Annotated in this window: 92 protein-coding genes (2 of these 92 only partly in view); 78 read left to right on the top strand and 14 right to left on the bottom strand. The window is 65.7% G+C overall.

The features are described 5' to 3' along the window. Together GE073_RS16425 and GE073_RS16420 are read left to right on the top strand one after the other, a co-directional pair. Window positions 1–1036: the 3' portion of a carbohydrate ABC transporter permease gene (locus GE073_RS16425; RefSeq protein ID WP_101807805.1), read on the top strand. Its footprint begins 260 nt before the window's first position; only the last 1036 of its 1296 coding nucleotides appear in the window; its start codon lies off the left edge, out of view; its stop codon occupies window positions 1034–1036. After that, window positions 1036–1878, top strand: coding sequence for a sugar ABC transporter permease (locus GE073_RS16420; RefSeq protein ID WP_153783861.1), 843 nt, complete (start codon window positions 1036–1038; stop codon window positions 1876–1878). The genes GE073_RS16425 and GE073_RS16420 overlap by 1 nt, the downstream gene beginning before the upstream one ends. Window positions 1879–2109: 231 nt before the next feature. On the opposite strand, the gene GE073_RS16415 is transcribed toward GE073_RS16420, so the two are convergent. Both GE073_RS16415 and GE073_RS16410 read right to left on the bottom strand, forming a co-directional pair. Then, a complete protein-coding gene (locus GE073_RS16415; protein ID WP_153783860.1) occupies window positions 2110–4509 on the bottom strand; it encodes an MMPL family transporter in 2400 nt (799 codons plus the stop codon). Between the two features lie 75 nt (window positions 4510–4584). Continuing rightward, window positions 4585–5202 (bottom strand): TetR/AcrR family transcriptional regulator, encoded by a 618-nt coding sequence (locus GE073_RS16410; protein WP_028597124.1) that lies wholly within the window; start codon window positions 5200–5202, stop codon window positions 4585–4587. Window positions 5203–5662: 460 nt separating this feature from the next. Here GE073_RS16410 and GE073_RS16405 point away from each other — a divergent pair, with 460 nt between their 5' ends. From GE073_RS16405 to GE073_RS16375, 7 genes are all read left to right on the top strand, one after another. After that, window positions 5663–11923 (top strand): S-layer homology domain-containing protein, encoded by a 6261-nt coding sequence (locus GE073_RS16405; RefSeq protein ID WP_153783859.1) that lies wholly within the window; start codon window positions 5663–5665, stop codon window positions 11921–11923. 902 nt (window positions 11924–12825) lie between these two features. After that, on the top strand, window positions 12826–15534 hold the full coding sequence (locus tag GE073_RS16400) for a discoidin domain-containing protein (RefSeq protein ID WP_153783858.1): 2709 nt from the start codon (window positions 12826–12828) through the stop codon (window positions 15532–15534). A gap of 115 nt (window positions 15535–15649) precedes the next feature. Then, on the top strand, window positions 15650–16546 hold the full coding sequence (locus GE073_RS16395) for a glucose 1-dehydrogenase (protein WP_028597122.1): 897 nt from the start codon (window positions 15650–15652) through the stop codon (window positions 16544–16546). Between the two features lie 215 nt (window positions 16547–16761). Beyond that, complete coding sequence (locus tag GE073_RS16390; RefSeq protein ID WP_101807802.1) at window positions 16762–17454, top strand: response regulator transcription factor; 693 nt, start codon at window positions 16762–16764, stop codon at window positions 17452–17454. Then, window positions 17447–18580: a sensor histidine kinase gene (locus GE073_RS16385; RefSeq protein ID WP_052332866.1), complete on the top strand. Its 1134-nt coding sequence runs from the start codon at window positions 17447–17449 to the stop codon at window positions 18578–18580. Before GE073_RS16390 ends, GE073_RS16385 begins: the two co-directional genes overlap by 8 nt. Before the next feature lie 74 nt (window positions 18581–18654). After that, a complete protein-coding gene (locus GE073_RS16380; RefSeq protein ID WP_052332865.1) occupies window positions 18655–19707 on the top strand; it encodes a M15 family metallopeptidase in 1053 nt (350 codons plus the stop codon). Window positions 19708–19736: 29 nt separating this feature from the next. Then, window positions 19737–20321 carry a VanZ family protein gene (locus GE073_RS16375; RefSeq protein ID WP_052332864.1) on the top strand — a complete coding sequence of 195 codons (585 nt, stop codon included), beginning with the start codon at window positions 19737–19739 and terminating at the stop codon, window positions 20319–20321. Window positions 20322–20777: 456 nt separating this feature from the next. Here GE073_RS16375 and GE073_RS16370 read toward each other — a convergent pair whose 3' ends face one another. Together GE073_RS16370 and GE073_RS16365 are read right to left on the bottom strand one after the other, a co-directional pair. Beyond that, window positions 20778–21716, bottom strand: coding sequence for an aldo/keto reductase (locus GE073_RS16370; protein WP_028597120.1), 939 nt, complete (start codon window positions 21714–21716; stop codon window positions 20778–20780). A gap of 2 nt (window positions 21717–21718) precedes the next feature. Continuing rightward, a complete protein-coding gene (locus GE073_RS16365) occupies window positions 21719–22789 on the bottom strand; it encodes a Gfo/Idh/MocA family protein (RefSeq protein ID WP_084136467.1) in 1071 nt (356 codons plus the stop codon). 116 nt (window positions 22790–22905) lie between these two features. Here GE073_RS16365 and GE073_RS16360 point away from each other — a divergent pair, with 116 nt between their 5' ends. From GE073_RS16360 to holA, 7 genes are all read left to right on the top strand, one after another. After that, window positions 22906–23742 carry an AraC family transcriptional regulator gene (locus tag GE073_RS16360; protein WP_028597119.1) on the top strand — a complete coding sequence of 279 codons (837 nt, stop codon included), beginning with the start codon at window positions 22906–22908 and terminating at the stop codon, window positions 23740–23742. Window positions 23743–24066: 324 nt separating this feature from the next. Then, complete coding sequence (locus tag GE073_RS16355; RefSeq protein WP_153783857.1) at window positions 24067–25650, top strand: ABC transporter substrate-binding protein; 1584 nt, start codon at window positions 24067–24069, stop codon at window positions 25648–25650. Further along, the gene (locus GE073_RS16350; RefSeq protein WP_153783856.1) at window positions 25650–27500 is read left to right on the top strand and encodes a sensor histidine kinase; all 1851 of its coding nucleotides are present in this window, start codon (window positions 25650–25652) and stop codon (window positions 27498–27500) included. Before GE073_RS16355 ends, GE073_RS16350 begins: the two co-directional genes overlap by 1 nt. Next, window positions 27497–29095: a helix-turn-helix domain-containing protein gene (locus tag GE073_RS16345; protein WP_101807799.1), complete on the top strand. Its 1599-nt coding sequence runs from the start codon at window positions 27497–27499 to the stop codon at window positions 29093–29095. Before GE073_RS16350 ends, GE073_RS16345 begins: the two co-directional genes overlap by 4 nt. 307 nt (window positions 29096–29402) lie before the next feature. Next, a complete protein-coding gene (locus tag GE073_RS16340; protein ID WP_028597116.1) occupies window positions 29403–29951 on the top strand; it encodes an RNA polymerase sigma factor in 549 nt (182 codons plus the stop codon). Then, the gene (locus GE073_RS16335; protein ID WP_153783855.1) at window positions 29948–31021 is read left to right on the top strand and encodes an anti-sigma factor family protein; all 1074 of its coding nucleotides are present in this window, start codon (window positions 29948–29950) and stop codon (window positions 31019–31021) included. The genes GE073_RS16340 and GE073_RS16335 overlap by 4 nt, the downstream gene beginning before the upstream one ends. Window positions 31022–31282: 261 nt before the next feature. Next, window positions 31283–32329: a DNA polymerase III subunit delta gene (holA, locus tag GE073_RS16330; protein ID WP_153783854.1), complete on the top strand. Its 1047-nt coding sequence runs from the start codon at window positions 31283–31285 to the stop codon at window positions 32327–32329. 87 nt (window positions 32330–32416) lie between these two features. Here the strand turns inward: holA and rpsT are convergent, their stop codons facing one another. After that, window positions 32417–32689, bottom strand: a complete 273-nt coding sequence (rpsT, locus tag GE073_RS16325; protein WP_028597113.1) for a 30S ribosomal protein S20 — start codon at window positions 32687–32689, stop codon at window positions 32417–32419. 174 nt (window positions 32690–32863) lie between these two features. Between rpsT and gpr the strand changes: the two genes are divergently transcribed. Then, window positions 32864–33868, top strand: a complete 1005-nt coding sequence (gene gpr, locus GE073_RS16320) for a GPR endopeptidase (RefSeq protein WP_153783853.1) — start codon at window positions 32864–32866, stop codon at window positions 33866–33868. Window positions 33869–33888: 20 nt separating this feature from the next. On the opposite strand, the gene GE073_RS16315 is transcribed toward gpr, so the two are convergent. Next, window positions 33889–34491, bottom strand: coding sequence for a TetR/AcrR family transcriptional regulator (locus GE073_RS16315; RefSeq protein WP_153783852.1), 603 nt, complete (start codon window positions 34489–34491; stop codon window positions 33889–33891). Between the two features lie 277 nt (window positions 34492–34768). Between GE073_RS16315 and GE073_RS16310 the strand changes: the two genes are divergently transcribed. The 7 genes from GE073_RS16310 (at window position 34769) to GE073_RS16280 (ending at window position 43113) form a co-directional block, all read left to right on the top strand. Beyond that, window positions 34769–35533: an SDR family NAD(P)-dependent oxidoreductase gene (locus tag GE073_RS16310; protein ID WP_028597110.1), complete on the top strand. Its 765-nt coding sequence runs from the start codon at window positions 34769–34771 to the stop codon at window positions 35531–35533. 174 nt (window positions 35534–35707) lie between these two features. Beyond that, window positions 35708–36910, top strand: coding sequence for a stage II sporulation protein P (locus tag GE073_RS16305; protein ID WP_153783851.1), 1203 nt, complete (start codon window positions 35708–35710; stop codon window positions 36908–36910). 38 nt (window positions 36911–36948) lie between these two features. Further along, complete coding sequence (locus tag GE073_RS16300; RefSeq protein ID WP_153783850.1) at window positions 36949–37440, top strand: hypothetical protein; 492 nt, start codon at window positions 36949–36951, stop codon at window positions 37438–37440. Between the two features lie 94 nt (window positions 37441–37534). Continuing rightward, entirely contained in the window at window positions 37535–39352 is a 1818-nt protein-coding gene (gene lepA / locus GE073_RS16295) for a translation elongation factor 4 (RefSeq protein ID WP_028597107.1), read from the top strand. Between the two features lie 153 nt (window positions 39353–39505). Continuing rightward, on the top strand, window positions 39506–40723 hold the full coding sequence (gene hemW / locus GE073_RS16290; protein ID WP_101807795.1) for a radical SAM family heme chaperone HemW: 1218 nt from the start codon (window positions 39506–39508) through the stop codon (window positions 40721–40723). 21 nt (window positions 40724–40744) lie between these two features. Beyond that, window positions 40745–41212 carry a HEAT repeat domain-containing protein gene (locus GE073_RS16285; protein ID WP_228551576.1) on the top strand — a complete coding sequence of 156 codons (468 nt, stop codon included), beginning with the start codon at window positions 40745–40747 and terminating at the stop codon, window positions 41210–41212. Window positions 41213–41538: 326 nt separating this feature from the next. Then, window positions 41539–43113, top strand: coding sequence for an alkaline phosphatase (locus GE073_RS16280; protein ID WP_416362107.1), 1575 nt, complete (start codon window positions 41539–41541; stop codon window positions 43111–43113). Between the two features lie 92 nt (window positions 43114–43205). Here GE073_RS16280 and GE073_RS16275 read toward each other — a convergent pair whose 3' ends face one another. Both GE073_RS16275 and GE073_RS16270 read right to left on the bottom strand, forming a co-directional pair. Next, the gene (locus GE073_RS16275; RefSeq protein WP_028597103.1) at window positions 43206–43517 is read right to left on the bottom strand and encodes a hypothetical protein; all 312 of its coding nucleotides are present in this window, start codon (window positions 43515–43517) and stop codon (window positions 43206–43208) included. Beyond that, a complete protein-coding gene (locus tag GE073_RS16270) occupies window positions 43492–44067 on the bottom strand; it encodes a DUF1572 family protein (protein ID WP_101807793.1) in 576 nt (191 codons plus the stop codon). The genes GE073_RS16275 and GE073_RS16270 overlap by 26 nt, the downstream gene beginning before the upstream one ends. Before the next feature lie 126 nt (window positions 44068–44193). Between GE073_RS16270 and GE073_RS16265 the strand changes: the two genes are divergently transcribed. The 15 genes from GE073_RS16265 (at window position 44194) to rbsK (ending at window position 61669) form a co-directional block, all read left to right on the top strand. Further along, a complete protein-coding gene (locus GE073_RS16265; RefSeq protein ID WP_153783849.1) occupies window positions 44194–44661 on the top strand; it encodes an N-acetyltransferase in 468 nt (155 codons plus the stop codon). Between the two features lie 218 nt (window positions 44662–44879). Then, window positions 44880–46151, top strand: a complete 1272-nt coding sequence (locus tag GE073_RS16260; RefSeq protein ID WP_228551574.1) for an RICIN domain-containing protein — start codon at window positions 44880–44882, stop codon at window positions 46149–46151. 207 nt (window positions 46152–46358) lie between these two features. Next, window positions 46359–47378: a heat-inducible transcriptional repressor HrcA gene (gene hrcA, locus GE073_RS16255; protein WP_101807792.1), complete on the top strand. Its 1020-nt coding sequence runs from the start codon at window positions 46359–46361 to the stop codon at window positions 47376–47378. A 102-nt stretch (window positions 47379–47480) separates the two neighbouring features. Beyond that, window positions 47481–48089 (top strand): nucleotide exchange factor GrpE, encoded by a 609-nt coding sequence (gene grpE, locus GE073_RS16250; protein WP_228551572.1) that lies wholly within the window; start codon window positions 47481–47483, stop codon window positions 48087–48089. A 95-nt stretch (window positions 48090–48184) separates the two neighbouring features. After that, window positions 48185–50029, top strand: coding sequence for a molecular chaperone DnaK (gene dnaK, locus GE073_RS16245; RefSeq protein WP_028597098.1), 1845 nt, complete (start codon window positions 48185–48187; stop codon window positions 50027–50029). A 139-nt stretch (window positions 50030–50168) separates the two neighbouring features. Further along, window positions 50169–51305 carry a molecular chaperone DnaJ gene (dnaJ, locus tag GE073_RS16240; RefSeq protein WP_028597097.1) on the top strand — a complete coding sequence of 379 codons (1137 nt, stop codon included), beginning with the start codon at window positions 50169–50171 and terminating at the stop codon, window positions 51303–51305. 172 nt (window positions 51306–51477) lie between these two features. Beyond that, window positions 51478–52173 carry a FadR/GntR family transcriptional regulator gene (locus GE073_RS16235; RefSeq protein ID WP_028597096.1) on the top strand — a complete coding sequence of 232 codons (696 nt, stop codon included), beginning with the start codon at window positions 51478–51480 and terminating at the stop codon, window positions 52171–52173. A gap of 177 nt (window positions 52174–52350) precedes the next feature. Then, window positions 52351–53718 (top strand): acyclic terpene utilization AtuA family protein, encoded by a 1368-nt coding sequence (locus tag GE073_RS16230; RefSeq protein WP_153783848.1) that lies wholly within the window; start codon window positions 52351–52353, stop codon window positions 53716–53718. Then, window positions 53715–54041, top strand: coding sequence for a DUF4387 domain-containing protein (locus tag GE073_RS16225; protein WP_028597094.1), 327 nt, complete (start codon window positions 53715–53717; stop codon window positions 54039–54041). The genes GE073_RS16230 and GE073_RS16225 overlap by 4 nt, the downstream gene beginning before the upstream one ends. A gap of 4 nt (window positions 54042–54045) precedes the next feature. Next, a complete protein-coding gene (locus tag GE073_RS16220) occupies window positions 54046–54939 on the top strand; it encodes an ABC transporter permease (protein WP_028597093.1) in 894 nt (297 codons plus the stop codon). A gap of 16 nt (window positions 54940–54955) precedes the next feature. Further along, window positions 54956–55828: a carbohydrate ABC transporter permease gene (locus tag GE073_RS16215; RefSeq protein WP_028597092.1), complete on the top strand. Its 873-nt coding sequence runs from the start codon at window positions 54956–54958 to the stop codon at window positions 55826–55828. A gap of 86 nt (window positions 55829–55914) precedes the next feature. Beyond that, window positions 55915–57405 (top strand): extracellular solute-binding protein, encoded by a 1491-nt coding sequence (locus GE073_RS16210; RefSeq protein WP_028597091.1) that lies wholly within the window; start codon window positions 55915–55917, stop codon window positions 57403–57405. 12 nt (window positions 57406–57417) lie between these two features. Beyond that, window positions 57418–58602 (top strand): ADP-ribosylglycohydrolase family protein, encoded by a 1185-nt coding sequence (locus GE073_RS16205; protein WP_052332860.1) that lies wholly within the window; start codon window positions 57418–57420, stop codon window positions 58600–58602. Beyond that, the gene (locus GE073_RS16200) at window positions 58599–60725 is read left to right on the top strand and encodes an ADP-ribosylglycohydrolase family protein (RefSeq protein WP_028597090.1); all 2127 of its coding nucleotides are present in this window, start codon (window positions 58599–58601) and stop codon (window positions 60723–60725) included. The genes GE073_RS16205 and GE073_RS16200 overlap by 4 nt, the downstream gene beginning before the upstream one ends. Next, entirely contained in the window at window positions 60722–61669 is a 948-nt protein-coding gene (rbsK, locus tag GE073_RS16195; RefSeq protein ID WP_028597089.1) for a ribokinase, read from the top strand. Before GE073_RS16200 ends, rbsK begins: the two co-directional genes overlap by 4 nt. Before the next feature lie 47 nt (window positions 61670–61716). On the opposite strand, the gene GE073_RS16190 is transcribed toward rbsK, so the two are convergent. The 4 genes from GE073_RS16190 to GE073_RS16175 form a co-directional block, all read right to left on the bottom strand. After that, entirely contained in the window at window positions 61717–62757 is a 1041-nt protein-coding gene (locus GE073_RS16190; protein WP_028597088.1) for a FecCD family ABC transporter permease, read from the bottom strand. Continuing rightward, window positions 62754–63761: a FecCD family ABC transporter permease gene (locus GE073_RS16185; RefSeq protein ID WP_028597087.1), complete on the bottom strand. Its 1008-nt coding sequence runs from the start codon at window positions 63759–63761 to the stop codon at window positions 62754–62756. Before GE073_RS16185 ends, GE073_RS16190 begins: the two co-directional genes overlap by 4 nt. 96 nt (window positions 63762–63857) lie before the next feature. Further along, on the bottom strand, window positions 63858–65132 hold the full coding sequence (locus tag GE073_RS16180; RefSeq protein WP_052332859.1) for a stalk domain-containing protein: 1275 nt from the start codon (window positions 65130–65132) through the stop codon (window positions 63858–63860). Window positions 65133–65276: 144 nt separating this feature from the next. Beyond that, window positions 65277–66005, bottom strand: coding sequence for a hypothetical protein (locus GE073_RS16175; RefSeq protein WP_127464469.1), 729 nt, complete (start codon window positions 66003–66005; stop codon window positions 65277–65279). Window positions 66006–66170: 165 nt separating this feature from the next. Here GE073_RS16175 and GE073_RS16170 point away from each other — a divergent pair, with 165 nt between their 5' ends. From GE073_RS16170 to GE073_RS16120, 11 genes are all read left to right on the top strand, one after another. Continuing rightward, complete coding sequence (locus GE073_RS16170; protein WP_028597085.1) at window positions 66171–66968, top strand: ABC transporter ATP-binding protein; 798 nt, start codon at window positions 66171–66173, stop codon at window positions 66966–66968. 21 nt (window positions 66969–66989) lie between these two features. After that, entirely contained in the window at window positions 66990–67772 is a 783-nt protein-coding gene (locus GE073_RS16165) for an IucA/IucC family C-terminal-domain containing protein (RefSeq protein ID WP_028597084.1), read from the top strand. A 234-nt stretch (window positions 67773–68006) separates the two neighbouring features. Beyond that, window positions 68007–68942, top strand: coding sequence for an ATP-grasp domain-containing protein (locus GE073_RS16160; protein WP_164820145.1), 936 nt, complete (start codon window positions 68007–68009; stop codon window positions 68940–68942). An 11-nt stretch (window positions 68943–68953) separates the two neighbouring features. Continuing rightward, window positions 68954–70309, top strand: coding sequence for a diaminobutyrate--2-oxoglutarate transaminase (locus GE073_RS16155; RefSeq protein ID WP_028597082.1), 1356 nt, complete (start codon window positions 68954–68956; stop codon window positions 70307–70309). Between the two features lie 122 nt (window positions 70310–70431). Continuing rightward, on the top strand, window positions 70432–72036 hold the full coding sequence (locus GE073_RS16150; RefSeq protein WP_228551570.1) for an IucA/IucC family protein: 1605 nt from the start codon (window positions 70432–70434) through the stop codon (window positions 72034–72036). Next, a complete protein-coding gene (locus GE073_RS16145) occupies window positions 72029–73789 on the top strand; it encodes an IucA/IucC family protein (RefSeq protein WP_228551568.1) in 1761 nt (586 codons plus the stop codon). Before GE073_RS16150 ends, GE073_RS16145 begins: the two co-directional genes overlap by 8 nt. After that, window positions 73786–74565: an HpcH/HpaI aldolase family protein gene (locus GE073_RS16140; RefSeq protein WP_028597079.1), complete on the top strand. Its 780-nt coding sequence runs from the start codon at window positions 73786–73788 to the stop codon at window positions 74563–74565. Before GE073_RS16145 ends, GE073_RS16140 begins: the two co-directional genes overlap by 4 nt. After that, window positions 74562–75869, top strand: coding sequence for a type III PLP-dependent enzyme (locus GE073_RS16135; RefSeq protein ID WP_084136460.1), 1308 nt, complete (start codon window positions 74562–74564; stop codon window positions 75867–75869). The genes GE073_RS16140 and GE073_RS16135 overlap by 4 nt, the downstream gene beginning before the upstream one ends. Continuing rightward, window positions 75766–77625: an IucA/IucC family protein gene (locus tag GE073_RS16130; protein WP_052332858.1), complete on the top strand. Its 1860-nt coding sequence runs from the start codon at window positions 75766–75768 to the stop codon at window positions 77623–77625. The genes GE073_RS16135 and GE073_RS16130 overlap by 104 nt, the downstream gene beginning before the upstream one ends. Window positions 77626–77666: 41 nt before the next feature. Next, on the top strand, window positions 77667–78722 hold the full coding sequence (gene prmA, locus GE073_RS16125; RefSeq protein ID WP_028597078.1) for a 50S ribosomal protein L11 methyltransferase: 1056 nt from the start codon (window positions 77667–77669) through the stop codon (window positions 78720–78722). A 6-nt stretch (window positions 78723–78728) separates the two neighbouring features. After that, the gene (locus tag GE073_RS16120) at window positions 78729–79403 is read left to right on the top strand and encodes a site-2 protease family protein (protein ID WP_028597077.1); all 675 of its coding nucleotides are present in this window, start codon (window positions 78729–78731) and stop codon (window positions 79401–79403) included. A gap of 618 nt (window positions 79404–80021) precedes the next feature. Here GE073_RS16120 and GE073_RS16115 read toward each other — a convergent pair. Further along, window positions 80022–80333, bottom strand: coding sequence for a hypothetical protein (locus GE073_RS16115; protein WP_028597076.1), 312 nt, complete (start codon window positions 80331–80333; stop codon window positions 80022–80024). Between the two features lie 330 nt (window positions 80334–80663). Here GE073_RS16115 and GE073_RS16110 point away from each other — a divergent pair, with 330 nt between their 5' ends. From GE073_RS16110 to GE073_RS16100, 3 genes are read left to right on the top strand one after another with little or no spacing between them, the layout of a single operon-like run. Then, window positions 80664–81467, top strand: a complete 804-nt coding sequence (locus tag GE073_RS16110) for a 16S rRNA (uracil(1498)-N(3))-methyltransferase (protein ID WP_101807783.1) — start codon at window positions 80664–80666, stop codon at window positions 81465–81467. Then, window positions 81455–82813, top strand: coding sequence for a tRNA (N(6)-L-threonylcarbamoyladenosine(37)-C(2))-methylthiotransferase MtaB (gene mtaB, locus GE073_RS16105; RefSeq protein ID WP_153783847.1), 1359 nt, complete (start codon window positions 81455–81457; stop codon window positions 82811–82813). The genes GE073_RS16110 and mtaB overlap by 13 nt, the downstream gene beginning before the upstream one ends. A 48-nt stretch (window positions 82814–82861) precedes the next feature. Continuing rightward, entirely contained in the window at window positions 82862–83299 is a 438-nt protein-coding gene (locus GE073_RS16100; RefSeq protein WP_028597073.1) for an NUDIX hydrolase, read from the top strand. A 132-nt stretch (window positions 83300–83431) separates the two neighbouring features. On the opposite strand, the gene GE073_RS16095 is transcribed toward GE073_RS16100, so the two are convergent. Next, window positions 83432–84418, bottom strand: a complete 987-nt coding sequence (locus tag GE073_RS16095) for a Na/Pi cotransporter family protein (protein WP_028597072.1) — start codon at window positions 84416–84418, stop codon at window positions 83432–83434. Window positions 84419–84533: 115 nt separating this feature from the next. Here GE073_RS16095 and GE073_RS16090 point away from each other — a divergent pair, with 115 nt between their 5' ends. The 25 genes from GE073_RS16090 to glyS all read left to right on the top strand — a co-directional run. Beyond that, window positions 84534–85952 (top strand): class I SAM-dependent rRNA methyltransferase, encoded by a 1419-nt coding sequence (locus GE073_RS16090; protein WP_028597071.1) that lies wholly within the window; start codon window positions 84534–84536, stop codon window positions 85950–85952. A gap of 213 nt (window positions 85953–86165) precedes the next feature. Then, the gene (locus GE073_RS16085) at window positions 86166–87344 is read left to right on the top strand and encodes an exonuclease SbcCD subunit D (protein ID WP_028597070.1); all 1179 of its coding nucleotides are present in this window, start codon (window positions 86166–86168) and stop codon (window positions 87342–87344) included. Continuing rightward, a complete protein-coding gene (locus GE073_RS16080) occupies window positions 87341–90433 on the top strand; it encodes an AAA family ATPase (protein ID WP_028597069.1) in 3093 nt (1030 codons plus the stop codon). Before GE073_RS16085 ends, GE073_RS16080 begins: the two co-directional genes overlap by 4 nt. 45 nt (window positions 90434–90478) lie before the next feature. Then, window positions 90479–94159 (top strand): helicase-exonuclease AddAB subunit AddB, encoded by a 3681-nt coding sequence (addB, locus tag GE073_RS16075; RefSeq protein WP_153783846.1) that lies wholly within the window; start codon window positions 90479–90481, stop codon window positions 94157–94159. Continuing rightward, complete coding sequence (gene addA, locus GE073_RS16070) at window positions 94143–98348, top strand: helicase-exonuclease AddAB subunit AddA (RefSeq protein ID WP_228551566.1); 4206 nt, start codon at window positions 94143–94145, stop codon at window positions 98346–98348. Before addB ends, addA begins: the two co-directional genes overlap by 17 nt. Window positions 98349–98363: 15 nt before the next feature. Further along, complete coding sequence (locus GE073_RS16065; protein ID WP_028597068.1) at window positions 98364–98945, top strand: hypothetical protein; 582 nt, start codon at window positions 98364–98366, stop codon at window positions 98943–98945. Window positions 98946–99126: 181 nt separating this feature from the next. After that, the gene (locus tag GE073_RS25490; RefSeq protein ID WP_228551565.1) at window positions 99127–99642 is read left to right on the top strand and encodes a hypothetical protein; all 516 of its coding nucleotides are present in this window, start codon (window positions 99127–99129) and stop codon (window positions 99640–99642) included. Between the two features lie 227 nt (window positions 99643–99869). Continuing rightward, entirely contained in the window at window positions 99870–100226 is a 357-nt protein-coding gene (locus tag GE073_RS16055; RefSeq protein WP_028597066.1) for a histidine triad nucleotide-binding protein, read from the top strand. An 85-nt stretch (window positions 100227–100311) separates the two neighbouring features. After that, window positions 100312–100485, top strand: a complete 174-nt coding sequence (gene rpsU, locus GE073_RS16050) for a 30S ribosomal protein S21 (protein WP_028597065.1) — start codon at window positions 100312–100314, stop codon at window positions 100483–100485. A gap of 15 nt (window positions 100486–100500) precedes the next feature. Beyond that, window positions 100501–100944, top strand: coding sequence for a GatB/YqeY domain-containing protein (locus tag GE073_RS16045; protein WP_028597064.1), 444 nt, complete (start codon window positions 100501–100503; stop codon window positions 100942–100944). A 165-nt stretch (window positions 100945–101109) separates the two neighbouring features. Beyond that, a complete protein-coding gene (locus GE073_RS16040; protein WP_052332856.1) occupies window positions 101110–101853 on the top strand; it encodes an NfeD family protein in 744 nt (247 codons plus the stop codon). A gap of 22 nt (window positions 101854–101875) precedes the next feature. Next, window positions 101876–102871: a flotillin-like protein FloA gene (floA, locus tag GE073_RS16035; protein ID WP_028597063.1), complete on the top strand. Its 996-nt coding sequence runs from the start codon at window positions 101876–101878 to the stop codon at window positions 102869–102871. Window positions 102872–102913: 42 nt separating this feature from the next. After that, window positions 102914–103558, top strand: a complete 645-nt coding sequence (locus tag GE073_RS16030) for a hypothetical protein (RefSeq protein ID WP_028597062.1) — start codon at window positions 102914–102916, stop codon at window positions 103556–103558. A 202-nt stretch (window positions 103559–103760) separates the two neighbouring features. Then, entirely contained in the window at window positions 103761–104054 is a 294-nt protein-coding gene (gene yqfC / locus GE073_RS16025) for a sporulation protein YqfC (protein WP_028597061.1), read from the top strand. Beyond that, complete coding sequence (gene yqfD / locus GE073_RS16020) at window positions 104051–105244, top strand: sporulation protein YqfD (RefSeq protein WP_028597060.1); 1194 nt, start codon at window positions 104051–104053, stop codon at window positions 105242–105244. Before yqfC ends, yqfD begins: the two co-directional genes overlap by 4 nt. A gap of 7 nt (window positions 105245–105251) precedes the next feature. Next, window positions 105252–106223 (top strand): PhoH family protein, encoded by a 972-nt coding sequence (locus tag GE073_RS16015; RefSeq protein WP_153783845.1) that lies wholly within the window; start codon window positions 105252–105254, stop codon window positions 106221–106223. Between the two features lie 17 nt (window positions 106224–106240). Beyond that, a complete protein-coding gene (locus GE073_RS16010) occupies window positions 106241–108487 on the top strand; it encodes an HD family phosphohydrolase (protein ID WP_028597058.1) in 2247 nt (748 codons plus the stop codon). Further along, window positions 108484–108984: an rRNA maturation RNase YbeY gene (gene ybeY, locus GE073_RS16005; RefSeq protein ID WP_028597057.1), complete on the top strand. Its 501-nt coding sequence runs from the start codon at window positions 108484–108486 to the stop codon at window positions 108982–108984. The genes GE073_RS16010 and ybeY overlap by 4 nt, the downstream gene beginning before the upstream one ends. A 10-nt stretch (window positions 108985–108994) precedes the next feature. Continuing rightward, the gene (locus GE073_RS16000; RefSeq protein WP_153783844.1) at window positions 108995–109363 is read left to right on the top strand and encodes a diacylglycerol kinase family protein; all 369 of its coding nucleotides are present in this window, start codon (window positions 108995–108997) and stop codon (window positions 109361–109363) included. Window positions 109364–109408: 45 nt separating this feature from the next. Further along, the gene (gene cdd / locus GE073_RS15995) at window positions 109409–109861 is read left to right on the top strand and encodes a cytidine deaminase (RefSeq protein ID WP_153783843.1); all 453 of its coding nucleotides are present in this window, start codon (window positions 109409–109411) and stop codon (window positions 109859–109861) included. Then, complete coding sequence (gene era, locus GE073_RS15990; RefSeq protein WP_101809374.1) at window positions 109861–110787, top strand: GTPase Era; 927 nt, start codon at window positions 109861–109863, stop codon at window positions 110785–110787. Before cdd ends, era begins: the two co-directional genes overlap by 1 nt. Before the next feature lie 110 nt (window positions 110788–110897). Beyond that, entirely contained in the window at window positions 110898–111071 is a 174-nt protein-coding gene (locus GE073_RS15985; protein WP_084136456.1) for a YqzL family protein, read from the top strand. 144 nt (window positions 111072–111215) lie between these two features. Then, window positions 111216–112049 (top strand): DNA repair protein RecO, encoded by an 834-nt coding sequence (recO, locus tag GE073_RS15980; protein ID WP_101809372.1) that lies wholly within the window; start codon window positions 111216–111218, stop codon window positions 112047–112049. Between the two features lie 348 nt (window positions 112050–112397). Beyond that, window positions 112398–113285: a glycine--tRNA ligase subunit alpha gene (gene glyQ, locus GE073_RS15975; RefSeq protein ID WP_028597053.1), complete on the top strand. Its 888-nt coding sequence runs from the start codon at window positions 112398–112400 to the stop codon at window positions 113283–113285. Continuing rightward, on the top strand, window positions 113278–115343 hold the 5' portion of the coding sequence (gene glyS / locus GE073_RS15970; RefSeq protein ID WP_153783842.1) for a glycine--tRNA ligase subunit beta. 22 nt of this gene lie beyond the right edge of the window; only the first 2066 of its 2088 coding nucleotides appear in the window; it begins with the start codon at window positions 113278–113280; its stop codon lies beyond the right edge, outside the window. The genes glyQ and glyS overlap by 8 nt, the downstream gene beginning before the upstream one ends.

Here is a 115343-nt window from a genome sequence, read left to right as displayed (position 1 = left end):
GCTGCTGCTCGGCCTCGCGCTGCTGGCCGCCTATGGGCTGAACATCCGCGACGCCTGGCGCGACGCGGTCCGCCGCCGCGAGGGCGAGCGCATCCCGTCGATGCGGCAGGCGTTCCACGACAGCTACGACAAAGGCTTCCCGTACTTCGTCGTCGTGCCGAGCTTCATCCTGCTGGCGATGGTCGTCATTTTCCCGCTGCTGTTCATGGTCGCGCTGGCGTTCACGAACTACAGCCTGTACAACTCGCCGCCGGCGAAGCTGCTCGACTGGGTCGGCTGGGCCAACTTCAAGGAGCTGTTCGTCAACCCGCTGTGGACGCAGAGCCTGCTGTCCGTCCTCTCCTGGACGGTCTTCTGGACGCTCGTCGCCACGACGCTCCAGATCGCGCTCGCGATGCTGCTCGCGGTGCTGGTGAACGACAGCCGCATCCGCTTCAAAAAGGCGATCCGCACCGTGCTCATCCTGCCGTGGGCGGTGCCGTCGTTCATGACGGTGCTCGTGTTCGCGGCAATGTTCAACGATACGTTCGGGGCGATCAACACGCAGCTGCTGGCGCCCTTCGGCGTCCAGATCCCGTGGCTGACCGACGCCGGCTGGGCGCGGACCGCGATCATCCTGATCCAGGTGTGGCTCGGCTTCCCGTATGTGTTCACGCTGTTCACCGGCGTGCTGCAGAGCATCTCCAAGGACTGGTACGAGGCCGCCGACGTCGACGGAGGCAGCCGCTGGCAGAAGTTCCGCTTCATCACGCTGCCGCATGTGCTGTTCGCCACCGCGCCGCTGCTCATCATGCAGTACTCGTTCAATTTCAACAACTTCAACATCATCTTCCTGTTCAACAAAGGCGGTCCTCCGGTGCCGGGCCAGAGCGCGGGGGCGACGGACATCCTCATCTCCTGGGTGTACAACCTGACGTTCACCGACAACAACTACAAGATGGCCGCGGCCATCAGCATCATCATGGGCGTCGTCGTCGCCGCCTTCGCCCTGTACCAGTTCCGGCGGACGCGCTCGTTCCGCGAGGAGGGATATTGATGGGCCGCACGCTGCGTTCCCGGCTGGAAGTGTCCGGCATCTACCTGATCGTCCTGGTCCTGTTCGCCGTCATCCTGTACCCGCTGCTGTGGGCGGTGAGCATCTCGCTCAACCCCGGCAGCACGCTGTTCAGCGCCAAGCTGATTCCCGACAACCTGACGCTGGACCATTACCGCTGGCTGTTCACCGATCCGCTGAGCGAATACGGGCTGTGGTACAAAAACACGCTCATCGTCGCCTCGTTCAACGCGCTCATCAGCGTCTCGCTCGTGTCGATGCTGGCGTTCGTATTCTCGCGCTTCCGCTTCGCCGGCCGCAAGCACGGCATCTACACGTTCCTGCTGCTGCAGATGTTCCCCGTGCTCATGGGCATGGTGGCGATCTACCTGCTGCTGAACCTCGTCAACCTGCTCGACACGTTCGCGGGGCTGATCCTGATCTACTCCATCGGCGGGCTGCCGATGAACGTCTTCCTGGTCAAAGGCTACCTCGACACGATTCCGCGCGACCTCGACGAGTCGGCGACGATGGACGGGGCCGGGCATCTGACGGTGTTCTTCCGCATCCTGATGCCGCTTGCCCGGCCGATCCTGGCCGTCGTGGCGCTGTTCACGTTCATGGCGCCGTTCATGGACTTCCTGACGCCGCGCATCATCCTGCGCTCGCCGGAGAAGTACACGCTGGCGCTCGGGCTGTACAACTTCATCAACGACAAGTTCTCCAACAACTTCACGATCTTCGCGGCGGGCACGATCCTGATCGCCGTCCCGATCGCGACTGTGTTCCTGCTGCTGCAGCGCTTCCTCATCTCCGGCCTGGCGGACGGAGCGACGAAGGGGTGAGCGGAGAAGGAGCCGTGGGAGCCGGAGGCGCGTAAGAGAACCGTATGCGCTTCGGCAGCCGTCCCGATCCGTTTCACCAAAAAGAAGCGTCCCTCCCGCATCGCTGCGGGTCGGGACGCTTCTTTTTGAATTGGAGCGCTTGCGTATGCCTTCTGAATTGGAGCGCTTGCGTATGCCTTTTAAAATGGAACGCTTGGTGTGCCTTTTGAATCGGAACGCTTGCGGTCCGCTTTACGGCTTCCGCGCGGAAGCGACCTTCGCGACCTGCTCGCGCTCGCCGCCGGCCGCGTTCAGCTCGGCGATCAGCTTGTCGCCCTCGACGTCGAGGTTCGGCAGGATGCGGTCGAGCCAGCGCGGCAGGCTCCACGCCTTGTCGCCGAACAGCGCCATGACGGCGGGCACGAGCGTCATGCGGATGAGGAAGGCGTCGAGCAGGATGCCGAGCGCCAGCGCGAAGCCGATCTGCTTGATCATGATGTCATGCGTGAAGATGAAGCCGGCGAACACGGACACCATGATGACCGCCGCCGCAACGACGACGCGGCTCGCCTGCTCGTAGCCGTGCACGACGCTGTCGCGTCCGCGATGGCCGTGGACGTACGACTCGCGCATCGAGGAGACGAGGAATACCTGGTAATCCATCGCGAGGCCGTACAGGATGCCGGTGACGAGGATCGGGATGAAGCTCATGATCGGGCCGCCCGTATCGAAGCCGAGCAGGTCCTTCATCCAGCCCCATTGGAAGATGGCGGTCGTGATGCCGAACGTGGCGAGCACGCTCAGCAGGAAGCCGACCGTCGCCTTGATCGGCACGAGGATCGAGCGGAAGACGAGCAGCAGGATGATCAGCGACAGCAGCACGATGATGCCGATGTAGAGCGGGAATACTTCGGCCAGTCGGGCCGACATGTCGATGTTGATCGCCGTGAAGCCGGTGACGCCGATCGTCACGCCGTTGCCCGCGGACAGGGCGGAGTCCTGGTCGCGCAGCGACTCGACGAGCGTCTTGGTCGCCTCGTCGGTCGGGCCGGACTTCGGAATGACGCTCAGGATCGCCATCTTGCCGCCTTCGGAGAGGCCCATCGGCGTGACGATCGAGACGTCCTTCACCTGCTGCAGCTCGGCGGCCAGCTTGCCGAGCGCTTCCGGAGCGATCGCGCCGCCGGCTTCGCGCGGCTCGGCCACGAGCAGCAGCGGGCCGTTGTAGCCTTCGCCGAAGCCTTTGGCGATCGCGTCGTAGCTCTGGCGCTGGCCGGAGTCGAGGTTGGCGGTCGCGCCGGACGGGATGCCCATCTGCATGTCGCGGACCGGCAAGGCGGCCGCGCCGAGCGCGACGATGACGACGAGGATGGCGAGCCAGCGGAAGCGGATGATGAAGCGGACCCAGCTATGGGCGAAGCCGTGCTTCTGCGTTCCCCCGGCCTTGCGGCTTTTCTCGCGCGCCTTGGCCGAGCAGATGCGCTCGCCGACGAGCCCGAGCAGCGCAGGCAGCAGCGACAGCGCGACGAGCACGCTGATGAACACCGTGACGGAGGCGACGAGCGCCATCGTGCTCAGGAAGGCGATGCCGATGACGAGCAGGCCGCAGAGCGAGATGATGACGGTCAGGCCGGCGAAGAACACGGCGCTGCCCGCCGTGCCGACGGCGCGTCCGGCCGCTTCGCGCGCCGTCAGCCCTTGGTCGAGGATGAGGCGGCGCTGGCGGTTGACGATGAACAGCGCGTAGTCGATGCCGACCGCGAGGCCGACCATGAGGGCGAGGATCGGCGTGAACGACGTCATCGGCACGAAGCTCGAGATCGAGTACGCGCCGCCGACGCCGATGCCGACGCCGATCAGCGCGGTCAGGATCGGCAGGCCCGCGGCGACGAGCGAGCCGAGCGTGACGAGCAGCGCGAGGACGGCGACGACGAGGCCGTACACTTCGTTGGCGCCGATCGGAATTTCCGGCATGAGCAGCGAGTCGCTCGGCAGCGAGGTGATGCCGGTGCCGCTCTCGGCTTTTTCGACGCTGGCGATGATGTCGTTCAGCACGTCCGTCGGGACGGATGTCTTTTGCACCGTGAATTGGAACTGGAACAGCGCGACGCTGCCGTCGGAGGCGATCAGCGCGCCGGGAACGGGCTGGCCGTCGACGATCAGCGGGCCGTACGGCATCGCCGCCGCCGCGCCTGCGGCATCCTGGCCTTGGGCGGCGCCTGCTGCCTGGTCCTGGGCGCCTTGGCCTGCGGCGGCATCCTGGCCGCCCTGAGCCGCGCCTTGAGCGCCTTGCTGCGCCTGCGCGCCGGCGGCCGCCGCCAGATCGGCGGGGTTGATGACGTACTCCTGCTTGTAGATGTCGGCGATGGCGGCGAGGATCGCCTGCTGGCGCTCCGGCGTGTCGAGCCGCTCGCCGTCGGGCGCGGTGAATACGACGCTGCCTTGATCTCCGGCTGCCTGCGGCAGCTCCTGCTGGAGCTTGTCGAGCACTTTTTGCGATTCGGTGCCTTCGATCTTCATTTCGGAGCTGACGCTCACGCCATTGGATGCGATCAGGGCGACGACGGCGCCGAGGATGACGACCCAGGCGGCGATGAACGCCCATGGCTTGTCGAAGGCGGTCTTGCCGAGCTTGTAGAAGAGCTTGGACATGATGGGATGCATTCTCCTTTGATGGGGGATGAGGCGAGCGGGCGGCGAAGCGCCGCGCGGGCTGGGGCAGGGCGGTCAGAAGCCGCTTTTCAGATAGCCGAACGTCGTCTCCAGATGCTGCTCGAACGGAATCGCGTCCGGCGCGCGGTCTTCCGGATCGCCGGGCAGCCGCACCTTGAGGGTGCCGTCGAGAATCGGCAGCACCGCGCCGAATACGGCTCCGGCGAGCAGATGGGTGTAGACGATGTCGCGGCCGTCCGCGGAGTAGCGCCGCAGCTCCTCCTCCGCGCCGGCCTGCAGCCGCTTGAGCACGCTCAGGATGAACGGCTCCAGCGTGGGATGGCGGCGCGAGAGCGTGAACAGCTCGCGCACCTTTCCCAGCAGGTCGGCCGTGAAGCGGGCCTGCAGCCAGCGATGCAGCACGTCGAGCGGCGAGAGCCGCTCCGCGAGATCGATATGCAGCTCCTGGTCTTCGTCGACGTTGCCGTCGAACGTCATGGCGATCATCGCGACCGCCTCTTCCTTGCACGAGAAGTAGTTCGCGAACGTCCGCCGCGAATAGCCGGCCCGCTGCACGACGTCCTCGACGACGAAGCCGTCCAGCCCTTTTTCGAGCGCAAGCTCGAACGCCGCCTTGGCCAGGGCGTGGGCGGTCGCTTCTTTTTTAAGATCGCGCAGGCTGTGCGGGCGCATGTCGAATCACCTCCTTGGAATAAGCGGACTGAAAATAGCTGTTTTCATCGTACTTTAATTATTGCCCAATGTGCAAGTTTGCCTTTTGGGCAACGCTTACATTTTCTCCATGCAGCATTTCCCTCCGCTGCCTGCCGGTTCATAAGGCGCCCAGCCGCCCGATGCGCTATACTAGGCGGAGCCAAGGACAAAATCCGCGGCGCTGCGGTCCGCTCGGCCTCCTTCCCAGAGCGCTTATGTGAGAGTGGGCGCGGATGAGGGCTCCGGGCCGCAGCATAACCTTTCTGTCTCCTCCTGCACATACGTGCGGGAGGCTTTTTTGCGTTCCGCGGCGGCCTGGGCCTGCGCATTAGGTCACGATCTTGCTCTTGGAGGTCCTGTTTGTGGTAGAGGGCCGGTCCGTCTTTTCTTAAACTGAAAGCGCTTAGACGAAAGGACGACTCATGAGGGGGAACGACAGATGGGGAAAAGCTTCAGCCGGCTGCTGGCCGCGCTGCTCAGCCTGATCCTGCTGCTGCCGCCGCTGTCGGCGGCTGCGGCGGAGGAGCCGGGCGCAAGCGCTGGCGCGGGGACGGCAGCGACGGTCGGGGAGTCTGTGTATGTGCGGCTCAAGAACGAATGGAAGGGCTACTACCTGTATGAAGCGGAAGGGAAGCTGCGGTACGGATTCCCGGCGATCGCCGACCGTTCGGCCCAGTGGAGCGTGGAGGAAGGGCCGGGGGGAGCGAAAAGGCTCGTCAACCGGGCGACCGGCCATGCGGTGACGAAGGAAGGCGCGCCGAATCCGCTCGATGCGCTGGGCGTGGCGCTCGCGGCCCGCGAAGACGCGGCGGCGGCCTGGACCGTATCGGCAGCCGGCGGCGGTTACGGAGCGGACGCGGTGAACGTCTCCGTGCCGGGAGCGCCGGGCCAGGTGCTGAACATCCAGATGCTGACCGGCTTCGCCAACGCCAGCGACTGGGCGCAGCCGTCCTGGGGCTCTGCCGTGTGGCATCTGGAGCGCGCGCTGGACGCCGAGCCGGTGCGGCTGGTGGACGATTGGAAGGGCATGGCTCTGTATGAAAAGAACGGCCAGGTCGAATACGGAACGCCGGCTGCGAACGACCCGGCCTCGCATTGGCTCCGCGTGCCCGGCGCGACGCCGGGCAGCGAGCGGCTCGTCAACCGGGCGACCGGCCATGTGCTGAACCGCCTCGGCAACGACGGCGACGCGCTGAACGCGCCGGCGAAAGCGGCCGAGCTGCCGGAGGGCAGCTCGGCGGGCGACCTGCTCGTCGAGACTCAGGCCGGCGGCAAGCTTACGCTCCGCAGCGCGGAGCATCCGGCGTACATTCTGCATGTGCAGCAGCAGACCGGCTTTTTGCAGATCAGCGACTGGGCGCAGCCCGGCTGGGGCAGCTCGAGCTGGCGGCTGGAAGCGGCGACGGACGCGCCGGCCATGCGGCTGCAGGATGGCGGCTCGGGGCTGTATCTGGCCGCCCGGGACGGGGCCGTCGCTTCGCTCGCGGCGGATTATCAGGACCCGTCGTCGCATTGGGCGATCGAGGACGACGGCATGGCGGTGCGGCTGCGGAACGTCGCCGACGGCCGGTATATGAGCCGCGCGGCCGCAGGCGCGCCGCTCGCGCTCGCGGCTGCGGGCGCAGCGGGCGATTCGGTCCGCTGGAGCCTGACGCCGGCCCGCGACGAGCTCGGAGCGGGGACCAAGGCCGGCTTCGCCGCATGGGGAGAGCCGGAGCTCAAGCTGCATGCGGTCGCAGGAGACGGCACGGCCCGCGCGGGCGCGATCGGAGCGGAGCAGGCCGCCTTTGCCGAGTGGACGGTCAAGGAGCCGGCTCCGGACGCGGAGCTGTCGCCTTATGTGCGCATCAAGAACGATTATCTGGAGCTGTATCTGTTCGAGCAGGACGGCAAGCTCGCCTACGGCAACGCCGCGGCGGCGGATGAGGCCGCGATGTGGCTCGTCGAGGACATGCCGGGCAAGGAGGGCGTCCAGACGATCCGCAACCGGGCGACCGGACATTACATGACGCTGGAAGGCGTCAAGCCGGACTCGCGCGAGCCGGTGCGGGTGGCGGAGCGGACGGACGGCTCCCTGCTTGCGGAATGGATCGTGAAGGACACGAAGGGGCTGCGGCTCATCCGCAGCGCGGCGGACGCGCGTCCGGAGTCCGCATCGGGCTACCTGAACGTCGAGCATCAGCTCAAGACGGCGGAGTACAACCCGATCGATCCGAACTGGGGCAGTCCGAAATGGCGCTTCGAGACGTTCGCGGAAGGCGGAGAGCCGCAGCCGCAGCCGCCGCTCGAGCTGCCGGACGGCTATGTGCGGCTGATCGGCCAAAGCGGCGGCGAGGCTCTGCTGGCTGGCGGCAGCGGCGCGGTGCTGTACGGCTCGGCGGAGCCGGGCGACGAGCGCTCCCACTGGCTGCCCGCTCCTGCGGAGGACGGCGGCTGGCAGCTGCAGAACCGGGCCACGGGCGGCTGGCTTCGCTGGAGCGCGGGCAAGGCTTATTTGACGGCAGCGGCGGCGGACGAATCCGGCTCGGCCGGGACCGGCTCCGGCTCCGGCTGGGCGCTGGAGCGCGGGCCGGCGGACGGCACGGCGCTGCTGCGCAGCCTGTCGCCGGGCCGCTCCGACGAATACGTGCATATCGAGGACGGCCAGGGGTATGCCCAGCTCGGCCTGCGCTCGGTGGACAAGGCCCGGGTGCAGTGGCGGCTGGAAGCCGCGCCGCTGGACGGCTTCGTGCCGGAGGAGGACGCCGCGATCGGCGACGGCTCGACGCCGGCCGCGCCGCATGGAGGCGTCTACCGGCTGAGGAACGGCGCGGATCGGTATGCAGGCATGGCAAGCGATGGCGCCGTATCGGCGCTTGCGGGCCGCGACGCGGGAGCAGCCGCGCTGTGGCGGCTGGAGGATTTCAACGGCAGGCAGCGCCTGCGAGGCGCGGGCGGCCGTTATCTGGCCGTCGGCGCCGATGGCCAGATCCGCTCCGTGGAAGCGTCGGAAGCGGCGGCGGAGCCTGCGCAGTGGCGGCTTGAGACGCGCGGCGGCAGGATCATGCTGCACAGCGCGGCTCGGCCGGGACAGGCGCTGGCGCTGTCCGGCGGAGGGCTGCGCCTGGAGGCGTCCGCCGAGACGGGGGCGGCGCCGGAGAGCATCCTGTGGACGCTCGAGGAGCTGCCCGGCGACATCCGCTACGAGGCCGAGAACGGCTTCATGAGCGGCGGCGCGGCGGCGTCGTCGCAGCGGGACGGATATAGCGGCTCGGGCTATGCGGCCGGAATCGGGCAGGCGGGCAGCCGCCTCATCGTGGCGGTGGCGGCCGGCGCGGCCGGCGACTACGAGACGGCGTTTCGAGTCGCGGCCGAGGGCGGTTCGGGGGCAGCGGACGTTGCCGTCAACGGCCTGCCGCAGGGACGGCTGGCGCTGGACGGCGCCGCAGGCTGGACGGACCTCTCCCTCGCGCTGCCGCTGCGCGAAGGGTCCAACTCGGTCGAGCTGAGCTTCCCGGACGGGGCTGCCGGCGGGCTGCTCGTCGACCGGCTGACGGTGAAGGGCGCGACCAGCCGCGCTTATCGCGGAGCGACGCTGCCTTTTTTGACCTATGAAGCCGAGCATGCGGCGACAAACGGCACGGCCGTCGGGCCGGACCGGGCGTTCATGACGTTCGCCTCCGAGGCTTCGGGCCGCCGCGCGGTCCTGCTGGACGCGCCGGGCCAGTTCGTGGAGTTCCGGCTGGACGAGCCGGCCAGCGCGATGACGCTGCGGTACGTCCTGCCCGACAGCGCCGACGGGGCGGGGCTGGACGCGGCGCTGAGCGTGACGGTCGACGGCGAGGATGCGGGCCGGATCGGCTTGTCCAGCAAGCATAGCTGGGTGTATGGCAGCTATCCTTGGTCCAACGAGCCGGAGGACGGCGATCCGCACCGGTTCTACGACGAGTCGCAGCTACGGTTCGGCCGCACGCTGCCGGCGGGCTCGCTGCTGCGCCTGCAGTTCGGCGGCGACAGCGGAGCCGGGTACGTCGTCATCGACAGCGCGGACCTGGAGCTGGCTCCGGCGGCCTATGCCCGGCCGGACGGCTACCGGTCGATCGTCGATTACGGCGCCGCGCCGAATGACGGCCAGGACGACTCCGAGGCGCTTCGGGCCGCGATCGAGGATGCCCGCAGGGCCGGAGAGGGCGTATGGATTCCGGCCGGCACGTTCGAGCTGCGGCAAGGGCCGATCGAGCTGCGGGACATCGCGATCCGCGGCGCGGGCATGTGGCATTCCAAGCTGCAGGGCGCAGGCTTCATGGGCGTCGGCGGCGGCATTTCCGTGTACGACCTCATGATTGACGTCGGCGTGACGGCTCGGCATGACGAGCTGCGCGAGGCGGCGTTCGACGGCACGTTCGGGCGAGGCTCGACGATCCAGCAGGTATGGGTCGAGCATGCCAAAGCCGGCATCTGGTCGGTGCGCAGCGACGACGAGGACGGCGGCGTTGTCACGGACGGGCTGTACGCGGCGGGCTTGCGCATCCGCAATACGTACGCGGACGGCATCAACTTCTCGACCGGCACGCGGAACTCGATGGCCGAGCAGATCCACGTCCGCAACAGCGGCGACGACTCGATCGCGCTCTGGTCGGCGCGGCCGGAAGGCGTGAGCGCGGACGACGCCCGCGTGTCCGGCAACACGGTCCGCTACAACACGGTGCAGCTGCCGTGGCTCGCGGACAACATCGCGGTGTTCGGCGGCTCGGACAACAAGGTGCAGGACAACGTGCTGAGCGATACGGTCGGATTCGGCGCTGGCATCGCCTTGTCGACGCGCTTCAATCCGGTGCCTTTCGGCGGGCGCACGGTCGTCGAGCGCAACACGCTGATCCGCACCGGCGGGCGCGAGGCCAACTGGAAGCAGGACTTCGGCGGCATCTGGCTGTTCACGGACAGCCTGCCGATCGAGGCGAACATCGACCTCTTCGACAACAATGTGCTGGACAGCACGTACTCCGGCCTGTACGTCAGCGGCAATCAGCCGATGGGCGCGGCCGGAGGCGAGATCACGATCCGCAATCTGGTGCTGGCCGGCTCCGGCACCTGGGGCGTGCATGCCGGACCGGGCGTGGCCGGCCGTGTGTTGCTCGAAGGGCTGGAGCAGCGCGGAGCGCTGCTCGGCAGCCGGTTCCGGGCCGGCGGCGCGACGGTCGAGCTGACCGAGACGCCGGGCGCGCCAGCGGCGGCGGCGCTGCCGTCCGACGGCGCGGCGACGGGAGAAGGGCTGGTCTGGCCGGGAGAACCGGGAGAACCGGGGGAGCCGGGTGAACCGGGAGAACCGGGTGAGCCGGGAGGACCGGGAGAGCCGGGCGGTCCGTCGGCGACACCGTCGCCGTCAGCTAGTCCGGCTCCTTCGTCCAGCGCCGCCCCGACGGCTTCGCCGACAGCCTCTCCGGCAGCAGCGCTTGCCGAGGATGCAGACGCTTCTCTCGCCGCCAACGAACAGCTCGTGGAGGAAGCGGTCCGCACGGGACAGCGTTCCGTGCGGCTGCAGGCTTACCGCGCGGAGGACGGCCGATTGGCCGCGCTTGTGCCGCTCGCCGCGCTGCAGAGCTTGGCATCCGAGCCGGGCGTCCTGCTGCGGCTGGAAGCGGCTGGCCGGGCGGTGGAGCTGTCGGCTCGCCAAGCGGCCGGGCTCGCCGGGCTTGTCGCGGCGGGCGATAAGGCGGCAGCGCTGCGGCTTGCGCTCGGCGACGCTCCGGCGTCGGCGAAGGCGCAGCTTGCGGCAGCGGCAGCGCAGCGCGGCGGCGTGACGGGAGCCGTCGCCGCCAGCTGGAGCGCCGAGCTGATCGCCGGCGGCAAGACGCTGCCGCTGCCGGACGGCTCGCTGGGCTACGTTTCCTTGCAGCTCCGTCTGGCGGAACGGCTGGATGCGGCCCGGACGGCCGCGCTCGTCGCCGGCTCGACCGGAGGCAAGCTGCGTACCGCGCCGGCGTTCGCAGCGCCGGACGCATCCGGCAGCCTTGTCGTCGTGCGCACGCTGAGCTCCGGCAGCTTCGCGGTCGCGCAGCTGCCCGCTCAAGCGTTCCGCGACGTGGCGGCCGGCCACTGGGCGGCAGGGGCGATTCATGCGCTTTCGGCCAAAGGCATCGCTTCCGGCGTGCCGGGAGGCTCGTTCGAGCCTTCGCGCCGCGTGACTCGCGCGGAAATCGCGCTGCTTCTGGCCCGCGCGTTCGAGCTGGAGGCGCTGCCTGCCGTTCCGGCAGCATGGAGCGACGCCGGCAAGCGCCCGAATGCCGCGGCGGCGCTGGCCGCCGTGCAGGCAGCCGGCATCGTGCAAGGCGATGCCGACGGACGCTTCCGTCCGGATGACGCGCTCAGCCGGCAGGAGCTGGCGGTGCTCGCCGCGCGCATTCTGGCGTTCGCGGGCGTTTCGGCAGCGAGCGGGGCCGCCGCTTCCGAGGCCGCTGCGAGCGCCGGCCTGGAGGCAGGCGGCGACGCGCAAGCAGAGGGGACTGCCGGAAGTTCCATTGCCGGAGCGGCAGCGTCCTCGGCGCCTGCGTTTGCAGATGCCGCCTCGATCCGCCCTTGGGCGGCGGACGCGGTACGCGAGCTGGCCGCTCGCGGCTTGCTGCTCGGCGCTCCGGACGGCAAGTTCCATCCGGAGGCAGACGTGACGCGCGCCGAGGCCGCGATGCTTCTGCTCCGCCTTCTGGAGCAGCTGCGGCCGTAACTCTATTTGACCGCACCTAGGAAGCTCTGGCCGTCCGTTTTGCCGATCCATCGGCATGCGGGCGGCTTTTTTGTTTTTGTCTCCGGAACGACGAGCCGAAGCAGCCGGTCCAAGGAACATGGGGGACGGCAGTCGCCTTTGTGCGATACGTTTGCGAGCCAGGATGTCAGCCAGTGGTGCGCAGTCGAGCCATTAAGTCGAGAAAATCGAGTTAGTCGGGATGCGGGGCGGAGCAACTCGGGCGAGCGGAGAGCCGAACAGTCGGAGATGCGCGGAAAAACCGAGTTACTCGGGCAAGTGGAGGGCCGAACGGTCGGAGATGCGCGGAAAAACCGAGCAGCTCGGGCAAGTGGAGGGTCGGACGGTCGGAGATGCGCGGAAAAACCGAGTAACTCGGGCGAGTGGAGGGCCGAACGGTCGGAGATGCGCGGAAAAACCGAGTAACTCGGGTCAGTGGAGGGCCGAACGGTCGGAGATGCGCGGAAAAACCGAGCAACTCGGGTCAGTGGAGAGGCGAACGGTCGGAGATGCGCGGAAAAACCGAGCAGCTCGGGCGAGTGGAGGGCCGAACGGTCGGAGATGCGCGGAAAAACCGAGTAACTCGGCAGTTCGGGTTACAGCCCGATGGAGCGGTGAAATGCGGATCGGATCGCGCACGAATGGCAGCGAAAATCTGCTCAAAATGTCCGTACAGGTCACCAGAATGGTAGTATCCGCATCCGGTTGTCGAGATAATGGACTCGTAGAAAGCGCTTTCGACAAAGGGGCGAGCTTTTTCGGAGCCCGCATCTCGGCATGAAAGGGGAGAGAGGCGCAAACCAGGATCCGATCATCCGGACCGCCCGAAACGGTCCGCGGATGATGCCGAAAGGCGATCAGCCTACTTTTAAGGAGGAACAAGAATGAATCGATCTCCATGGATGCAGCGATGCGCTGCTGTCCTCGCCGCCGCCGTCCTGGCCGTGCAGCTCGTCGCGGCTGCGCCGCAAGCGTCCGCCGCGCCAACGATCTACGAAGCGGAGTCCGCCGCCCGAGCCGGCGGCGCGTCCGTCGCCAGCGACCATGCCGGCTATACCGGCAGCGGCTTTGTCGGCGGGTATACCGACGCGAACAAGGGCAGCGCCGCCACGACCTTCACGGTCAGCGCCGCCGCTGCCGGCAGCTACTCCGCCGCGCTTCGCTACGCCAACGGCACCGGCTCGTCCCAGACGCTCAGCCTGTACGTCAACGGCTCCAAGCTGAAGCAGCTGCCGCTGCCCGCCACGGCCAACTGGGACAGCTGGGCCGCCGCCAGCGAGACGGTGTCGCTGAACGCAGGCTCGAACACGATCCAGTACAAGTTCGACGCGGCCGACAGCGGCAACGTCAATCTCGACCATTTGGCGCTCGAGGCGTCGCTCGGCGCCAACCTGGCGCTGGGCAAAGCCGCCACGGCCAGCAGCAGCGTCGGCGGCTTCCCGGCTTCGAACGCGGTGGACGGAAATGTCTCTTCGTATTATGAAGGCGCTGCCGGCACCTACCCGAATACGCTGACCGTCGACCTGGGCAGCGCGCAGAGCATCTCCAGCGTAAAGGTCAAGCTGCCTTCCGGCTGGGGAACCCGCTCGCAGACGCTGGCCGTGCTCGGCAGCGCGAACAATACGTCCTACTCGACGCTGAAGGCGTCGGCCAGCTACACGTTCGATCCGGCGACGGGCAACGAAGCGGCGATTTCCTTTTCCGCCTCGTCCGCCCGGTACGTCCGCCTGAGCTTCACCGCCAACAGCGGAGCGACGGGCGGCCAGGCCGCCGAGCTCGAGGTGTATGGCCAGGCCGGGGCGACACCGACTCCGACCGCCACGCCGACTGCCACGCCGACGGCCACGCCAACCGCCACGCCAACCCCGACCCCTACGGCCACTCCGACCCCGACGCCTACGCCGTCCGGCTCCTTCGGGGCGACGATGCCGTACGACACCTATCAGGCGGAAAGCCTGACCCACAACGGAACGGCCATCGGTCCGTCCCGCACGTTCGGCGATCCGGCCTCCGAGGCATCCGGCCGCAGGGCGGTGCGCCTGACCGGCGCCGGCCAGTACGTGCAGCTGACGCTGGCCAAGGCGGCGCAGGGCGTGACGGTGCGCTACTCGATCCCGGACAACGCCGCCGGCACCGGCATCGACGCAGGCATCAGCCTGTACGTGAACGGCACGCTCAAGCAGCAGGTGCCGCTGACGTCCAAGTACAGCTGGATCTACGGATCTTACAATACCGAGGGCGGCGAGATCCGCTGGTCCAACAACCCGAGCGCGCAGCCGACGACGCCTCATCACATGTACGACGAGGTCAGCTTCAAGCTCGACCAGAGCTACCCGGCCGGCACCGTCCTCAAGCTGCAGCGCGACGCCAGCAACTTGAATTTCGGGCAGACGTCCTACGTCACGGTGGACCTCGTCGAGACGGAGGCGGTTCCCGCCGCCCTTTCCAAGCCGGCGAACTATGTCTCCGTGACGGACTACGGCGCGACGGCGAATGGCGGCGGCGACGATACGGCGGCGTTCAACAGCGCGATCGCGGCGGTCAAAAACTCCGGCGGCACGCTCAAGGGCGTCTGGATTCCGGCGGGCTCGTTCACGATCGGCAGCGGCACGAAGGGCGCCGGCTACAACGGCACCGGCACCCGCCTGTACCTCGACAGCGGCGTCTCCATGCGCGGCGCGGGCATCTGGCATTCCGAGATCAACGGCGCGTATGCCGGACTGTACCTGCGCGGCGGCAACGTGACGATCTCCGACTTCAAGATCGCGCCGGACGACCGCATCCGCGACGACTACAACGGCGTGACGGCGGTCGAAGGCAACGGAACGAACTCCACGATCACGAACCTGTGGATCACCCATGCCAAGGTCGGCCTCTGGCTTACGAACCAGACGAGCGGCGCGACGTTCTCGAACTCCCGCATCCGCCACGTCTGGGCGGACGGCGTCAACCTCCACTACGGCACGTCGAACACGACCGTGACGAACAACTCGGTGCGCACGAGCGGAGACGACGGGCTGGCGATGTGGTCCGACACCTACCTGAACACGAACAATACGTTCAGCTTCAACACGGTGCAGATTCCGACGCTCGCGAACAACATCGCCATCTACGGCGGCAAGGACAACAAGGTGCTGAGCAACCTTTTGGAAGACACTGTCGTCAACGGGTCGGGCATCAGCTTCGGAACGAACTTCAATCCGCCGTCGATGACCGGCACGCTGACCGTCCAGAACAACCGCCTCGTGCGCGCCGGCTCCCTGCACAAGGACTACGGCTACGGCATCGGCGCGATCTGGGCGTACTGGCTGAACAACAACGGCAAGGCGCAAAGCCTGACCGTATCGGTAGCCGGCAATACGATCGAGGACAGCACGTACGCCGGCGTCTTCATCGAAGAACCCGCGCCGGGCATCTCGGTGACGTACAGCTCCAACACGATCACGAATGCCGGCACGCACGGCTTCTACGTGCGCGGCTCCGCGACGGGCAGCTCGACCTTTACGAACAATGCGGTGAACGGCGCGCCGTCCGGCAAGTTCGTGAACGACTCGCCGAGCTTCACGGCGAGCGGCTCCGGCAACAACTGGTAGACCGAACGGTTTTTCAGGCGAGACGGCGTTCATTTTCGCTCCCGAGGGGTATAACAAGGAGGAACAGGCCGGGTTGAACCGGCCGCAAGCCCCTCGATAAAGGAGAGATCGCATGATGAGCGACCCGAACCGCATGCAGGACCCGACGACGCAGTACCCGAAGGCCGGACCGGAATACAAGCAGGAGCAGGCTCCTCCGGGACTGGAAACGAAAATGGATCCGAAGCCGGATGACGGCTCCGGCAGCTACAAGGGCTCCGGACGGCTCGCTGGCCGCAAGGCCGTCGTGACGGGCGCGGACAGCGGCATCGGCCGCGCCGTTGCGATCGCCTACGCCCGCGAGGGCGCCGACGTCGTGCTGACGTATTTGCCCGAGGAGGAGGCCGACGCCAAGGAGGTCGTGCAGCAGATCGAGCAGGCCGGCCGCAAGGCGGTCGCCATCCCGGGCGACCTCAAGGACGAGGCGTTCTGCGAGTCGCTCATCGAGTCGGCGGTCAAGGAGCTCGGCGGCATCGACATCCTCGCCAACGTGGCGGGCATGCAGCAGTACGTCGAGGACATCGCCGACCTGACGACCGAGCAGTTCGACGCGACGTTCAAGACGAACGTCTACGCGCTGTTCTGGCTGTGCAAGGCGGCCATCCGCCACATGCCGGCCGGCGGCGCGATCATCAACACGTCGTCGATCCAGGCTTACTCGCCGTCGGAGATTCTGCTGGACTACGCCACGACAAAAAGCGCCATCAATACGTTCAGCAAGGCGCTTGCCCAGCAGGTCGCGCCGAAGGGCATCCGCGTGAACGTCGTCGCGCCGGGGCCGGTCTGGACGCCGCTGCAGATCAGCGGCGGCCAGCCGCAGCAGGTGCTGCCGGAGTTCGGCGCCAAGACGCCGCTCGGCCGTCCCGGCCAGCCGGCGGAGATGGCCGCGGCCTACGTGTTCCTGGCGAGCCAGGAGGCGAGCTACGTCGTCGGCGAGACGCTGAACGCCAACGGCGGCATGCCGACGCCGTAAGGCGGAGGCTGGCGAAGCCGCCTGTGGAACCCGCGTGAACAAGGGAAGAAGCTCCCTTGTCGGCGCTGGGGTGGAGCTGCGCCACGAAGCCCTTTCCCCAGCCCTGCCGCATCCAAAGCCCCCGTACAGGCGAGCCATTCGGCTTGCCTGCGCGGGGGCTTCGTTTTTCTTTCGCGCTCATTTCTGGTAGAACAGTAGGAAAGGCGGTGACGACGATGGAGGGACAAGCGACGATCCTGATCGCGGAGGACGAGGCCGAGATCGCGGATCTGATCGAGCTGCATCTGCAGAAGGAAGGCTTCCGCATCGTAAAGGCGAAGGACGGCCTCGAGGCGATCCAGGCGGTCGAGCTCGGGGGCATCGACCTGGCGGTGATGGATCTCATGATGCCCGGCATCGACGGGCTCGAGGCGACGCGCCGCATCCGCTCGGCGCATGCGCTGCCGATCCTCATGCTGAGCGCGCGCACGTCGGACTTCGACAAGATCTCGGGGCTCGTCATCGGCGCGGACGACTACATGACGAAGCCGTTCAATCCGCTGGAGCTGGTCGCGCGGGTGAAAGCCCAGCTGAGGCGCTCGGCGCTGCTCGCCCAGCCGAGGGTCGAGGACAGCGGGCGCGTCGAGGCGGCGGGCCTCATCCTCGACCCGGCGAGCCGCAGCGTGCGGCTGTACGGGCGCGAGCTGGAGCTGACGCCCAAGGAGTTCGATCTGCTCTACGCGCTGGCGCGCCATCCGGGGCAGGTGTTCAGCGGCGAGCAGCTTTTCCGGCAGGTGTGGAAGGAAGACTACTACGAAGGCACGAACACGGTGATGGTCCATATCCGCTCGCTGCGGCGCAAGCTCGGTTCCGACAAGGACAAGTGGATCAAGACGGTATGGGGAGTGGGGTACAAGTTCCATGCCTAGGTCCTTCCGCAGCTTCCGCTCGCGCATGATCGTGCTGCTCGCGCTCAGCATGGGCCTTGCCGGGCTGGCGACGTACATCGCGTACAAGCTGCTTCAAGCCTACTACACCTCGAGCGTGCGGTTCGAGGACGAGTCGGTCGTCCGCCTGCGCCAGCTCATCCGGCACGTCGGCGACTTCAACTTTTTCCTGCTGTTCTTCATCCCGCTCGCCGTGCTGTTCTTCTATGCGCTGTCCTCGCCTTACGCGCGCTACTTCCAGCAGATCTCGGGCGGCATCCGCGCGCTCGCGGAGGGCGACTTCGAGCGCCGCGTCGAGATCCGCTCGGGCGACGAGTTCCAATCGATCGCCGAGGATCTGGGGCAAGCGGGAGACAAGCTCCGGCAAGCGGTGCGCAGAGGCGACTTCGCCGAGAGCAGCAAGGACCAGCTCGTGCTCAACCTGGCCCATGACTTGCGGACGCCGCTCACCTCGGTCGTCGGCTACCTCGACTATGTGCTCAAGGACGACGGCTTGACGCCGGAGCAGACGCGCCATTATCTCGGCATCGCGGCGAGCAAGGCGCAGCGGCTCGAGCGGCTCATCGACGAGCTGTTCGAGGTGACGCGCCTGCAGCATGGCCAGCTCCCGCTGGAGCGCGCGGAGCTGGATCTGGCGGAGCTGCTGTCGCAGCTGAGCGAGGAGATGCAGCCGCTGTTTGAAAAAAACGGACTCGAAGCCCGGCTGGAGCTGGAGCCGCCGCTGCTTGTCCAGGCGGACGGCGACCTGCTCGCCCGCGTATTCGAGAACCTCGCCGTCAACGCCGCCCGCTACGGCGGGGACGGACGTTATGTGGACTTCCGCTGCTTCGCGGAGGGGGACGAGGCGGTCGCGCAGATCGTCAACTACGGCAGCCGCATCGAGCCGGAGGAGCTGCCGCATTTGTTCGACATGTTCTACACCGGCGACAAGTCGCGGCAGAGCGGCATCGGCGGCACCGGCATCGGCCTGTTCATCGCGCAGAACATCGTCGAGCGCCACGGCGGGACGATTGCGGCGCGCAGCGACATCGTGCGGACGGTTTTCGAGGTGCGGCTGCCGCGGGACGGGGCATCTGCATCTGCGAAGCCGATTTTAGAAAAAATTTAGGTTTGCCCGCCGGTTGTCTTTAGGTTCTTGCTCTAGCATAGAGCCTATCGGACAAGAGGAAGGCGGAGAGCGGCATGGACAACAGACGATGGCGGACGATCGGAATCGCGGCGGGACTCGCGGCCGTGCTGGCGGGCGGACTGCCCGGCTGCGGCATGGCGGAGCGGATGGCCGCAGCCATCGGCGCAGGGGAAGAGCATGGAGGCGGGAGCGCGGGGCAGGCGCAGACGGCTGGCGGGGATGCGGCCGGGAGGACGCCCGGAGGTGATACAGGGGACGGGGCGAGCGGCGCAAGCGGCGCGAGCAAGGCGGACAGCGCGAGCGATGCGGACGGCGGCAAAGCGGCCGGGGCGAGCGATGCGGCCAATGCAGCCAATGCGGCCGGAGAACGGCTGGAGGCGGGACTGGAGCAGGCTTTTTCCGGCAATCTGATGCTCGTCAACCGCGATCACGGCCTGCAGCCGGACGGCGCCCGGCTTGATCTCGTCACCCTGTCCAAGCAGCCGGGCGAGCTTCGCCTGGCGGAAGGAGAACAGGACGCCCAGCTGTCGCGCGAGGCGGCCGGTCGGTTCGCGGAGCTGGTCGCGGCGGCTCGCAAGGACGGCGTGGACGGGCTCGTCGTCAACAGCGCCTACCGCTCTGCCAAGGAGCAGGAGCGGCTGTACCGCGAGCAAGGGCCGGACTATGCCTTGCCGGCAGGGCACAGCGAGCACAACACCGGCCTGGCGCTCGACGTCGGCTCGGTGTTCGGCCGGATGGAGTCGACGGAGGAGGGCAGCTGGATGCGGGAGCATGCTTGGCGCTACGGCTTCGTCCTGCGGTATCCCGAGGACAAGACCGAGGTGACGGGCATCCAGTACGAGCCGTGGCATTTCCGCTACGTCGGCTTGCCGCATAGCGGAATCATGCAGGAGCGGGGCCTCGTGCTGGAGGAATACATCGCGCTGCTTCGGGAGGAAAAGAAGCTCCGCTTCAAGTCGCTCGGCAAGACGTACGCCATCTCCTGGCAGAAAGCGAGTCCCGGCGGAGCGGTTGCCGTCGCGGCTGGAAGCTTGGCGGAGCTGTCCGGGGACAATGCCGGCGGCATCATCGTCACGACTTGGCGGAACAAAGGCGGAGCGGGATGACAAACGAGACGGCAAGGAGGACAAGCGAGATGGCGAGTCGGACGAACGAATCGCTGCGGCGGACGAGCGGAACGGCCAGGCGTGCGGCGGCGACGAAAAGACAGGCTCCGATTGTCGGGCGCCTGCTTACGCTGGCTGTCTCCGTCCTGCTGCTCGGGTATGGCTGGGTGCTCGTCAAGGTCATCCTGTTCAAGCTCGGCACCGGCGACATCGGCTTTCTCGCCGAGCAGCTGAGGCAGTCCTTGAGCGACCCGGGACTTATCCTGGGGCGGATCCGCCGCGGAAATCTGGAGCCGTTCGGGCAGATTCGCAGCGACTGGGACGGAGGGAGCTCGATCGGACGGCTGAATCTGTTCGGCAATATCCTGATTTTCATTCCGTTCGGCATGCTGCTGACGCTCGCGCTGCGCCGCTCGCCGCTCCGGCTGCTCGGCGCGGCGGCGATCAGCTTCGCGGCCAGCCTTGCGCTGGAATGCGCCCAGGCGCTGCTCGGCATCGGCACGTTCGACGTGGACGACCTGATCCTCAATACGGCGGGCGGCGTGCTCGGCGCGATGGCCGCCGGAGCGGCGCTGCGGCTGTTTGGGCCAGGCCGGAAATCGGTGCGGCCTTAGGCAAGGCGTGTTCTGCTTTGCGAACGGACGGCGACCCAACGAAACGGAGGAGCCTTATTTTGTCGAATCGGACTCGTTTTTGCAACCCAACGATACGGACGAGCGCTATTCGGCCTTTCTGGCATGGCAGAAGCTCATTTTTGAAGCCATAAGCTCGCTGAGTATCGTTACATTTTTTGCGAGCCTCTTTTGGAGCAAATAGAGTCTGTCCGTATCGTTAGAGATGGTGGAGGGGCTGGTGGAGAGGCTGGAGGAACGGGAGAGGCTGGAGGGTCAGCGCAGCTCCCGGAATCGGACAGGGCATTAGGTTGACAGCCATCACGCATCGTCACACCTCGCGCGGGCAGCCGCGCGAGGTGCCGAAAGCTGCATCCAAGCCTGCAGCACGGCGGCCTATGATGGAGTCCGAAAAAAACGACCCGCCCGGCGTTTTCGCGCCAGGCGGGTCGTTTTTGCTTAGCGCGTCTCCGCCTGCAGGTCGAGCCAAGCGAGCTCGGCCGGAGAGAGCGCGATCTCGACTCCGTCGCGGCAGGAGCTCAGCTCGCCCGGGTTCTGCGCGCCGATCAGGGCGCAGGTCGGGAACGGCTGGTTCAGCACGTAGGCGAGCGCGATCTGGATCGTGCTGACGCCCTTCTCCGCGGCGAGCTCGCCTGCGCGGCGCAGCCGCTCCCAGTTGGCGTCGCTGTAGAACACGCGCACGAGGTCGGCGTTGCTGGTGTCCTCCGGTCCGAAGCGGCCGGTGAAGAAGCCGCGCGCCTGCGACGACCACGAGAACAGCGGCAGCTGCTCGCGCTCATGCCAGCGCAGCGTTTCCTCGTCGGCGGAGACGCAGCCGGCCCAGAACGGCTCTTTTGCCTTGGCCAGGCTCAGGTTCGGGCTGCTGAAGGCGAAGCCCGTCAAGCCGTGGGCGGCGGCGTAGTCGTTGGCCTCCTGCAGCCGCTGCCACGTCCAGTTGGAGCCGCCGATCGCGCCGATGCGGCCGGCCTCGATATGCTCGTTGAGCGCTTCGACGATGGCGCCGACCGGCACGGAGTGATCGTCGCGATGCAGCGCGTACAGCTCGATATGGTCGGTGCGCAGCCGCTCGAGGCTCGTCAGCAGATCGCTGCGGATCGCCTCGGCGTTCACGCGCGGGCCGGACTCGTCATGATGGGAGCCTTTGGTCAGGATCACGATGTCGGAGCGGTTGCCGCGCTCCTCCATATAGCGGCCGATGACCGTCTCGCTCTGCCCGCCGCAATAGATATGCGCCGTATCGATGGCGTTGCCGCCGGCGGCGAGGAAGGCGTCGAGATTGGCCGCCGCGCGCTCGTAGCTATCGTTCGTAAAATAATCCGAGCCCTTCATCAGCACGCTGATCGGCTTGGCGACACCTTTGACCGAGATCGTCTTCATGATCATTCGACTCCTTTCGATTCGAGAGCGCCAGCCGCGGCAGCCTCGGCCGAGCCGGCTCCGCAGGACGGCAGCTCGATGCGGACGCGCTGCTCCGCGGAGCGGAGGCATGCCTCCAGCACGCGCATGCCCGCGACCGCATCCTGCGGCGGGAAGCGCTGCGGCTCGCCGTGCAGCACCGTGCGGGCGAAGTCGTCGGCTTCGAGCGAGAAGTGGTCGACCTGCGGCACGTCGACATAGCGCCGGCCGCTGCCCGTCGTCACATAAAAGCCGGTCTCGCCTTCCAAGCCGGCCATGAACGCGGACGGCACCTCCAGGATGCCGTCCGTGCCCAGCACCTCGAGCTTGTTGCGGAATGCGCCCCACATGCCGCAGTCGAACGTGACGCCGAGGCCGCCGGGGAACTCCAGCAGCCCGCTCGCCATCATGTCGACGCCGCCGTGCTCGGGCGAGAACAGCGCGCGCGCCGTGACCGCCTCCGGCTCGGCGCCGATCAGCATCCGCGCGACGGAGATCGGATAGCAGCCGACATCGTAGAGCCCGCCGCCTCCCCATTCCTTGACAAAGCGCACGTTGCCGGAGCTGCCGGAGCTGTTGAACGTGAACGTCCCATGCAGGCTGCGAAGATCGCCGATCTCGCCGGAGGCGATGACCTCGCGGATCATCGCGTAGCGCGGATGATGCCGGTACATGAACGCCTCGGCCAGCTGGCGGCCGGCCTTCTGCGCCGCGAGCGCCATTTCCTCCGCCTCGGCGGCGGTCAGCGCGAGCGGCTTTTCGCAAAGCACATGCTTGCCGGCCTCGAGGGCGCGGATCGTCCATTCGCGGTGCAGATGATTGGGCAGCGGGATGTATACCGCCTCGATCGAATCGTCGGACAGCAGCTCCTCATAGCTGCCGTACGCCGCTTCGATGCCGAATTCGTCGGCCGTCCGCCGGGCTTTGTCCCGGTCGCGGCTTGCAAGGGCTTTCACTTCGTTGAGCTGCGAACGGAGCAGGCCGGGGATGACAGAGCCTCGCGCGATGCCTGCGGCTCCGAGCACGCCCCAGCGCAGCTTGGCTGATTGGGTCATGAACAACGCCTCCTTTAAGGTAGCTAATACGATATTGTGATTGTACCTGATGATTTACTTTTTAAAAATGAAAATATATGATACGAGTTAACACGATATTGCGATGGAGGTCGAACATGCAGCGACAGACGCATCTGCTCACGCTACCGGAGCAGCCCTATTTCATCCTGCCGGAATCGGTCGGAGTCTACTGCGACTACCCGGAGCATGAGGTGATGCGGGACGCCGGAGCGTTGAACAATTTCAGCATCCACATCGTCGTCTCCGGCAAAGGGTACGTGCGGACGGAATCCGGCCAGCAGGAGCTGACGCAGGGGCAGGCGGTGCTGTACTTTCCGCACGCGGCCCAGCAGTACGGCAGCAGCAAGGACGATCCGTGGGAGGTGCGCTGGATCCACTTCTACGGCGGCCGGCTGCGGGACTTCATGGTCGAGCGCGGCTTCCACCAGAACCTGCTCTGGAAGCTCCGCCAGCCGGCCGGCTGGATCGAGGCGCATCAGGCGCTGCTCGAGGAGGCGGAGGCGAGCAGCATGACGCGGCCCGCGCTGCTCTCGACGCTCGCCTACGGCGTGCTGGCGGAATTCGTGCAGCAGGCGGTGCCGCTCGGCTCGCCGTCCGCCAGTCCCGCGGAGGAGCGCATCCTGTCCTTGCTGCCGCGGCTCGAGGAGGAGGCGGCGAAGCCGTTCGTGCTGCAGGAGTGGGCGGAGCGCGCCGGCGTCAGCACCCACTATTTCTGCCGGCTGTTCAAGGGGGCGCTGGACATGACGCCGAGCGAGTTCGTCACGCGGGCCCGCCTGCAGCGCGCCAAGCAGCGGCTGCTGGAGCGGCGCGAGGCCAATATCGGCGAGATCGCGCTCGAGGCCGGCTATCCGAGCGCGAGCTATTTCAATAAACGGTTCCAGGAGCATGAAGGCATGACGCCGACGGAATACCGCAAGCTGTTCCGCGGCTGACCAGCCCGCTGGCGCACTCGCCTGCTAGCCGTCGCACACTCGCCCGCCGACGCACTCGCTCGCCGACGCATCCGCCCGCTGACGCACTCGCCCGCCGACGCACTCGCCCGCCGACGCATCCGCCCGCTGGCGCACTCGCCCGCCGACGCCTCCGCTCCGTCTCGCCCGCCCCGGCGATCCCGAGCCGCCGCGGCCCGCAAGGTCACAATCGTGGCATTCGAGGTCCGATTCCTAGTAGAAGCGCGGCCGGGGCCGGCGTATAATTGAAATCGCTTCCGGACCGGAACGGTCCGGATCATCGAACGAAGAGGGGACTGCCGCATCATGACCGACCACGATCTCGACCGCAGCGGGCTCCGCGCCCGCCGCGTCCGCCTGCTGGCCGCCGCCGGCGCGCTGCTGCTGCTCGCCGCTCTGGCGGCGTGGCCGGCCGTCCGATCCGAGCGCTCCTCCGGCGGAGAGCCGTCGCCCGGCTCCGCCGCGTCCGGCGCCGAGGCGTCCGACCGCCTCGTGCTCATGTTCCCGGCCAGCGTCGCGCCGCCGGACCTGCCGCTCGTGCAGGCGGAGATGAACCGCTACCTGCGGGACAAGCTGGACGCTTCCGTCGAGATCAAGCCGGTCGACATGAGCAGCTGGTGGGACCGCACGGGGCTCGTCTACGCTTCCGGCAGCCAGGTCGACCTCATGTTCACCGCCGGCTGGATGCGCTTCGGCGACGAGGTGTCGCGCGGCCGTTTCCTGCCGCTCGACGAGCTGCTGCAGCGCGAAGGCGCCGGCATCGCCAGCGTGCTCGATCCGGAAATTTTGCGGGCGAGCCGCATCGGCGGCAAGCTGTACGGCATTCCGACGAACAAGGAGTTCGCCGCCAGCAAGGGCATCGTGATGCGCGCCGATCTCGTCGAGAAGCACGGCATCCGCCTCGAGGCGATCCGCACGCTCGCCGATCTCGGACCGGTGCTGGAGACGATCAAGCGCCGCGAGCCGGGCGTGACGCCGCTGCAGGTGCGCGCCGACCGGAGCCCGCTGACATTCCTGCTCCAATACGGCCTGTTCGACATGCTCGGCGACGGTCCGGGCGTGCTGCAGCGCGCGGGCGGCAGCCTCAAGGTCGTCAATCTCGCCGCCGCCCGGACGTACCGCGACTACGCCAAGCTGATGTACGAATGGCGCCGCAGCGGCTACCTCAACGCCGACGCGGTCACCTCCCGCGACAGCGAGTACGAGGCGGTGAAGGCCGGCGCCGCCTTCGCCTTCGCGGAGTCGATGAAGCCGGGCTTCGAGATCCAGGCTTCGCGCAACACCGGCATGCCGATGGTCGCCGTCGAGCTGACCAAGCCGTACACGACGACGGCGGACGTGACGAGCGCGATGTTCGCCATCCCGCGGACGTCCCGCCATCCCGAGAAGGCGATGCGGCTGCTGGAGCTGCTGTATACGGACCGCTATCTGCTCAATCTGCTCGACTGGGGCATCGAAGGCCGCCACTACGTCGTGCGGCCGGACGGGCGCATCGCCTACCCGCCGGGCGTGGACGCGCGCACGGTCCGCTACAACTTCAACCTGCCCTGGATGTTCGGCAACCAGCTGAATTCCTATCTGTGGGACAACGAGGATCCGCAGCAATGGGACAATTATCGCCGCTTCAACGAGGAAGCGGAGCCGTCCAAGGCGCTCGGCTTCGTCTTCGATCCGTCGCCCGTCAGCAACGAGATCGCCGCCTGCAGCCGCGTCGACGAGGAGTTCTCGCCCGCGCTCATCACCGGCGAGCTCGATCCCGACGCCGTCATCCCGATGTACCTGGAGCAGCTGAAGGCCGCCGGCGCGGACAAGGTCATCGCGGAGAAGCAGCGCCAGCTCGACGCCTGGCTCGCCGCAGGCGGAGCCTCCGCCGGAGAGGGGGAATCCTGATGCCGGCTGCCTGGCTGCCTGCGCGCCGCAACGGATCCGGCTCGGCACGGCCGAAGCAGGCGAAGACGCTGCGGACCCGCCTCATCATCGGCTTCGTCGGCGTGACGGCGCCGCTCGTGCTGCTTCTGCTGTGGAACAACCTTTATTCGACGTCGGTCGTCCGTTCCCAGGTCGCCCAGTCCAACCGCAGCCTGCTGACGATGTATCTGAACGACATGGACAAGGTGCTCGAGGAGGTCCAGAACTATCTGTTCAAGACGGCCGAGCAGAACCGCGACCTGATGACGCTCTCGCAGAACGAGCGGGGCGGCTGGGACTACTACCGGGCGAAAACGCAGGCGGCGGCCGATCTCGGAGCCAATACGAACTACTACGAGGCGGCCGACGTGCTGTTCGCCTACAGCTCCCGCTACGAGGACCTGTTCCTCGCCCAGCAGCAGAACGTCTCGTTCGAGCGCAAGGAGCGCATCGTCGCGCGGCTGCGGGACGTGCTGCGGGCCGGGCCCGGAGCGGACACGCCGTACACCGGCTGGACGCTGCAGCGGCTGGACGGCTCGTTCGCGCTGCTGCGCGTCGTCGACAACGGCTACGGCTCGGCGATCGGCGCCTGGGTCGATATCGGCCGGCTGATGGCGCCGCTGCATGAGCTCGGCACGGGCGGCAAAGGCTTCGCCGTGCTGACGAGCGGCTCCGGCGAGCCGCTGACGGAGCTCGCCGCCGGGCTGCGAGGCGGCCTCGCCGCGGGCATGCCGGGCGCGCTGGCCGAGGCGCTCGCCGGCTATGCGATCGCCGACGTGCCGCAGCCGCATCTGCTCGTCGCCAAGGATTCCCGCATGGCGGACATGCGGCTGCTGCTGCTCATGCCCGAAAAGTCGCTGCTGGAGGGACTGCCGTATTTCCGCTATCTGACCTATGCGGTGCCGGTGCTGGCGGCGGTGCTGCTCGGCGTCTACCTGTACGTCCTGCAGCGAGCGGTCGTCATGCCGATGTACCGGCTCATCCGCGGCATGCGTAAAATCCGCGCCGGCGATCTGAGCGCGCGGCTGCCGGACAGCCGCCTGCCCGAGTTCGATACGATCAACGAGACGTTCAACGGCATGGCGGAGCAGATCGAGCATCTGAAGATCGACATCTACGAGGAGAAGATCCGCACGCAGAAAGCCGAGCTCAAGCATCTGCAGGCGCAGATCCAGCCTCATTTCTTCATGAATTCGCTCAACATCGTCTACCAGCTCGCGCAGATCCGCAGCTACGACATCATCCAGAGCATCGCCCTCCATCTCGTGCGGTACTTCCGCTTCACGATCAACACGGGGGCGGCTTCGGTGACGGTGTCCGACGAGCTGGAGCATATCCGCGACTACCTGACGATCCAGAAGCACCGCTTCCCGGAATCGCTGGCCTTCGGCTTCGAGGTCGAGCCCGGCCTCGAAAGCTTCCCGCTGCCGCCGCTGTCGGTGCAGCCGCTCGTCGAGAACGCGATGGTCCACGGCTTCAAGGCGAGCGGGGGCGGGCCGTTCCGCATCGAGGTGACGGTGCGGCGGAGCCCGGAGGCGGAGGAGGACGCGGCCGGCGGCGAAGCGGCGGTCCTCATCGAGGTGAGAGACAACGGCAAGGGCATCGCGGCCGGCTCGCTCGGACCGCTGCTGGAACGGATCCATGCGGCGGAGCCGGGAGAGCGCCACGTCGGCCTCTGGAACGTCGTTCGCCGCAGCCGCCTTTATTATGGAACGGCGGTGCGGCTTGAGCTGGACAACGGAGCGGAGGGCGGGCTGAGCGCGGTCCTCCGGCTGCCGCTGCACGCGCCGCCCTCGGGCCAGAGGGCGGCAGGAAAGGAGAGGATGGCATGAACGCGCTGATCGTGGACGACGAGATCTATGCCGTCAAGGGCCTTCGCGCCGGCGTCCGCTGGGAGCGGGCGGGCATCGCCGAGGTGTACGAGGCGCACGGGGCGGAGGAGGCGCGCCGGCTGCTGCTCGAGCGCGAGGTGGACATCCTCATCTGCGACATCGAGATGCCGGAGCAGTCGGGCCTGGAGCTGGTGGAATGGGTGCGCGCGGAAGGGCTGAGGCTCGAGACGGTGTTCCTCACCTGCCACTCCGAGTTCCGCTATGCGCAAAAGGCGCTGCAGCTCGGCAGCAGCGACTACATTCTAAAGCCGGTCATCTATGCCGAGCTGGAGGAGGTGCTGCGCGGCCTCGGCGCCCGCATCGCCGAGCGGCGGCGGGGCGACGAGGAGTCGGAGCGCTACCAGCAGATGGCGGAGCAGTGGCAGATGCAAAAGCCGCTCGTCGCCGAGCGGCGCTGGAACGACCTGCTCGAAGGGCGCGACAGCGCCGACGGGCGCTGGCTGGAGCTGACCGCCGGAGCGGCCGATGCCGACCCGGACGCGCTGTCTCGAGTGCGGCCGCTGCTCATCAGCGTCGAGAACTGGGACAAGCCGATCAGCGAGCGCGACGAGCGCGTGATGGAGTTCGCCCTGCGCAAGGCCGCCGAGGAGCTGCTGCTCGCCGAGCATCCCGGCGCGGTCGCCGAGGACGACCGCGGCAACGGCTGGATTCTGCTGTTCGAAGGACGCGGCGCGCTCGGGGAGGCGGAGCTGATCGGGCTGTGCGACCGCTACCGCCAGGCGTGCCGCGACTATTTCTATTGCAAGATGTCCGTCTACATCGGCAGCTCCGTGCCGGTCGCGGAGCTGCGCGGCGAATGCCTCGGCGTGCTGCTGGACGAATACCGCAGCGTCGGCGGCGGCGATGCGAGCGTGCGGACCTCGCCGGAGCTGCGGCATGCGGGAGAGGAGCGCGAAGGCTCGCCGCCGGCGGCCGAGCTGCTGGAATGGGCGGATCTGCTCGAGCGGGAAGGAACGTCCGGCATGAAAGCGCGCTTGGCCGGGCTGGTGGCGGCCCGCCAGGACGAGCTCGCGCCGCGCACGCTGGAGATCTACGCCTACGCGCTGCTGCAGGCGGCCTATCTCGCGCTGCATCGCAAAGGCTTTCCCGCCCATCTGCTTCATCGCTGGCGGGAGCAAGGCGTGCATGCGGCGTCGCGCTCGGCGGAGCGCTTCCTCGCCTGGGCGGACGCCCTGCTCGAGCAGATCGGCTCGCTCGCGCAGTCGCGCCGCGCGGAAAGCCCGGTGCTGCGCCAGGTCAAGGCGTACATCGCCGAGCATCTCGACCGCGACCTGTCGCGCGAGGAGCTGGCCGAGCAGGTGTATCTCAATCCGGCCTATCTGTCGAGGCTGTTCCGCAAGGAGACGGGCAAGGTGCTGACCGACTACATCCTGCAGGAGAAGATGCGCGCGGCCGCCGCCCGGCTGCTCGGCACGGACGAGAGCGTCAGCGAGATCGCGGCGGGGCTCGGCTACGGCAACTTCTCCTACTTCGCGCGGCTGTTCCGCAAAGTATACGGCTTGAACCCGCAGGAATACCGCAAGCAGGGAGGCTAGGGCGCGTCCGCAGCCCCGCTCCGGGGCATCGCTTGCCGCTCTTGCCGCAGTCAAGCCAGCGCCGTCCGGCGGCCCGTCCGGCGGCCCGTTCGGCACGGTCTCCAGTTTCTCCCGCTCCCGGCGTCTATACGCCGGGAGCTTTTTTTGCTAAGGTAGGGGAGTGCTCTCGGGGCGGGGAAATATTCTCTCGTCCCGCTTCCTTGTGAAAATTTTTTCCATTACTCACTTTTTTATATTTATTTTGAATGCGCCGCAACCTTGAGCAGCCCGGCTGCGTCAGTGACGGTGCAAGAGAGGGGGAACCTTCGTGGTAGAGCCTGGCCTCATACGAGCCGCTCAACAGGGCGATCGCGACGCTCTCGTGTCCCTATTGCGCGACATAGAGAACCACGTTTACCGGACCGCCTATTACATTCTGGGCAACGAGCAGGACGCGCTGGACGCTTCGCAGGAGGCGCTGATCCGCATCTACACCAAGATCAACTCCTACGAAGAGAAAGCGCAGTTCAAAACCTGGATCCAGCGGATCGTCACGAATATATGCATCGATAAATTCCGCCGCACGAAGCCCGTCGTCTCCATCGAGGAACATGACATGGTGTTCCGGGAGAAGCAGGACGTGGAGGAGGAAGTGCTGTCCGCTTACGCGGCCAAAGATATTCGAGAGGCGATCGACAAGCTGCCGGATCACCACAGGGCGGTTGTCGTGCTTCGGTACCTGCAGGACTTTTCCTACAACGAGATCGCGGATTCGCTCGACCTTCCGCTCAACACGGTGAAGTCTTACTTGTTCCGGGCCCGCCAGCAGCTGCAGACGCTGCTCCATGACTATCAGAAAGGTGGTGTCCGAGGATGACTTGTCAAGAGGTGGTAGAATACATGAACCGATATCTGGACGGAGATCTTGACGAGCTGGAACGCCAGGAGCTGATGGAGCATCTCCGGCGTTGCCCGGACGACCAGGAGCTGTTCGAGCGGCTGCAACGGCTGTCTGGAGAGCTCGGGGAGCTTCCCAAAGTAACCCCGCCTTTCAGCCTGGTCGACTCGATCCTGCCGCAGCTCGACGAAATCGACGCGCATCGCGAAGCCAAGGCGTTCGCGCTCCAAGCGGCGGAGACGGGCGCAAGCGGCGGACAGCCTGCCCGTCGGCCGGCAGCAGGCCGCTTCACTCGGCGCGCCCGCATCTGGACGGGCTCCGCGGCGGCCGCAGCCGCCGCGGCGATCATTCTCATCCTCGCTCCGTGGGGCTCCGGACCGGAATCTCCGCTCGGCCATTCGAATACCGTGGCCGATACGGGCGGGGAAGCGGCGAGCTTGATGAGCGCGAGCGAGGAATCCGCTCCGGCCAGCGCCGACCGGACGGAGGGGGCGGCCTCGGGAGGCAGCGAGGCGGGAGCCGAGCCCAAGCAGCAGATCGTGGACAGCCAGACGGTGCCGACCTCGACGACGCCTCTCGACAGCGAAACACGGTCGGTGGCGCCCCGCACGGAACAGAACCAGCGGACGCAAGGACCGGAATCGCCGTCCGTCTCCGCAGGCGGAGGCCAGGGCTCGACGGTCTATCCGTCGCCTGGCGGCGGCGCCGCGCGCGAGTTCGCCAAGACGCCGCAAGGCATCATGAACTTCGCCGGTCCTTCGCCGGGCGTCGTCTCGGACATCATGGGCAGCGCCGACATGGGCTTCGCGGCCGTGCCGGAGGCGACGTATTCTCCGGATCGGGCGTACAGCTATTCGATCAGCCAGGGCTGGATCGTCATCCAGAATGCCGCCGGAGGCAAGGTGTTCGACCATATGTTCGAGGGCGTCGTGTCCCATCCGGTCTGGAGCGACGACAGCCGCTACCTGAGCGTCACCGTCACTGCGACGGACGGCACCGCCAAGCCGTACCGGATCGACGCCGATAACGGCGCGCTTGTGGAAGAATAGGCGGGCGGGCCAAGCACCGAATCGGGGACATCCGCGTATGATGCTTCATCAGCCCGTCAGCGGGGAGGACGCAGCCCCTGACATCGTATGACCATCGGCCGAGGCGCCTGGGAGCCTTTGGATCGATGTTTATATAGATGGTCCGATCGTGCTCCAAAAGGCGCTGCCCTGCGACATGCAGGCAGCGCCTTTTGTCATGCGGCCGCTTGCCGGTCGACGCGATCTGTCCTATGATGGGACGACAGGCTAGGAGGGGACGGCATGCATGCGAAGGACGTAGGGAAAGACATCAAGGCGGGCCGGATCGCGCCGGTTTACGCGGCGTTCGGCAAGGACCGGTACCGCATGGGGCAGTTCGCCTCCATGCTCGCGGACAAGCTGCTGGCGCCGGACGAAAGGGAGCTCGGCATGGTCCGCTTCGATACGGCGGAGACGGCGCTGGAGGAAATCGTGGCGGAGGCGCAGACGCCGCCCTTTTTCGTGCCGCGCAAGCTGATCGTCGTGCGCGACGGAGCGGTGCTGTGCGCGGCCGCCAAGGAAAACGGCAAGCTCGAGCATAAGGCCGAGCGGTTCCTGAGCTATATGGAGCAGCCGTCCGAGACGAGCGTCATCCTGTTTCTCGTGCAGGCGGACAAGCTCGACGAGCGCCGCAAGATCGTGAAGCTGCTCAAGGAGCGCAACCTGATCGTCGCTTTTCCCGAGCTGAGCGAGGGAGAGCTGGCGTCCTGGGCGGTCCGGCGCGCGGCCGATCAGAAGCGCTCGCTCGACGAGGAAGCGGCGCAGCTGCTCGTCGCGCGGCTCGGCACCAGCATGCAGGCGCTCGCGCAGGAGGTCGACAAGCTCTGCCTGTACGCCGGCGAGGGCGGCGCCGTGACCAAGGACGACGTCGCCCGCTTGACGGCGGCGACGGTCGAGGAGGATGCGTTCGCGCTCGTCGACGCGGCGCTGGAGCGGCGCATGGACCGCACGCTCGCGCTATACCGCGAGCTGCTGCTGCGCAAGGAGGAGCCGATCCGCATCGCGGCGCTCGTCGCCCGCCAGCTGCGCATCATGCTGCAGATCAAGGAGCTGGAGCGCCACCGCTACTCGCCGCAGCAGATGGCCGGGCAGCTCGGGCTGCATCCGTATGCCGTCAAGCTTGCGGCCGAAAAGGCGCGCCGCTACGACACGGCCGTGCTCGGCCGGCATCTGGCCGCGCTTGCGGAGCTGGACTACCGGATGAAGACCGGCCAGGTGGACAAAGAGCTCGGCCTGCAGCTGTTCTTCCTGTCGATGGGAGCGCAGCCGGCCGCGGTGCCGCAGCCTTGAGCGCGCGAGCCGGCCGCCGGCGCCTTGCCTGGGAAGGCATCAAAAAGCCCCGCTCCGGGAGGAGCGGGCTTTCCGCATTGGCGGCGATTAAGCTTGAGCCGTAAGGGCGTTCAGCTTCTTGGCCAGGCGGGATTTTTTACGGGCTGCGGCATTTTTATGGATCAGGCCTTTGGTAACGGCTTTGTCCAGCTTCTTGGAAGCCACGATCAGGGCAGCCTTCGCTGCTTCTGCATCGGTACCGGCGATAGCGACATCAGCCGACTTGACAGCCGTGCGAAGCGCGGATTTTTGGGAAGCGTTCAGAGCGCGGCGTTTCTCGCTCGTTTTCACGCGTTTGATGGCGGATTTAATGTTTGGCACTTGTGATTCACCTCCTACAAGGGGTACAGGCCCCGTACTGCAACACAACTTAAAGTATCTTATCATGGGCCTGCCCAAATTGCAACCATATAGGAAGGATGAGGGAACCGCTTCCGCATAAGATCGGAGGCCGCTTCGCACACTAGGGACAAAACGGGCAGAGGAGCTGTTCGCATGACCCATGATGTCGATTTGAGCCAATATGCCGTCCATACGGATCTGGCGCTGGAAGCGAAGGAAATGGCCGAGGAAGCGGGAAGCCCGGTTCCCGGCGTGCTGATGGAGACGGCGGAAGCGGACGGCATCAAGGTCACGCGCCTGGAGGTGCAGAACGAGGCGGGCTCGCAGGCGATCGGCAAAGTGATCGGCAAATACGTCACGTTCGAGGTGCCGGAGCTGCGCACGCATGACTCGGAGCTCGGCGACAAGGTGGCGACGCGCTTCGCGCAGGAGTTCGAGCGCTTCCTGCAGCAGCTCGCGGTGCCGGCGAACGCCAGCGTGCTCATCGTCGGGCTCGGCAACTGGAATGTGACGCCGGATGCGCTCGGCCCGCTCGTCGTCGAGAACACGATGGTGACGCGGCAGTTTTTCGAGCTGATGCCCGATCAGGTCGCGCCGGGCTACCGCGCCGTCAGCGCGGTAGCGCCGGGAGTGCTCGGCATCACCGGCATCGAGTCGAGCGAGATCGTGCAGGGCATCATTGAAAAGACGAAGCCGGACGTCATCATCGCCATCGACGCGCTCGCCTCGCGCTCGCTCGAGCGGGTGAACACGACGATCCAGATCGCCGACACGGGCATCCACCCCGGCTCCGGCATCGGCAACAAGCGCAAGGGACTAACGAAGGACATTCTCGGCGTGCCCGTCGTGGCGATCGGCGTTCCGACGGTCGTGTACGCGTCCACGCTCGTCAACAGCGCCATCGACATGATGAAGGAGCATTTTCGCAAGGAGCAGGGCGATACGAGCCAGATCATGGGCCTCGTCGACCAGCTCGCCGAGCAGGAGCGGCTCGCGCTCGTCAAGGAGGTGCTCTCCCCGCTCAAGCATGACCTGCTCGTGACGCCCAAGGAGATCGACCAGTTCATCGAGGATATCGCCAACGTCATCGCGAGCAGCCTGAACGCTGCCCTGCACGAGGCGGTCGACAGCTCCAACGTGGCGGCCTATACGCATTGACCCACGGCGTCAGGCGAGGCTTATTCGGGCCTCGCCTTTTCATTGAACGCGATATAATCGAGCCGGTGGTTGAGCTGCAGCATGAGCTGGCGCGCCATGTAGGAGGCCGAGAACTTGAACCCGGTCTCGGCCCAGTACAGCAGCGTCCCGATCGTGGCGGAAGCCCGGTAGTGCAGCATAAAGTCCTGATCGACCTCGGCGGGATCGCCTTCGAGCGTGAGCCGCAGGTCGCGCCGCATCGACTCTCTCAGCACGCGGGTCATCGCCTCGGGCAGGCCGGCATCCGTGCCGAGCAGCGCGAGGAAGGTTTCCCGGCTGCGCTCGACATGCTCGAACAGCATCAGGCTCGACGGGTAGATTTCCGCCGCCTCCACGCCGCTGCGGTCCGGATAGGGCGCGAGCAGCAGCTCGGAGAACCGGCGCAGGAACTCGCTGCGGATCTCCGCCAGCAGCTCCTCCTTGCCGGGGTAGTGGTTGTAAAACGTGCCGCGGTTGTAGTCGGCGGCTTCCGCGATGTCCTGGATCGTCACCGCCGACGCCTTCTTCTCGCGCAGAAGCCGCACATAGGCTTGCTGCAGCGCTTCCCGTGTCCTCTTTGATCGTCGGTCCAGCCTGTCTTCCATTCGTATCCGGGCTCCTTTCTGCTCCGTTAGTTTGCAGGGTTTCCGCTCTTTTCACTCGCGGCGGATGCGACATTATCGCTTGAAATGTCCAATTTCGCCGCTCCGGCCGACAGCTCGGCCGCCGCTGTCGCCTACCGGACAGCGAGCGGTCCGCTGCTCATTGCGGCCCTCGGAAGAGGGGCGTACACTGAAGGGGCAGCAGCATTTTGAAGCGCTTCCGGACGCTGCGGCCGCCGTCCGGGAGCGACAGCATACAGAATAAAGGAGTGCATCGACAATGACAACCGAAGCCAAAACCGCCATCATTACCGGAGCAGCCGGAGGCATCGGCAAGGAGCTGGCCCGCCGGATGGCCGAGCGGGGCGTGAATCTGGTGCTCGTCGATCTGAAGCGCGAAGCGGTGCTCGCCGTCGCCGAGGAGCTCGGCCTGAACGAGACGAACTCGCTTGCCGTCGCGGCGGACGTCTCCGTCGAGGACGAGGTGAAGGGCTACGTCCAAGCCGCCCTGGATAAATTCGGACGGATCGACTATTTCGCCAACAACGCCGGCATCGAGGGCCCGATGGGGCTGATCGAGGAGCAGAGCGTCGACGCGCTCGACCTGGTCTACCGGGTGAACGTGCGCGGCGTCTTCCTCGGCCTGCAGCATGTGCTGCCGGTCATGAAGCGCCAGCAGTCCGGAGCGATCCTGAACACATCCTCGCTCGCCGGCCTGATGGGCGCGCCGGGCATGTCTCCTTACATCATGTCCAAGCATGCCGTCATCGGCCTGACCCGCGTCGCCGCCAACGAGGCCGCCCCGAGCGGCGTCCGCGTGAACGCGGTGCTGCCGGGCACGATCAACACGGCCATGATGCGCAAGATCGAAGCCAACTCCGGGACGCCGGACGCGTTCAAGACGGCCAACGAGTCGCTCACGCCGCTCGGCCGTTACGGCGAGCCGCAGGAAGTAGCGGCCGTCATGAACTTCCTGCTGTCGGACGAAGCGTCGTTCGTGACCGCCTCGCTCTATACGGTCGACGGCGGCATGGTCGCCCAGTAAGACGCTGTTCCCGCTTTCGCCCGCCTCTTTCCGAGGCGGGCTTTTTTGCGCTTTCGGGTCCGATCCCGGTCCGCGGTTCTACCTTCCTCCCCCTGTTCATAGAGTAGATAGCAGTTGCTAGATTCGGCGGAGCGCAAGAGGGAAAGGCCATATCGGCATCAGGAGGGGACAAGCATGATTCGGATGGGAACAGGCAAGGAAGACGCAAGCCTGCGGCTGAGGCGGCTGCTCACCGCAGGGAGGACGTTCGTGGCGATCAGCCTTTGCTCGATGGTCGCGTTCATGCTGATCGGAGCGCTCGCGATGGTGCGGGAGCAGCGGGGGGCGGCCTCGCTGCAAGGGCTGGCGTCGACGGTTTCAACCGCCTTTTTTGCGGACATGCTGGGAATGGAGATTCCCGTCTACCATAGTCCGGCGCAGGGCAGCTTCTCCGACCGCGAGCTGGCGCAAGCGGCGGCCGAGACGCTGACGGAGGTCAACCCGGCCGATCCGCGCAGCCTGCTGGCCGCCGGCATGCCGGGCATGGAGCCGCCGGCGAGCCCGGTCCCTTCGCCGGACGGCGGAGCGCCGGCGGACGGGTCGGCCGGCGAAGAGGCCGACGATATGGACGCCCACGACCCGGGCGTGCTGGACGGAGAGGACGAGCCGGGCGTCGGTCCGGTCGGGGAGATGCCCGGGGGAGCAGTCGAGCCGGCTCCGCAGGGCGGAGGAGAGCAGCAGCCGTCCGCCGGCGAGACGGCGTCGAGCAAGAACCTGGTGTTCATTTACCATACGCATGCCCGCGAATCGTACGCGCCGGAGCTCGGCGGCGGCGTGAGCGACCCGCAGTCGGCCAAGATCAACGTCGGCCAGGTCGGCTCGCGGCTGGCGGAGCAGCTGGAGAAGCGCGGCATCGGCACGCTGCACGACACGACGGACTACCCGACGGCCGTCGCCGGCTACCGCTGGGAGCTGAGCTACAAGTACTCCAAGAAGACGGTGCAGCAGGCGATGAGCGAGAACGGGCAGCTGAAGCTGTTCTTCGACATCCATCGCGACTCGCAGAAGCGCAAGATCACGACGAAGTCGATCGGCGGCCAGGATTACGCCAAGGTGTTTTTCGTCATCGGCAAAGGCAATCCGGACTGGGAGCGCAACATGGCGTTCGCCGAGTCGATCCACGAGCGGCTCGACAAGGAGTATCCCGGCCTGTCTCGGGGCATCCTCGGCAAAGCGAAAACCTCCGGCAACAACGGCGAGTACAACCAGTCGCTGTCGGGCCAGAGCATCCTGATCGAGATCGGCGGCGTCGACAATACGCTGGAGGAATGCTACCGGACGGCGGACGCGCTCGCGGAGGTCATCGCCGACCTGTATTTCAACGACCAGAAGGCTTGAGCGAAATAAGAGCAAATCGATGAAGGAGGGCGTCCGGCATGAAAAGAGGACCGCTGAAATGGACGATCGTCGGCGCCGCGCTCGCGGCGGTGCTGATGTTCGGGATGGAGATGACGTCGGCCGGCATCGGCCGCGTCTACGGCCCCGTCGAGGGCAGCGAGCCGGCCGAGATCGGGCGCTACGCGCAGGCGGTCCGGGAGCTGGAGCTGCAGCAGGCCAAGCTCAAGCAGCTGGAGTACGAGGCCGAGCTGAAGCGGCTGCAGAAAAAATACGGCATCGAGGCCGCGGCCGCCGTGCCGGAGGAGGGAGCCTTTCTCGGCGACGAGGAATCGGCGGCCGCGCCGGCGCTGGCGCAGACGCAGCGGGATCGGCGGCAGAGCGAGGACGGCTCGCGCCTGCCGGGCATCGCGGATCCGCAGGGCGAGACGGGCGTCAACCGGCTGGCCGACGGCACGGCCGGCGTGCTGCAGAGCGTGTCGAGCTCGGGCATCCGCTTCCTCGTGACGCTGTTCGACTCGATGACGCAGTAGGGGCGTGCGGCCGCCCCCGCCGTTTTCATTGCCCCTCATTCTCTGAAAAGGTATAATAAAGGTTAGACCTATTGAGGGGTGTGGATCACAAAGCATGGCAGACGTACGCGACCGCCAAAAGAAGATACGGAACTTTTCCATTATCGCGCATATCGACCACGGAAAGTCCACGCTGGCCGACCGGATCCTGGAGTATACCGGCGCGCTCACTTCCCGTGAAATGCAGTCCCAGGTGCTCGATCAGATGGAGCTGGAGCGGGAGCGCGGCATCACGATCAAGCTGCAGGCCGTCCGCCTGAGCTACAAGGCCGACGACGGCGAGGAGTACATCCTCAACCTGATCGATACGCCGGGACACGTCGACTTCACCTATGAGGTGTCGCGCAGCCTCGCCGCCTGCGAGGGCGCGTTGCTCGTCGTCGACGCCGCCCAGGGCATCGAGGCGCAGACGCTGGCTAACGTCTATCTGGCGCTGGACAACAACCTCGAGATCTTGCCGGTCATCAACAAGATCGACCTGCCGAGCGCGGAGCCGGAGCGCGTCAAGCAGGAGGTCGAGGACGTGATTGGCCTCGACGCGAGCGACGCCGTGCTGGCGTCGGCCAAGGCCGGCATCGGCATCAAGGAGATCCTCGAGCAGGTCGTGCTCAAGGTGCCGGCCCCGACCGGCGATCCGGACGAGCCGCTCAAGGCGCTCATTTTCGACTCCCACTACGATCCTTACAAGGGCGTCATCGTCTACGTGCGGGTCGTCGACGGGAGCATCAAGGCCGGCAAGAAGATCCGCTTCATGGCGACGGGCGCCGAGTTCGAGGTCATCGAGGTCGGCGCGTTCAAGCCGCGCATGACGATCGTGGACGAGCTCGCCGTCGGCGACGTCGGCTTCGTCGTCGCGGGCATCAAGAACGTCAAGGACACCCGCGTCGGCGATACCGTCACCGAGGCCAAGCGCCAGGCGCCGGAGCCGCTGCCGGGCTATCGCAAGATCAACCCGATGGTCTACTGCGGCCTATATCCGATCGACAACACGGAGTACAACGACCTGCGCGAGGCGCTCGAGAAGCTGCAGCTCAACGACGCCTCGCTGACGTTCGAGCCGGAGTCGTCGACGGCGCTCGGCTTCGGCTTCCGCTGCGGCTTCCTCGGCCTGCTGCACATGGACGTCATCCAGGAGCGGATCGAGCGCGAGTTCAACATCGACCTCATCACGACCGCTCCGAGCGTCATCTACACGGTGACGCTGACGAGCGGCGAGGTGCTCCACATCGACAACCCGTCTAACTACCCGGAGGTCGGCAAGATCGAGCATGTCGAGGAGCCGTACGTCAAGGCGGCCGTCATCGTGCCCAACGATTATGTCGGCACGGTGATGGAGCTGTGCCAGAACAAGCGCGGCGAGTTCGTCAACATGGAGTATCTGGACACGAACCGCGTCACGATCACGTACCAGATCCCGCTGTCGGAGATCGTCTACGACTTCTTCGACCAGCTCAAGTCGAGCACCAAGGGCTACGCCTCGTTCGACTACGAGCTGAGCGGCTACCGCCAGTCCAAGCTGGTCAAGATGGACATCATGCTGAACGGCGAGACGGTCGACGCGCTGTCGGTCATCGTGCACCGCGACCGCGCCTACCAGCGCGGACGGATCATCTGCGAGAAGCTCAAGGAGCTCATCCCGCGCCAGATGTTCGAGGTGCCGGTGCAGGCGTCGATCGGCCAGAAGGTCATCGCCCGCGAGACGGTCAAGGCGATGCGCAAAAACGTCCTCGCCAAGTGCTACGGCGGCGACATCAGCCGCAAGCGCAAGCTGCTCGAGAAGCAAAAGGAAGGCAAGAAGCGGATGAAGCAGGTCGGCAACGTCGAGGTTCCGCAAGAGGCGTTCATGGCCGTGCTCAAGATCGACGAGGATTGAGTCGGAGCCGGCGGCCCTCGCGGCCGCGCGGTTCCGAACCGGACGGAGGAGAGCGGCCGCTCTCCTCTTGCGCCGTTTTACGGGGCATCCGCGGCTAGGGCATGTCTGCAAGCACGCCCTGGTCCGCGCGGCTCCGCCGAGGAGGGAACACCTATGCTGCATCACGCGCCCAGAGCGCTTTACATCCATATCCCGTTCTGCACGAACAAGTGCCATTACTGCGACTTCAACTCCTACATCCTCAAAGGCCAGCCGGTCGACGATTATCTGACCGCGCTGGAGCGCGAGATGGAGCGGACGCTGTCGGCGACGCCGGCGGAGCGCATCGACACCGTATTCGTCGGTGGCGGCACGCCGACGGTGCTGACGCCGCCCCAGATGGAACGCTTCCTCGCCTCGGTGCGCCGGCTCTGGCCGCTGCACGAGGGCACGGAATTCACGATGGAGGCCAATCCCGGCACGACCGATCCCGACAAGCTGGCGGTCATGTTCGCCGGCGGCGTCAACCGGCTGAGCTTCGGCGTGCAGTCGTTCGACAACGGCCTGCTGCAGCGGATCGGCCGCATCCATGACGTCGACGACGTGTACCGCAGCCTGGACAACGCGCGGGCGGCGGGCTTCGGCAACCTGTCCATCGACCTCATGTTCGGCCTGCCGGGCCAAACGGTCGAGCTGCTGTCCGACAGCGTGGACAAGGCGCTCGCGCTCGACCTGCCGCACTACTCGCTGTACAGCCTCAAGGTCGAGGAGAACACGCTGTTCCATCATCTCTACGAGAAAAACCAGCTGCCGCTGCCGACCGAGGACGAGGATCTGGAGATGTACCTGCATCTCATCGGCCGCCTCCAGGGAGCCGGCTACGAGCATTACGAGATCAGCAACTTCGCGAAGCCCGGCTTCGAGAGCCGGCATAACTCGACCTACTGGCGCAACGAGCCTTACTACGGGCTCGGCGCGGGGGCGCACGGCTACTTGGAGCGCCATCGCCACGTCAACATCAAGGGCGTGCAGCCGTACATCGACGCCGCGCTGGAGCGCCTGCCCCGCCTGTCGGGGGAGACGGTGTCCGAGGCCGAGGCGATGGAGGACTTCATGATGGTCGGCCTGCGCCTGCTGGACGGCGTGCGCGGAGCCGACTTCGAGCGGCAGTTCCCGGGACGGACGATCGAGGGCGTGTTCGGAGCGCAGCTGCGGCCGCTGGTGGAGGGCGGGCTGCTGCTCCGTCTGGAGGACGGAGAGCACGGCAGCCTGCCGGGAGGCACGCCGCTGCGTCCGGGCCAGGGCTACCGGCTGTCGCCGCAAGGCGTGCTGCTCGGCAACGAAGTGTTCGGGGCGTTCATCGGCGTCCTGGACGATGCGATTCATTCTTAGAAGCGAAGGGGATTGAATTCCTTGAAAACGAAACCGAACCAAATCAAAGCCGATCCGGCAGAGCCGGAAGCCGTCGATCCGGTCGTCGAGCTCAAGCGCGCCGCCAGCCGCACCTCCGACTGGAGGGCGCGCCAGCAGGCGGCGTCCGAGCTGGCCGCCCTCAAGGCGCCGCAGTCCGCCGCCATCCTGCGCCGCCTGCTGGCAGACGATCCGGTGCATCCGGTGCGCGAGGCGGCCTACCGCGGCCTCGTCTCGCTCGGCGAGCCGGCGCAGGCGCCGGTCCGCAAAGGCTCCGTCCCGGTCAAGGGACTGGACAAGATCGTCGTGCGCGTGCGCAAGAGCCTGGCCGACGGACATAGCTTCGCCGACTTCAAGGAAAAGCTGAAGAAGATGAGGCTGGACGTGTATGACGTGCTCGAAGGCGACAAGGGAGCCGAGTTCGACGGCTGGCTCGAGGAGCAATGGAAGGCCTCGTTCGAGCGGAAGTAAAGGGCGAAGGCGAGCCGCGTCGCCCTCTGGCGGCGTGCCTCGTCCGTCCCGAAAAAGGAGCGCTTCTGGCAGCATCGGCTGCGGAAGCGCTCCTTTTGCGTTCTTTTAGCGGTATATGGTTCATGACTAAGATAGTATTATTTACGATTTATTTAAGTTCATTTGATCGGATTCGAGGCCGAAGTTTACAAAACGCTAACGGTTCTCCTTTAGGATGACAAAGAAACGAACGATGGAGAGGGGTTAACGATTTGAAAACGAGCAGGCTTTGGACGAAACGAATGATGGGCACGGCCGTCGCGGCGGCGCTGGTCGGCACGGGAAGCATGGCGGCGTTTGCGGCAGACGGCGCCTCCGTCGCGCCAGGAACGGCGGCGGAAACGGCGGGGGCGGACATTAAAAACGTCATCCTGCTTATCCCGGACGGCATGGCGAACGAGGCGACGGCGCTCGCAAGGTACTACAAGGGCTCCTCGCTGGCGCTGGACGCGCTCGCGACTGGCATGGTGCGGACGCATTCGGCCGACGCTCCGATCGCCGACTCGGCGCCGGCTGGAACGGCGTTTGCGACCGGCTTCAAATCGCATACCGGATTCGTCGGCGTGCTGCCGGACAAGGCGACGATGCCGGGACAGGCTGCGATCGCGAAGGGCGAGGAGCGCCGTCCGGTCGCATCCGTGCTGGAGGCGTCCAAGCGGGCCGGCAAAGCGACCGGCATCATCGCGACCTCGGAGTTCATGCATGCGACTCCTGCCGATTTTTCCGCGCACTATCCGGACCGGAAAAACTATGACGCGCTCAGCATGCAGCAGGTGTACAACGGCATCGACGTCGTGCTCGGCAGCGGCAGCAGCTTCCTGACGTCGGCCGGACGCAAGGACGGCAACAACCTGCTCGCGTCGATCAAGGCGCTCGGCTACGACTATGTGACGACCCCGGCCGCGCTGAAGGCGTCCAAGTCGGACAAGCTGTGGGGCATGTTCGGCAGCAAGGCGCTCGATTATGACCTGGACCGCGATCCGTCCAAGCAGCCGAGCCTCGCCGAGATGACGAGCAAGGCGATCGAGGTGCTGTCGAAGGACAAGGACGGCTTCTTCCTGATGGTCGAGGGCAGCAAGGTCGACTGGGCCGCGCATGCGAACGATCCGGTCGGCGTCGTCAGCGACGTGCTCGCCTTCGACAAGGCGGTAGAGGCCGCGCTCGGCTTCGCCAAGCGGGACGGGCAGACCGCGGTCGTAGCGGTGACCGACCACGGCAACGGCGGCCTGACGATCGGCAACGCGGCGACGACCGGCTCGTACGACGAGGAGCCGCTGTCCGCGTTCATCGGCCCGCTCAAAAAAGCGAAGGTGACCGGCGAAGGGTTCGAGTCCAAGCTGAACGCCTCCCGCTCCAACATCAAGGAGGCGGCAAAGACCTACCTCGGCATCACGGATCTGACGAGCGAGGAAGTGAAGTCGATCCGCGAGGCGAAGCCGGGCTCGATGAACTATGCCGTCGGCCCGATCATCAGCAGCCGTTCCGGCATCGGCTGGACGACGGGCGGCCATACGGGCGGCGACGTCGTGCTGTACGCCTACGCGCCGAACGGCGACCGTCCGAGCGGCGTCATCGACAATACCGACGTCGCCAAGTACATCGCCCGCGTGCTCGGCCTTGACCTCGGCCAGACGACGAAGCAGCTGTTCGTCGAAGCCCAGGCGGCCTTCGCGGCCAAAGGAGCCAAAACCGAAATCAAGGCTGCGAGCCTCGTCGTCACGAAAAACGGCCAGAAGCTGGAGCTGCCTTTCTACAAAAACCAGGCGCTGCTGAACGGCGGCAAGATCACGCTTGACGGCGTCGTCGTGTACAACGGCTCGAAAGTATACGTGTCGCAAAAAGCGGTGGACCTGATCTCGTAGAGCCCGCCGACGCTTCATCGTCCAGAATCCAGAAAGCGCCCAGCCCTTTGTCTCGACAAAGGACTGGGCGCTTCGCGTTCCGGGAAGGGGCCTTAGGACGAGCCGCGATCGCCGTTCGCGGCGTCGGAGGCATTCGGCTCCGCCGAGTCTTCGCGAAGCGTCTTGGTGAAATTGCGCAGCGAAAGGACGAAGCCTGCGAGGATGACGAGGGCCCTGGTGCCGAGGAGCATCCCATCCATCGCGGTCATTTTCGGGGGGCCGTTCCCGATCGCGCCGGTCTTCGGCACATTGTAGTCGATCCACATGTCAATGAAGACAAGGAGCTGGAAAAACAGCAGACAGCTGCTGGCGATCAGGAGGGCGGCGGCCCAGAAGCGCTTATTTTTCCGCATCGCCGGCCTCATGTCCAAGCCTCCGGTTGAACGCCCGAGACTCGTTCCGCGGTATGCTCAGCGACTGCCAGCTTGCCGCGCGCGAGGCTTTGGCCAGCTGCACGATCTGCCCGACATGGTAGCCGTAATGGGAAAGCTGGCGCTGGATCGTCTGCAGCACGAGATGCGGCTCGCTGCGGATCGTGACCGTGCGCAGGAGATCCTCCGGCCGCAGCCCGTCCAACGTCTCGAATACGATGCGCCAGCCGTCCTCCCACCAGCGGATCACCTCGGCGGCGGTCGTTTCGGGCGGCAGCTCGAACTCTCCGTCGCGGTCGCGCCACGGCTTTTCGCCGTCGGTCGTGAGGAAGTCCGTCCAGCGGGACTTCATATTGCCGGACAGATGCCGGACGATGACGGCGATCGAGTTCGACTCCGGCGCCGGGACGGCGAACAGCGCCTCTTCGCCTGCCTGCGCGAGAGCCCGGTCGCCGAGCTTCTTCTGGCTGCGGAACACGCTGCGGGCATCTTCAAGCATGCGGGCGCCCAGCTCGCGGGCGTCCGCTGCGTACGGTTCGGTCATGGGAACAGGCACCTCCTCTTTTTTTCCAGTATACATCGGCGGCGCGTTTTTTTCTCTTGAGCATTCATTCGCTTTGCTGTATATTTATTCATATTGCAAAGATGACGACGGAAGGAGGAGAAGAGTATGCTCGTACAGGAAGCCGTATGCCGCGCCGCCAAGCCGGAGGATGTCGATACGCTTTTTGAGCTCATCCAAGGCTATGCGGAAAAGGGGATCATGCTGCCACGGTCCAAGGACGTGCTTCTCCGCCAGATCAGCACGTTCGTCATCGCCGAGATCGCCGGCGCGGTCGTCGGCTGCGGATCGCTGACCCGGCTCGGCCAGGATCTCGTCGAGATCCGCTCGCTCGGCATCAGCGAAGGCCATAAGGGCGCAGGCATCGGCAGCAAGCTTGTCGCCAAGCTGATCGAGCAGGCTCAGGCCCAGGGCATTCCCAAAATCATGGCGCTCACCTACGAGGTCCGCTTCTTCGAGCGCAACGGATTTTCCGTCGTGAACAAGGAGATCTTCCCCGAGAAGGTATGGACGGACTGCGTGAACTGCCCGAAGCAGCATGCCTGCGACGAGATCGCGGTCATCCGCTATATATGAAGCGTTGAAATCCAGCCCGCCTGCCGATCGAGGACGGGCTTTTTTTTGCGACCCGAAATTCCGCAACTCCACCTAAAAAAAGGGGAATTTACTTCATATTGGGGCAGGAGCATACTAAGGGAGCTTCACCAGCCAAGCATGCCGAGACGAGAGGAGGAGCTGGAGACGACGGTTCGATGATTATGGAAGCGCTTTAAAAACAAAGGAGGAATGATTGCGTGAAGTGGAGAACGCTCGTCCTATTCTCTCTGGCCGCCCTGCTGCTGCTGGCGGGCGGCCGGCCGGCCGGAATGCCCAAAGCCGAGGCCGCGCCCGTGTGGAACCTAACGTGGAGCGATGAGTTCAACGGCGCCTCCGGCTCCGCGCCGGACGGCGGCAAGTGGGGCTATGACCTCGGCGCGGGCGGCTGGGGCAACAACGAGCTGCAAAACTATACGAACCGGAGGGACAATTCCTATCTGGACGGCAGCGGCAATCTCGTCATTAAGGCGATCAAGGAAAATTACAACGGCAGCGCCTATACGTCCGCGCGCCTGCTGACCAAGGGCAAGTTCAACCAGGCGTACGGCAAGTTCGAGGCGCGCATCAAGCTGCCTTACGGCCAAGGCATCTGGCCGGCGTTCTGGATGCTCGGCAGCAACCTCGACCAGGCGGGCTGGCCCGGCGCCGGCGAGCTGGACATCATGGAATACCTCGGCCATGATACGCGGACGGTATACGGCACGGTGCACGGACCGGGCTACTCCGGCGCGGGCGGCATCAGCAAGTCGTACACGCTCCCGAGCGGCAGCTTCTCGGATTCCTTCCATACCTTCTCCGTCGAGTGGGAGCCGACCCAGATCCGCTGGTACGTCGACGGCAACCTGTTCCACACGTTCAATAAAAGCCAGCTCGGGGCGGGACAGACGTGGGTATTCGACCATTCGTTCTTCATGATCCTGAACTTGGCCGTCGGCGGCAACTGGCCCGGCTATCCGAACGCCTCGACCGTGTTCCCGCAGACGATGACGGTCGACTACGTGCGGGTCTACTCGCAGGGCTCGTCGCCGTCGGCTCCGGTCGAAAGCGGCGCCGTCTACAAACTGATCAACGTGAACAGCAACAAAGCGCTCGACGTCTACGCGGCGAGCACGGCCGACGGCGCGAACGTGCAGATCTACACGGACAACGGCACCGGCGCCCAGCGCTGGCAGGCTTTTGCCCAGGCCGACGGCAGCTTTACGCTGATCAATCCTGCGAGCAACAAGGCGCTGGACGCGGCGGGAGCGGGCACGGCGGACGGAACGAACGTGCAGATCGCGAACCAGAACGGCTCGGCTGCCCAGAAATGGCGGATTACCGCCAATGCGGACGGCAGCTTCAAGCTGATCAATGTGAACAGCGGCAAGGCGCTCGACGTCTCCAGCTCGGGCACCGCCGACGGCACGAACGTGCAGCTGTGGACGGACAACGGCACCGGCGCCCAGAAGTGGAGGCTGGTCAAGCTTTAAGGCGGTTTTCGAGGCGAATGCCCCGGGAAAGGCGGCTCTTCCGAGAGCCGCCTTTCCCTTTTTTTTCGGCCTCCGCCTCACTTGACAACGCTCCGCCAGGTTTGGTATTTTGGTTATGAATGTTAGCACTCGATAGAGTGGAGTGCTAATCACTCGTCCGCCTCGGATTTTGGGAATCCGGAGGCATGCAGAGGGAGGATGGTACGGATGTTGACTGAAAGGCAGCAGCTGATCTTAGGCGTGATCATCGACGATTATATCCGTTCCGCCGAGCCTGTAGGCTCCCGGAGCATTTCGAAGCGGGGCGACGTGGCCTTCAGCCCGGCGACGATCCGCAACGAGATGGCGGATCTAGAGGAGCTGGGATTCCTGGAGCAGCCGCATACGTCGGCTGGACGCATTCCTTCCATTCAAGGCTACCGGTATTATGTCGATCATCTGATGAGGCGCGAGGCGGTCACCAAGAGCGAGCTGCAGGCGATCCGCTCGTTCGTCGCCAGCCGCATGATGGAGGCAGAGCAGGCGATCCAGCAGGCGGCGATGATCATCTCCAACCTGACGAACTACACGTCGATCGTGCTCGGTCCGGACTCGGTCAATCAGGCGCTCAAGCAGTTCCAGCTCGTGCCGCTCGGGGGCGACAAGGCGGTGGCGATCGTCGTGACCAATACCGGCCACGTCGAGAACCGCACGGTGACGATCCCGCCGGATCTGGACATGGATGACATCGAGCAGGCGGTGCGCTTCCTCAACGAGCGGCTGAGCGGGACGCCGCTCACCCGCCTGAAGTCCCGGCTCTTCTCGGCGGCGGGCGAGGAAATGGGCCGCTATGCGGATCAATGCGAAGGGCTGCTCAAGCTGATCGAGCAGGCCGTCCGCTCGGAGGACGACAGCCGGCTGTACCTGTCCGGCACGGCCCGCATCCTCGCTCAGCCGGAGTTCAAGGATGTCGACAAGGTCAAGACGATCTTCGGGCTGCTGGAGGAGACGCCGACGCTGCTGCGCCTGTTCTCCTCGCTGCCGCAGGGGCTGTCGGTGCGGATCGGCACGGAGAACGACCACGCCGCGATCGCGAGCTGCAGCCTCATTACGGCTTCGTTCACGATCGATGGCGAGCAGATGGGCACGATCGGCATCCTCGGCCCGACGAGGATGGATTACGGGCGCGTCGTCGGCCTGCTCGGCGAGTTCGGGCGCAGCCTGAGCAGCCTGCGGACGGAGCGCTGACGAACGCCGTCCAGGCTTGGACGCGGCGCGCAGGCAAGGGGCTTCGCGGCCCCTACATAGATTCAGCCGCGTTATGGAACCATTTACGGGAGGTGAGCATGCTTGGATTCCAAGAAGAATACGATAGATGAACAGACAAGCGCAGAGGACATTCTGGACGCCGATCAAGAGACGGCGGAGCAGGCGGCCGCGGCCGCTGGCGGCGAGCCGATCGAGGCCGAGCCGCAGGCGGCGGAGGAGGCCGGGCAAGCGCCGGAAGAGGATTCCCGCTATGCGGAGCTGGCTCGCCAGGCGGAGGAGCATCAGCAGCGGCTGCTGCGCGTCCAGGCCGACTATGACAATTTCCGCCGCCGCACGGCCAAGGAAAAGGAAGAGCTGGGCCAGTACGCCTCGGCGAAGCTGCTGACGCAGCTGCTGCCGATCGTCGACAACTTCGACCGGGCGATCGCCGCCGCGGCCGGCGGAGGCGATGCGGAATCGCTCGCCAAGGGCGTGGACATGATCTTCCGGCAGCTGCAGGGCGTGCTCGAGCAGGAAGGGCTGAAGCCGATGGAAGCGGTCGGGCAGCCGTTCAATCCGGAATTCCATCAGGCGGTCATGACCGTGGAGTCCGACGAGCATGAGGAAGGCATCGTCGTGGAGGAGCTCCAGAAGGGCTTCATGCTCAAGGACAAGGTGCTTCGTCCGGCCATGGTCAAGGTAAGCGGCTAGGACGGCCTTAATCTGCCTTTAAGATAAAGCGGGTATACTTGGATCGACCCGTAACGAATTCGATCCGCAATGGATATAAGGGAGGATATTTTACGATGAGCAAAGTAATCGGCATCGACCTTGGAACGACCAACTCCTGCGTAGCGGTCATGGAGGGCGGTGAGGCGGTCGTCATTCCGAATCCGGAAGGCAACCGCACGACGCCGTCCGTCGTCGGCTTCAAGAAGGACGGCGAGCGCATCGTCGGCGAGACGGCGAAGCGCCAGGCGATCACGAACCCGGACCGCACGATCATCTCGATCAAGCGCCATATGGGCACGAGCCACAAAGAAACGATCGACGGCAAGGACTTCACGCCGCAAGAAATTTCCGCCATCATCCTGCAAAAGCTCAAATCCGATGCGGAAGCGTACCTCGGCCAACCGGTGACGCAAGCGGTCATCACCGTGCCGGCCTACTTCAACGACTCCCAACGCCAGGCGACCAAGGACGCCGGCAAGATCGCCGGCCTCGAGGTGCTGCGCATCGTCAACGAGCCGACGGCCGCGGCGCTGGCCTACGGCCTCGAAAAGTCCGAGGACCAGACGATCCTCGTCTATGACCTCGGCGGCGGCACGTTCGACGTGTCCATCCTCGAGCTTGGCGACGGCTTCTTCGAGGTCAAGGCGACGAGCGGCGACAACCGTCTCGGCGGCGACGACTTCGACCAGGTCATCATCGACCACATCGTAGCCGAGTTCAAAAAGGAGCATGGCTCCGACCTGTCCAAGGACAAGGCGGCCGTGCAGCGTCTGAAGGACGCGGCCGAAAAGGCGAAGAAAGAGCTGTCCGGCGTCCTGACGACGACGATCAGCCTGCCGTTCATCACGATGGTCGACGGCGTGCCGCAGCACTTGGAGCTGAACCTGACCCGCGCCAAATTCGAGGAGCTGGCCGCGCCGCTCGTGGAGCGCACGCTCGCTCCGACGCGCCAGGCGCTGAGCGATTCCGGCCTGTCGGCCAGCGAGATCGACAAGGTCGTCCTCGTCGGCGGCTCCACCCGCATCCCGGCCGTCCAGGAAGCGATCAAGAAGCTGATCGGCAAAGAGCCGCATAAAGGCGTGAACCCGGACGAAGTCGTCGCCCTCGGCGCGGCGGTCCAGGCGGGCGTCCTGACCGGCGACGTGAAGGACGTCGTCCTGCTCGACGTCACTCCGCTGTCGCTCGGCATCGAGACGGCGGGCGGCGTATTCACCAAGATGATCGAGCGCAACACGACGATCCCGACGAGCAAGTCCCAGGTGTACTCCACGTACGCCGACAACCAGACGAGCGTCGAGATCCACGTCCTGCAGGGCGAGCGCGCCATGGCCGCCGGCAACAAGACGCTCGGACGCTTCATGCTCGGCGACATCCCGCCGGCTCCGCGCGGCGTGCCGCAGATCGAGGTCACGTTCGACATCGACGCCAACGGCATCGTCAACGTCAGCGCGCTCGACAAGGGCACGGGCAAGAGCCAGAAGATCACGATCACGTCCTCGAGCGGCCTCAGCGACGAGGAAGTCGAGCGCATGATGAAGGACGCCGAGCTCAACGCCGAGGAAGACCGCAAGCGCAAGGAGCTCGTCGAGGCGAAGAACAATGCCGACCAGCTGATCTACTCCGTCGACAAGACGATCAAGGATCTGGGCGACAAGGTCGACGCCGGCGAGATCGACAAGGCCAACAAAGCCAAGGAAGCGCTGCAGGCGGTCGTCGGCGGCGAGGATCTGGACGCGATCAAAAAAGCGACCGACGAGCTGACCGAGATCGTGCAGCAGCTGTCCGTCAAGCTCTATGAGCAGGCGGCGCAAGCGGAGCAGGGCGCTCCGGGCGCCGATGCCGGCGCGGCCCAAGGCGGCGCGGCCGGACGCGACAACGTCGTCGACGCCGACTACGAAGTCGTGGACGACAAGAAATAAAAAAGGTACGATAGCTTCATAGCTTCACCAAGCGGCTCCGCCTTTTTCCGAGCAGCGCCCCGGCTTTGAGCGCCGGGGCGTCAGGAGGGAGAGGGCGGTTGTTGCATGTCAAGCGGGCATTACATGGGGGTGAGAGGGATTGGCGGATAAGCGCGATTATTACGAGGTGCTGGAGCTCGGCAAGGACGCCTCGGCGGAGGAGATCAAAAAAGCCTACCGCAAGCTGGCGCGCCAGTACCATCCGGACGTCAACAAAAGCGCCGACGCGGAGACGAAGTTCAAGGAGGTCAAGGAAGCTTACGACACCTTGAGCGACGATCAGAAGCGCGCCGTGTACGACCAGTACGGGCATGTCGATCCGAACCAGTTCGGCGGCGGAGGCGGCTTCGGCCAGGACTTCGGCGGAGGCGGGTTCGGCGACATCTTCGACATGTTCTTCGGCGGAGGCGGCGGACGGCGCGATCCGAACGCGCCGCAGCGCGGCAACGACCTGCAGTATACGATGACGATCGAGTTCAAGGAAGCGGTATTCGGCAAGGAGACGGAAATTACGATTCCGCGCACCGAGAACTGCGACACCTGCCACGGCTCCGGCGCCAAGCCGGGCACCAAGCCGGAGAACTGCTCCGTCTGCCGCGGCACCGGCCAGCAGGAAGTCGTGCAGAACACGCCTTTCGGACGCATGGTCAACCGCCGCGCCTGCACGAACTGCAGCGGCACGGGCAAGATCATCAAGGACAAATGCTCGACCTGCCACGGCGCGGGCAAGGTGAAGAAGCAGCGCAAGATCACCGTCCGCATCCCGGCGGGCGTCGACGAGGGCGCGCAGATCCGCCTGAACGGCGAGGGCGAGGGCGGCACGCGCGGAGGTCCGAACGGCGACCTGTACATCGTGCTGCGCGTCAAGCCGCATGAGTTCTTCGACCGCGAGAACGACGACATCTACTGCGAGGTGCCGCTGTCGTTCGCGCAGGCGGCGCTCGGCGACGAGATCGAGATCCCGACGCTGACGGAGAAGGTCAAGCTCAAGATTCCGGCGGGCACGCAGACCGGCACGTACTTCCGCCTCAAGGGCAAGGGCGTGCCCAAGCTGCGCGGCTACGGCAACGGCGACCAGCACGTCAAGGTGACCGTCGTCACGCCGACGTCGCTCACCGACGAGCAGAAGGAGCTGCTGCGCCAGCTCGGCGGCTTCGGCGGCGGCGCGGGCGCAGGCTCCGAGGAGCATCACGAGAGCATCTTCGACCGGATGAAAAAGGCGTTCCGGGGCGACTGAGCTCGTGCCGATCGCAAAGAAGGAGAAGGGGAGCGATTCCCTTCTCCTTTTTGTTTCGAAAAACCTTCTGAAAGCGCTTGACAGACCAAAAGCCGAGAAGGTATCCTTTACATGTGGTCAATTGGATGATCCAATTTAAAGACTGCAGGATAGAGAGGACCGAAACCGACTTATGACGATCAAGAAAATCAAATATCATCGGGTGTATGAAGATGTCATCGAGCAGCTCAAAAACCTGATTCTAGAGGGCAATCTCGCTCCCGGAGACTTCCTGCCGACCGAGCGCGAGCTGGCCCAATCGTTCGGCATCAGCCGCGGCACGCTGCGCGAAGCGTTCCGCATCCTGGAGCGGGAGGGGCTGATCGAGGCCCGTCCAGGCGGAGGACGCTTCCTCAGCAAGGCGCTCGACGTCGCCGAGGACCGGACCCGCATCCTGGACAACATCGAGCGGGCGACGATCATGGAGCTACTCGAGGCGCGGGAGCTGTTCGAGACCGGCATCGTGGAGCTTGCCGCGAAGCGGGCGACGGCGGAGGATATCGCCGAGATCGAGGCGGCCTTCGAGACATGGGGAGAGGTCGGAGCGGACGGCGACCGCTCCAAGCCGGATCAGGCGTTCCACCTGTCGATCGCCAAGGCGACGCACAACGTCGTGCTGGTCAACATGATCGAGCTGCATATGGACCTGCTGCAGCGGACGCTCCGCAAGACAGCCGCCATTCCCGGACGCAAGAGCGAGGTATACGAGGAGCATCTGCTGCTCCTGCAGGCGATCAAGGAGCGCGACCCGGTCAAGGCGCGGCTGGCGCTGCTCCATCATTTGAGCCATGTGAAGGAGAACATCCAGAAAAACGCCGTCCAGCCCTGAGCGGCGACGGACGATCCATCGAACATGCGGCCTGACCGGCTCGCTCCGGACGAAAGGGGGCCTCCCCTTTTCTTTCATCAAATTGGATCATCCAATTACCCACCCTTCCAGGCGGGCGGCGCGGAAGGCTGCCGCTGCCGCAACCCAACCTGGCTGTACAAGAAGGAGAGACCTAAGATGAGCACAGACATTCGAATCCTGTCGCCCTGCGGCATGCTGGGATATGGATTTCCGGAGAAGTCCTTCAGGAACGGATTGGAAAAGGATCCGCACGGCATCGTCGTCGATGCCGGCTCCACCGACGGCGGCCCGCATAAGCTCGGCGCCGGCGTCTCGATCGTCAGCAAGCGGGCGGTCAAGAAGGACCTGGGCCTCATGCTTCCCGCCGGGCTGAGCCGCGGCATCCCGGTCGTGATCGGCTCTGCCGGAGGCTCCGGCGCGAGGACGCATGTGGAGTGGACGCTCGAGATCATCAACGAGCTGCTGGCCGAATTGGAGCTGGAGGCAAAAATAGCCGTCATTTGGGCAGACTTTTCTCAAGAGGACGTGCGGCAGGCAAGCGCGGAGGGGCGGATCTCGCCGCTCAGTCCGAACATCCCTGCGCTGACCGAGGAGGCGATCGCCGCCACGCCCCGCATCGTCGCCCAGATGGGACATGAGCCGATCGTCGAGGCGCTGCGCGCAGGCGCAGACATCATCGTCTGCGGGAGAGCCTACGACCCGTCGCCGTTCGCGGCGATCGGCATCCTGCACGGCAAGGATCCGGCGCTCTGCTACCACTTGGGCAAAATTCTGGAGTGCGGAGCGCTGTGCGCCGAGCCGGGCACGACGAAGGACAGCATCCTCGGGACGATCGGCGACGGCAGCTTCACGGTGGAGTCGCTCAATCCGCAGCGGCAGTGCAGCGAGACGAGCGTCGCCGCCCACACGTTCTACGAGAAGGAGCATCCTTATCTGCTGCATGGGCCCGGCTTCATGCTCGATCTGGAGCACTGCCGGTTCGAGGAGGCGGAGACGGGCGTCGTGAAGGTCAGCGGCAGCAGGCTCGTGCCGGCCGAGACGTATACGGTCAAGCTGGAAGGAGCGCGGCAGACCGCCTACCGGACGTTCGTCGTCGCCGGCATCCGCGATCCGATCCTGCTCGGCAAGCTGGAGGAGGTCGAGGAGCTCGTACGCGCGCAAGCGAGAGAGTATTACCGGGACGTGCCGGAAACCGACTATGCGATCCGCTTCTACAACTACGGCATGAACGGCGTGCTCGGCAGCCAGGAGCCGGAGACGTTCCGGGGCCATGAGGTCGGCGTCCTGTTCGAGGTCGTCGCCCGCACGCAGGAGCTCGCCAGCAGCATCTGCGCGACGGTCCGCTCCACGTTTCTGCATTACGGCTACGAGGGGCGCAAGTCGACGGCCGGCAACCTGGCGTTTCCGTTCGCGCCGAGCGATATCGAGTTCGGACCGGTTTATGAGTTTTCCGTGTACCATCTGATGGAATCGTCTCCGGACGCATTCACGATCGAGCACCGCAGAGGAGGGGCGAAGCGATGACCAAGCTGGGCGATCTGGCCAAAGTGCTGCGCAGCAAAAACTCGGGTCCGTTCGAGATCACGCTGGATGTCCTTTTCGACTCCAGGGAGAGCTACGAGCGGGTGAAGGGCTCGGGCTCCGTCACTCCACGAACGGTCAGCGAGGCGTATGGAATTTCCGAGGAGCGGATCCGTCATTTCGTCTTTTTCGATCCGGCGCTCGGCTTCAAGGTGACGATGTCCCGGGAGGTCTCCTCCGGCAGCACGGGAGACCGGGACGTCTACGGCGCCCAGCAGCATGCTCCGCTCATGCGGCTCGAGATCGACTGCGACCGGGAGGTGTAAGCCCATGAAGGCCATGAAGCGGCTGCGGCAGGACTGGGTGCTCTATGCGATGCTGGCCCTGCCGCTGCTCTACTTTTTCATTTTCCATCTCATCCCGCTGTACGGCATGAAGCTCGCCTTCCAGGATTACCGCATCCTCGGCGACCATGTCTGGGTCGGCTGGAAGCATTTCGAGACGCTGTTCAGCTCGCCGGCGTTCGCCAGCGTGCTGCAGAACACCATCATCATCAGCTTGATGAAGATCGTCTTCGTCTTTCCGATCCCGATCGTGCTGTCGCTCTTCATCAATGAAGTGCGCAGCTCCAGGTACCGCAAGTACGTGCAGTCCGTCCTGTACTTGCCGCATTTCCTGTCCTGGGTCGTCATCGCCGGCATCTGGATCAGCCTGCTGAATCCGGCGACCGGCGGGGTGAACCAGCTCGCGAGCTTTTTCCAGCTGCCGTCCATCGACTACATGACGAGCAAGGAGCATATCCGCTGGGTGCTCGTCTTCTCGGAAATCTGGCGCAGCGCGGGCTGGGACTCCATCATCTATCTGGCCGCGATCATGAAGATCAGCCCGGGGCTGTACGAGGCGGCCAAGATCGACGGAGCGACAAGGCTGCAGCAGATGCGGTTCATCACGCTGCCCCATCTCTACAGCACTGTTGTAACCGTCTTCATCCTCAACCTCGGCTTCTTCATGAACGCCGGCTTCGACCAGGTGTTCAACTTCATGAACGCGTCGGTCATCAGCGTCGTGGACATCCTGGACACGTACGTCTACCGGATCGGCATCGGAAACGGCCAGTTCGCCTACGCGACGGCGGCCAGCCTGTTCAAGGGAGTCATCGGCATCGTGCTCATCCTGGGCACGCACTTCGTCTCGAAGCGCGTCTCGGGCAAAGGCGTCTGGTAAAGGAGGGGGAAACTGCGTGAGACGACTGGAAACATCCAAGCTGGCCATCTATCTGCTGCTGTTCGCCTTCACCTTGACGGTGCTCGTGCCGCTGCTCAACCTGCTTGCCCTCTCCTTCACGGCGCCGGGCAAGGCGCATCTGATGAGCGGGCTGGACCTGATCCCGAAAGGGTTCTCTACGATCAACTACGAGCTGCTCTTCTCGAACCCGCTCATCACGGGCGGCATCCTCAACTCGGTCTGGATCACAATAGCGGGCACGGCGCTTAATCTGGCGCTGACGTCGATGGCCGCCTATGTGCTCGCCCGCAACGAGTTCGTCGGGAAGAAGGCCGTGCTGTTCTTCCTGATCGTCATCATGGTGTTCGAGCCGGGCATGATTCCCGAATACCTGCTGGTCAAGGATCTCGGCCTGATGAATACGCTGACCTCCCTGATTCTGTACAAGGCCGTCAACGTGTACTATCTGTTCATCCTCATGCGCTTCTTCCAGGACATCCCGGAAGAGATCCTGGAGGCGGCGCGGATCGACGGCGCGGGGCATTTCCGCATGTACTCCCGGATCATGATGCCGCTGTCCAAGCCGGGACTGGCGACGCTCGGCCTGTTCTACGGCGTCTACCACTGGAACGAGTACTTCCGCGCGACGCTTTATATTTCGGAGCCGTCCAAGTGGCCGCTGCAGGTCGTGCTGAGGCAGTTCGTCGTCCGCAAGGACAACACGTCGCTGATCGGCAGCCAGAATCTGTTCGACAGCTCGATTCCGTTCGACTTCGCCTCCCTGCAGGCAGGCACCATCATCATCGCCATCGTGCCGCTGCTGGTGCTCTATCCGTTCATCCTCAAGTACTACGCCAAGGGAGCTCTGGAAGGGGGGGTCAAGGACTGAAGCCGGAGAGCTCCGGCCGCCAGGCGAGGCAGGGAGGCTGCCCGCCGCAAGACGTACGCCATCATCCATAAGGGGAGATCACGCACATGAAAAAATGGACTACGATCGCATGGACGGCCGCGCTGGCTGTCGCCGTAACGGCTTGCTCATCCAACTCCGGCAGCCCCGCTGCCAACGAAGGGAATGCCGGCGCCGCGCCGGACGGCAGCGGGCAGCCGGTCACGCTCAAGATCGTCTACAAGGACGAAGGCACGGCGAACGCGGCCTCGGTCAAGTTTTTCGGAGAGCTGGAAAAGGCGCTGGCCAAGGACGAGGGGCTGAACGTCAAGTTCGAGCTCGTCGACCTCGCCCAAGGCAGCTACGCGGAGAACCTGAACCTGCTGCTGCTCGGCGGCACGATCCCGGACATCATCTACTTCCAGGGCGGCGACCAGCAGATGGCCGACCAAGGCCTGCTCGAGGACCTGACCCCGTACATCGAAAAGTCGGAGCATGTCAAAGCCATCATGGAGCCGCACAACAAGACGCGCATGGACAGCTATCCGTACCTGCTCTGGATCAAGCCGCTGGCGCCGAAGGTGCCGGTCGTGCGGGCCGACTGGTTCGAGGCGCTGGACAGCTCCAAGGCGCTGACGGACAATCCGACCGTCGACAACTACTACGCCTTCTTCAAGGAGCTGGTCGAGAAGAAGCCGGCCTCTGGCAAGCCGAATTACGCGCTGACGGCGGCAGGCGACATCGCGGAGATCAATACGATCTTCAACGCGGCGTTCGGCCTCGACCAGACGTGGATCAAGAAGGACGACGGCACGTTCGAATACGCCCGGATTTCCGAGGGCGAGAAGGAGAAGCTGGCCTTCTACCACAAGCTGTACCAGGAAGGGCTGCTCGATCCGCAGTTCATCACCAAGCAGTGGGATACGAAGGAGGACGCCTTCTACAAGGGCGAAGCGGGCGTCATCACCGGCACGGCGGGCAAGATCATCGACCTGTACAACGGCCGCATGCAGGATCTCGGCGGCGAGAGCGCCAAGCTCGTCGTGCTGCCGCCGGCCAAAGGCGTCGGCCAAGGCTTCGGAGCTACGGACGTGACCAAGGAATCCCGCGGCCTGGCGATCTCCTCGCAGTCCAGCCATAAGGATGCGGCGTTCCAGGTATTCGATTATCTGGCGAGCCCGAAAGGACAGATGCTCGACCGCCTCGGCTACGAGGGCGAGAACTACGCCGTCGTCGACATCAAGATCGAGCTGAACGAGAACTACTACAACAACTGGTACGCCCGCTTCTGGGAGCCGGTCGACATCAAGTCGGAGATTCCGCTGCAGACGCCGCTGCTCGGCGAGCCGGGAGCGAAGTCGCTGGAGCTGGCGTCGACGTTCTACACCGAGGACAACGCCTTCATCATCCCCGAGCAGTTCGTCGCGAACTGGGATGCGATGAACAATCTGTACAAGGAATACTCGACGGACTTCATTACCGGCAAGAAGGATCTGAGCCAGTTCGGGGCATTTGTCGACGCCTGGAATGCCGCCGGAGGAGCCGAGATCACCGCCTACGCGAACGAAACCATCCAGTAAGGAGCTGCAGCCATGACTTCATTTCGCAGTCGGGTAAGAGGAGTGGTCGTCTCGACCGCTCTCGGAGACGCCATGGGCGCTCCGGTCGAGAAGCTGACGTACGGGGAGATCAAGTCGAGATACGGCCGGGTCGAGTCGCTGATGACGAGATGGCATAAGATGGACCTGCCCGAGGACATGCGGCTCGGCCGGGTGCGCGGCGACGGCATCGTCACCGACGATACGCTGATGACGAACGCGCTGATCCGGACGTATCAGGCCGAGGGACGGCATCTGGACGCCTATGACATGGGCCGCGAGTTCGTCAAGGAGATCGCTTTCCGCAAGACATTTGTGCCGGAGCTGGACCGCGAGGCGTTCATCATGGACCGCTTGTTCTACCCGGAAAAGCAAATCTTCCTGCGCCATGTGCTGGCGAACGCCGAGCCGCGCGAAGGCGGCCTCGGCAACATGGTGAACTGCGGGGCGGCGATGTACATCGCCCCGATCGGCGTCGTCAACGCCGGCAATCCCAAAGGCGCTTATGACGAGGCGATCCTGTTCGCCATGGGCCATCAGAGCAGCTACGGCCTGGAGGCGGCCGGCGTGCTGGCGGCCTGCGTCGCCAAGGCGTTCGAGCCGGGGGCGACGGTCGACGACATCGTCGGCACGGCGCTGTCTTTGGCCAAGGACGGGACGAGAGCGGCGATCGAGGAGCTGGCGGCCGCGGCGCGCAGCCTGCGCGCCCAGCGGGACGACCGCGATGCCGTCGTCGCCGTGTTCCACCGCATCATCGCCAAGTACTCGCCGATGGGCGACGACGTCAGCCGGCATATCGACAAGGTCGGCGTGCCGAGCGACCACTACACGCCGAGCCGGCTGCGCTCGATCGAGGAGCTGCCGCTCGCGCTCGCCTATATCGTGCTGAACGAGGGCGACTATTACCGCTCGATCCTCGACGGCATCAACTCGGGCCGGGATACCGACTCCATCGGCGTCATGGCCGGCGTCATCCTCGGCGCGATGCACGGCGCGGAGGTCATCGAGCCAGGAGACATCGAGCAGCTCGACCGGGTCAACCGGCTCGACCTGCTGGATATCGCCGACCGGTTCGCCGAGACGGCCGCGGCCATCATCCGGCAGGACATGGAGGCGGCCGCGACGCGGCGGCGGCTGCTGGCCGGCATCGGCTGCCTCGGAGAGGAGGCGCGGCGATGATTCCGAACCGCTATCTGGAAACGGTGTACGCCAGCTTCATCGGCATGAACGTCGGCATCCGCCTCGGCGCCCCGATCGAGCCGGTCGCCTGGACGTACGAGCGCATCCGGGACGTATACGGAGATATCCGCGGCTACGTCAAGCCATATCGGACGTTCGCGGCGGACGACGACGCCAACGGCCCGGTGTTTTTCATCCGGGCGCTGTACGACGACGCCAAGGGCAGAGAGCTGACGGCCGAGGATGTCGGCCGCGCCTGGCTCAATTATGCGCGCGAGGGCATCGGCATGTTCTGGTGGGGCGGCGAGGACATCAGCACCGAGCATCGGGCGTATGTCAACCTGAGCAAAGGCATGGCCGCGCCGGCGTCGGGCTCCATCGAGACGAACGGGCTGGAGATGGCCGAGCAGATCGGCGGCCAGATCTTCATCGACTCTTGGGGACTGCTTTTTCCCGGCGATCCGGAGCGGGCGGCGGACTACGCGGAGAAGGCCGCGAGCGTCTCGCATGACGGCAACGGCCTTTACGGAGCCCGCTTCATGGCGGCCGCGATCGCGGCGGCGTTCGGAGCGGCTTCAATCGCGGACATCGTCGCCGCCGGATTGCGGCAAATACCGGCGGAGTCGACCTATGCGCGCGTCGTCCATGCCGTGCTGGACTTCCACCGCGACCATCCGGACGACTGGGCGGCATGCCGCCAGCATCTCGAGGACCGCTGGGGCTACGACAAGTATGGCGGGGTCTGCCATATCATCCCCAACGCCGGCGTATGCGCGCTCGCGCTGCTCTACGGCTGCGGCGACTTCGCTCGCACCGTGGAGATCGCCTCGATGTGCGGCTGGGATACGGATTGCAACGCCGGCAACGTCGGCTCCATCCTCGGCGCATTCGCCGGCCTCGACGGCATACCGGCGCATTACCGCGCCCCGATCAACGATTTCATCGTCGCCTCCAGCGTGTCGGGCTACCTCAATGTCGTCGATTTCCCGACGTTCGCCAAGGAGCTGGCGCTGCTTGGCTATCGGCTGAACGGAGAAGAGGCTCCGCAGCAGCTGGCCGACAGCTTCAGGCCGGGCGACGTGCAGTTCGACTTCGGCTTGCCGGGCTCGACGCACGGCTTCCGCACCTCCAATCCGTTCAAGACGCCGGTCGTCCGCCACTCCGTCCGCCAGGCGCTGCAGCCTGGTGGAGGCTCGCTGGAAATCGTCTTCGACCGTCTCGTCGCCGGGGACCGCAGCCATATTTATTGGAAGCCGTTCTATCGCCGGGAGGAGTTCAACGACGAGAAGTACAAGCCGACGTTCGCTCCGCTGGCGGTCAGCGGGCAGACGGCGTCCGCCTCCGTTTATGTCGATCAGTGGGAAGGAGAGCCGATCATCCTGACGCCTTATGTGCGGAATTCGGCCACGAAAGAGGAGCTGCTGCTGGAGCCGCGCCCGCTGGAGAACGGGGCCTGGAACGAGCTGTCGTTCGTCCTGCCCGATACGGACGGAGCGCTCATCGACGAGATCGGCTGGGTGCTGGAAAGTCCGTCGCCGCTCACGGATCGGGCGCTCGGCAGCCTGTTCATCGGGCGCTTCGGAGTCGCCGGAGCGGCGGCCTATGAGATCGACTTCGCCAAGCAGGCCAAGGAGTTCGGCTCGATTACGCCGTTCGCGCATCATCGGGGCGAGTGGAGGCTGGAGGGCGGGCGCATGATCGGCCGGGCACAGAGCGACGCGGCTTCGTTCTCGGGCAACTATTACGAGCGCGACCTCTCGGTGGAGGCGACGGTGCAGCCGCTGGAAGGAACGAGCCATCTGCTGGCTGTCCGGGCCCAGGGCGTCAAGCGCCACTATTTGGCCGGCTTCGACGGGCCGAACACCGTGTCGTTCATCAAGCAGGACTTCGGGACGAGCCGGCTCATCACGGCGAAGTTCGACTGGGAGCTCGGCCGCGAGTACCGGATGAGGCTGGTCGCCGAGCAGGATGCGTTCAAGCTCGAGATCGACGGCAAAACGGTGCTGGAATGCCGCGACGACTCGTTCGGCTACGGCATGTTCGGCTTCGCCTGCCTCGATGGCGGCGAGCGGGCGATCAGCCGCGTGTCGGTGCGGACGGGGTCTGCCAAGGGGCGGCCTTGAGCCGGCAGGCGTCCGGCGGGAGCCGGATCCTCGTCGCCGGCAGCATCAACATGGATATCGTCAGCCGCGTCGCTCGATTTCCCGAGCCGGGCGAGACGATCTCCGGACGCGGCACGTCGTATCATGCGGGCGGCAAGGGCGCCAACCAAGCCGCGGCGGCAGCCAAGGCGGGAGCGGCCTGCTCGATGCTCGGAGCGGTCGGCGGCGATCCGTTCGGCGACGCGCTCGTCGCCTCGCTGGAGGATGCCGGCGTCGGCGTGCAGTCGGTGCTGACCAAGGACGGGACGTCGGGACTGGCGATCATCACCGTCAACGAGGGCGGAGAGAACCATATCGTGCTGTCGGCTGGAGCAAACGGCCTGCTGACGGCCGAGGATGCGCTCGCCGAGGCGGACTGGCGCGGCGTCTACGCCGTGCTGCTCCAGAACGAGATTCCGTGGGAGACGAACGAAGCGCTCATCCGGTCGGCCGGCGAGGCCGGCGTGCGCGTCTGGCTGAACCCGGCTCCGGCGCGGGAGGTTTCGGCCGAGCTGCTGCCGCTGCTCGATACGATCATCGTCAACGAGACGGAGGCGGCCGCCGTCAGCGGGCTGCCGGTGCCGGACCGGGCCGGGGCCGAGGCGGCCGCGGCCGCGCTGCTGGCACGCGGCGCTCGCCGCGTCGTCGTCACGCTCGGCGAGCAGGGCTGCTTGTGCGCGGATGCGGCCGGGGAGCGGCTGTCCGTGCCCGCCTATGCGGTGGAGGCGGTCGATACGACGGCGGCGGGGGATACGTTCATCGGCGCATTCGCCGCCGCTTCCGCCGCCGGGACCGATACGGAGGCGGCGCTGCGGTTCGCCGCCGCTGCGGCGGCGATCGCCGTCACGCGGCCGGGAGCGCAAGGCTCGATCCCGTCCAGGGACGAGATCGAGGCGTTCCTGGCGCGGGAGCGAGCTTCGTTGTAAATCAAAGGAGATGCCCCAAGCGCGGCTTGGGGCATCTCCTTTTCTGATCAGGCATTTCGGCTGCGATACAGCAAATAAATGAAAAAAGGCGCTCCGACGCCGGCAGTGAACACGCCGACCGGAATGTCGTAGGGAAGGAACAGCGTGCGGGCGATCGTGTCGCTGGCGACGACGATCAAGCCGCCGATCAACGCGGAGATCGGCATCATGCTGCCGAAGGAGGAGCCGACGAGCTTGCGCGCCATATGGGGAGCGATCAAGCCGATGAAGGAGATCGCGCCTCCGACCGATACGGCGGCTCCCGCAAGCGCCACGCTCAGCATCAGCAGGAGGAAGCGCTGGCGGCCGACCCGGCTGCCGGCTCCCGCCGCCATGTCGTCGCCGAGCTGGAGGATGTTGACCTGCCGCGAATAAACGAAGGCCAGCGGGATGAACGCCGCCGCCCAGGGCAGGATGAGCAGGACGATGCCCCAATCGGAGCCGTACACCGAGCCTGTAATCCAGACGAATGCCTGGGAAGAGGTATACATCGGACTTTTGAGCAGGATGACCTTGGTCGTCGAGCCGAGCAGAAAGTTGATTCCGATCCCGACGAGCACGAGACGGATCGGCGTCACGCCTTGCTTCCAGGCGAGAAAATAAACGAGCAGGGACGTGCAGCCTGCTCCAAGCATAGCCGCAAGCGGCAGCCAGACGATGCTGACGGTGCTGCTGAGGACGCTGATGAAAAGGACAGCCGCAAGCGTCGCCCCGCTCGTAATGCCGATGATGTCGGGCGAGGCGAGCGGATTGCGGATGATGCCCTGCAGGATCGCGCCCGCGACAGCCAGCGACGCCCCGACGAGAAAGGCCGCCGCGATGCGGGGCAGCCGGAGCTCCTGCACGACCAGCCGATGCTCCTCCGTGCCGAATCCGAACAGCGCCCGGATCACCTCCAGCGGATGCAGGCGCATGTCGCCGAGTCCGGCGGAAAGCAGCATCGCGGCGACGCAGGCGACGGCGAGCCCGACCGTCAAGACCAATGCTTTCGGGTCGAGGAAAAACGAGATCGGGAGCCGTTCGAAGCGAACGGGCTTGAGCGGCTTCATCGTTCGATTCCCCCTTTCCTTGCAATGGCGATGAAGGCGGGGATGCCGATCATGGCGGTCATGACGCCGACGGGGAGCTCTTCCGGCTGGATGATGAAGCGCCCGGCCACATCCGCCGCGACGACGAGGATCGCTCCCAGCACGGCGCTGTAAGGCACCATCCAGCGATAGTCGTTGCCGGAGAAGAAGCGGGCGATGACGGGAATGACGAGTCCGATGAAGCCGATCGGCCCAGCGACCGCGACCGAGCTTCCGGCGAGCGCGACGATGACGAGGCCGGTGCCGAGCTTCACGAACGCCGTCCGCTGGCCGAGGCCTTGCGCGGCATCGTCGCCCATCGTCAGCACGTTCATATGGCGCGCGAGCAGCAGCGAGCCTGCCCAGCCGCAGCCCATGACCGGCAGGACCGCCTTCAGCATGTCGAAGGAGCGCCCGGCGACCGAGCCGGTCAGCCAGAAGATGACCTCGTTCAGTCCTTGCTCGTCCAGCACGAGCATGCCTTGGGTAAACGACGAGAACAACGCGCCGAGCGCGGCGCCGGCGAGAATGATCTTGAGCGGCGTCAGCCCGTCCTTGCCGAGCGATCCGAGCGCGTAGACGGCGGCAGCGGCGATGGCCGCTCCGGAGAAGGAGAGCAGCGTCAGCAGCGGCAAGGAAGAGACCGACAGCAGCGTCACGGCCAGCACGATGGCGAAGGACGCGCCATAATTGATGCCGAGTATGCTCGCGTCGGCGAGCGGATTCCTCGTCAGGCCCTGGATGAGCGTGCCGCTGACCGCGAGGCATGCTCCGACTGCGGCGGCCGTCAGCGCCCGCGGGACGCGCGAGGTCTGCACGATGATATGGGCGTTCGAGCTTTCGTCGAAGTGAAGGAACGAACGCACGACGTCCTTGACGGGAATCGCCGTGAATCCGTAGGCCAGGCTCAGCAGCAGGCAGCCCAGGAGAAGGAGCGCTCCGAGCGCGAGTCCGGCCGCTTTCGACCGGTTGGAGGAGAGGTTCATGGCAGCGGCCCCAGTTCCGCGACATGCAAAAGAATGGGCGGATTCGCCCATTCTTTTGAGTATCGCTGCTTTTTCTCGAGCAGGAGTTGAATCCGGTTAAATGTCATAGTAGAAGTACAAGTCGTCGAGCATCATTTTTGCGGCGGTGGCGCCGCCGGACATATTCCATGTAATATCGTTGACCTTGTAGTACTTGTTGTTTTTCACTGCTCTCAGATTGGTCCACAGAGCGTTTTTCTGCCATTCTTCCTGCGTCTTGAATTCTTCTCCGCCGTGATTGCTGGAGGTGATGTCGAAGATGATGTCGCCGTCCATGAGCGGAATCTGCTCCTGCGAAGCGACGTCCAGGAACACCTTTCCGCTTTCCGTCTGGACTTTCGGACGGCTCAGGCCGAGCTCCTTCAGGATGTCGCCGGCGAAGCCGGTATTGTAGATGCGGGCGCTGTTGTCGTCGTAGAAGCGGACGATGGACACCTCGTTCTTGCTGGCGCTGCCGACTTTGGCTTTGAAGGTGGCGACCTTTTTGTTCCAGTCGCTCATGAACGCGTCATAGACGCTTTCTTTGTTCAGCGCTTTCGACACGAATTCCATGTTGGACTTCCACTCGAACAGCTGGTCCGCGAATACGGTCGGGGCGATCTTGCTGAGCTGGCCGTAGATCTTCTCATGCCGCGTCTTGGCTCCGATGATCAGGTCGGGCTTCAGGGCGACGATCGCCTCCAGGTTCGGCTGGAGCTCGGTGCCGAGGCTTTTGACCCCGCTCATGTCGGATCTCAGATAGTGGTACCACGGCTGCTGGACCCACGATTCGACCGCTCCGACAGGCTTCACGCCGAGGGTGAGCGAGATGTCGACCATTCCGTTGAACAGCACGACGACGCGTTTCGGAACGGAAGTCAACGTCGTTTCGCCCATGGCATGCTGGATCGTCCGCTTCGTCTCGATCGATGCCGTCTTGGAGCTGCCGTTCCAGTTCACCCAGAGGCCGAAGGCTTCGCCCAGGAAGCGGAGAGGGACGAGCGTGCGGCCGTCCTTCTCGACGACCTTGGCGCCGAGCGTCACGGTTTTTCCGTCCACCGCAGCCTGGCTGCTGCCGAGCTTCAGCTGGACGGACTTCGCGCCGCGGCTGACTTTAAGCGTTTTGGTCTGCGAGTCGAGGCTCAGCTTGGCGCCGATCTTGGAGACGATCGCGCTGTAAGGGACCATCGTCGTTCCGTTGATGATTTGGGGAGGGACGTCGAAGCGAAGCGTGGAGCCGTCCACTTTGACCTGGATCGGGGCGGCTGCGGCCGTGCCGGTCGCGGGAATGGAAACGGCCGCGACAAAGAGGGAAAGCGCTAAAGCGATGGAGCGAAAACGAAGCTTTATCATGGAAAACAAGACCTGCCTTTCGGTTGGTTGCTGGACCTATATTGATAACGATTATCATTATCGAGCCAGTGGATAAACTTGTCAAGGATAAAATGGAAAAATGACTAAGCTGCTTCCATATGGGGCGGCAAGCTCCGCGTCAGGCTAGCGCGGAGCGGCTTGATCGGCCAGCTGGCGGAACGTCTGGTACAGCTCGTAGTCCAGCCGCAGCAGGGAGTCGTAATCGAGCGTGTCGGCGCCGATCAGCTCATCCAGCCCGTCCATCTTCTCCTGGATCAGGGCGGCGGCCTCGGCGTAGCTTGCACGCGCGTCCGGCTCGACGCTCGTCCAGGCGGCTTTTAGCTTGGCGGCCGTCGAACGGATCTTGGCGTCGTCCTGCTCCTCGACATCCTGCTTCAGCTGCTTGACCTGAGCGCGCGCCTCCTCGACAGACTTGCTCAGCTCGGCGGAGCCGGCGGAGGCGTCAGCGGCGGAGCTGTCGCTTTTGTTCAGGATGGAGCCGGCGGCGGCCTTGTTGACGGACTCGTTGTCTTTTTTAGACGTCGCCGCTTTTGGAGGCTCGGCCTTCTTCTTGACGGGAGCCGGCGACGGAGAAGCGGAAGGAGAAGCAGAAGCGGAAGGTGAGGGCGCCGGCTCCGTGGATGCGGTCGAATCCGCGGCGGGACTCGCTGCAGGGCTCGCCGATGGCGCGGGCTTGTCGCTTGCCGACGCGTCGGCCGGCTCGCTCGGCTGCGGCTCCGCCGGCTCCGAGCTCGCAGGAGCAGGAGACGCGGGGGAGTCGATATAGCGGTCCGACGAAGCGCTGCAGCTGGCCAGGAGCGATGCTGCCGCGAGGACCGCGGTTAGGATGAGCAATCGAATTCGGGAAAGCAATGGGGTTCCTCCTTGAGATGAAATCAATGGTCGAACTGGCATCCGAATCCATTTTAGGCGAGACGGAACAGGTTCGCAATGTTTTTTTTGATAATCATTCTCATTGACAAGGAGGGGGAGCTCGCTTAAAGTGAATGGTAAATAAAGGGCGGGGAGCTGAGCCGCATGCATGCTCTGGAAACGCAAGGACTGTCCGTCCGCTACGGAGACACCTCCATTTTTGCCGATATGAACCTGACGATCGACAAGGGCAAGTTCACCGCCCTCATCGGCAGCAACGGCTGCGGCAAGTCCACTCTGCTGCGCACGATGGCCCGCTTGCTGAAGCCTTATCAGGGGACCGTCTTGCTGGAAGGAGCCAGCATCGCCCGGCTGCCGACCAAAGCCGTCGCGCAGCGGATGGCGCTGCTGCCGCAAGGGCCGACCGCGCCCGAGGGGCTGACCGTGCTGCAGCTGGTCAAGCAAGGCCGCTATCCGTATCAGTCTTGGCTGCAGCAATGGTCCAAGGAAGACGAGCGTGAGGTCAGCCGGGCGCTGGAGACGACCGGCCTGGCGGGCTTGGCCAACCGCGCGGTCGATTCCTTGTCGGGCGGACAGCGGCAGCGCGCCTGGATCGCGATGGTGCTGGCTCAAGGCACCGACATCGTCCTTTTGGACGAGCCGACCACTTATTTGGACGTCACGCATCAGATCGAGGTGCTCGATCTGCTCTACCGGCTGAACGTCGAGGAGGGGCGCACGATCGTCGCGGTGCTGCATGATCTGAATCTGGCTTGCCGTTATGCCCATCATCTGGTCGCGCTTCGCGATCAGGCCGTCTATGTGCAGGGCAAGCCGGAGGACGTCGTGACGTCGGACATGATTCAAGCGGTATTCAACCTGCAGGCGGATGTGATCGAAGATCCGCTGTACGGCACGCCGCTATGCGTGCCCCATGGCAAGGGCCGGAGGCTCGGCGCATGACATTTGGTCAGGAGGGCGATGATGGGCTTCGATTATGAACGGCATGAGATCGATCTGCTGACGGAGGAATTCCGTCTGGCGCTGGAGCCGTCGGAGGACAGGCGTCTCTCCATGCCGGCGCTCGATCTGCTGGATCGCGACAAGTGCCTGGGCTATATCGGCCGGGCGGGGGAGGTGTTCGAAGGGCAGACGATCGCGGCCAACGCTTCCTTGTTCGCCAAGCGATACAGCTACCTGACGATCGCCTCCAGCTTGTACGCGATGAGCGCCATGGACAAGGGACTGGACTATTCCATCGAGAACGCCCATATCGAATCCGTATGGAGAGGCAGCGCCTGGCTGCCTCGGATCCGTCTCGAAAAATGGGAAGCGAACCGGCCGGAGGCCGGGAAGAGAGAGGCTTGGCGAGAGCGGATCGTCGCCTCTGTTTTTGCGGATAACATCAGCCGGGCCTGGAACGCCATTTCCGCCTATGTCCCGGTATCCAAGGCGGTGCTTTGGGAAAATGCCGCGATCTATGTGTTCTGGCTTTATGAAAACCGTTTCCTGGAAGGCCTCGACGAGGAGCGGCAAGCGATCGTCCGCAGCGACCTGGCCTATCTGGTCGAAGCCCCGCCGCATCTGTTCGGAGAGAAAAAAAACCCGCTCGGACGCTATTATGGTCCTAAGGTGGCGACGGTCGCATCGGAGGAGCCGATCCGCATCCGCAAGACATGCTGCTTCTATTACCTGGCTTCCGATGACCCCGAGGATTATTGCCCCACCTGTCCTAAAATCAACCATCAGCCTTCCGGCGTGATGTAAGCACCCGGCAACTATGAAAAACGTCCTGCTTTTTTCACCAGCAGGGCGTTTTTTAGTATTTTATTCCTATATTGACAATTTCAGAGGTCGGATTTATGCTGATTATGTCTTTTGATATTGAAAATCATTATCAATCATTATCAATAAGATGCAGCCGATGGGGAAGGAGCGGGCTTGATGGATATCTGTTATCAAAACGCGCAAAATCGCTTCATTCACCAGAAAGCATTGGAGATGGGCATAGCATGCCGGCCGCTTCTCGAAGGAAGCGAGGAATTTCTGGAGCTGGAGCGCCAGGGCAAAAAACGGATCGTGAACCGGACCCGATCGCATCGCATGAAGCTGATGGCGGGCCTGCTGGCGAAAAACAAAGAGGCGTCCAATCTGCTGCTCAGGCGCCATGGGCTTGCCGTGCCGAACTATGTCGTCGTATCCGGCCATGGCGAAGAGGCCGCCCGCTTCCTGGCGGAAAATCGTCCGATCGTCGTGAAGCCGCTGGATGCGAGCAACAGCGTCGGCGTGACGCTTCGCGTCGCCGACGGGGCTCAGCTCGAGGAAGCGGTCGCGAGCGCGCTCCGGCATAGCGGCAAAGCGATGCTGCAGAAATATGTGGAAGGCACCGACGTCCGCATCGTCGTCATCGGAGGACGCGTCGTCGGCGTGCTGGAATACGTGCCGGCCTTCCTGATCGGCGACGGAGAAGCGACGATCGAGCAGCTCGTGAGCCGTCTGAATGAAGCTCAGCTGGCGCGGACCGGCGATCGGCAAGAGGGCTCCTACCAGCCGGTCGATCTCGGCTCGGCGCCGGTGATGGAGCGGCTGCGGGCCTGCGGTCTCGGGCCGGCAAGCGTGCTCGGCCAGGAGGAGAGGCTGGAGCTTTATCCGGACTCGACTCTCGCTGCGGATTCGATCCGCGAAATCGTGCTGGACCGCTCCGCCGACTGCCATCCGCATCTAGCGGAGGCGGCCGCCCGGGCCGCGAGCGCTTTGGAGCTCGACGTCGCCGGCATCGATATTCGCTGCAAGGACATTGCATCGCCGCTGGAGGCGGAAAACGGAGGGATTCTAGAAGTCAACGCGCTGCCGGATCTGATTGATCCGCATCTTTTCCTGACGGGCGATTCGATCGACGTATTCCGAATCTACCTGGACTATTTATTCGAAGAATAGGAGGGATCTTCATGTCCGACCGCACGCAGCAACAATACTTGCGGCTGCAAGCCGACCGGGAGTCGCAGGCGAGATCCTACCCTCGCCGCTTCCCGCTCGTCATTCAGAAAGCAAAGGGCGTCCTGCTCACCGACTTGGAAGGCAAAACCTATTACGACTGCCTGGCGGGCGCAGGAACGCTCGCTCTCGGCCATAATCCCGATGTCGTCGTCGAAGCGATCCGCAGCGCGCTCGACGAGCAGATTCCGCTGCATGCGCTGGACCTGGCGACTCCGCTCAAAGTCCGCTTCATGAGCGAGCTTTTCCTGCTGCTGCCGGAGGAGATGCGGGATACGGCCAAAATCCAGTTTTGCGGGCCGACGGGAGCGGATGCGGTCGAAGCGGCCATCAAGCTGGTCAAGCATGCGACGGGCGGAGGAGCGATCCTGGCCTTTCAAGGGGGCTATCATGGATCGACTCAAGGGACGATGGCGATGAGCGGCAACCTGAGCAAAAAAAGCAGGCTCCGCAGCCTGCTGCCCGACGTGCACTTCCTTCCCTTCCCGTACGAGTACCGCTGCCCGTTCGGCGTCGGCAACGGAATGACGGCGCGCATCAGCGCCCACTATATCGAGCATCTGCTGGACGACTGCGAGAGCGGCATCGCCGATCCGTGCGGGGTGATCGTCGAAACGGTCCAGGGAGAAGGGGGATCGATCCCGGCCGATCTGGAGTGGCTCCGGCAGCTGCGCCGCATGACAGCCGAACGGGGCATCCCGCTCATCATCGACGAGGTGCAGACCGGCATCGGCCGGACCGGCAAGATGTTCTCATTCGAGCATGCCGGCATCGTGCCCGATGTGATCGTCTGTTCCAAAGCGATCGGCGGCAGCCTGCCGATGTCGGTCGTCATCTACAAGGAAGAGCTGGACTGCTGGCAGGCGGGAGCCCACACCGGAACGTTCCGCGGCAACCAGCTCGGCATGGCGGCGGGCCTGGCGACGCTGGCCTACATGCGGGAGCACCGGGTGCTGGATCAGGTGAACGAGCGCAGCAAGCAGTTTTTTGAGGCGCTCGAACGGTTGAAGGCACGGTACGAGGAGATCGGAGACGTCCGCGGGAGAGGGCTGATGATCGGCGTGGAGATGGTCGATCCGAGCCTGCCCAAGGACGGGCTGGGCCATCATCCGCCGAGCGGGGAGCTCGCTGAGCGCATCCAGGAACGATGCTTCCAGAACGGTTTGATCGTCGAGTCCGGCGGCAGGCGTTCCGCCGTGCTCCGCTTCCTGCCGCCGCTTACGATTACCGAGGAGGAGACGGCCGCGGTGCTGGAGATTTTCGAGAAGTCGGTCGTCGAAGCCGTTGAAGCGAGCCGAGTGGCCGTCTAGGGGCGCGAACCGGCGATTCGCCCTGCTGCGGACGATTCTAAGAAAGAAGGTCGATGTCATTGCTCGGGAATCGGCAGCATGACGCCCAGAATGAGGCAAACCGGCATACATGCAGAACCTTGTTGAACTGTTATATCCGGGAGTTCGGCCAAGCATCCCGGTTTTTCGTCACGCCGGAGCTGGACTACTCGGTAACGTTTCCGGCCAGCGGCATTACGCTCGCCGGCAAGCTCGTCCGCCGGTCGGCCATCGGCGAGCACCGGTACAAAAGCTTCCTGCACGACGGACGGCCGCTCGACAGCGCCGAGCTGGCGCGATGGATCGCGCAGGAGATGGCGGCGGAAGCTCCATCGCTCGATCGACGCCTGCAGGAGCGGTTCCTGCAGCAAGTCGCGGGCAGCCGGCAGACGCTGGCGCTGTTCATGAGCCAGCCGGAGTCGGCGCTGCCCGACGGCTATCTCACCTCCGAACAGTCGCTGCTGCACGGACATCCGTTCCATCCGTTTCCCAAAAGCGTGCTCGGCTTTAGCGAGGCGGATGTCCGGCGCTACAGTCCGGAGCTGAAGGCTTCGTTCCGGCTGTGCTACATGGCGGTGCGCAGCGACAAGTTCGAGGAGGAATGGATCGGGGGCAAGCCCCGCATCGCAGATCCGCTCCAAGCGGTCGAGCAAGCTTCGCTGGAGCTTGGAGCATCGGCCTCGCTTTACCGGCTGCTGCCGGTCCATCCGTGGCAGTACGAGCATGTGCTGTCGCTGGAGGAAACGGGCGAGTATGTGCGGGAGCGCCAGATCGTGCCTCTCGGTCCGTGCGGCCCGCTCTGTCATCCGACCTCGTCGGTGCGGACTGTCTATGTGCCGGAGATGCGCTGCAACATCAAGCTGGCGCTGGATGTCCAGATCACCAATATGAAGAGGGTCAATACGAGGGAGCAGATGCGACGGACGATGGATGCCGCGTCCTACTTGCTGCAAAGCGGCTGCTTCGAGCAAGAGCCTCATACGCAGGTGGCGTACGAGGAAGGAATCGCGGCCTGCCGGATGCCGCGGGAGGAGCTGACCGCGCTGCTCGCGGTCGCGTACCGCCCGATCGAGTTCGATCCCTCCTGCACGTTCGTCATGTCCAGCCTGATCGAGACGAAGGCCGGGGATGACAAGCCGCTGCTGGCCTCGCTGATCGACAGCGGGCAGGCGGAGGCGTGGTTCCGCCGGTATTTGGACCTCTCGCTGCTGCCGATCGTGCGCGCCGCGGAGGAGAAGGGCATCCATTTCGAGGCCCATCTGCAAAATACGCTGCTTTCCATCCGCGACGGAATGCCCCGCTCGTTCGTGATCCGGGATCTGGAGGGCGTGAGCGTCGATCGCGGCCTCGCCGCCCCCGGCGCGCAAGGGCCGCTCTTTTATGAGACAAAAGACGCCTGGGCGCGCACGAGCTATTATTTCATCGTCAATCATCTCGGCTCCTTCATCCACGCCCTGTCCGCGTCGACGTGCAGCAGCGAGAAATCGTTCTGGGCAATCGTCCGCGACGTTCTCGAGCGGGAGCTGGAGCGAAAGGGCGGCGAGCTGCCGTTCGTCCGGCATCTGCTGACGGCGGACACGTTCCTCGCCAAGCGGAACATGGCGAGCTGCCTGGCCGGAACGAGCGAGACGCCGGCTTATGTGCCGGTAGACAATTTAATGAGACGGATAAGGAGTGTAGCGGATGCGGCAGACAAGCAGCTTGTCTAGAGCAGAGATCGTCGCCGGCGAGGTGGCGGACAGAGTGATGCGCCAGACGCTGCAGGCTCTTTTGTTCGAAGGAGTGCTGCAGGCGCAGCGGGACGGGAGAGAGTGGACGCTGCTCGGGCGCAAGGAGGACGGCTCGGCGGTCCGGTACTCGTTCGAAGCGGATGTGAAGCGGAGCTTCGGGCGGATCCGGCTCGTCCCGAACTCGATCCGCCGCGAAGGAGCGGCGGACTTCAGCCTGTACCTCTTTCTGGAGGAGGTGCTGCAGCATCGGCTGGAAGGATCCCGGTTGAGCGGCTTCCTCCACGAGCTGACGGAGACGTTTGTCAAGGACAGCCAGTCGAGAGCGGCGCAGGCCGAGCGAATTCCGGCCGCGGAGCGGCGCTATGAAGCGCTGGAGAGCCATATGGCGGACGGGCATCCGTATCATCCGAGCTACAAGTCGCGGCTTGGCTTCAGCCTGGAGGACAACGAGAAGTACGGACCCGAATTCGACCGGCCGATCCAGCTGCAATGGGTCGCCGTCAACGCCGCCTTGCTCGATGCGGCGCTTTATCCGGGACGCTCCCTGGAGGAGCTGTACGATCGGCATCTGACGGCCGGCGACAGGAGCCGGTTCGCCCTCGCGCTGAGCGAGCGCGGCGCTTCGGACAAGAGCTACGCGTTTGTGCCCGTCCATCCCTGGCAGCTCGAGAACATGCTGCCGAACGTATTCGCCGAGCAGCTGGCAAGCGGCGACATCGTTCCGCTCGGCGCGGCGGAGGGCCGCTATCGGGCGCAGCAGTCGATCCGCACGCTGGCGAGCCGGGAGCGGACGGATGCCTCCTATGTCAAGCTTTCGCTGAGCCTGACGAATACGTCGACGAGCCGCATCCTGGCCCATCATACGACGCAGAACGCTCCGCTCGTCAGCGCCTGGCTGGAGCGCATCGCGAGCAGCGACGAAGTGCTGCAGGCCGCCGGGTTCGGGCTGCTGAAGGAGGAGGGAGGCGTATCGTTCCGCTACGACGCGCTTCCGCCGCTGCAGTATCGGACCGCCTACGGCACGCTTGGAGCGATCTTTCGGCAAAATGTGTCACAGCATCTGCAGCCGGGCGAGGAGGCCTGGCCGCTCAACGCAGCGCTGCTGCGCCAGAAGAACGGCGAGCCGTTTCTCCGGGAAGCGATCGAGCGCCACGGCGTGGAGCGGTGGAGCCGCCGGCTCATCGCGGCGGCCGTCGTGCCGATCGCGCATCTGCTGTATGCCCATGGCATCGCTCTCGAATCCCATGCGCAGAACATCATCCTCGTCGTGGAGGATCTGCTGCCCAAGCGGATCATCGTAAAGGATCTGCATGACGGGGTGCGCTACGTCCCGGACAAGCTGCTGCGGCCGGATTGGCAGCCGGCGCTGCATCCCGAGCCGGAGACGCATCGCAAGTTCAACCGCTATTCGTTCCTGCAGGCGCAGACGGCGGAGGATGTGCGCGATTACGCCTATGATGCGTTCTTTTTCATCTGCATGACCGATCTCTGCTGGGCGCTGGAGGAATTCGGCCTGAGCGAGAGCGAGTTTTGGAGAAGCGTCGCGCAAGCGATCGCCGACTATCAGCGCCGGCATCCGGAGCATGCGGAGCGATACCGGATGTTCGACCTGTTCGGAGATGACGCGCGGATCGAGGAAATGACGAAGCGTCGCATTTACGGCGACGGCGAGCTGTACTTCCGCGCCGCTCCGAACCCGCTTCGCCAGGCGAGAGAAGAGCTCGGGACATGAGGCCGAACCGGCTGAAGGCCAAGCTGCGGGAAGGGCAGCAGGCATGCGGACTGTTCGTCTCGATTCCCCATCCGATCGTCGTGGAGCTGATCGGTCGCGCGGACTACGACTTCGTCATCATCGACCTGGAGCATGCCTCGACGAATTGGGAGACCGTCGAGGATATGGTGAGGGCGGCGGAGCTGCACGATCTGACGCCGCTCGTCCGCATATCCGCGGTGGATCGGATCGAGATCCTCAAGGCGCTCGACTGCGGCGCCCAAGGAATCGTCATCCCGGCCGTGGAAGCGCCGGAGCAGCTGGAGGAGGCGGTTCGGCACGCCTTTTATCATCCGGTCGGCAGGCGCAGCCTGAACAGCGGCCGTCCAGGCGATTTCGCCAAATACCCGCTGACCGACTATATCGTCCGGGCGAACGAGGAGCTGATGATCGTGCCGATGATCGAGAGCGCGGAGGGCGTCCGCCGCAGCATGGACATCTTGAGCGCTCCGCATGTCGATTTTGTGCTGGAGGGGGCGGCGGACCTTTCGCAGTCGCTCGGGGTGCCGTGGCAGACCGAGCATCCGGCGGTCGCGGCGGCGCTGGACCAGCTGCATGCCGCCGCCGTCGCTTGCGGCGTCCCTTATGCGGCCGTACTGCGTGGCAAGGACGGCCATCGGCGGTGGAGCGAGCGCGGCGTGCGCATTTTCGTGCTCGGCGACGACCGCAACACCGCGTTTCGGGCCTACGCGCAAAAGAAGGCGGACTATGCGGCAGGAACGGAGATGAGCTCATGAAGCGGCAAGTGGAGGCGCTGATCCAGCAATGGCAGCGGCAGAAGAGCGATCCGGTCTGCGCCTATGTGTACGATCTCGAAGGCATCCGGCGGCATGCCTCGTCCCTGCTGCCCGGCTTGCCGCGTCAAGGCAAGCTGTTCTACGCGATCAAGGCGAATCCCGATCCGCGCCTGATCGAGGCGCTGCTGCCGGTCGTCGCCGGCTTCGAGGTCGCTTCGATCGGGGAGCTGCGGCGAGTGCGGGAGGTGTCCGCAGAGGCGCGCATCCTGTTCGGCGGGCCGGGCAAGAAGGATGCCGAGCTGGAGGCGGCGCTGGAGCTCGGCGTGGCCTATCTCCATGTCGAGAGCCTGCTCGAGCTGCGCAAGATCATCTGGATCGCCGCCCGCCGGAGGCAGCCGGTCGAGGTGCTGCTGCGGGTCAACCTGAGCTCGGGGCAGCTGCCGCAGACCGCGATTGTCATGGGCGGACGGCCGAGTCCGTTCGGAATGGACGAATCGCATCTGGAGGAGGCGCTCGCCCTGCTCCGTTCGCCGGACAATCGGTTCGTCCTCTGCCGCGGACTTCATTTCCACTCCTTGTCGAACAATCCGGATGCCGAGCTGCATGCCGCCATGATCGAGCTGTACGTGGCCAAAGCCGAGGAGTGGAAGGCGCGCGGGCTCGACATCCGCGTCCTCAATGCCGGCGGCGGCTTCGGCGTGACGTACGACGGGACGCCGGGCTTCGACTGGGAGCGGTTCACCGGCCTGCTGCGGGAGCGGGGCATCGAGGAGCGTCTGGGAGAAACGGAGCTGTTTTTCGAGCCGGGCCGGTTCATCGTCGCGAACTACGGCTGCTACGCTGCCGAGGTCGTCGACATCAAGAGCTCGCACGGACGGCATTTCGCCGTCGTGCGGGGCGGGACGCATCACAACCGGCTGCCTGCTTCCTGGGGGCATGACCATCCGTTCCATGTCGTGAGCTCGGAGCGCTGGCCCTATCCGTTCGAGCGCCCCTCCGTGGAGGGCGGGCTGGTCACGATCGCCGGCGAGCTGTGCACGCCGAAGGACCGGCTGCATGCGGACGCTTCCGTAGAGAGGCTGCGGGTCGGCGACGTGGTCGTGCTCGAGCAGTCCGGAGCCTACTGCTGGACGATCTCGCATCATGATTTTTTAGGTCATCCGCATCCGGAATTTCACTATTTGACAGGGGGAAACGATGATGCAGACGGCCAAGGTTCCGATCGAGGGCAGCGAGGCGCAGCGTCAGATCATGAAGGATCTGATGGATGCGCTGCTGTTCGAGGAGCTCATTCCGCTCGATGACCGCGTCGCGGGCCCGCTCGCCGCTCGGCCGGAGCTGGCGCCGCTGTTCAACGGAAGCGGCAGCTCGCTCGTCTATGACGGAGCGCTCCGGTTCCTGTTCGAGCCGGGCATCCGGCAGCGGCATGTGTGGGATGCGGCTTCTCCGGTCTATGTCCGAAACGGGGAAGGCGGCTGGAGGCAGACGGCCTCGCCGCGGGAAGCATGCGAGGCCGTGTTCCGGGCCGTCCTGTCGCCGGAGGCGTTCGCCAGGCGCGGGACGAGCGAATTTCTGGAAGGGCTCGACATCGCGGCTCGCCAGCTGGAGCTGAGCTTGGAACGGACGGCTGAGCCGCTCGGCTTCGCGCCGCAGACGCCGTTTGCCTGGCTGCTTAAAGGCGAGAGGATCGCTTCGCTGCGCGACCGTCCGTTCCACCCTCTCGCCAAGGCCAAAATCGGCTTGTCGGATGAAGACTACGCCGCCTGCATGGCCGAGTTCGGCCGGCCGGCCGCGATGCGCTGGGTCGCGGTCAAGCAGGAGAGCATCCAGCGGGGCAGCCTGGCGGACGAGGCCGAGCCGCTCGATCTGCTCGACGGGCGGGAAAGAGCCGCTGTGGAGGCCGAGCTGGCGCACAGGCGGCTGTCGGAAGCCGGCTACATGGCGCTGCCCGTTCATCCTTGGCAGCTGGAGCACAAGATCAAGCCCGAATTCGGAGACGAGATAGCCGACGGGACGATCGTCGTGCTGGACGTCGAGGCGGGCCGCTTCCTCGCGACCTCCTCGATCCGGACGTTCGCCTCGCCGGACGATCCGGAGCGGATGCTCAAGCTGCCGCTCAGCGTCCTGTCGCTCGGCGCCGCCCGCTACTTGCCGGTCGTCAAGCTGCTGAACGGACTGGCGGGCGAGCGGATGTTCCGCGAGGCGCTCGCCCGGGACGCGGCGCTGGCGGACCGCGTCTTCTTGTGCGAGGAGCGCAACTGGTGGGGGTTCTTGCCGGAGCCGATGGGGCTGTTCGACGACCGCCCCCGCCATCTCGCCGCGCAGATCCGCAAGCTGCCGGCGGAGGCGCTGGCCGAGGGCCGCAGAGCCGTGCCGATGGCATCGCTCGGCGTGCAGAGGAAGGAGGGCCATTTCCTCTCGGAGCTGCTCGGAAAGGACGTATCCGCGGAGGAAGCGGCCGCCTTCTACGAAGAAACGGCCGAGCTGTTCTACGACATCGTCATGCGCCTGTTCAAGATAGGCATCGTGCCGGAGATCCACGGCCAGAACTGCTGCCTGGTGCTGAGCGGCAATCGTCCGCACGGCCTGCTGTTCCGCGACCACGACTCCGTGCGGCTGCATCCGGCTTATCTCGAGCGGCACGGCATCGGCGACCCGCTCTACCGCATCCGTCCCGGCTACTCCAACAGCCTGTACAACGAGACGCCGGAAAAGCTGATCTTTTATGTGCAGTCGCTCGGCACGCAAGTCAATCTGGCGTCCATCCTGGAATCGCTGGCCGCCGCATACGGCATTCCGGAGCGGCGGCTGTGGCGCTCGACCGAGAGCGCCTGGCGCAAGGCATTCGCCGCTGCCGGGCTGCCGGAGCAGGATCGAGGCCGCCTCGAGCGCGCCATTTTCGAAAGCGAGGAGTGGCCGCTCAAGCAGATCGTCGTTCCGCTGCTCGAGTCCGACGGAGTGCCCGGAGCGATGCCTTCCGGCAAAGGGACCGGAGCCAATCCGTTCCAGCTGCTGAGGCGCTCGCATTTTGAAACCCCTCTCCGATCTGGTGTAAGATAGACGGGATAAGCCAGTAGGCGAAGAGGAGTGGGGCTGCACCGATGAAATACCATGAACTGACGATCTATACGACCGAGGAAGCGGTCGAGATGATTTCCAATTTCCTGCATGAGCAGGGAGCGGGAGGCGTGTCGATCGAGGAGTCCGGCTCGCTGGAGCGGCGGCGCGACCTGAGCTTCGGGCAGTGGTACGAGCTGCCGCTGAACGACATCCCGGAGGGCTTCGTCGTCATCAAGGGCTACTTCAACGAAGACGAGGACATGGACGCGCATGTGAAGGCGGTCCGTCCCCGCATCGAAGAGCTGCGGACGTACGAGATCGACCCCGGGCCGGCCGACATCTCGGTCGTGACGGTCGACGAGAACGACTGGGCGACCGCCTGGAAGCAGTATTTCAAGCCGATCCGCGTCTCGGAGCGGCTGACGATCAAGCCGACCTGGGAAGAGTACGAGGCGACCTCGGAGGAGCTGGTCATCGAGATCGATCCCGGCATGGCGTTCGGCACCGGCACGCATCCGACGACGTCGCTCTGCCTGCGCGCGCTGGAGTCCACGGTCCGCGAGGGCGACGAGGTCATCGACGTCGGCACCGGCTCCGGCATTCTGGCGATCGGAGCGGTCAAGCTCGGCGCGAGCCGCGTGCTCGCGGTCGACCTCGACCCGGTCGCCGTCTCGAGCGCGATCGAGAACGCCCGCCTGAACGGGCTCGAGGACCGCATCCAGGCGCTCCAGAGCGATCTGCTCGGCGTGCTCAAGATCAGCAGCGGCGAGGCGTCCTCCTGGAGCTCCGAGTCCAATCCGATCGAGGCCAAGGTGCGGGCGGAGCTGGCCGAGCGGGCCGTGAACGAGCCGCTGATCGTCCGCGTGCCGTGCGACCTGATTGTCGCCAACATCCTCGCCGAGATCATCCTGCTGTTCCTCGACGACGTCTATGCGGCGCTGAAGCCGGGCGGCACGTACATCGCCAGCGGCATCTACGAGAACAAGGAAGAGACGGTCGCCGCGGCGCTGCTCGCCGCGGGCTTCGAGATCGTCGAGCGCGTCCGCGAGGACAAATGGATCGCCTTCGTGGCGGCGAAGCCGAAAGGCGAAGGGTAGGCGCGGATGGAGGGATTGCAAAGCCTCATTCGCTTTCCGCTCGACGAGCTGCCGTTCATCGCGCTCGTGCTCATCATCGCGTTCACGCTGCATGAGTTCGCGCATGCCTATGCCGCGTACAAGTTCGGCGACGATACGGCGTACAAGCAAGGCCGGGTGACGCTCAATCCGGCCGTGCATCTCGATTTCCTCGGCACGTTCCTGATCCTGATCGCCGGCTTCGGCTGGGCGAAGCCGGTGCCGGTCAACCCGCTCAACTTCAAGCGGCCGCGTCTCATGAACATCGTCGTCGCGCTCGTCGGTCCGCTCAGCAACCTGGTGCTGATGGCGGTCGGCGCGTTTTTATGGCAGCTTTTCAACTCGACGGATCTGCTGCTCGGCGCTTCGGATCGCGTCGTCGAGGCACTTTCGATCTTCCTGCACTACTTCATCTATCTGAACGGCATGCTGTTCCTGTTCAACCTGCTGCCGCTGCCGCCGCTCGACGGCTATCGCATCCTGTACGAGCTGCTGCCGCGCCGCACGCGCATCCAGCTCGATCAATACTCCCAGTGGGGCATCCTCATCTTCTTGCTGATCGTCTTCATCCCGGCGCTCAATCGAGCGACGCTGCAGCCTTATCTGGCTCTTGTCGGAGATCTGCATGGCATGTTCCGAACGTGGTTTGAAGCTCTTTTTTAATCGTACTCCCAATCCGCACGGCAAGAAGGACAAAGCGAGATCGTCTCGCTTTGTCCTTTTTCACGTTCATCTAGTTGAAGCGGCCGCCTTCTTAGCCCACCTCTGTAAAGGACCGATCGGGAAGCAAGCGGTACCGTTGCAGCTGCGCTCTATTCCGCTCCGTGAGATTCCATGACACCGACGCATCGTCCCAATCGCGCGTATCGTCCCAATCCCGTATCGTCCCACTTGCGCGAATCGCACCGTCCGGAGGCGCTCGGTTTTGCGTGCGGCTGTTGCAGTCGAAGTGTAAAGGAGAGGGCCGCTGACGACGAATCAGATCGTTAGAAGCTCCGAATGGGGCGGCTCAAGCATCTAACGACGCGTGAAGAGCTTAGCCGTGCAAAATAGTCGAAAAAACGTGCGGAAACAGGCGAAAGGCGGTTCTAAGCGTCTGATTCGTCGTTAAAAATTTGGAGACGCGGAAAAAGGGGTTCTAAGCGTCTGAGGAGTCGTTAGATTCGGGCGGGGACGTTCCTTGCAGGGAACGAAAATTCGGCAACATCTGCTTCCTTCGGAGGTTGCAAACACGCGGAGGCTGCAAACACGCCCTAGCCGGTTGAATGCGCACTCTAGCAGCTAATGGCAGTTCTGCTCGAGCTGGACCTCGGTCCCCTTGAGCGTCAACGTGGAAAACCCGCTGGCATATTCCGTGTACCCGCATACGACCGTCTTCACGGAATCGCGGTCGCCGCCGATCCGGTACTCCACGTAGATCGACCCTTCCCCGGCATGCTCCAGCGCCGGCTTGAACGTCGCTTTGCGCCCGTTGTCCACAGTCCGGGACAAGCGGTCCAGCGAGCTCACGCCTTCGATTCCCGAACCGTCCCGCGAGCGGATGGAGATCGCCAGCACGTCGACGCTCTTGCCGGACTGGTTGTCGACGGTCAAGCGGAAGGGCCGGAACTCCTTCGAGAGGGAATAAAGAGGGAACCCGACGAGAAACAGGCCAGCGATGGCAGCGAGGATCAGCACGGCTAGTCCCCGATAGACCCATGGCGGGACAGGCGGTTTCGGCCGCGCCGCGCTCCCTCCACTCCCATGCCGGTCCTCATCATGCATGACATCGCCCTCTTTCCATCATTCTGGATTTCTATCCCAATAGACGGAAGATCCGCATGGAATGTATCGCCAAGCGGCGGCTTGCCCGCCGCCCGCATGGATTTTCATCCGCAAAAGGTGTATGATGGAGGATGACTTTTACGATACAGGGGTTATGAGATGCAGCGATATTTCGTCTCGCCGGAGCAGTTCGGCGATTCCACGGTCGTCCTCCGCGGGGAGGACGCCCATCATATGGTCAAGGTCATGCGCATGAAGGCGGGCGACGAGGTCATCGTCGCCGACGGCGTCTCGCTCGAGGCGCGCGTCGTGCTGAGGGAGCTGTCGGCGTCGGAAGTGACCGCCGACATCGCCGAGCGGCTGCCGATGGACCGCGAGCCGCTTTGGCGCGTGACGGTCGCCCAGGGCTTGCCCAAGGGGGACAAGATGGAGCTCGTCATCCAAAAAGGGACGGAGCTCGGCGCCTTCGCCTTCCTGCCTTTTCAATCCGAGCGGATGGTCGTGCAGTACGACGCCCGCAAAGAGGCGAAGAGGCTGGAGCGCTGGGGCAAAATCGCCAAGGAGGCGGCGGAGCAGGCGCATCGCAGCCGCCTGCCCGAGGTGCGGGAGGTGCATGGCTGGAAGCAGCTGCTCGCCGACGTGCCGCGGCATGATCTGGCGCTGTTCTGCTACGAGGAAGAGGGCCATGCTCCAGGCGCCCTTACGGGACTGGGCGACCGCATCCGGCAGGCGCGCGAGAGCGGCGTCCTGAAGGACGGCGAGCCGCATGCGGTGCTGCTGGTCGTCGGGCCCGAGGGCGGCTTCAGCCCCCGCGAGGCGGAGGAGATCCAGGCGGCGGGCGCGCTCGCGGCAGGCCTGGGACGGAGAATATTGCGGGCCGAGACGGCGGGGCTGGCGGGACTGGCCGCGCTCATGTACGAGTCCGGAGAAATGGGAGGAAGAGGAACGTCATGCCATCGGTAGCCCTTCACACCTTAGGCTGCAAAGTCAACTTTTACGATACCGAGGCGATCTGGCAGCTGTTCAAGAACGAAGGCTACGAGCAAGTGGACTTCGATACGGACAAGGCCGACGTCTATCTCATCAATACATGCCATGTCACCAACACGGGCGACAAGAAGAGCCGGCAGGTGATCCGCCGCGCGATCCGGCGCAATCCGGACGCGGTCATCGCGGTGACGGGCTGCTACGCGCAGACGTCGCCGGCGGAGATTCTCGACATCCCGGGCGTCGACCTCGTCATCGGCACGCAGGACCGCGAGCGGATGATGGACTACGTGCGCCAGGTGCAGGCCGAGCGCGTCCCGGTCAACGCCGTCCGCAACATCATGAAGACGCGCGAGTTCGAGGAGCTGGACGTGCCCGACTTCGCCGACCGCACGCGGGCGTTCCTGAAAATTCAGGAGGGCTGCAACAACTTCTGCACGTTCTGCATCATCCCGTGGTCGCGCGGCCTATCGCGCAGCCGCGATCCGCAAAGCGTCGTCGCCCAGGCGCGCAAGCTCGTCGAGGCCGGGTTCAAGGAGATCGTGCTGACCGGCATCCATACGGGCGGCTACGGCGACGATCTGGACAACTACAAGCTGTCCGACCTGCTTTGGGATCTGGACAAGGTGGACGGGCTGGAGCGCATCCGCATCAGCTCGATCGAGGCGAGCCAGATCGACGAGGACATGATCGAGGTGCTGAACAAGTCGCCGAAAATGTGCCGCCATCTGCATGTGCCGCTTCAGGCCGGGGACGACACGGTGCTGAAGCGCATGCGCCGCAAGTACACGACCGAGGAATACGCGGCGACGATCCGCCGCCTGCATGAGGCGATGCCGGGTGTCGCCATCACGACCGACGTCATCGTCGGCTTCCCGGGCGAGAGCGAGGAGCAGTTCGAGGCGGGCTACGCGTACATGAAGGAGCTCGGCTTCTCGGAAATGCATGTCTTCCCGTACTCCAAGCGGACCGGCACGCCGGCCGCGCGCATGGAGGACCAGGTCGACGAGGCGGTCAAGAACGAGCGTGTCCACCGGCTGATCGACTTGTCGGAGACGATGCAGCTCGCTTATGCCGAGAAGTACGTCGGCCAGACGCTGGGCGTCATCCCGGAGCGCGAGCACAAGGGCAGCGCGCCGGGCTCGGGCCTGATGATGGGGTATACGGACAACTATATCCAGGTCGTCTTCGAAGGAGACGAGTCGATGATCGGCAAGCTGTGCCGCGTCGAGATCACGGAAGCGGGCGTCAACGAGAGCCGCGGACGCCTCGTCGAGGTCGTGCAGGAGCAGCCGGCAAGGCTGGAGAAGGCAGGAGCCTGACATGCGGCGCCGCGCCGTCAAGATCAGATCGGGGAGGATCGGAAGCGCATGAAGGAAATCTCAGCAGGCGGGGTCGTATACCGGCGGACGCCAGAGCATGGACTGCAGATCCAGCTCATCCAGGATCGGTACGGCAAGGTTTCGCTGCCGAAGGGCAAGATGGAGCCGGGCGAGACGGTGGAGGAGACCGCGCTTCGCGAGATCGCGGAGGAGACCGGCCTGCAGGGCCGGATCGTCGAGCCGATCGACCAGATCAAGTACCAGTACCGGCACGAGGCCAAAGGGCTGGTGGACAAGGAAGTCCACTACTATCTCGTCGAGGCGACCGGCGGCTCGCTGCAGGCGCAGGTCGAGGAGATCCGCGGCGTCGAGTGGTTCGAGCCGGAGGAGGCCTGGCGCCGCCAGAAGCAGTCCGGCTACGACAACAACGACCGCATCGTGGCGGGTGCCCTCAGGCTGCTCGGACTGAGCATCAGCGGCACGTAAGGCAGCGGGGCCGGCCCCGTCCCTAGGGCGTGCCTGCAACTTGTGAAGGAAGCAGCTGTTGCCGAATTTCCGTCCCTCACAGGGGGCGAAAAGGCGGCGATGGATGCCCCCGAGCACGGTTGCAGGCACGCCCTAGGCTTTGGAAGCGGGGCTTTTGCCGGAGCGGCGGCGCAGCGGCAAGTAGCAGAGCGGCAGCGCGAGCAGCGAGCAGGCGACGTTGAACAGCGTCTGCGCATGCGCGAGCTGCGCCGACGCGCCCCCGCCGAACGAGGCGGCCGCCGCGGCCAGCTGCGGCGTCAGCGGCAGGAACAGCGCCGCTCCGCCGACGTTGAGCGCGACGTGGAACCAGGCGACGCCTGCGCCGGCGCGGCTGCCGCCGATGGAGGCGAGCACCGCCGTCAGGCAGGTGCCGACGTTGGCGCCGATGACGATCGCGATGCCTAGCTCGGGCGGCATCGCCCCGGCGGCGGCGAGGCTCATCGCCATGCCGATGACGGCGGCGCTGCTGTGGACGACGGCGGTGAGCGCCGCTCCGGCCAGCAAGCCCCACAGCAGGCTGTCATCGGAGCGCTCCATGAACCAGGCGTAGAACGGGCTGGCCTGCACGGCGGCTCCGATCGACTTCATGACGGAGATGCCGGCGAGCAGCAGCGCGAAGCCGAACACGGCGAGCGAGGCGCTGCGCAGCGGCCCGAGCCAGCGCTGGCGGTGGCGTCCGCCGGAGGGGCTCATCTCGCCGAGCACGGCGGTGAGCAGCCAGCCGGCGAGCGCGGCGAGCAGCAGCGGCCCGGCGAGGCGCTCCAGCTCGAGGCCGATCAGCTCGGTCGTCAGGCAGGTGCCGACGTTCGTGCCGAGCACGATGCCGAGCGTGCGCGGCAGCGTCAGCACGCCGGCGTTGACCATGCCGATGGCGATGACGGTGACGGCGGTGCTGCTCTGCAGCACGGCGCTGATCGCCGCCCCGGAGGCGAGGCCGTGCAGCGGCGTGCGCGTGAAGCGCTCGACGGCGGCGGTGACATAGCGGCCGGCGGAGCGGTGCAGCGCGGCTTCCATCAGCTTCATGCCGAGCATGAAGACGGCGAAGCCGAGCAGCGCGGGGATGAGGATCGAGCTGAGCATGGACAGGACTCCTTTCGCTTTTCTACTTTATGTGGACGGGCGGGGAGGCATGACCGGAGACGCCGCGCGGCGCGCGGCCCGGGATCGATAGATCGCGAAAGGAATGGGATCAGGCTTGAGCAGAGCGAAGCTTTATTTGCATAAAAAGAAGACGAGGCGTCTGGAGCAAGGGCAGCCGTGGGTGTACGCCGGCGAGATCGAGCGCATGGACGGAGAGGCCGCGCCGGGCGACATGGTCGACGTCATGGCGGCGAACGGCCGCTACCTGGCGTCCGGCTACTGGAATCCCGCCTCGCAGATCCGCGTGCGCGTCGTCTCGCGGCAGCCGGAGCAGGAGCTGGACGAGGCGCTGCTGACCGCCCGCCTGGAGGAGTGCCGCGCGTATCGCGAGCGCTTCGTCTCCGAGCCGGACTGCCGGCTCGTCTACGGCGAGGCGGATTATTTGCCGGGGCTCGTCGTGGACCGCTTCGCGGACGTGCTCGTCGTGCAGATCCTGACGCTCGGCATGGACCAGCGCCGCGAGCAGCTGGTGCGGGCGCTCGTCGCCGTCTTCCGGCCCAAGGGCATCTACGAGCGCAGCGACGTCGGCGTGCGCCGCCTGGAAGGGCTGGAGGAGCGCACGGGCGTGCTGTACGGCGACTGTCCGCGCTACGTCGACATCGTCGAGAACGGCATCGTCATGGAGGTCGATCTGGAGGAAGGCCAGAAGACCGGCTATTTTTACGACCAGCGGGAAAACCGCGCCTCGATCGCGCCGCTCATGAAAGGCTGGGGCGCGCGCAGCGGCATCCGGCTCGAGCGGCGTCCGCTTGCGGAGCTGCCGGAAGGCTGGGAGGCTGCCGCGCCGGCAGGCGGGCGGCCGGACGGAGAGACGGCGCTCGTGCCGGTCAACAAGAGCGGCAAGCCTGTCGCCTACCCGCTCTGGGACGGGGCGACGGTGCTGGAATGCTTTGCGCATACGGGCAGCTTCACGCTGCATGCCTGCAAGTACGGAGCGAAAAAGGTCACCTGCCTCGACGTGTCGGAGCATGCCGTCGAGACGGCTCGCCGCAACGTGGAGCGGAACGGCTTCGCGGACCGGGTGGAGTTCGTCGTGGACGACGCGTTCCAGTACCTGCGCCGGCAGGTGAAGGGCAAGGACGAGCGCAGCGCGCGCGCCGAAGGCGCCAAAGGCGTCGATACGTCCCGCAAGCTGGAGGAAGGCGGCCGCACCTGGGACGTCGTCATCCTCGACCCGCCGGCCTTCGCCAAGACGAAGGGCGCGGTGGAAGGCGCCTGCCGCGGCTACAAGGACATCAACCTGCACGGCATGAAGCTCGTCAACGAAGGCGGCTATCTCGTCACGGCGAGCTGCTCGTACCATATGAGCCCCGAGCTGTTCCTGCAGGCGATCCAGGACGCCGCGGCCGACGCCGGCAAGTCGCTGCGCCTCGTGGAGTGGCGCGCGGCGGGCAAGGACCATCCGCAGCTGCTCGGCGTCTCGGAGGGCCATTACTTGAAGTTCGCGATCTTCGAAGTGCGCAGCCTGGGCTAAGGCGCGTCGGCAGCCTTCGAACGAAGCAGATAAGGGGCCTGCCCAGCCTTGAAGCGTTCCAGCCGTCCGGCGCCGACCCGGACGGCTGGTTTCGTTTCGCGCCCTCCGCTCCAGGCTTGTCACGCAAGGCGCGAAGATGCTACTGTATAAGAACATATGTTCATGATCGGCCGGGCGGGACGAGCCTGGCACGAGGGGAAGGGAGAGGCGCACATGAAGTTCATCCATACGGCCGACTGGCATCTGGGCAAGCTCGTGCAGGGCGTCTACATGACGGACGACCAGCGCTTCGCGCTGGAGCAGCTGCTGGAGGCGGTCGAGCGCGAGCGGCCCGACGCTGTCGTCATCGCCGGCGACCTGTACGACCGGGCGGTGCCGCCGACGGAGGCGGTGGAGCTGCTCGACGAGACGCTCTCGCGCCTTGTCATCGGCCTCGACACGCCGGTCATCGCCGTCGCCGGCAACCACGACAGTCCCGACCGGATCCGCTTCGGCAGCCGGCTGATGGCCGGCCGCGGCCTCCATCTGGCGGGGCGCTACGACCCGGACGCGGAGCCGGTGCGGCTGCGGGACGGCCATGGCGAGGTCCATTTCCACCTGCTGCCGTACTGCGATCCGTCCGTCGTCCGCCTGGCGCTCGGCGACGAGTCGATCCGCACGCATGACGACGCGATGCGGGCGGCGGCCGCGCGTCTGGCGGAGCGGCTCGATCCGGCCGCGCGCCATGTGCTCGTCGGCCATGCGTTCGTCACGCCCGGCGGCCGCCCGCAGGACAATACGAGCGACTCGGAGCGGCCGCTGTCGATCGGCGGAGCGGAGCATGTGGACGCGCGGCATTTCGATCCGTTCCACTACGCGGCGCTCGGCCATCTGCATCAGGCGCACTGGGTCGGCCGCGAGAGCGTGCGCTACGCCGGCTCGCCGCTCAAGTACTCCATCTCGGAGGAGCGGCATCGCAAGGGCTGGCTCGTCGTGGAGCTGGGCGCGGACGGCGAGGCGTCCGTCGAGCAGCGGCTCCTCGAGCCGCGCCGCGACATGCGCCGGGTGAGCGGGTACATACGGGACATCGAGGCGACGAAGGAGAGGAGCGACGATTACGTGTTCGTGACGCTGCTCGACGACAATCCGGTGCTGTTCCCGATGGAAAAGGTGCGCGCCGCCTATCCGAACGCGCTGCATGTGGAGCGCCGTCCGCTCGCGCCTCCGGCTGCCGCGGGCGACGGTCCAGCCTCTGCCGCCGACCGGGGAGGAGCGCGCCGCGCGACCGATCCGGCGTCGCTGTTCGAGGGCTTTTACCGGGAGGTGCGCGGCACCGAGCTGAGCGAGAGCAAGAAGCGCCTGTTCCAAGAGGTGTGCGGACGGGTGCTCGGCGGAGAGGAGGCGGCGGGATGAGGCCGATTCGACTGAGCATGACGGCCTTCGGGCCCTATCGCGACGAGGAGGCGATCGACTTCGAGCCGCTGCGCGGCAGAGGGCTGTTCGTCATCTCCGGCCAGACCGGCGCGGGCAAGACGACCGTCTTCGACGCGCTCTGCTACGCCCTCTACGGCGCGGCGAGCGGCGAGGACCGCGCGGAGACGCGGCTGCTGCGCAGCCATTTCGCGGGCGACGACCAGCCGACGTCGGTGGAGCTCGTGTTCGAGACCAAGGGTCGGCGCTACCGCGTGTTCCGCCAGATGGCCCACCGCCGGGCGGGCAACAAGAGCGAGACCGGCGGCAAGGCCGAGCTGTACGAGCTGTCTGCGGACGGCGAGGCTCCGGCGGTCGACCGGTTCCACGTCAAGGAGGTGGACGCGCGGCTGGAGGAGCTCGTCGGCCTGACGCGGGACCAGTTCATCCAGATCGTCATGCTGCCGCAGGGCGAGTTCCGCAAGCTGCTCACCTCCGACACGGAGAATAAGGAAGAGATCCTGCGGCGGCTGTTCGGCACGGAGCTGTACCGGCGGCTGGAGGAAAGCTTCGCCGCGCGCGCCCGCGAGCTGCGCGAGGCGGTCAAGGGCGACCGCCAGCGGCTGCTCTATATCGGCGAGCAGGCGCGGAGCGATCTGCCCGCGCGCGAGGAGAGCCGGCTCGCGGCCGTGCTGGCGCAGGAGCATGCTGGAGCGGCGCAGCTGCTGGACGGGCTGGCCGAGGAGGAGCGGCATTACGAGCAGGCGTGCCGCGAGCTGCTGGAGGAGCGGGAGCGGGCGCAGGCGGCCTGGGACGCGCAGCGGACGCGGCTCGCCGAGGCGGAGCGGATCAACGCGCGGCTGGGCGAGCGCGACGCGGCCCGCCGTCAGGCGGAGGCGCTGGAGGCGCGCGGCGGCGAGATGAGCGGGCTCGCCGCGCGGCTCGAGGCGGCCGAGCGGGCGGAGCGGCTCGCGCCGTACGACGAGCAGGCGCGCCGCGCCGCGGCCGAGACGGCCGCGCTGGAGCGCCGCCTGCGCGAGGCGGAGGAGGCGGCCGCGGAGGCGGCGCGCGAGCTCGAGGCGGCGGCCGCGGCGGCTGCGGCGGAGCAGGCGCGCGAGCCCGAGCGGCAGGCGGCCGGCCGCGAGCAGGAGCGGCTCGCGGGGCTGCTGCCGCTCGTGCGCACGCTCGGCGAGCGCCGGGCGGAGCTGGCGCGGCTGCGCGCCGAGGAGCGCAGCGTCGGCGCGGAGCTGGAGCGCGCCGGAGCCGCGCTGGACGCCGCGCGCGCCGAGCGCCGCGAGCGCCAGGGGCGGCTCGAGGAGCTGGAGCGGGCGACGGAGCCGCTGCCGCAGCTCGAGCGGCGGCTGGAGCAGCTGCTGCGCCGTCATGAGGCGCTGAAGGCGATGCTCGAGGCGAGCCGGCAGGCGGAGGCGCTGGAGCGCTCGCGGGACGAGCGCGAGCGCGCCGCGCTGGCGAGCCGCGAGGCGGCGGACCGGCTGGAGCAGCGCTGGATCGAGGGCCAGGCGGGACGCCTCGCCGAGCATCTGCATGACGGCAAGCCGTGCCCGGTGTGCGGCAGCGAGGCGCATCCGCGCAAGGCTTCGGCCGACGTCGAGCCGGTGCGCCGCGAGCAGCTGCAGGAGGCCAAGGCCGCGCTGCTGCATCTCGAGCGCGAGCTCGCCGCCGCGGCCGCGCAGGCCGCCGCGGCGCAGGAGCGCGTCGCCGAGGCCGAAGGGCGCCGAGCGGAGCTCGAGATCGGAGCCGAGCCGCTGGAGCGGCAGCTCGAGCAGACGCTCGAGGAGGGCCGCCGGGTGCGCAGCGAATGCCAGCGGCTGCAGGCGCTGCAGGCGGAGCGCGGCCCGCTGCGCGAAGCGCTGGCCGAGCTGGAGCGCCGGCTGGAGGCGCTGGAGGCGGAGCGCGAGCGGCTGCAGGCGCTGCGCCAGCCGCTCGCGCTTGATGCGGCGGCGCGGGAGGCGCGCTTGGAGGCGGAGCTGGCCGCGGTGCCGGAGCCGCTGCAGGACGCGGCGGAGCTGGAGCGCCGCCACGGAGCCGCCGCGCGACTGGAGGCGGCGCTTGCCGCCGCGCTGCGCGCCGCGCAGGAGCGCCATGCGCGCGCCGGCACGGCCGCGGCGGAGACGTCGGCGCGGCTCGCGGGGCTTGCGGAGCAGGCGCGCGAGGCGGAGCTCGCCGCCGCTGCGGCGGCCGAGCGGCTCGCGGCGGAGCTGGCCGCGGCCGGATTCGCCGCTGCGGACGAGTGGCGCGCGGCGCGCCTGGACGAGGCGCGGCGGGGCGAGGCCCGGCGGACGCTGGAGGCGTACCGCGCGGAGCTGGCCGCGCAGCGGCGGCTCGCCGACGAGCTGGAGCGCGAGCTCGCCGGACGCGAGCGCGCCGCGCTCGCGGAGCTGGCGGCGGAATCGCAGCGGCTCGGCGGCGAGCGGGAGGCGGCGGATGCCCGCTGGCGCGAGGCGGAACGCCGCCGCGGCCAGGCGCAGGCGCTCGGCGCGGCCGCGGCCGAAGCGGCGCGCCGCTGCGCCGCGACGGAGTCCGAGCTCGAGGAGGTCGCCGACCTGCACGAGATGCTCAAGGGCGACAACGCGCTCAAGATCTCGTTCGAGCGCTATATCCTGATCGAGTTCCTCGAGCAGATCCTGCATGCCGCCAACGAGCGGCTGCATGAGCTGTCGAGCGGCCAGTTCGTGCTGGAGCGCAGCGGCCGCCTCGAGGCGCGGGGGCGGCAGAGCGGCCTCGGCCTCGACGTCTACGACAGCTACACGGGCCAGAACCGCGACGTCAAGTCGCTGTCCGGCGGCGAGAAGTTCAACGCCTCGCTGGCGCTCGCGCTCGGCATGACCGACGTCATCCAGTCGAGCCGCGGCGGCGTCTCCATCGAGATGATGTTCATCGACGAGGGCTTCGGCTCGCTCGACGAGGAGTCGCTCGGCCGGGCGATCTCCGCGCTCGCCGACCTGCATGAGGCGGGCCGGCTGATCGGCGTCATTTCCCATGTGCAGGAGCTCAAGGACGCGTTCCCGGCCGTGCTGGAAGTGAGCAAGACCAAGGAAGGACACAGCAGCACGAGGCTGCTGCTCAAATAACGACGCCCGGAGGCGAGAGCCGCCGGAGGGAGGGAGCGGGCAAAAATGGCGCTGAGATTCATCATCGGACGGGCGGGCACGGGCAAGACGTTTGCCTGCATGGAGGAGATCCGCCGCGAGCTGGCGGCCGATCCGGCCGGTCCCCCGCTCGTGCTGCTGACTCCGGAGCAGGCGACGTTCCAGACGGAGTACGCGCTGTTCGGCAGCGGCATCCGCTCCAGCCTGCGGGCGCAGGTGCTCAGCTTCCGCCGGCTCGCCCTGCGCGTCATGCAGGAAGCGGGCGGCGCGGCGCTCGTGCCGGTCGGAGAGAACGGCAAGAACATGCTGCTGCATAAGATCGTGCACCGGCTCTCGCCGCAGCTCCGCCTGTTCCAGGGTGGCAGCGGGCAGCAAGGCTTCATCGCCAAGATGGGCGAGCTGCTGACGGAATGGAAGCGCTACGGCGTCGATGCAGCCGCCGTGCGCGGCAGCCTGGGGTACGAGACAGGCGCGGAATCGGAGGGCTCTGCCGCCGAAGCGCGCGCCCGCGGCTCGCTGCTGGAGCGCAAGCTCCATGACCTGTCCCTCGTCTACGGCGAGCTGGAGCGGGAGCTGGCGGGACATTACATGGACGACGAGGACCATCTGACGCTGCTCGCCGACGGGTATGCCGACTGCGGCTCGATGCGCGGAGCGCGGTACTGGCTCGACGGCTTCAACGGCTTCACGGCCCGCGAGCTGGCCGCGGTCGGCGCGCTGCTGCGCCAGGCGGAGTCGGTCACCGTGACGCTCTGCCTGGACCGTCTCTACGGAGCCGAGGAGCGTCCGCATGAGCTCGATCTGTTCCACCCCGCCGCCGACGCCTGCATCCGCTTGACGCGGCTGGCGGCCGAGCTCGGAGTCGAGGTCGATTCCCCGCTCGTCCTGCCGCCGGCCGATGCGCCCCGCTATCGCCCGGGGGGGATGCTGGAGCATCTGAACCGGCATTTCGGCGGGCGCGTGCCGCTGCGCCGTGCGGGGGATCGGGATCGGCTCGCGGAGGACGCCGCCGAAATCGTCCTTCGTCCGTCCGCCTCGCGGCGGGCCGAGGTCGAGGCGGCCGCCCGCGACATGGTGCGCCAAGTGCGCGAGCGCGGCATGCGCTGGCGCGAGCTGGCCGTCGTCGTGCGGCAGACGGCGGACTACAGCGACATGATCCAGCAGGTGTTCGCCGACTACCGCATCCCGTTTTTCCTCGACGGCAGCCGCGACGTGCTCCATCATCCGCTCGTCGAGTTCATCCGCTCGGCGCTGGAGACGGCGCTGTACGGCTGGAAGCACGAGGCGGTGTTCCGCTGCGTCAAGACGGAGCTGCTGTTTCCGGAAGACGGCCGGCTCGACCGCGAGCGGTTCGACCGGCTGGAAAACTATGTGCTGGCGGCAGGCATCGAGGGCCGCAGCTGGAAAAGCCTGAAGCGCTGGCAGCCGCTTCGGACCGGCAGCGTCGAGGACGAGCCGTCTGAGGCCGGAGCCCGCCAGCGCGAGGAGTTCGAGGACGTGCTGCGCGCCCGCAGCGAGCTGATGCGGCCGCTGACGCGCTTCGAGCGCGCCATGGCCAAGGCGGAGACGGTGCGGGAGCGCTGCGAGGCGCTGTTCGACCTGCTCGACCGCTCCGGGACGGCCGACCGGCTGGAGCGGCGCGCGGAGCAGGAGCTGGCCGCCGGCCGGCCCGGCGCCGCCCGCGTTCACCGCCAAGTATGGGACGGCGTGCTCGGCCTGCTCGACCAGCTGGTGGAGCTGGCGGGCGAGGAGCCGATCCCGGCCGACCTGTTCGCCGGCATGGTGGAGACCGGCCTGGAGTCGATGAAGCTGTCGGCCGTGCCGCCGTCGCTCGATCAGGTCGTCGTCGGCGCGATGGACCGCGTCCGCAATGGGCGCGTGCGCGCCGCCTATATTCTGGGCGCGTCCGACGGCGTGCTGCCGATGCGCATCCAGGAGGACGGCCTGCTCACCGAGCGGGAGCGCGAGCAGCTCGCGGACGCGGGGCTGGAGATGGCCCCGGGCGTGCGCCGCCGCCTGCTTGACGAGCGCTTCCACATCTATCGCGCCTTCCTTGCGCCGTCCGAGCGGCTATGGGTGAGCTGGCCGCTTGCCGACGAAGAGGGCAAGGGACTGCATCCGTCCGAATACATCCGCCACCTGCAGACGCTGTTCCCCGGCCTGCCGGCGAATGCCGCGGCCGGAGCGCCGGACGCCTCCGCGGCGTCCGAGCGGCAGCTCGACTATCTCGAGCTGCCGCAGCGCGCCTTGTCCTATCTCGTGCCGAGGCTGCGCGAGTGGCTGGACGGAGGCGAGCTCGCTCCGCTTTGGCAGGACGTGTACAACTGGTTCGCGGCGCGGCCGGACTGGCAGGGCCGGCTGACGGCGATGACAGGCGCGCTCGGCTACGACAACCAGGTCGTCCGGCTTGGCCGCGGCTTGGCCGACCGGCTCTACGGCGGGCAGCTGACGACGAGCGTGTCGCGGATGGAGCGCTTCGTCTCGTGCCCGTTCCAGCATTTCGCCGCGCACGGCTTGAAGCTCAAGGAGCGCCGTCTCTACCGGCTGGGCGCGCCGGACATGGGCCAGCTGTTCCATGCGGCGCTCACCAAGGTCGCGACGGAGCTCGGCGAGGGCTGGGGCCGCGCCGGCGAGGCGCGCATCCGCGAGACCGCCTCCCAGGCGGTCGACGAGCTCGTGCCGCGCCTGCAGTCGGAGATTCTGCTGAGCAGCAGCCGCTACCGCTACATCGCCGGCAAGCTCAAGGCGGTCGTCTCGCGCGCGGCGGTCGTGCTCGGCGAGCATGCCCGCCGCGCGGACTTCCAGCCCGTCGGGCTGGAGGTCCAGTTCGGGCCGGGCGGCGAGCTGCCGCCGCTCGACATCGAGCTCCCCGACGGCAGCGGCTCGATCACGCTGGTCGGGCGCATCGACCGCGTCGATGCCGCCCGTTCGGACAAAGGGCTGCTGCTGCGCGTGCTGGACTACAAGTCGAGCGCGACGCAGCTGCGGCTCGAGGAGGTGGCGAGCGGCCTATCGCTGCAGATGCTCGCCTATCTGGACGTGCTGCTGACCCATGCCGAGAGCTGGCTCGGAGAGCCGGCGCATCCGGCCGGCGTGCTCTATTTCCACGTGCAGAACCCGGTGCTCAGCGTGCCGGCGGGCCTAGGGGCGGAGGAGGCGGCCGCGATGCTGCTCAAGCGCTTCAAGATGCGCGGCCTGCTGCTCGACGACGCCGATACGGTCCGCATGATGGACGCCGGGCTGGAAGGGCGCTCGGACCTGCTGCCGGCCGGCTTCCGCAAGGACGGCGGCTTTCTGTCCGACTCCTCGGTCGCGAGCGGACGCCAGTGGGAGCTGCTCCGGCGCTCGGTCCGCCGCACGATCGGCGGCATCGGCCAGTCGGTCAAGGACGGCGAGATCGCGATCCGGCCGTACCGGCTCGGCGCCAAGACGCCATGCCAGTTTTGCGCGTACAAGCCGGTCTGCCAGTTCGATCCGCTCAACGAAGGCAACGAGTATTTGAAGCTGCCCGCGCCGGGCAAGGAGGAGTTCTGGACGTCGCTGGAGGAGCTCGCCGAGGCGCAGGCGGAGCCTGCAGCCGGGGCCGAGAACCCGCCGCGGCTTCTGCCTGCGGGCGAGGACGGAACGCAGGACAAGCACAGGAAGGATGGAGCCGGAGACGGGACCTTCCATTGGGAGAGGAGAGAGGACGATGAGCGCAGCCGATGACCGGGCGGCCGAAAGAGCCGGGGACGACACGATCGTCGGATCGACAGGCGATCCGACAGGCGAAACGGTAGTCGGACGGAAAGTCGGACCGGAAGTCGGACCGAAGGTCGGACCGAAAGTCGGTCCGGCTGGCGAACCGATGGACGAAACGATCGTCGGTCCGGCAGGCCGAGCATCGGACGAAGCGCGTCCCGAGGCGCTGGACGCGCCGCCGCCCAAGCCCGCCGGCTCGCGCTGGACGGACGACCAGTGGGCGGCGGTGACGGCGCGCGGCGGGGACGTGCTCGTTGCCGCCGCGGCCGGGTCCGGCAAGACGGCCGTGCTCGTGGAGCGGATCATTACCATGATCTCCGAGGATACGGATGTCGACCAGCTGCTCGTGGCGACGTTCACCAAGGCCGCGGCCGCCGAGATGAAGGAGCGGATCCGCGCCGCGCTGGAGGCGGCGCTCGAGCTCGAGCCGGAGTCGGAGCATCTGCGGCGGCAGCTCGCGCTGCTCGGGCGGGCGTCGATCACGACGCTGCACTCGTTCTGCCTCGACGTCATCCGCCGCTACTACCCGATGATCGGGCTCGATCCCGGCTTCCGCGTCGCCAACGAGACCGAGGGCGAACTGCTGCGGCTGGAGGTGCTGGACGAGCTGTTCGAGGAGCGCTATGCCGCTTCGGACAACGACGGCGGCCTCTTTCTCGAGCTGGCCGACCGCTACGGCGGCGAAAAGAGCGACGAGCCGCTGTATCGGCTCGTCCAGCAGCTGTATGAGTTTTCGCGCTCGCAGCCGTGGCCGGACGACTGGCTGCGCGGCATGGCGGCCGCGTTCCGCGTGGAGGAGCCGTCCGATCTGGAGGCTACGCCTTGGCTGGCGGCGCTCTCCGCGGATTTGCGGCTCAGCCTCGAGGGGGCGGAGGCCGCCCTGTCGGAGGCGCTCGAGCTGGCCGGGGCGCCGGGAGGGCCGATGGCTTACGCCGACACGCTGCGGGAGGATCTGAGCCTCGTCTCGTCCATCCGGGAGTCCGTGCTGACCCGTCCTTGGGACGAATGGCGGGACGCCTGGCAGCTGGCCGGATCGTTCGGCCGGCTGAAGGCCGCGCGCGCGTCCCAGGATGCCGATCCGCTCCTGCAGGAGCGGGCCAAGGAGCTGCGCGCGGAGGCCAAGGGCATCGTGGAGGAGCTCGGCAAGGAGCTGTTCAGCCGGCCGGCCGCCGACTACGTCCGCGAGCTGCGGGAGCTCGCGCCGCTGCTCGAGACGCTGGCGGAGCTCGTCATCGAGTTCGACCGGCGCTACCGGGACGCCAAGCGCCGCAAGGGACTGCTCGACTTCGGCGACCTCGAGCACTACTGCCTGGCGATTTTGCGCGGGGAAGGCTCCTCGCCGGAGCGGGCCGTCCCATCGGCGGCCGCCCTGGACTACCGCAGGCAGTTTCGCGAGGTGCTGCTGGACGAATACCAGGATACGAACCGCGTGCAGGAATCGATCGTCGAGCTGCTGACCGGCTCCCCCGCGGATCCGCCGGAGGAGAGAGGCGGGCGGCGCTTCATGGTCGGCGACGTCAAGCAGAGCATCTACCGCTTCCGCCTGGCGGAGCCGGATCTGTTCCTGGCCAAATACCGCCGCTTCGGGCACGGGGACGCGGAGGCCGGCCGGCGCATCGACCTGGCCCGCAACTTCCGCAGCCGCTCCGAGGTGGTGGACGGCGTGAACGCCGTCTTTCGCGCGCTCATGCGGGAGTCGGTCGCCGAGATGGACTACGACCGCTCCGCCGAGCTCGTGCTCGGCGCCTCCTATCCCGAGCCGGAGCCGCGGGACGCGTTCGCAGTCGAGCTGGCGCTGATCGACCGCGAGCGCGGCGCGGCCGCCGCCGAAGCTCCCGCCGCGGCGGAAGGCTCGGACGGCGCCGAGGCCGGCCAGCGGGAAGAAGCGGCCGACCTGCAGACGGCCCAGCTCGAGGCGCGCTACATCGCCCGCCGCCTGCTGGACCTGCATGCCCGCAGCTATGCGGTGCATGACGGACGCGGCGGCAGCCGGCCGATGGCGTGGCGGGATGTCGTCATCCTGCTGCGCGCGACCAAGTCGTGGGCGCCCGTGCTCATGGAGGAGCTGCAGGCGGCGGGCATCCCGGCGTACGCCGAGCTCGGCAGCGGCTATTTCGACGCCGTCGAGGTCGACGTCATGCTGTCGGCGCTGCGCGTGACGGACAATCCGTTCCAGGACATTCCGCTCGCCGGCATCCTCCGCTCGCCGATGTTCGGGCTGACGGCCGAGGAGCTGGCGCTGATCCGCATCGTCGGCGGCTCAGGGCCGTATTATGAAGCGGCCGTCCGAACGGCCGACCATCTGCTCGCGCCGCAGGAGCTGCGCGCCAAGCTGTCGGCTTTCCTCGGGAAGCTCGACGAATGGCGCGACGCGGCGCGCCAGGGCAGCCTGGCCGACCTGATCTGGCGGATCTACAGCGAGACGGGGTATTATGACTGGGCAGGCGGATTGCCGGCCGGAGCGCAGCGGCAGGCCAACCTGCGCGCCCTGCACGAGCGGGCCCGCCAGTTCGAGGCCGGCACCGCGCGCGGCCTGTTCCGCTTCCTCCGCTTCATGGACCGGATGCGGGAGAACGGCGGCGACCTCGGCACGGCAGGCGCGCTCGGAGAGGGCGAGGACGTCGTGCGCATCATGAGCATCCACAAGAGCAAGGGACTGGAGTTCCCGATCGTATTCGTGGCGGGCCTCGGCAAGAAGTTCAACCAGCAGGATGTGAGCTCTCCGTTCCTGCTGCACAAGGAGCTCGGCTTCGGACCGAAGTTCGTCGATCCCGAGCTGCGGCTCAGCTACCCGACGCTGCCTTGCCTGGCGATCCGCCGCCGGATGCGGATGGAGATGCAGGCGGAGGAGCTGAGGGTGCTCTATGTCGCGCTGACGCGGCCCAAAGAAAAGCTCGTTCTCGTCGGCACGGTCGACGACGCCGTCCGGCAGACGGAGCGCTGGAACGCTTCTCTCGGCGAGAGCGGCGTCTTGTCGGACTACCGGATCGCCGCCGCCCGCCGCTTCCTCGACTGGCTCGGACCGCTTGCCGGCTTCGCCTCTAGCGAGCATTCGGACGAGCGGTCCGACGGTCAGGCGCCGCCGGCTCCGGCCGCGCCGGTCGAGCTGACGGGAGCGCGCGCGGAGCCGATTCCCGCCTCCGGCGCCGTTCCTTCTCCGGCCTCGCGTCCCGAAGCGTCTTTCGCCAGCTGGAAAAAGGGCATCCTGCCCTACTACGTCCTCGGGGGCCAGGCTGCCGCCGGCGCGGAGCCGGCCGCGGCGCCCGATCGGACGAAGGAACGGCAGGCGGCGCTGCATGCGGTGCCGCTCGCGCCGGGAGGCTGGGAGCGCGAGGTGGAGAGGCGCCTGTCCTGGAGCTATCCTCATGCCGAGGCGTCTCGGGTCGCGGCCAAAACCTCCGTCACCGAGCTCAAGCGCCTTCGCGGCGATGCCGCAAGAGGCGAGGACGCGGTTCCGATGGACAGCGGTCCGTTCGTCGAGCCTGTCGGCCGCATGGCGGCAGGCCGCGCTCCAGCTGGGGCCGCATCCGCCGCAGGCGCAGGCGCTGCGCCGCTGCGCTCCGCCCCGACGGGCGAAGAGGCCGCGCTGCGCCTGCGGCGGCCGAAGTTCATGGAGCAGCGCGGGATGACCGCCGCCGACAAAGGCACCGCCGTGCATACGCTGCTGCAGCATGTGCCGCTGGACGGACCGCTGCCGGACGGGGCGGTCGAGGCTGCGCTGGCGCGGCTCGTGCGGAAGCGCATCCTGACGGAGGAGCAGGCCGGGGCGGCCGACGTCGAGGCGGCCAAGGCCTTTTTCGCCGGGCCGCTCGGGCAGCGGCTGCTCGCCGCGGAGCGCGTCTGGCGGGAGCTGCCGTTCAGCTGCCTGCTGCCGGCGCGGGAGGCGTTCCCGGACGCCGGCCTGGAAGCCGCCGGCGAGCCGGTGCTCCTCCAGGGCGTCATCGACTGCCTGTTCGAGGAGGCCGGCCGGCTCGTGCTGTGCGACTTCAAGAGCGACCGCGTGCCCTCCGGCGATTACGAGCGGGCGGCGGACAAGCATCGCTTCCAGCTGGAGCTGTACCGCAAGGCCGTCGAGCAGGCGCTCGGCCGGCCCGTCGCCGAAGTCCACGTCTATTTTCTTCGGGGCCGTCAGGCGGTCCGCATGGAACTCGACTAAGAAAGGAACGATCCTGTGAAGCAAGAGCCTCAACCGAAACGCAGCATGACGACAGCCGTGCTTTTCATCCTGCTGACGATGAGCCTGGTCGGCAACGTCTTCCTATTCGCGCATTATCTGCAAGAGCAGCAGCAGGAGCGGGCAGAGCAAGGTGAGCAGGCCTTCCTCCTCTGGAAGGAGACGAAGGAAGAGCTGGACAAGGCGATCCAGGCATTCGGCAAGCTTAAGGAAGGCGCGGCTCCGGAAAAGGAGCGAGTCTCCCTGTTGCTTGGACTCGGACCGGACGGCGCCGGGCAAGGCCTGGGCGACATCCCGCTCGACAAGCTGTTCGAGACCGCGCGCAGCCGTTCGGCGGATTGGCCGGACAGCGCAGGCAAGGACGCCGCGGAATTTGTCCAGCTCATGAAAAAGACGGCTCTCGAAGGGTCGGCGGACGAGCTGCAGAAAATGGCCGGCGCTCTCGCCGAGTTGAAGCAGCTCGCGGATTCGGTCGACACCTCGATCGGCTCGCGCGAGCGCTACCTGACGCTGCTTGCCGACAAGAGCTGGCCGGATGCCGCCCGCCGGATGGCGGACGCCGTGGACGGGTACAAGTAGGAGACGGCCGAAGGAATCAGGCCGACGGGGGCGGGGCGGCAGGCGCCGGCCGGATGCGTGTTTTGGAGGCGGGACCTCCGCCTTCCTTTTTTTTGCGGCGCGCGATAGCGGGCGATTAACCAATCGCCCATAGGCGGCATAGGATAGGGCAGAACGAATGTTGAGGAGATGGTAACCGACAATGGAACCGACGAATCCGACAGCTGTTGCCCCTGCGCCTGTGCCGGCAAAGACGCCTACGGCCGTGAAGCCTACGGCCCCGATGCCGATCAAGGCTCCGACCGCCGCCATGCCGGTCGCGCCGCCCGAGCCGGTCATGCCGGTCGCGCCGGTCGCGCCGAGCCAGACGACGATCAAGAATACGGTCGTCGTGGTCATGGAAAAGCCGGAGATGAAGCATTTCTGCGACAACCACAAGCATCGCTACGTGCTCGCCCATACGAAAGACGGCTGGTGCGTCGACGGCTTCATCGAGCACTATGACGACGAGTACGTCTGTATCGCCGTTCCTTGCGGCATGAACGAGATCGACCCTCGCGCCTTTGTCGGCGGTCCCGGCTTCGGTCCTGGCTTCGGTCCCGGCTTCGGCCCCTATCCGCCGCTTTATCCGTACCCTTATTATCCGCGCCGCCGCTTCGCCCGCGCCGTGTTCCCGCTTGCTGCGCTGGCCGGCCTGACGCTGCTGCCGTTCCTGTAAGCCGCCCTTGCCGCCATGCGGCCCCGGACGGCCCGGATGCCGCTCCCCGGCACGCATCCGCGGCATCGTCCGCCGCCGGCCGCCATGAGCCGCGAGCCGCGGCCGAAGCCCGCCTCATCCATGCCCTTTGCGGCCGGATGGGGCTTTTTCGTTCGCGTTAGACGAACCGTGCGGAATCGGCTACAATAAGGAAAGCAAGGACAGGAGAAAAGGAGCTGGCGGGAGCTGTGAGCGATTGTGTTTTCTGCAAGATCGTCGAAGGATCCATTCCCTCGGCCAAAGTGTTCGAGAACGAGAGCGTGCTGGCGTTCCGGGATATCGCGCCTGCGGCGCCCGTACATATCCTCGTCATTCCGAAGCGCCATCTTTCCACGATGAACGATGCGGCTCCCGAGGACGCCGCCCTGCTGGGAGAGCTGCTGCTCGTCGCCCAGAAGCTGGCCGCGCAGGAGGGCATCGCCGAGTCCGGATACCGTCTCATCAACAACTGCAATTCCGACGGAGGGCAGACCGCCTACCACCTGCATGTGCATCTACTGGGAGGACGTCCTCTCGGCGCGCTTGTCGAAGGCCATACGAGTTGACACTGGCTCTTTCATTGAACTATAATTAAATTTGATTAGCCGTGTTCATCTTCTGGACCGTCTGTTTCGGAGGGAGGGATAACAAGTGTCTGAAACGAAAGTTCGCAAAAATGAGACCATCGATGCTGCACTCCGCCGCTTCAAGCGCACCATTGCTAAGGACGGCGTCCTGGCTGAGGTGAAGAAACGCAAGCATTACGAGAAGCCGAGCGTTAAGCGCAAGAAGAAATCCGAGGCTGCGCGCAAGAGAAAGTTTTAGGAGGATCCTTCCGAAATGAACCTTAGCCAAAGATTGGACGACGACATGAAGCAAGCCATGAGGGACAAGGACAAGTTCCGCTTGACCACGATCCGCATGGTGCGCGCAGCTGTGAAGAACCAAGAGATCGACCTGAAGCGTCCGCTTGAGGACGGCGAGGTTCTTGACATCGTCAGTCGCGAGATCAAACAGCGCAAAGATTCCCTCCAAGAATTTCAAAAAGCCGGCCGCGACGATCTTGTAAAAGATGTCGCAGCAGAAATTGATATTATTAGTGTCTACCTTCCCTCACAGCTGACCGAAGAAGAGATCAAAGCAATTGTAGAGCAGACGATCCAGGAAACCGGTGCTTCTTCCAAGGCCGACATGGGCAAAGTGATGAGCGCTCTCATGCCGAAAGTGAAGGGACGCGCCGACGGTAAGCTAGTAAACCAAACGGTACAGCAATTTCTGCCATAATCTCGGACCACAACAACACTCCCCTAGGGGAGTGTTTTTTGGCTTTTCGGCTGAATGGCGCCGCATAGGGCAAAATAGTCGAAACGAATCGGCTCCTCGCCCGTATCTAAGAAGGAGTTATTGCTTCACCACTGAATTAGTTAGGGACGAGAATGCATCAAGGGGGTGTGCCATCTGAGAAGCAAAATAAGGATCGCGGCTGCAGGAGCCGCGCTGTTCGGCCTGTCGGCAGCGGCTTCCGCCTCGGCCGCAGGCGCGGGGGGAGCCGGGGACGGAACCGTCTGGCTCGCCGACCCGTACGTCGCGACGCTGCTGCTGTTCGCCGGCTTCGCCGGCACGATGCTCGCGCTGCTGCTGTCGGGCTTCGCGGCCCCGGGACTGATCGGCATCGTCGGCTTCGGCCTGTTTTTCCTCGGCGGACATCAGGCCGGCTACAGCGACGGCATGGACGTCTTCTTCTTCGTCCTCGGCATCGTGCTGCTCGTGCTGGAGCTGCTCGTGCCGAGCTTCGGCATCCTCGGCATCTTGGGAGCGGCCGCGCTCGTCCGGGCGATCCTGTTCAGCTTCGAGGACACGGCGACGGCGACGATCGCCATGCTGTCGGCGTTCGCCGCGGCCGTCATTGTCGTCGTCCTGATCGCCCGCCGCTTCAAGGAACGGGGCATCTGGAACCGCTTCGTCTTGAGAGAACGACTGACGAGCGAAGAAGGCTTCGTCCCGTCGTCGTCCAAGTCGAGCCTGCTCGGCCAGGCGGGCACGACGGTGACGCCGCTGCGTCCGGCCGGCATCGTCGATATCGGCGGAGAGCGCATCGATGTCGTCACGGCGGGAGAGTTCATCGCCCAGCACGCCCGGGTCGTCGTCTCGCGGGTCGAGGGCACGCGCGTCATCGTCAAGGAAATCCACTAACAGAGGAGTCGATTCAATGGGTATGGAATTTGCAGGTGTCGGATACGTCGTCGCCGCGATCGTCGCGGTCATCCTGATCGCGGTCTTTCTGAGCTTCTTCCCGATCATGCTCTGGATCTCGGCTCTCGCCTCGGGCGTGCGCATCGGCATCATCACGCTCGTCGCTATGCGGCTGCGGCGCGTAACGCCGAGCCGCATCGTCAATCCGATGATCAAGGCGACCAAGGCCGGCCTCGGCCTGTCGATCAACCAGCTGGAAAGCCACTATCTCGCGGGCGGCAACGTCGACCGCGTCGTCAATGCCCTGATCGCCGCCCAGCGCGCGAACATCGAGCTGGAATTCGCCCGCGCCGCGGCGATCGACCTCGCCGGCCGCGACGTGCTCCTGGCCGTGCAGATGAGCGTCAATCCGAAAGTGATCGAGACGCCGACCGTCGCCGCCGTCGCCAAAGACGGCATCGAAGTGAAGGTCAAGGCTCGCGTCACGGTCCGCGCCAACATCGAGCGGCTCGTCGGCGGCGCCGGCGAGGAGACGATCATCGCCCGTGTCGGCGAGGGCATCGTCACGACGGTCGGCTCGTCGAACTCGCATAAGGACGTCCTGGAAAACCCGGACCTGATCTCCCGCACGGTGCTCGGCAAAGGTCTGGATGCCGGCACGGCGTTCGAAATTCTGTCGATCGATATCGCGGACGTGGACGTAGGCAAGAACATCGGCGCCAATCTGCAGACCGAGCAAGCCGAGGCCGACAAGCGCATCGCCCAAGCAAAAGCCGAGGAGCGCCGCGCGATGGCCGTCGCCCAGGAGCAGGAGATGAGGGCGCGCGTCGTCGAGATGAGAGCCCGCGTCGTCGAATCGGAATCCCAGGTTCCGCTTGCGATGGCCGACGCGCTCAAATCCGGCAAGCTCGGCGTGATGGATTACATGAACCTCAAAAACGTCGAGGCGGACACCCAGATGCGGAGCAGCATCGCCAAGCCGGAAGGCCAGGCGAACGACAATAAGAACGGGGGCTGAACCGGCGCTCCCGAGCCGCATCGCAGGAGGTGAGCCGCGGCCATGCCCAACCCGATTCAACTGCTGATCAACTTTCTGCTCGACCATATCTTTTTTGTCTTCATCATTGCCGGCGCGATCTGGTCGGTCCTCGGCAAGCTGTTCAAGTCGGCGTCGCAGCAGCAGCCGGGCCGTCCTGCAAGCCGTCCGCCGGGGCGCATGCCGGATTTCGGCGGCGGCGGCCTCGACCCACGTCCGCAGCGTCCTGTCCCGGCTCCGCCGTCAAGGTCCGAGCGCGAGCCGGCCCCGCGAAGGGCGGAGACGGTTCGTCCTCCGGCCGTCCGTCAAGACCAGGCGGGGCCGATGGGCCGCACGGCAGAGCATGGACGCTCTCCCTTCGAGGCGGAGCCGGAAGGAACGAGCGGCGGCGAGGGCCGCTCGCTGGAATGGCGGGAGGAGCCGGCGCGAAGTCCGTTCCGGCCGCCTGAGAGAAGGATGGCGATGGAGCGGCCGGCCGGCGAGGACCCGGGTGAGTTCTGGGAAAAGTCGGCTTCCGATGCGATCGCCGAATCTCTGCCTTCGCATCCCGCTGCCGTCGGCAGCAAGCTGCCTCGAGCCGGCAGCGTGAGCGGAGACGATCTGCGCCAGGCTGTGCTCTGGGCAGAGATCCTCGGACCGCCCCGCTCGCGCGGCGGCGGCCGCCGCTAGGGCCCTGACCGAATGACTGTCCCGCTTTGCTAGAGCCGCTTCGACCGCCTTCCCGGCGGCGGAGCGGCTTTTTGCCATGCGCCGCCGGCGCCTCGGGGCCGCCGCAGCTCCTGGCCGTGCGCCGCTTGCCGTTCATAATCGCCCTTTTCGAGGCATAAGTATGGATAGATAAGCTCGATCAAAAGGGAGGGCGGACGCCTCGATGGGCAAGCTGAACCGCAAGCTGCGCAAATGGACCGCCGACATGCTGGACCTTCCTCAGGATGTAGCCTACGACCTGCCCCGCATGACGATGATCGGCGACCGGCAGCTTTATATCGAGAACCATCGGGGAGTGCTGCATTTCTCGTCGCATCAGCTGCGGCTCCAGCTGAGCCATGGCGTGCTCGAGGTGAGCGGCGCGGATCTGGTCATCCGCACGATCTGGACCGAGGAAGTGTTCGTCGAAGGCAAGATCGAATCGATACACCTGATGGACAGGGAGGGGCAGCGATGAAGGAAGGCTGGCTGCAGAGGATGAAAGGAATCGTCACGGTGCAGGTCCGCGGCGGAGAGCCGGAGGCGCTCGTGAACGGCGCGCTTCAGGACGGGCTCTCGCTCTGGTCCATCCGCCGGACGAGCCCGGAGCATATGGTGTTCTCTCTGACGGTGCCGGATTTCTTCCGGCTGCGCCCGTACTTGCGCCGGACAGGCTGCCGCATTCACGTGACGCGCCGGGAAGGCCTGCCGTTCTGGCTGCGCAAAGCCCGGAAGCGCAAGTTTTTCCTAGGCGGCATCGCGCTCTTTTTCGTCGCCATGTACTTGCTGTCCTCGCTGCTCTGGAACATCGAGGTCCGCGGCAACAAGGCGATCCGTACGGAAGATCTGCTCGCGGCGGCCAAGGCGGAGGGCGTGCATCCTTTCCAATGGGAATGGAAGCTGCCCGAGCCGTCGGATCTGGCCAAGCGGCTGGCGCAGCGGCTGCCGGACGCGGCCTGGATCGGCGTGGAGAAAAAAGGGACGAGGCTGATCATCCAGGTCGTCGAGACGAAAAAGCCGGCCGTGCGCGCGCCGCGGAATACGAGGCATCTGATCGCCTCCGCCGACGCCGTCGTCACCCGCATCATCGCGGACAAGGGGCGGCCGGTCGTGCATGTGAACAGCCGGGTGAAAAAGGGCCAGACGCTCATCTCCGGCACGATCGGCGAGGGGGCCAACACGGCGACGGTCGTGGCGGACGGAGAGGTGCGCGGGCTGGTGTGGTACGAGTATGACGTCGTGTCGCCGCTTGAGCGCACGGCGAACGTATATACGGGCGAGACGAAGACGAAATGGTCGCTCGTGCTGTTCGGACGGGCGCTTCAGCTGACCGGCTACGGCAAGGATCCGTTCTCGGCCTCCCAGACGAGGGAGCAGCTGCAGCAGCTCGGCTGGCGCGGCTGGGAGCTGCCGGTCGGCCGGCTCAAGGAGACGGTGATGGAGCTGCGGCAGGAGCGGAGGCAGCTCGGCCGCGAGGAAGCGGTGGAGAGCGGACTGCTTCAGGCGCGAGCCGACGTCCTGTCGAAAGCCGGCGCGGATGCCGTCGTGAAGGAGCAAAAAATTTTGCATGAGAAGACGGACAATGGTAAAGTTTATATGAAAGTTCTGTTGGAAGTGGATCAGTCTATCGTCAAGGAAATGCCACTAGTTCAGATGCAAGGAGAATGAGGAACGTTTGCCGACAGAGACGAGAACCGTAAAGATTGCACTGGACAACGCCGCGGAGGGACTGGCCCTGTTCGGCCCCCGCGACCACTACTTGAGGCTGATCGAGGAGCAGACGGAGTCGACGATCCGCTCGCGCGAGGCCGAGATCGTCATCACCGGCCCCGAGGCCGACGTCGCCTCGCTCGAGCAGCTGTACACCGTGCTGCTGCAGCTCGTGCGCGGCGGCTACACGCCGTCCGAGCGGGACATTCAGTACGCGTTCGATCTGTCCCACACGCTGGAGGCCGACCAGCTGCTCGACCTGTTCAAGATGGAGCTGACGTCGACGTTCCGCGGCAAGCCGATCCGGGTGAAGACGATCGGGCAGCGGCATTACGTCAAGACCGTCAAGGCCAAGGACATCGTGTTCGGCATCGGACCGGCGGGCACCGGCAAGACCTACCTCGCCGTCGTCATGGCCGTCGCCGCCCTCAAGGAAGGCGCAGTCAAGAAGATCCTGCTGACGCGTCCTGCCGTCGAGGCGGGAGAGAGCCTCGGCTTCCTCCCCGGAGACCTTCAGGAAAAGGTCGACCCCTATTTGCGGCCGCTCTACGACGCCCTGCATGACGTGCTTGGCCCGGAAGCGACGGCCAAGGCATTCGAACGAGGGATCATCGAGATCGCGCCGCTCGCGTATATGAGGGGGCGGACGCTGGACGATTCCTATATCATTCTCGACGAGGCTCAAAATACGACGCCGGAGCAGATGAAGATGTTCCTGACGAGGCTCGGCTTCGGCTCCAAGATGATCGTGACCGGCGACGTGACCCAGATCGACCTGCCGCGGGGCAAGAAGTCGGGCCTGCGGGAAGCGCAGCGGATTCTCGCCGGCATTCCCGAAATCGGATTCATCCTGTTCACCGAAGCCGATGTCGTCCGCCACTCGCTGGTTCAGAAAATCATTCTCGCTTATAATGAGGATGCCGAAAACCAAGCATAGAGAGGATGGTTGCCTGCATGGACCGGAAGAGCGCCGAGACTCGGAACGCGGCCGAACAGCCTTCATGGGCAGCCAGCTGGAAGCAGAGCACGGGCATCCGCCTGTCGCTCTGCGTTTTGTTCGTGCTGCTGTTCTATCTCAACCTTTCGCCGCATCTCATCCCCCAGACCTACAACATCACGCTCGGCGAGGAGAGCGACCGGGACATCATCGCATCCAAAAGCTTGGAGGACAAGATCGCTACCGCCAAAGCGCAGGAGCTGGCGGCCGAATCGGTGGAGCCGATCTCCAGCTCGCTGCCGCTCAAGCCTGAAGCGATTCTGAACCGCGTCTTCAACCGCATCGAGGTGCTCAATCAGGACGAGGGCGTCAGCACGAGCGACAAGATCGAGATCTATCGCGGCGATATCCCCGGTTATTACAATGAATACATCGACGAGTTCGTGCGGACGAACTCCGGCAAGCCGGATGTCAGCGAGGCGCTGCTGGAGGAGATGTCCCGCGTCGCCAAGAGCCAGAGTTATGCCGTGCCGGCGGAGGTGTTCTACAAGCTGCCGGCGCTGACGGCGGCCCAGGTGGCGGAGATGCGGCAGGTGGCCGTCAACGTCGCCCGCAAGCTGTCGGCGGACTCCATCCGCGAGGCGGAGACGTCCCGCGCCAAGGTGGCGGAGCTCGTCAACGCGAGCTCGCTGACGCAGCGGACGACGCGCGAGGTCGTGCAGGAGCTGGCGCGCATGTCGCTCATGCCCAACAAGTTCCTCGACACGGCCGCGACGGAAGAAGCGCGGGAGCTCGCCCGCCAGAATACGACGCCGGTCATCATCAAGGAAGGCGGCGTCATCGTCAAGAAGGGCGAGATCGTCACGCAGGAGAAGCTGGACATGCTCGCCGGTGCCGGCCTGCTCGGCGGCCAGCGCAGCTATTGGCCGCAGCTCGGCCTGCTGCTGACGAGCCTGCTGTTCCTGCTCGTGCTGATGGTCTACCTGTACCAAAGCGGCCGGATCGGCGGCGTCAAGCCGCGCTACAACAACATGCATCTGTTCATGCTGTGGCTGATCCTGTTCCTCGACCTGGCGCTCATGCAGGCGACGGCGCTGGCGCAGTCGCCGACGATGCCGTATGTCGGCTATCTCGCTCCGGCGGCAGTCGGCACGATGCTCATCACGCTGCTGCTGGACAAGCATCTGGCGATCGTCAGCTCGTTCGTGTTCGCGATCATGGGCAGCATCATCTTCAACCATGACGTGAGCCTGATCTTCGACTTCCGCTACGGCTTCGTCATCTGCGTCGTCTCGTTCAGCGCCATCTTCACCGTGCACCGGGCGAGCCAGCGCTCGACGATCCTCAAGGCGGGCATCATGGCGAGCCTGTTCGGCGCCGTCACCGTGCTGGCGCTGCTGCTGCTCGGCGACCTGCCGGAGCGCCAGGAGCTGCTCTACTCGATCGGCTTCGCCTTCGGCAGCGGACTGATCACCGCCGTGCTCGTCATCGGCCTGATGCCGTTCTTCGAGCTCAGCTTCGGCATCCTGTCGGCGCTCAAGCTCGTGGAGCTGTCCAACCCGAACCATCCGCTGCTGCGCAAGCTGCTGACGGAGACGCCGGGCACATACCATCACAGCGTGATGGTCGGCAACCTGTCGGAGGCGGCGGCCGAGGCGATCGGCGCGGACGGGCTGCTGTGCCGGGTCGGCTCCTACTACCACGACATCGGCAAGACGAAGCGGCCCGGCTATTTCATCGAGAACCAGAGCGGCGAGAATCCGCATGACAGCATCGATCCGAAGCTGAGCAAGTCGATCATCGTGGCCCATGCCCGCGACGGGGTGGAGATGCTCAAGCAGCACGGCATCCCGAAGCCGCTGCGCGACATCGCGGAGCAGCATCACGGAACGACTTCGCTCAAGTTCTTCTACTTCAAGGCGGTCAAGCAGGCGGAAGCCGAGGGAGCCGAGCCGGACTTCGTCGAGGACGACTTCCGCTATCCGGGGCCCAAGGCGCAGTCCAAGGAAGCGGCGATCGTCGGCATCGCCGATTGCGTCGAGGCGGCAGTCCGCAGCCTGCGCAGCCCGACGATGGAGAACGTCGAGTCGATGATCCAGAAGATCATCAAAAGCCGTCTGGACGACGGCCAGTTCAATGAGTGCGACCTGACGCTCAAGGAGCTGGACAAGATCGGCCAGACGCTGAAGGAAGCCGTCATCGGCATCTTCCATTCCCGGATCGAATATCCGGAAGAGGTCAAACCAAAGGAGAAGCTGGCATGAGCGTGACGATGGATTGGAGCAATGAGCAGGACGCGGTCGAAATTCCCGTGGAGTGGGGGAAGCGGCTCGAACGGCTGCTGGAGCTGGCGGCGCGAGCCGAAGGCATCGAGGACGGAGAGGTGGCGGTGACGTTTGTCGACGACGCGCGCATCCATGAGCTGAACCGCGACTATCGCGGCATCGACCGGCCGACCGACGTGCTCAGCTTCGCAATGCAGGAAGACGGCGAGGACGAGCTCGGCATCGTGTACGAGGTCGAGGACGAGGCCGACGAGCTGCCGGTCAGCGAGCCGCTCGGCGACATCATCATCTCCGTCGAGACGGCGGTCCGCCAGGCGGAAGAATACGGCCACTCGCTGGAGCGGGAGCTCGGCTTCCTGTTCGTGCACGGCTTCCTGCACCTGATCGGCTACGATCATCAGGATGCCGAGGCCGAAGCCGTCATGACGGCCAAGCAGGAGGCCGTCCTGCAGCAGGCCGGCTTGACGCGGGAATAGGGCGGCCGCCATGGCAAGGCCGTTCCGCGACAGCTTGGCGGACGCATGCGCCGGCATCGCCGCCTCGATCCGCAGCGAGCGCAACCTGCGCGTCCATCTGGCCGCCGCCACGGCCGCCATCGTCATAGCCGCCTGGCTGCGCATCGGTCCGCTGGAATGGGCGGCGATTTTGCTGGCGATCGCGCTCGTGCTGGCGGCCGAGCTGCTGAACACCGCCGTCGAACGGGCGGTGGATCTCGCAGCCGGCGGCAACATTCACCCGCTCGCCAAGGCGGCCAAGGACGCGGCTTCCGGCGCGGTGCTCGTCTGCGCCGCCGCCTCGGCCGTCATCGGGCTGCTTGTGCTGGGGCCGCCGCTATGGCGGCTTCTGGCCGTTTAGAAGTGATTGAATCCGGTCCTGAAGGACCGGCCAAGGAGAGAATACATGAGCCCGACCAACCAACCGATCGACAAGCTGCTACAGCAGCTGTCCGAACCTGCGCGCCAGGCGATGAGCCGCGCGTACGTTCCTTATTCCAAATTCCACGTAGGCGCCGCCTTGCTGGACGAGCATGGCCGCATCCACCAAGGCTGCAACGTCGAGAACGGAGCCTACAGCCCCGGCAACTGCGCGGAGCGCACGGCGCTGTTCCGGGCGATTGCCGACGGCTGCGAGCCCCGCTCGTTCCAGGCGATCCTCGTCGTCGGCGACACGCCGGGGCCGATCTCGCCCTGCGGCGTCTGCCGTCAGGTGCTGTCCGAGCTGTGCCGGCCGGACATGCCGGTCGTCATGACGAACCTCAAAGGCGACCAGGCCGTCATGACCGTCGCCGAGCTGCTTCCGGGAGCCTTTTCGCTGGAAGAGAGCCGCATGGAAGACAAGGAGGACGAGCGCTGATGGCGAACGCGGCAGGCAGCAAAAAAGGCTCCGAGGCGAAGTTCCGCTCCGGGTTCGTCGGCATCGTCGGCCGGCCGAACGTCGGCAAGTCGACGCTCATGAACCGGATGATCGGCCAAAAGATCGCCATCATGTCGGACAAGCCGCAGACGACGCGCAACAAGATCCACGGCGTGCTGACGCGCGACAATTCGCAGATCGTCTTTCTCGATACGCCGGGCATCCACAAGCCGAACTCCAAGCTCGGCGACTATATGGTCAAGGCGGCGGAAGGCGCGCTGTCCGAGGTGGAGGCGATCCTGTTCCTCGTCGACGTGGCGGAGGGCTACGGCGGCGGCGACCGCTTCATCATCGAGCGGCTCAAGTCGGTCAAGACGCCGGTATTCCTCATCCTCAACAAAATCGACAAGATCGACGACGAGAAGCTGATGAAAACGATCATCGAGTACAAGGACCGGTACGACTTCGCGGAGATCATCCCGATCTCGGCGCTGCAGGGCAGCAACGTCGAGCGGCTGCTCGACCAGATCGACCGCTACCTGCCGGAGGGACCTCAGTATTATCCCGCCGACCAGGTGACGGACCATCCGGAGCAGTTCGTCTGCGCCGAGATGATCCGCGAGAAGATCCTGCAGATGACGCGCGAGGAGATTCCGCATTCTATCGCCGTGACGATCGAGAGCATGAAGGTCCAGGAGAACGGCGTCGTCCATATCGGCGCGGTCATCTTCGTCGAGCGCGATTCGCAGAAGGGCATCATCATCGGCAAGCAAGGCGCGCTGCTCAAGGAAGTCGGCAAGCAGGCGCGGCGCGACATCGAGAAGCTGCTCGGCTCCAAGACCTTCCTCGAGCTGTGGGTCAAGGTCAAGAAGGACTGGCGCAACCAGGACCGCGTCCTGCGCGATCTCGGCTTCCGCAACGAATAGCCGGACGTTTCCCGCTTTTTGACAGCATAGCCCCCTTTCCTTTTTCGCATGCTAAGAGTGCCAGACGCGGGTAGCCGCACCACTTTGGAAAGCGAAAGGAAGATGGCGGCATGCGGGATTTTTCGTGGACGTACTTTGCGATGACCGGTGATGTTGAGTCGTTTTTGCTTTACAAGGAAGTGGATCAGGTTCGCGAGGCGGGAAGCGCCGAAGCGGCGGCCGCGGCGGAAGCCGCCGCGCAGGAGGCGGCCGATGAGGCGACATGGGGGACGTTGACGGTCTGACGTCCGTTCGTCGGCCATTCTGCAGATGCGGCTTTCCGAAGCCGTTCGGGCCCGCCCGGAGCACAGCGCTCCGGGCGGTTTTGGCATGTCATGCCTGCCCGTCGTCGCCTCCATGACGTCCGCGAGCAGGAAGGGGGAAGACGATTGATCTACCGGGTGGAAGGCATCGTCATCCGCAGCACGGATTACGGCGAAGGCAACAAGATCGTCACGCTGCTGACCGATTCGGCCGGCAAGGCGGGCATCATGGCCCGCGGCGCGAAAAAGGTGCGCAGCCGCCACTCGTCGCTCGTGCAGCCGTTCACGCACGGCGAGTTCGTCTATTTTCGCAACGCCGGACTGGGACAGCTGAACGGAGGCGAGATTCTGGAGTCGAACCATCGGCTGCGCGAGGATCTCGAGCTGTCCGCCTATGCGGCCTATGCGGCCGAGCTATGCGATCGGGCGTTCCAGGACGACGAAGCGGGCGCTTATCTGTACCATCAGCTCAAGGCGTGCTACGACGCGCTGCGGGAAGGGAAGGACCCGAGCGTCGTCATCCATCTGTTCGAGATGAAAATTCTCGAAGCGGCCGGTTATGCCCCGCAGCTGGACGTCTGCGTCGGCTGCGGCTCGGACCGCGGGCCGTTCCGGCTGAGCGCGGCGGGCGGCGGACTGCTCTGTCCCCGCTGCCGCCATCGCGACTCGCAGGCGTTTCCGCTGGAAGAGGGGGCGCTGAAGCTGCTGCGGCTGTTCGGAGCGATCGACCTGCGGCGTCTCGGCTCCATCCAGGTGCGCCCGGAGACGCGGCAGCAGCTGAAGGCGGCGCTGCGCTCGCTCATGGATGCCCATCTCGATCTGCGGCTCAAGACGCGCGGCTTCCTCGACCAGCTGGAGCGGATGAACGAGCCGATGCCGGCATCGGCCGCCGAAGCGGCCGAGCGCCGGCGGCTACGGGCTCAGGAGCGGGCAGCGCAGGAGGATGCTCCGGAAGCTTGACAGAGACTGGGCGAACGGTTACAATGGGAAAATATGCTCGAACGAACGATGATGGAGAAGGTAGTCTGCTGATCTTCCGAATTCCAAAGCGGGAACAGCGAGCCGGGGGCGGTGGGAGCCCGGCCGGAAGCGCAGGCGAGGGCACTCCGGAGTGCGTGAAGTGAGGAAAGCGGGCTTCGAAGCGCGCCGCCGAGGCGGACGGAGAAGCCAAGTAGGGTGGAACCGCGGGAGATGCAAGCTCTCGTCCCTACGTCTGTATCGCAGACGTAGGAGGCGGGAGTTTTTTTGGCGTCTTCCGGACGGCTGCTGATTTTTCCAAGATTCCATTGAAGGAGAGTGGCCACAAGCATGAATTTCCAAGGCATGATTCTGACGCTGCAGCAGTTCTGGGCCGAGCAGAACTGCATCCTCGTGCAGCCCTACGACACGGAGAAGGGCGCGGGCACGATGAACCCGATGACGTTCCTCCGCTCCATCGGACCGGAGCCGTGGAACGTCGCCTATGTGGAGCCTTCCCGCCGCCCGGCGGATGGCCGCTACGGGGAGAACCCGAACCGTCTGTACCAGCATCATCAGTTCCAGGTCATCCTCAAGCCGTCGCCGGACAACATCCAGGAGCTCTATCTCGAGAGCCTGAAGCGCCTCGGCATCGACCCGCTGCATCATGACATCCGCTTCGTCGAGGACAACTGGGAGTCGCCGACGCTCGGCGCCTGGGGACTCGGCTGGGAAGTATGGCTGGACGGCATGGAGATCACGCAGTTCACGTATTTCCAGCAGGTGGGCGGCATCGACGCGAGTCCGGTCGCGGTCGAGATCACCTATGGCATGGAGCGGCTCGCTTCCTACATTCAGGACAAGGAGAACGTGTTCGACCTCGAGTGGGTCGAAGGGGTCACCTACGGCGACGTGTTCCTGCAGCCGGAGTACGAGCATTCCAAGTACACGTTCGAGATCAGCGATTCGGACATGCTGTTCAAGCTGTTCTCGATGTACGAGGAGGAGGCGCGCCGCGCGATGGAGCAGAACCTCGTCTTCCCGGCGTACGATTATGTGCTCAAGTGCTCCCATGCGTTCAACCTGCTGGACGCCCGCGGCTCGATCAGCGTGACGGAGCGGACCGGCTACATCCAGCGCGTGCGCAATCTCGCCCGCTCTTGCGCGGCGACGTATCTGGAGGAGAGGGAGCGGCTCGGATTCCCGCTGCTCAAGAAAGGAGTGGACGCGAATGGCTAAGGACCTGCTGTTCGAGATCGGCCTCGAGGAAGTGCCGGCCCGCTTCGTGCGCGCCGCGGTCAATCAGCTTCGCGAGCGCGTCGAGAAGTGGCTCGCCGACTCCCGCATCGGCCATGGCGGTGTGACCGCCTATGCGACTCCGCGGCGGCTGGCGGTGCTGGCGCGCGCGGTGGAGGAGAAGCAGTCGGATGTGAGCGAGGAGGTCAAAGGGCCGTCCCGCAAGATCGCCCAGGACGCCGAAGGCGGCTGGAGCAAGGCGGCGCTCGGCTTCGCCCGCAGCCAGGGCGTAGAGCCGGAGCAGCTGTTCTTCAAGGAGCTGGCCGGCGTCGAGTACGTCTATGCGGTCAAGTCGAGCCTCGGCGTGGACACGGCTTCCGTGCTGTCGGACGGGCTTGACGGAATCGTGCATGCGATGACCTTCCCGAAAAACATGCGCTGGGGCTCGTACGAGCTGAAGTTCGTCCGTCCGATCAAATGGCTGCTCGCGCTGTACGGCACGGACGTCGTGCCGCTGGAGATCGCCGGCGTGAGAAGCGGAAACGTCTCCCGCGGCCATCGCTTCCTCGGCGAGGAGACGGCCGTGGCCGAGCCGGCCGCCTACGTGGAGGCGCTGCGCAGCCAGCATGTCATCGTCGACATCGCGGAGCGCGAGCGGCTGATCGTGGAAGGCATCGAGGCGCTGGCCGCCGAAAAAGGCTGGACGATCTCGATCAAGGACGACCTGCTCGAGGAGGTGCTGTTCCTCGTCGAGACGCCGACCGTGCTGTTCGGCTCGTTCGATCCGGCCTTCCTCGACATCCCGCAGGAGGTGCTGATCACCTCGATGCGCGAGCATCAGCGCTACTTCCCGGTGCTGGACAGCGCCGGCAAGCTGCTGCCGTTCTTCGTGACGGTGCGCAACGGCGACGCCGTGTCGCTTGAGAATGTCGCCAAGGGCAACGAGAAGGTGCTTCGGGCCCGGTTGTCGGATGCGAAATTCTTCTATGCCGAGGACCAGAAGCTCCATATCGCCGACGCGCTCCGCAAGCTGGAGACGATCGTCTATCACGAGGAGCTCGGCACGGTAGCCGACAAGGTCGGCCGCATCGTCGCCTTGACGGGCCGCATCGCCGCCGCCGCAAGCGCCGAGCCGCATGCCGCCGCGGCTGCCGCGCGCGCCGCGGAGATCTGCAAGTTCGACCTCGTGACCCAGATGGTCTACGAATTCCCGGAGCTGCAAGGCATCATGGGCGAGGACTACGCCCGCAAGGCCGGCGAGGACGAGGCCGTCGCCAAGGCGATCAACGAGCACTATCAGCCGCGCTTCTCCGGAGACACGGCTCCCGCCTCGCTGCCCGGCGCGCTCGTGAGCCTCGCCGACAAGCTCGACACGATCGTCGGCTGCTTCTCGATCGGCATCGTTCCGACCGGCTCGCAGGATCCGTACGCGCTGCGCCGCCAGGCGGCGGGCATCGTGCAGACGCTGATGGCGCATGAGCTGCCGGTTCGTCTCGGAGAGCTGTTCGACCTGGCGCTGGACATCCATGAGCAGCGCGGCCTGAAACGAAGCCGCAGCGACATTCGTAAAGAGCTGTACGATTTCTTCGCGCTGCGCTTGAAAAACGTGCTGACCGAGCAAGGCAATCGCTACGACGTGATCGAAGCGGCGCTCGCCGCCGGCTTCGACGATCTGACGCTGACCGTGAAGCGGGCGGCGATCCTGCTGGCGCGGGCCGCGGGACCGGAGCAAGGCGAGTTCAAGACGGTCGTCGACGCGCTCACGCGCAGCGCCAACCTCGCGGCCAAGGCCGAATCGGATGCCGCCGTCGACGCCTCCCGGCTCGAAGCGGGAGCGGAGCGCGGCCTGCATGAAGCCTACGAGCATGTGTCCGGCCCGTACCGCAAAGCCTTGGAAGCCGGAGACGCCGCGACGGCGCTCGGCCTGCTGACGGAGCTGCGCGAGCCGATCACCGCCTTCTTCGACTCCGTCATGGTCATGGCGGAGGACGAAGCCGTCCGCCGCAACCGGCTGGCGCTGCTGTCGGCCATCTCCCGAGACGCCGCGCGGTACGCGGACTT

This window comes from Paenibacillus sp. B01 (genome assembly GCF_009649995.1).
Lineage (GTDB): Bacteria > Bacillota > Bacilli > Paenibacillales > Paenibacillaceae > Paenibacillus_O > Paenibacillus_O pasadenensis.
This window is presented reverse-complemented; position numbering and strand designations above follow the sequence as displayed.

Coding starts and splice junctions, on each gene's coding strand:
- GE073_RS16420 (WP_153783861.1), top strand. CDS start 1,036: ATGGGCCGCACGCTGCGTTCCCGGCTGGAAGTGTCCGGCATCTACCTG.
- GE073_RS16415 (WP_153783860.1), bottom strand. CDS start 4,509: ATGTCCAAGCTCTTCTACAAGCTCGGCAAGACCGCCTTCGACAAGCCA.
- GE073_RS16410 (WP_028597124.1), bottom strand. CDS start 5,202: ATGCGCCCGCACAGCCTGCGCGATCTTAAAAAAGAAGCGACCGCCCAC.
- GE073_RS16405 (WP_153783859.1), top strand. CDS start 5,663: ATGGGGAAAAGCTTCAGCCGGCTGCTGGCCGCGCTGCTCAGCCTGATC.
- GE073_RS16400 (WP_153783858.1), top strand. CDS start 12,826: ATGAATCGATCTCCATGGATGCAGCGATGCGCTGCTGTCCTCGCCGCC.
- GE073_RS16395 (WP_028597122.1), top strand. CDS start 15,650: ATGAGCGACCCGAACCGCATGCAGGACCCGACGACGCAGTACCCGAAG.
- GE073_RS16390 (WP_101807802.1), top strand. CDS start 16,762: ATGGAGGGACAAGCGACGATCCTGATCGCGGAGGACGAGGCCGAGATC.
- GE073_RS16385 (WP_052332866.1), top strand. CDS start 17,447: ATGCCTAGGTCCTTCCGCAGCTTCCGCTCGCGCATGATCGTGCTGCTC.
- GE073_RS16380 (WP_052332865.1), top strand. CDS start 18,655: ATGGACAACAGACGATGGCGGACGATCGGAATCGCGGCGGGACTCGCG.
- GE073_RS16375 (WP_052332864.1), top strand. CDS start 19,737: ATGGCGAGTCGGACGAACGAATCGCTGCGGCGGACGAGCGGAACGGCC.
- GE073_RS16370 (WP_028597120.1), bottom strand. CDS start 21,716: ATGAAGACGATCTCGGTCAAAGGTGTCGCCAAGCCGATCAGCGTGCTG.
- GE073_RS16365 (WP_084136467.1), bottom strand. CDS start 22,789: ATGACCCAATCAGCCAAGCTGCGCTGGGGCGTGCTCGGAGCCGCAGGC.
- GE073_RS16360 (WP_028597119.1), top strand. CDS start 22,906: ATGCAGCGACAGACGCATCTGCTCACGCTACCGGAGCAGCCCTATTTC.
- GE073_RS16355 (WP_153783857.1), top strand. CDS start 24,067: ATGACCGACCACGATCTCGACCGCAGCGGGCTCCGCGCCCGCCGCGTC.
- GE073_RS16350 (WP_153783856.1), top strand. CDS start 25,650: ATGCCGGCTGCCTGGCTGCCTGCGCGCCGCAACGGATCCGGCTCGGCA.
- GE073_RS16345 (WP_101807799.1), top strand. CDS start 27,497: ATGAACGCGCTGATCGTGGACGACGAGATCTATGCCGTCAAGGGCCTT.
- GE073_RS16335 (WP_153783855.1), top strand. CDS start 29,948: ATGACTTGTCAAGAGGTGGTAGAATACATGAACCGATATCTGGACGGA.
- holA (WP_153783854.1), top strand. CDS start 31,283: ATGCATGCGAAGGACGTAGGGAAAGACATCAAGGCGGGCCGGATCGCG.
- gpr (WP_153783853.1), top strand. CDS start 32,864: ATGACCCATGATGTCGATTTGAGCCAATATGCCGTCCATACGGATCTG.
- GE073_RS16315 (WP_153783852.1), bottom strand. CDS start 34,491: ATGGAAGACAGGCTGGACCGACGATCAAAGAGGACACGGGAAGCGCTG.
- GE073_RS16310 (WP_028597110.1), top strand. CDS start 34,769: ATGACAACCGAAGCCAAAACCGCCATCATTACCGGAGCAGCCGGAGGC.
- GE073_RS16305 (WP_153783851.1), top strand. CDS start 35,708: ATGATTCGGATGGGAACAGGCAAGGAAGACGCAAGCCTGCGGCTGAGG.
- GE073_RS16300 (WP_153783850.1), top strand. CDS start 36,949: ATGAAAAGAGGACCGCTGAAATGGACGATCGTCGGCGCCGCGCTCGCG.
- lepA (WP_028597107.1), top strand. CDS start 37,535: ATGGCAGACGTACGCGACCGCCAAAAGAAGATACGGAACTTTTCCATT.
- hemW (WP_101807795.1), top strand. CDS start 39,506: ATGCTGCATCACGCGCCCAGAGCGCTTTACATCCATATCCCGTTCTGC.
- GE073_RS16280 (WP_416362107.1), top strand. CDS start 41,539: ATGGCGGCGTTTGCGGCAGACGGCGCCTCCGTCGCGCCAGGAACGGCG.
- GE073_RS16275 (WP_028597103.1), bottom strand. CDS start 43,517: ATGAGGCCGGCGATGCGGAAAAATAAGCGCTTCTGGGCCGCCGCCCTC.
- GE073_RS16270 (WP_101807793.1), bottom strand. CDS start 44,067: ATGACCGAACCGTACGCAGCGGACGCCCGCGAGCTGGGCGCCCGCATG.
- GE073_RS16265 (WP_153783849.1), top strand. CDS start 44,194: ATGCTCGTACAGGAAGCCGTATGCCGCGCCGCCAAGCCGGAGGATGTC.
- hrcA (WP_101807792.1), top strand. CDS start 46,359: ATGTTGACTGAAAGGCAGCAGCTGATCTTAGGCGTGATCATCGACGAT.
- dnaK (WP_028597098.1), top strand. CDS start 48,185: ATGAGCAAAGTAATCGGCATCGACCTTGGAACGACCAACTCCTGCGTA.
- GE073_RS16235 (WP_028597096.1), top strand. CDS start 51,478: ATGACGATCAAGAAAATCAAATATCATCGGGTGTATGAAGATGTCATC.
- GE073_RS16230 (WP_153783848.1), top strand. CDS start 52,351: ATGAGCACAGACATTCGAATCCTGTCGCCCTGCGGCATGCTGGGATAT.
- GE073_RS16225 (WP_028597094.1), top strand. CDS start 53,715: ATGACCAAGCTGGGCGATCTGGCCAAAGTGCTGCGCAGCAAAAACTCG.
- GE073_RS16220 (WP_028597093.1), top strand. CDS start 54,046: ATGAAGGCCATGAAGCGGCTGCGGCAGGACTGGGTGCTCTATGCGATG.
- GE073_RS16210 (WP_028597091.1), top strand. CDS start 55,915: ATGAAAAAATGGACTACGATCGCATGGACGGCCGCGCTGGCTGTCGCC.
- GE073_RS16205 (WP_052332860.1), top strand. CDS start 57,418: ATGACTTCATTTCGCAGTCGGGTAAGAGGAGTGGTCGTCTCGACCGCT.
- GE073_RS16200 (WP_028597090.1), top strand. CDS start 58,599: ATGATTCCGAACCGCTATCTGGAAACGGTGTACGCCAGCTTCATCGGC.
- GE073_RS16190 (WP_028597088.1), bottom strand. CDS start 62,757: ATGAAGCCGCTCAAGCCCGTTCGCTTCGAACGGCTCCCGATCTCGTTT.
- GE073_RS16185 (WP_028597087.1), bottom strand. CDS start 63,761: ATGAACCTCTCCTCCAACCGGTCGAAAGCGGCCGGACTCGCGCTCGGA.
- GE073_RS16180 (WP_052332859.1), bottom strand. CDS start 65,132: ATGATAAAGCTTCGTTTTCGCTCCATCGCTTTAGCGCTTTCCCTCTTT.
- GE073_RS16170 (WP_028597085.1), top strand. CDS start 66,171: ATGCATGCTCTGGAAACGCAAGGACTGTCCGTCCGCTACGGAGACACC.
- GE073_RS16165 (WP_028597084.1), top strand. CDS start 66,990: ATGGGCTTCGATTATGAACGGCATGAGATCGATCTGCTGACGGAGGAA.
- GE073_RS16160 (WP_164820145.1), top strand. CDS start 68,007: ATGGGCATAGCATGCCGGCCGCTTCTCGAAGGAAGCGAGGAATTTCTG.
- GE073_RS16155 (WP_028597082.1), top strand. CDS start 68,954: ATGTCCGACCGCACGCAGCAACAATACTTGCGGCTGCAAGCCGACCGG.
- GE073_RS16140 (WP_028597079.1), top strand. CDS start 73,786: ATGAGGCCGAACCGGCTGAAGGCCAAGCTGCGGGAAGGGCAGCAGGCA.
- GE073_RS16135 (WP_084136460.1), top strand. CDS start 74,562: ATGAAGCGGCAAGTGGAGGCGCTGATCCAGCAATGGCAGCGGCAGAAG.
- GE073_RS16130 (WP_052332858.1), top strand. CDS start 75,766: ATGCAGACGGCCAAGGTTCCGATCGAGGGCAGCGAGGCGCAGCGTCAG.
- prmA (WP_028597078.1), top strand. CDS start 77,667: ATGAAATACCATGAACTGACGATCTATACGACCGAGGAAGCGGTCGAG.
- GE073_RS16120 (WP_028597077.1), top strand. CDS start 78,729: ATGGAGGGATTGCAAAGCCTCATTCGCTTTCCGCTCGACGAGCTGCCG.
- GE073_RS16110 (WP_101807783.1), top strand. CDS start 80,664: ATGCAGCGATATTTCGTCTCGCCGGAGCAGTTCGGCGATTCCACGGTC.
- mtaB (WP_153783847.1), top strand. CDS start 81,455: ATGCCATCGGTAGCCCTTCACACCTTAGGCTGCAAAGTCAACTTTTAC.
- GE073_RS16100 (WP_028597073.1), top strand. CDS start 82,862: ATGAAGGAAATCTCAGCAGGCGGGGTCGTATACCGGCGGACGCCAGAG.
- GE073_RS16095 (WP_028597072.1), bottom strand. CDS start 84,418: ATGCTCAGCTCGATCCTCATCCCCGCGCTGCTCGGCTTCGCCGTCTTC.
- GE073_RS16085 (WP_028597070.1), top strand. CDS start 86,166: ATGAAGTTCATCCATACGGCCGACTGGCATCTGGGCAAGCTCGTGCAG.
- GE073_RS16080 (WP_028597069.1), top strand. CDS start 87,341: ATGAGGCCGATTCGACTGAGCATGACGGCCTTCGGGCCCTATCGCGAC.
- addB (WP_153783846.1), top strand. CDS start 90,479: ATGGCGCTGAGATTCATCATCGGACGGGCGGGCACGGGCAAGACGTTT.
- addA (WP_228551566.1), top strand. CDS start 94,143: ATGAGCGCAGCCGATGACCGGGCGGCCGAAAGAGCCGGGGACGACACG.
- GE073_RS25490 (WP_228551565.1), top strand. CDS start 99,127: ATGGAACCGACGAATCCGACAGCTGTTGCCCCTGCGCCTGTGCCGGCA.
- GE073_RS16045 (WP_028597064.1), top strand. CDS start 100,501: ATGAACCTTAGCCAAAGATTGGACGACGACATGAAGCAAGCCATGAGG.
- floA (WP_028597063.1), top strand. CDS start 101,876: ATGGAATTTGCAGGTGTCGGATACGTCGTCGCCGCGATCGTCGCGGTC.
- GE073_RS16030 (WP_028597062.1), top strand. CDS start 102,914: ATGCCCAACCCGATTCAACTGCTGATCAACTTTCTGCTCGACCATATC.
- yqfC (WP_028597061.1), top strand. CDS start 103,761: ATGGGCAAGCTGAACCGCAAGCTGCGCAAATGGACCGCCGACATGCTG.
- yqfD (WP_028597060.1), top strand. CDS start 104,051: ATGAAGGAAGGCTGGCTGCAGAGGATGAAAGGAATCGTCACGGTGCAG.
- GE073_RS16010 (WP_028597058.1), top strand. CDS start 106,241: ATGGACCGGAAGAGCGCCGAGACTCGGAACGCGGCCGAACAGCCTTCA.
- ybeY (WP_028597057.1), top strand. CDS start 108,484: ATGAGCGTGACGATGGATTGGAGCAATGAGCAGGACGCGGTCGAAATT.
- GE073_RS16000 (WP_153783844.1), top strand. CDS start 108,995: ATGGCAAGGCCGTTCCGCGACAGCTTGGCGGACGCATGCGCCGGCATC.
- cdd (WP_153783843.1), top strand. CDS start 109,409: ATGAGCCCGACCAACCAACCGATCGACAAGCTGCTACAGCAGCTGTCC.
- era (WP_101809374.1), top strand. CDS start 109,861: ATGGCGAACGCGGCAGGCAGCAAAAAAGGCTCCGAGGCGAAGTTCCGC.
- GE073_RS15985 (WP_084136456.1), top strand. CDS start 110,898: ATGCGGGATTTTTCGTGGACGTACTTTGCGATGACCGGTGATGTTGAG.
- glyQ (WP_028597053.1), top strand. CDS start 112,398: ATGAATTTCCAAGGCATGATTCTGACGCTGCAGCAGTTCTGGGCCGAG.